This window comes from Consotaella salsifontis (assembly GCF_900167365.1).
Taxonomy (GTDB): domain Bacteria; phylum Pseudomonadota; class Alphaproteobacteria; order Rhizobiales; family Rhizobiaceae; genus Consotaella; species Consotaella salsifontis.
In genome coordinates this window covers 1-95,080 of sequence record NZ_FUXL01000019.1, presented here as the reverse complement: position 1 = coordinate 95,080, position 95,080 = coordinate 1, and the positions used below count along the sequence as shown (strand labels likewise).

79 protein-coding genes, 2 tRNA genes, 2 rRNA genes and 1 pseudogene are annotated in these 95,080 nt (G+C 64.7%); 32 read left to right on the top strand and 52 right to left on the bottom strand.

The genetic code is table 11. The features are described from left to right. The 5 genes from B5D38_RS19660 to B5D38_RS19640 all read right to left on the bottom strand — a co-directional run. Positions 1-1,729 (bottom strand): 23S ribosomal RNA (locus B5D38_RS19660); the annotation flags it as partial. Positions 1,730-2,189: 460 nt separating this feature from the next. Further along, positions 2,190-2,265: transfer RNA gene (locus tag B5D38_RS19655), tRNA-Ala, on the bottom strand. 80 nt (positions 2,266-2,345) lie between these two features. Then, positions 2,346-2,422 (bottom strand) — tRNA-Ile (locus tag B5D38_RS19650). A 298-nt stretch (positions 2,423-2,720) separates the two neighbouring features. Next, a 16S ribosomal RNA gene (locus tag B5D38_RS19645) occupies positions 2,721-4,205 on the bottom strand. A gap of 616 nt (positions 4,206-4,821) precedes the next feature. After that, complete coding sequence (locus B5D38_RS19640; protein WP_078710158.1) at positions 4,822-5,256, bottom strand: OsmC family protein; 435 nt, start codon at positions 5,254-5,256, stop codon at positions 4,822-4,824. 218 nt (positions 5,257-5,474) lie between these two features. On the opposite strand from B5D38_RS19640, the gene B5D38_RS19635 reads away from it, so the two are divergent. The 3 genes from B5D38_RS19635 (at position 5,475) to B5D38_RS22280 (ending at position 7,846) form a co-directional block, all read left to right on the top strand. After that, a complete protein-coding gene (locus B5D38_RS19635) occupies positions 5,475-6,422 on the top strand; it encodes a tyrosine recombinase XerC (protein WP_078710157.1) in 948 nt (315 codons plus the stop codon). A gap of 59 nt (positions 6,423-6,481) precedes the next feature. After that, on the top strand, positions 6,482-7,573 hold the full coding sequence (locus B5D38_RS19630; protein WP_078710156.1) for a TraB/GumN family protein: 1,092 nt from the start codon (positions 6,482-6,484) through the stop codon (positions 7,571-7,573). A gap of 111 nt (positions 7,574-7,684) precedes the next feature. Next, the gene (locus B5D38_RS22280) at positions 7,685-7,846 is read left to right on the top strand and encodes a hypothetical protein (protein ID WP_165690921.1); all 162 of its coding nucleotides are present in this window, start codon (positions 7,685-7,687) and stop codon (positions 7,844-7,846) included. A 67-nt stretch (positions 7,847-7,913) separates the two neighbouring features. Here the strand turns inward: B5D38_RS22280 and B5D38_RS19625 are convergent, their stop codons facing one another. After that, positions 7,914-8,789: a bifunctional helix-turn-helix transcriptional regulator/GNAT family N-acetyltransferase gene (locus B5D38_RS19625; protein ID WP_078710155.1), complete on the bottom strand. Its 876-nt coding sequence runs from the start codon at positions 8,787-8,789 to the stop codon at positions 7,914-7,916. Between the two features lie 195 nt (positions 8,790-8,984). Beyond that, on the bottom strand, positions 8,985-9,617 hold the full coding sequence (locus B5D38_RS19620; RefSeq protein ID WP_078710154.1) for a TetR/AcrR family transcriptional regulator: 633 nt from the start codon (positions 9,615-9,617) through the stop codon (positions 8,985-8,987). Between the two features lie 77 nt (positions 9,618-9,694). On the opposite strand from B5D38_RS19620, the gene B5D38_RS19615 reads away from it, so the two are divergent. Then, positions 9,695-10,423 carry an SDR family oxidoreductase gene (locus B5D38_RS19615; protein ID WP_078710153.1) on the top strand — a complete coding sequence of 243 codons (729 nt, stop codon included), beginning with the start codon at positions 9,695-9,697 and terminating at the stop codon, positions 10,421-10,423. Between the two features lie 65 nt (positions 10,424-10,488). Next, a complete protein-coding gene (locus B5D38_RS22275) occupies positions 10,489-10,647 on the top strand; it encodes a hypothetical protein (RefSeq protein ID WP_165690920.1) in 159 nt (52 codons plus the stop codon). Between the two features lie 114 nt (positions 10,648-10,761). On the opposite strand, the gene lpdA is transcribed toward B5D38_RS22275, so the two are convergent. From lpdA to mdh, 9 genes are all read right to left on the bottom strand, one after another. Continuing rightward, complete coding sequence (gene lpdA, locus B5D38_RS19610; protein WP_078710152.1) at positions 10,762-12,171, bottom strand: dihydrolipoyl dehydrogenase; 1,410 nt, start codon at positions 12,169-12,171, stop codon at positions 10,762-10,764. 26 nt (positions 12,172-12,197) lie between these two features. Continuing rightward, positions 12,198-12,602 carry an MAPEG family protein gene (locus B5D38_RS19605; protein WP_078710151.1) on the bottom strand — a complete coding sequence of 135 codons (405 nt, stop codon included), beginning with the start codon at positions 12,600-12,602 and terminating at the stop codon, positions 12,198-12,200. Between the two features lie 231 nt (positions 12,603-12,833). Further along, entirely contained in the window at positions 12,834-13,379 is a 546-nt protein-coding gene (locus tag B5D38_RS19600) for a hypothetical protein (RefSeq protein WP_165690919.1), read from the bottom strand. Positions 13,380-13,499: 120 nt separating this feature from the next. Further along, positions 13,500-15,041 carry a 2-oxoglutarate dehydrogenase complex dihydrolipoyllysine-residue succinyltransferase gene (odhB, locus tag B5D38_RS19595; protein WP_078710149.1) on the bottom strand — a complete coding sequence of 514 codons (1,542 nt, stop codon included), beginning with the start codon at positions 15,039-15,041 and terminating at the stop codon, positions 13,500-13,502. A gap of 229 nt (positions 15,042-15,270) precedes the next feature. After that, the gene (locus tag B5D38_RS19590) at positions 15,271-18,258 is read right to left on the bottom strand and encodes a 2-oxoglutarate dehydrogenase E1 component (protein ID WP_078710148.1); all 2,988 of its coding nucleotides are present in this window, start codon (positions 18,256-18,258) and stop codon (positions 15,271-15,273) included. 137 nt (positions 18,259-18,395) lie between these two features. Next, positions 18,396-19,301, bottom strand: a complete 906-nt coding sequence (gene sucD, locus B5D38_RS19585) for a succinate--CoA ligase subunit alpha (RefSeq protein ID WP_078710147.1) — start codon at positions 19,299-19,301, stop codon at positions 18,396-18,398. After that, positions 19,301-19,498: a hypothetical protein gene (locus tag B5D38_RS19580; protein ID WP_078710146.1), complete on the bottom strand. Its 198-nt coding sequence runs from the start codon at positions 19,496-19,498 to the stop codon at positions 19,301-19,303. The genes sucD and B5D38_RS19580 overlap by 1 nt, the downstream gene beginning before the upstream one ends. Next, positions 19,499-20,692, bottom strand: coding sequence for an ADP-forming succinate--CoA ligase subunit beta (gene sucC, locus B5D38_RS19575; protein ID WP_078710145.1), 1,194 nt, complete (start codon positions 20,690-20,692; stop codon positions 19,499-19,501). A gap of 86 nt (positions 20,693-20,778) precedes the next feature. Next, positions 20,779-21,741, bottom strand: coding sequence for a malate dehydrogenase (gene mdh, locus B5D38_RS19570; RefSeq protein ID WP_078710144.1), 963 nt, complete (start codon positions 21,739-21,741; stop codon positions 20,779-20,781). 539 nt (positions 21,742-22,280) lie between these two features. On the opposite strand from mdh, the gene B5D38_RS19565 reads away from it, so the two are divergent. Beyond that, on the top strand, positions 22,281-23,435 hold the full coding sequence (locus B5D38_RS19565; protein ID WP_078710143.1) for a GGDEF domain-containing protein: 1,155 nt from the start codon (positions 22,281-22,283) through the stop codon (positions 23,433-23,435). A gap of 7 nt (positions 23,436-23,442) precedes the next feature. On the opposite strand, the gene zapE is transcribed toward B5D38_RS19565, so the two are convergent. The 4 genes from zapE to B5D38_RS19545 form a co-directional block, all read right to left on the bottom strand. Then, entirely contained in the window at positions 23,443-24,594 is a 1,152-nt protein-coding gene (gene zapE, locus B5D38_RS19560; protein WP_078710142.1) for a cell division protein ZapE, read from the bottom strand. A gap of 35 nt (positions 24,595-24,629) precedes the next feature. Further along, positions 24,630-25,205, bottom strand: a complete 576-nt coding sequence (locus B5D38_RS19555) for a protease inhibitor Inh/omp19 family protein (protein ID WP_165690918.1) — start codon at positions 25,203-25,205, stop codon at positions 24,630-24,632. A gap of 233 nt (positions 25,206-25,438) precedes the next feature. Beyond that, positions 25,439-26,332 carry a pyridoxal kinase PdxY gene (gene pdxY, locus B5D38_RS19550; RefSeq protein WP_245319407.1) on the bottom strand — a complete coding sequence of 298 codons (894 nt, stop codon included), beginning with the start codon at positions 26,330-26,332 and terminating at the stop codon, positions 25,439-25,441. A gap of 112 nt (positions 26,333-26,444) precedes the next feature. After that, entirely contained in the window at positions 26,445-26,699 is a 255-nt protein-coding gene (locus tag B5D38_RS19545) for a hypothetical protein (protein WP_116002861.1), read from the bottom strand. Positions 26,700-26,841: 142 nt separating this feature from the next. Between B5D38_RS19545 and B5D38_RS19540 the strand changes: the two genes are divergently transcribed. The 4 genes from B5D38_RS19540 to B5D38_RS19525 all read left to right on the top strand — a co-directional run bounded on the left by B5D38_RS19540 (position 26,842) and on the right by B5D38_RS19525 (position 33,931). After that, complete coding sequence (locus B5D38_RS19540) at positions 26,842-27,468, top strand: LemA family protein (RefSeq protein WP_425349345.1); 627 nt, start codon at positions 26,842-26,844, stop codon at positions 27,466-27,468. 5 nt (positions 27,469-27,473) lie between these two features. Further along, positions 27,474-28,322 carry a TPM domain-containing protein gene (locus tag B5D38_RS19535; RefSeq protein WP_245319406.1) on the top strand — a complete coding sequence of 283 codons (849 nt, stop codon included), beginning with the start codon at positions 27,474-27,476 and terminating at the stop codon, positions 28,320-28,322. Then, complete coding sequence (locus B5D38_RS19530; protein ID WP_078710139.1) at positions 28,316-28,957, top strand: TPM domain-containing protein; 642 nt, start codon at positions 28,316-28,318, stop codon at positions 28,955-28,957. The genes B5D38_RS19535 and B5D38_RS19530 overlap by 7 nt, the downstream gene beginning before the upstream one ends. Positions 28,958-29,032: 75 nt before the next feature. After that, positions 29,033-33,931: an NAD-glutamate dehydrogenase gene (locus B5D38_RS19525; RefSeq protein WP_078710138.1), complete on the top strand. Its 4,899-nt coding sequence runs from the start codon at positions 29,033-29,035 to the stop codon at positions 33,929-33,931. A gap of 83 nt (positions 33,932-34,014) precedes the next feature. Here B5D38_RS19525 and purH read toward each other — a convergent pair whose 3' ends face one another. The 4 genes from purH to htpX form a co-directional block, all read right to left on the bottom strand. Continuing rightward, the gene (gene purH / locus B5D38_RS19520; protein WP_078710137.1) at positions 34,015-35,631 is read right to left on the bottom strand and encodes a bifunctional phosphoribosylaminoimidazolecarboxamide formyltransferase/IMP cyclohydrolase; all 1,617 of its coding nucleotides are present in this window, start codon (positions 35,629-35,631) and stop codon (positions 34,015-34,017) included. A gap of 180 nt (positions 35,632-35,811) precedes the next feature. Further along, positions 35,812-37,506, bottom strand: a complete 1,695-nt coding sequence (locus B5D38_RS19515; RefSeq protein ID WP_165690917.1) for a heparinase II/III family protein — start codon at positions 37,504-37,506, stop codon at positions 35,812-35,814. A 185-nt stretch (positions 37,507-37,691) separates the two neighbouring features. Beyond that, complete coding sequence (locus B5D38_RS19510) at positions 37,692-38,969, bottom strand: RsmB/NOP family class I SAM-dependent RNA methyltransferase (protein ID WP_425349344.1); 1,278 nt, start codon at positions 38,967-38,969, stop codon at positions 37,692-37,694. Positions 38,970-39,100: 131 nt separating this feature from the next. Next, the gene (gene htpX / locus B5D38_RS19505; protein WP_078710134.1) at positions 39,101-40,072 is read right to left on the bottom strand and encodes a zinc metalloprotease HtpX; all 972 of its coding nucleotides are present in this window, start codon (positions 40,070-40,072) and stop codon (positions 39,101-39,103) included. A gap of 196 nt (positions 40,073-40,268) precedes the next feature. On the opposite strand from htpX, the gene B5D38_RS19500 reads away from it, so the two are divergent. The 4 genes from B5D38_RS19500 (at position 40,269) to B5D38_RS19485 (ending at position 44,718) form a co-directional block, all read left to right on the top strand. After that, positions 40,269-40,484, top strand: a complete 216-nt coding sequence (locus B5D38_RS19500; RefSeq protein WP_078710162.1) for a DUF1674 domain-containing protein — start codon at positions 40,269-40,271, stop codon at positions 40,482-40,484. A gap of 317 nt (positions 40,485-40,801) precedes the next feature. Continuing rightward, positions 40,802-41,305, top strand: coding sequence for a thermonuclease family protein (locus tag B5D38_RS19495; RefSeq protein ID WP_078710133.1), 504 nt, complete (start codon positions 40,802-40,804; stop codon positions 41,303-41,305). A gap of 146 nt (positions 41,306-41,451) precedes the next feature. Then, a complete protein-coding gene (locus B5D38_RS19490; RefSeq protein ID WP_078710132.1) occupies positions 41,452-42,726 on the top strand; it encodes an SAM-dependent methyltransferase in 1,275 nt (424 codons plus the stop codon). 540 nt (positions 42,727-43,266) lie between these two features. Beyond that, complete coding sequence (locus B5D38_RS19485) at positions 43,267-44,718, top strand: PRC-barrel domain-containing protein (protein ID WP_131829975.1); 1,452 nt, start codon at positions 43,267-43,269, stop codon at positions 44,716-44,718. Between the two features lie 127 nt (positions 44,719-44,845). On the opposite strand, the gene B5D38_RS19480 is transcribed toward B5D38_RS19485, so the two are convergent. From B5D38_RS19480 to B5D38_RS19455, 6 genes are all read right to left on the bottom strand, one after another. Continuing rightward, positions 44,846-46,612, bottom strand: coding sequence for a sodium:solute symporter family protein (locus B5D38_RS19480; protein WP_078710130.1), 1,767 nt, complete (start codon positions 46,610-46,612; stop codon positions 44,846-44,848). 10 nt (positions 46,613-46,622) lie between these two features. Beyond that, the gene (locus B5D38_RS19475) at positions 46,623-46,934 is read right to left on the bottom strand and encodes a DUF4212 domain-containing protein (RefSeq protein ID WP_078710129.1); all 312 of its coding nucleotides are present in this window, start codon (positions 46,932-46,934) and stop codon (positions 46,623-46,625) included. A 274-nt stretch (positions 46,935-47,208) separates the two neighbouring features. After that, positions 47,209-49,155 carry an acetate--CoA ligase gene (gene acs / locus B5D38_RS19470; RefSeq protein ID WP_078710128.1) on the bottom strand — a complete coding sequence of 649 codons (1,947 nt, stop codon included), beginning with the start codon at positions 49,153-49,155 and terminating at the stop codon, positions 47,209-47,211. Positions 49,156-49,419: 264 nt separating this feature from the next. Further along, on the bottom strand, positions 49,420-50,037 hold the full coding sequence (locus B5D38_RS19465) for a DUF1349 domain-containing protein (protein WP_078710127.1): 618 nt from the start codon (positions 50,035-50,037) through the stop codon (positions 49,420-49,422). A 28-nt stretch (positions 50,038-50,065) separates the two neighbouring features. Next, positions 50,066-51,118: an AI-2E family transporter gene (locus tag B5D38_RS19460; protein ID WP_165690916.1), complete on the bottom strand. Its 1,053-nt coding sequence runs from the start codon at positions 51,116-51,118 to the stop codon at positions 50,066-50,068. Between the two features lie 46 nt (positions 51,119-51,164). Next, complete coding sequence (locus B5D38_RS19455; protein ID WP_078710125.1) at positions 51,165-51,842, bottom strand: YggS family pyridoxal phosphate-dependent enzyme; 678 nt, start codon at positions 51,840-51,842, stop codon at positions 51,165-51,167. Positions 51,843-51,990: 148 nt separating this feature from the next. Here B5D38_RS19455 and leuS point away from each other — a divergent pair, with 148 nt between their 5' ends. Genes leuS through holA form a run of 3 tightly spaced genes read left to right on the top strand, consistent with a single transcriptional unit; the run spans position 51,991 to position 56,236 of the window. Beyond that, a complete protein-coding gene (gene leuS, locus B5D38_RS19450; protein ID WP_078710124.1) occupies positions 51,991-54,606 on the top strand; it encodes a leucine--tRNA ligase in 2,616 nt (871 codons plus the stop codon). Continuing rightward, positions 54,593-55,150: a hypothetical protein gene (locus tag B5D38_RS19445; RefSeq protein ID WP_078710123.1), complete on the top strand. Its 558-nt coding sequence runs from the start codon at positions 54,593-54,595 to the stop codon at positions 55,148-55,150. Before leuS ends, B5D38_RS19445 begins: the two co-directional genes overlap by 14 nt. Before the next feature lie 39 nt (positions 55,151-55,189). Next, positions 55,190-56,236: a DNA polymerase III subunit delta gene (gene holA / locus B5D38_RS19440; protein ID WP_078710122.1), complete on the top strand. Its 1,047-nt coding sequence runs from the start codon at positions 55,190-55,192 to the stop codon at positions 56,234-56,236. A gap of 12 nt (positions 56,237-56,248) precedes the next feature. Here the strand turns inward: holA and B5D38_RS19435 are convergent, their stop codons facing one another. From B5D38_RS19435 to mnmE, 6 genes are all read right to left on the bottom strand, one after another. Beyond that, the gene (locus B5D38_RS19435) at positions 56,249-57,217 is read right to left on the bottom strand and encodes a ParB/RepB/Spo0J family partition protein (RefSeq protein ID WP_078710121.1); all 969 of its coding nucleotides are present in this window, start codon (positions 57,215-57,217) and stop codon (positions 56,249-56,251) included. 74 nt (positions 57,218-57,291) lie between these two features. Further along, on the bottom strand, positions 57,292-58,101 hold the full coding sequence (locus B5D38_RS19430; RefSeq protein ID WP_078710120.1) for a ParA family protein: 810 nt from the start codon (positions 58,099-58,101) through the stop codon (positions 57,292-57,294). Positions 58,102-58,158: 57 nt separating this feature from the next. After that, complete coding sequence (gene rsmG / locus B5D38_RS19425; protein WP_078710119.1) at positions 58,159-58,839, bottom strand: 16S rRNA (guanine(527)-N(7))-methyltransferase RsmG; 681 nt, start codon at positions 58,837-58,839, stop codon at positions 58,159-58,161. Beyond that, positions 58,829-60,706 carry a tRNA uridine-5-carboxymethylaminomethyl(34) synthesis enzyme MnmG gene (gene mnmG / locus B5D38_RS19420; protein WP_078710118.1) on the bottom strand — a complete coding sequence of 626 codons (1,878 nt, stop codon included), beginning with the start codon at positions 60,704-60,706 and terminating at the stop codon, positions 58,829-58,831. The genes rsmG and mnmG overlap by 11 nt, the downstream gene beginning before the upstream one ends. 32 nt (positions 60,707-60,738) lie before the next feature. Continuing rightward, complete coding sequence (locus B5D38_RS19415) at positions 60,739-61,101, bottom strand: DUF3140 domain-containing protein (protein WP_078710117.1); 363 nt, start codon at positions 61,099-61,101, stop codon at positions 60,739-60,741. 30 nt (positions 61,102-61,131) lie between these two features. Then, a complete protein-coding gene (gene mnmE, locus B5D38_RS19410) occupies positions 61,132-62,496 on the bottom strand; it encodes a tRNA uridine-5-carboxymethylaminomethyl(34) synthesis GTPase MnmE (protein WP_078710116.1) in 1,365 nt (454 codons plus the stop codon). 137 nt (positions 62,497-62,633) lie between these two features. On the opposite strand from mnmE, the gene B5D38_RS19405 reads away from it, so the two are divergent. Continuing rightward, the gene (locus tag B5D38_RS19405) at positions 62,634-64,688 is read left to right on the top strand and encodes a thioredoxin domain-containing protein (RefSeq protein ID WP_078710115.1); all 2,055 of its coding nucleotides are present in this window, start codon (positions 62,634-62,636) and stop codon (positions 64,686-64,688) included. On the opposite strand, the gene B5D38_RS19400 is transcribed toward B5D38_RS19405, so the two are convergent. The 4 genes from B5D38_RS19400 to hemE all read right to left on the bottom strand — a co-directional run bounded on the left by B5D38_RS19400 (position 64,681) and on the right by hemE (position 68,409). Next, positions 64,681-65,157 (bottom strand): YbaK/EbsC family protein, encoded by a 477-nt coding sequence (locus B5D38_RS19400; RefSeq protein ID WP_078710161.1) that lies wholly within the window; start codon positions 65,155-65,157, stop codon positions 64,681-64,683. The genes B5D38_RS19405 and B5D38_RS19400 overlap by 8 nt on opposite strands. Positions 65,158-65,278: 121 nt before the next feature. After that, positions 65,279-66,544 carry a transcription termination factor Rho gene (rho, locus tag B5D38_RS19395; RefSeq protein ID WP_116002854.1) on the bottom strand — a complete coding sequence of 422 codons (1,266 nt, stop codon included), beginning with the start codon at positions 66,542-66,544 and terminating at the stop codon, positions 65,279-65,281. A 263-nt stretch (positions 66,545-66,807) separates the two neighbouring features. After that, on the bottom strand, positions 66,808-67,302 hold the full coding sequence (gene hemJ, locus B5D38_RS19390; protein WP_116002852.1) for a protoporphyrinogen oxidase HemJ: 495 nt from the start codon (positions 67,300-67,302) through the stop codon (positions 66,808-66,810). 69 nt (positions 67,303-67,371) lie between these two features. Beyond that, positions 67,372-68,409: a uroporphyrinogen decarboxylase gene (gene hemE, locus B5D38_RS19385; protein WP_078710113.1), complete on the bottom strand. Its 1,038-nt coding sequence runs from the start codon at positions 68,407-68,409 to the stop codon at positions 67,372-67,374. Positions 68,410-68,945: 536 nt separating this feature from the next. Here hemE and B5D38_RS19380 point away from each other — a divergent pair. The 3 genes and pseudogenes from B5D38_RS19380 to coaE all read left to right on the top strand — a co-directional run bounded on the left by B5D38_RS19380 (position 68,946) and on the right by coaE (position 70,974). Next, positions 68,946-69,543: pseudogene (locus tag B5D38_RS19380) on the top strand (Maf-like protein). A gap of 10 nt (positions 69,544-69,553) precedes the next feature. Continuing rightward, a complete protein-coding gene (locus tag B5D38_RS19375; RefSeq protein ID WP_078710112.1) occupies positions 69,554-70,393 on the top strand; it encodes a shikimate dehydrogenase in 840 nt (279 codons plus the stop codon). Continuing rightward, positions 70,390-70,974: a dephospho-CoA kinase gene (coaE, locus tag B5D38_RS19370; RefSeq protein ID WP_078710111.1), complete on the top strand. Its 585-nt coding sequence runs from the start codon at positions 70,390-70,392 to the stop codon at positions 70,972-70,974. Before B5D38_RS19375 ends, coaE begins: the two co-directional genes overlap by 4 nt. 35 nt (positions 70,975-71,009) lie before the next feature. Here the strand turns inward: coaE and B5D38_RS19365 are convergent, their stop codons facing one another. Then, on the bottom strand, positions 71,010-72,401 hold the full coding sequence (locus B5D38_RS19365; protein ID WP_078710110.1) for an MFS transporter: 1,392 nt from the start codon (positions 72,399-72,401) through the stop codon (positions 71,010-71,012). Positions 72,402-72,677: 276 nt separating this feature from the next. On the opposite strand from B5D38_RS19365, the gene dnaQ reads away from it, so the two are divergent. Then, the gene (gene dnaQ, locus B5D38_RS19360; RefSeq protein ID WP_078710109.1) at positions 72,678-73,397 is read left to right on the top strand and encodes a DNA polymerase III subunit epsilon; all 720 of its coding nucleotides are present in this window, start codon (positions 72,678-72,680) and stop codon (positions 73,395-73,397) included. Between the two features lie 86 nt (positions 73,398-73,483). Here dnaQ and secB read toward each other — a convergent pair whose 3' ends face one another. Beyond that, entirely contained in the window at positions 73,484-73,984 is a 501-nt protein-coding gene (secB, locus tag B5D38_RS19355) for a protein-export chaperone SecB (RefSeq protein ID WP_078710108.1), read from the bottom strand. Positions 73,985-74,168: 184 nt separating this feature from the next. Further along, the gene (locus B5D38_RS19350) at positions 74,169-74,714 is read right to left on the bottom strand and encodes an FxsA family protein (RefSeq protein ID WP_078710107.1); all 546 of its coding nucleotides are present in this window, start codon (positions 74,712-74,714) and stop codon (positions 74,169-74,171) included. Between the two features lie 177 nt (positions 74,715-74,891). Here B5D38_RS19350 and B5D38_RS19345 point away from each other — a divergent pair, with 177 nt between their 5' ends. From B5D38_RS19345 to B5D38_RS19330, 4 genes are read left to right on the top strand one after another with little or no spacing between them, the layout of a single operon-like run. Then, on the top strand, positions 74,892-75,590 hold the full coding sequence (locus B5D38_RS19345; protein ID WP_078710106.1) for a Tim44/TimA family putative adaptor protein: 699 nt from the start codon (positions 74,892-74,894) through the stop codon (positions 75,588-75,590). A 59-nt stretch (positions 75,591-75,649) separates the two neighbouring features. Further along, positions 75,650-76,765, top strand: a complete 1,116-nt coding sequence (gene mltA / locus B5D38_RS19340; RefSeq protein ID WP_078710105.1) for a murein transglycosylase A — start codon at positions 75,650-75,652, stop codon at positions 76,763-76,765. Then, positions 76,762-77,307 carry a Smr/MutS family protein gene (locus tag B5D38_RS19335; RefSeq protein ID WP_078710104.1) on the top strand — a complete coding sequence of 182 codons (546 nt, stop codon included), beginning with the start codon at positions 76,762-76,764 and terminating at the stop codon, positions 77,305-77,307. Before mltA ends, B5D38_RS19335 begins: the two co-directional genes overlap by 4 nt. Next, on the top strand, positions 77,304-77,705 hold the full coding sequence (locus B5D38_RS19330) for a helix-turn-helix domain-containing protein (RefSeq protein WP_078710103.1): 402 nt from the start codon (positions 77,304-77,306) through the stop codon (positions 77,703-77,705). Before B5D38_RS19335 ends, B5D38_RS19330 begins: the two co-directional genes overlap by 4 nt. A gap of 32 nt (positions 77,706-77,737) precedes the next feature. Here the strand turns inward: B5D38_RS19330 and B5D38_RS19325 are convergent, their stop codons facing one another. The 3 genes from B5D38_RS19325 to B5D38_RS19315 form a co-directional block, all read right to left on the bottom strand. Next, entirely contained in the window at positions 77,738-78,223 is a 486-nt protein-coding gene (locus B5D38_RS19325) for a GNAT family N-acetyltransferase (protein WP_078710102.1), read from the bottom strand. A gap of 195 nt (positions 78,224-78,418) precedes the next feature. Further along, positions 78,419-79,855 (bottom strand): cardiolipin synthase, encoded by a 1,437-nt coding sequence (gene cls / locus B5D38_RS19320; protein WP_078710101.1) that lies wholly within the window; start codon positions 79,853-79,855, stop codon positions 78,419-78,421. Positions 79,856-79,915: 60 nt separating this feature from the next. Next, positions 79,916-80,893: a DUF1402 family protein gene (locus tag B5D38_RS19315; protein ID WP_078710100.1), complete on the bottom strand. Its 978-nt coding sequence runs from the start codon at positions 80,891-80,893 to the stop codon at positions 79,916-79,918. 157 nt (positions 80,894-81,050) lie between these two features. On the opposite strand from B5D38_RS19315, the gene B5D38_RS19310 reads away from it, so the two are divergent. Further along, positions 81,051-81,857, top strand: a complete 807-nt coding sequence (locus B5D38_RS19310; RefSeq protein WP_078710099.1) for a class II glutamine amidotransferase — start codon at positions 81,051-81,053, stop codon at positions 81,855-81,857. A 21-nt stretch (positions 81,858-81,878) separates the two neighbouring features. On the opposite strand, the gene B5D38_RS19305 is transcribed toward B5D38_RS19310, so the two are convergent. Both B5D38_RS19305 and hslU read right to left on the bottom strand, forming a co-directional pair. Continuing rightward, the gene (locus B5D38_RS19305) at positions 81,879-83,090 is read right to left on the bottom strand and encodes a PQQ-dependent sugar dehydrogenase (RefSeq protein WP_116002848.1); all 1,212 of its coding nucleotides are present in this window, start codon (positions 83,088-83,090) and stop codon (positions 81,879-81,881) included. A gap of 164 nt (positions 83,091-83,254) precedes the next feature. Further along, a complete protein-coding gene (gene hslU / locus B5D38_RS19300; RefSeq protein WP_078710097.1) occupies positions 83,255-84,559 on the bottom strand; it encodes an ATP-dependent protease ATPase subunit HslU in 1,305 nt (434 codons plus the stop codon). A 282-nt stretch (positions 84,560-84,841) separates the two neighbouring features. Between hslU and B5D38_RS19295 the strand changes: the two genes are divergently transcribed. Further along, on the top strand, positions 84,842-85,552 hold the full coding sequence (locus B5D38_RS19295) for a helix-turn-helix transcriptional regulator (protein WP_078710096.1): 711 nt from the start codon (positions 84,842-84,844) through the stop codon (positions 85,550-85,552). Between the two features lie 153 nt (positions 85,553-85,705). Further along, positions 85,706-87,916 (top strand): methyl-accepting chemotaxis protein, encoded by a 2,211-nt coding sequence (locus tag B5D38_RS19290; RefSeq protein WP_078710095.1) that lies wholly within the window; start codon positions 85,706-85,708, stop codon positions 87,914-87,916. A gap of 153 nt (positions 87,917-88,069) precedes the next feature. Here B5D38_RS19290 and B5D38_RS19285 read toward each other — a convergent pair whose 3' ends face one another. Then, entirely contained in the window at positions 88,070-90,181 is a 2,112-nt protein-coding gene (locus B5D38_RS19285) for a putative bifunctional diguanylate cyclase/phosphodiesterase (RefSeq protein ID WP_078710094.1), read from the bottom strand. A 227-nt stretch (positions 90,182-90,408) separates the two neighbouring features. Here B5D38_RS19285 and B5D38_RS19280 point away from each other — a divergent pair, with 227 nt between their 5' ends. Continuing rightward, the gene (locus B5D38_RS19280) at positions 90,409-91,452 is read left to right on the top strand and encodes a class I SAM-dependent methyltransferase (RefSeq protein WP_116002846.1); all 1,044 of its coding nucleotides are present in this window, start codon (positions 90,409-90,411) and stop codon (positions 91,450-91,452) included. Between the two features lie 73 nt (positions 91,453-91,525). Here the strand turns inward: B5D38_RS19280 and coaA are convergent, their stop codons facing one another. From coaA to hisF, 3 genes are all read right to left on the bottom strand, one after another. Further along, positions 91,526-92,482, bottom strand: a complete 957-nt coding sequence (gene coaA, locus B5D38_RS19275) for a type I pantothenate kinase (protein ID WP_245319405.1) — start codon at positions 92,480-92,482, stop codon at positions 91,526-91,528. Positions 92,483-92,583: 101 nt separating this feature from the next. Beyond that, positions 92,584-92,919, bottom strand: a complete 336-nt coding sequence (locus tag B5D38_RS19270) for a phosphoribosyl-ATP diphosphatase (RefSeq protein WP_078710091.1) — start codon at positions 92,917-92,919, stop codon at positions 92,584-92,586. A gap of 39 nt (positions 92,920-92,958) precedes the next feature. Beyond that, positions 92,959-93,738, bottom strand: a complete 780-nt coding sequence (hisF, locus tag B5D38_RS19265) for an imidazole glycerol phosphate synthase subunit HisF (protein ID WP_078710159.1) — start codon at positions 93,736-93,738, stop codon at positions 92,959-92,961. Positions 93,739-94,129: 391 nt separating this feature from the next. Between hisF and B5D38_RS19260 the strand changes: the two genes are divergently transcribed. After that, a complete protein-coding gene (locus tag B5D38_RS19260; RefSeq protein ID WP_131829974.1) occupies positions 94,130-94,741 on the top strand; it encodes a DUF4142 domain-containing protein in 612 nt (203 codons plus the stop codon). Positions 94,742-94,832: 91 nt separating this feature from the next. Continuing rightward, on the top strand, positions 94,833-95,080 hold a 248-nt coding region (locus B5D38_RS19255), incomplete at its 3' end, for a helix-turn-helix domain-containing protein (RefSeq protein ID WP_131829973.1).

Sequence of the window (95,080 nt, the reverse complement as noted above, 5' to 3'; positions counted from 1 at the left end):
AGAGCCCTGTGTTTTTGGTAAACAGTCGCTACCCCCTGGTCTGTGCCACCTCACACCGGTTGCCCGATGCAAGGTCACGCTTCTTCCGAAGTTACGCGTGCAATTTGCCGAGTTCCTTCAGCAGAGTTCTCTCAAGCGCCTTGGTATACTCTACCAGTCCACCTGTGTCGGTTTCGGGTACGGTCTATACGGTGGGGCTATTTCCCGGGACCGCTTCGCCGCAAGATCAATCCAATAAGACCTTACGACATACGCAATCCGTCACTTCCCACCAGGCCCACGATTGTTAACGTGGTTCCCATCGACTACGCCTTTCGGCCTCGCCTTAGGGGCCGGCTAACCCTGCTCAGATTAACTTTAAGCAGGAACCCTTGGACTTTCGGCGAGGGAGTCTCTCACTCCCTTTATCGTTACTCATGTCAGCATTCGCACTTCTCATACCTCCACGGGTCCTCACGGATCCCGCTTCATCAGCCTAGAGAACGCTCCGCTACCGCTTGTCAAAGACAAGCCCACAGCTTCGGTGCACGGCTTGAGCCCCGTTACATTTTCGGCGCAAAGTCTCTATTAGACCAGTGAGCTGTTACGCTTTCTTTAAATGATGGCTGCTTCTAAGCCAACATCCTGGTTGTTTTGGAAACCTCACATCCTTTCCCACTTAGCCGTGACTTGGGGACCTTAGCTGGTGGTCAGGGTTGTTGCCCTCTCCACGACGGACGTTAGCACCCGCCGTGTGTCTGCCGGATAGTACTTCCAGGTATTCGGAGTTTGGTTAGGTTTGGTAGGACGGTAAGTCCCCCTAGCCCATCCAGTGCTCTACCCCCTGGAGTATTCATCCGACGCTCTACCTAAATAGATTTCGCGGAGAACCAGCTATTTCCGAGTTTGATTGGCCTTTCACCCCTAGCCACAAGTCATCCCAATCTATTGCAACAGATGCGGGTTCGGTCCTTCAGTGCGTGTTACCGCACCTTCAACCTGCTCATGGCTAGATCACTCGGTTTCGGGTCTAATCCGACGAACTGAACGCCCTGTTCAGACTCGCTTTCGCTACGCCTCCACCTATCGGCTTAAGCTTGCTCGCCAGACTAAGTCGCTGACCCATTATACAAAAGGTACGTGGTCACCATTTCAGGCTTCCACTGTTTGTAGGCATTCGGTTTCAGGTTCTCTTTCACTCCCCTTGTCGGGGTGCTTTTCACCTTTCCCTCACGGTACTGGTTCGCTATCGGTCATGCACGAGTACTTAGGCTTGGAGGGTGGTCCCCCCAATTTCAGACAGGGTTTCACGTGCCCCGCCCTACTCGAGGACGATAAGAAGACATTATGCGTACGGGGCTGTCACCCACTCTTGCCACGCTTTCCAACGTGTTCCGCTTCTTCTTCAAATCGCCACTGGCCTGGTCCGCGTTCGCTCGCCGCTACTAGCAGAGTCTCGGTTGATGTCCTTTCCTGCAGGTACTGAGATGTTTCAGTTCCCCGCGTTCGCTTCTAACCCCTATGTATTCAGAGTTAGATACCTCTTCTCGATACTGGAAACCGCAACCGGTCCGGCGGATCGCTCCACCAGACCAATTCCGATCTTCCAGTACCAGAGGTGGGTTTCCCCATTCGGAAATCCGCGGATCAAAGCTTATTCGCAGCTCCCCACGGCTTATCGCAGCGTATCACGTCCTTCATCGCCTGTGCATGCCAAGGCATCCACCAAATGCCCTTTTGACACTTGATCATTCTCATCGCCAATGCCCATCAGCCCGGCCCGAAGACCGAACGAGAGAGATGAACATTTGCGAATCTCTTTTTCTCTTGTGAGCGCCACTAACACCCAAACGGCGTGCAACCGCTTCAGATGCTCCTGCATGGCACTCACGAAAGACCAGCTTCTCGAGACGAACCCCGATGGCGAGCGGTCAGGCAACGCCAATCATTGGATCGGACCATCACGTTGGGGATCAGGTGATGAACCATCTCCCCGGTCCTTTCCGACAGAACCGCAAAAGCCTTTCGACCATCACGATCCTTCAGGATCCGTCTTCTCTTCACAATGTAACAAGAACAGGCGAACACGACCCGATGGCCATGCCGCAAACTTTGACTTCTTTCTTGGATGATCGCTCCACTCATTCAGAACCTACCCAGGGACCCGCCAGCGACGAGCGCCGCGAGGAGCTTAAGGGTGGGACAAACAATGGTGGAGCCAGACGGGATCGAACCGACGACCTCATGCTTGCAAAGCACGCGCTCTCCCAGCTGAGCTATGGCCCCTATCTGAACCAAACTCGCCGCACATTCACAACCCCTGCCAGCAACAAGCGTCGCGAGGAGCGGACGGGCGGCAAAAGCGATGGTGGGCCTGGGTAGATTCGAACTACCGACCTCACCCTTATCAGGGGTGCGCTCTAACCAACTGAGCTACAGGCCCGAACTCGAACCCGCGTCAGCATCAAGCGCTCCGCAAGCAACATCGGGACCCCCGCCAGCGAGGGCCAGGCCCGAAGCTTAAGGGCGGGGCAGATAATATCATCCAAGGAAGAAAGAGAAACGAAGGCGGCGGGGCCTGCCTGACCACGACCATCAAAGATGGGCATGGCACTGATGTCATGCGCGACACCGTTTGACTAACGGCGTCTTGTTCTAAAACGGCGTTATAGGAAGCTTCCGGGACTTAAGCTCAAGCTCGCGCTCTCGCCGCCTGGAAGGCCTGATAAAGCCATCCTTAGAAAGGAGGTGATCCAGCCGCAGGTTCCCCTACGGCTACCTTGTTACGACTTCACCCCAGTCGCTGACCCTACCGTGGTTGGCTGCCTCCCTTGCGGGTTAGCGCACCACCTTCGGGTAGAACCAACTCCCATGGTGTGACGGGCGGTGTGTACAAGGCCCGGGAACGTATTCACCGTGGCGTGCTGATCCACGATTACTAGCGATTCCAACTTCATGCACCCGAGTTGCAGAGTGCAATCCGAACTGAGACGGTTTTTGGAGATTAGCTCGACCTCGCGGTCTCGCTGCCCATTGTCACCGCCATTGTAGCACGTGTGTAGCCCAGCCCGTAAGGGCCATGAGGACTTGACGTCATCCCCACCTTCCTCTCGGCTTATCACCGGCAGTCCCCTTAGAGTGCCCAACTGAATGATGGCAACTAAGGGCGAGGGTTGCGCTCGTTGCGGGACTTAACCCAACATCTCACGACACGAGCTGACGACAGCCATGCAGCACCTGTGTCCCGGTCCCCGAAGGGAACTCCAAATCTCTCTGGATAGCCGGGCATGTCAAGGGCTGGTAAGGTTCTGCGCGTTGCTTCGAATTAAACCACATGCTCCACCGCTTGTGCGGGCCCCCGTCAATTCCTTTGAGTTTTAATCTTGCGACCGTACTCCCCAGGCGGGAAGCTTAATGCGTTAGCTGCGCCACCGAGCTGTAAACAACCCGACGGCTAGCTTCCATCGTTTACGGCGTGGACTACCAGGGTATCTAATCCTGTTTGCTCCCCACGCTTTCGCACCTCAGCGTCAGTTGTGGACCAGTAAGCCGCCTTCGCCACTGGTGTTCCTGCGAATATCTACGAATTTCACCTCTACACTCGCAATTCCACTTACCTCTTCCACACTCAAGACATCCAGTATCAAAGGCAGTTCCGGGGTTGAGCCCCGGGATTTCACCCCTGACTTAAATGTCCGCCTACGTGCGCTTTACGCCCAGTAATTCCGAACAACGCTAGCCCCCTTCGTATTACCGCGGCTGCTGGCACGAAGTTAGCCGGGGCTTCTTCTCCGGGTACCGTCATTATCGTCCCCGGTGAAAGAGCTTTACAACCCTAGGGCCTTCATCACTCACGCGGCATGGCTGGATCAGGCTTGCGCCCATTGTCCAATATTCCCCACTGCTGCCTCCCGTAGGAGTTTGGGCCGTGTCTCAGTCCCAATGTGGCTGATCATCCTCTTAGACCAGCTATGGATCGTCGCCTTGGTAGGCCATTACCCCACCAACTAGCTAATCCAACGCGGGCTCATCTATCCCCGATAAATCTTTCCCGTTTCCGGCGTATACGGTATTAATTCCAGTTTCCCGGAGCTATTCCGTAGAGATAGGTAGATTCCCACGCGTTACTCACCCGTCTGCCACTCACCCCGAAGGATGCGTTCGACTTGCATGTGTTAAGCCTGCCGCCAGCGTTCGTCCTGAGCCAGGATCAAACTCTCAGGTTTGATAAGAGTTGTCCCGACTGCATTGTCACTGTCTCAAAGCATCAACGAGAGTATTCCTGATTACCAGCACGCTGAACAACTCTCGCCATCCAGCAAAAACCGGCAACCATGTCGCTCCGTCCAACCCGGTAAACCAGACCAGACAAAGCACTCTCATCGAGAAACGTGACACCGTCGGATAACCCAAAACCTCCAAACCAACCAGGATCGTCAGCTCAGAGGTCGCAGACTTCCGCCGCCCACGCTTCTCTTTCTTCTCATCAGTATTCAATTGTCAAATAACACGAAGGCAAATCACCTTCGTCGGGCCGCTTCAGCGTGTCGCTCAACCGACCCTCAAGATGGCCACTACGTAGCGATCTCTCAGAAACTTGTCAACCCGAAATCTCAGATTTCGGAGCGAACCGGAGGGCTCGCCGGCGGCGTGTCCGCCGTCGATGGATGGGCTTATAAGCTGGAGATCGCGGACCCGTCAACACCGGATCGGCAAAAAAGTCGGCTAAGGCTGAACTTTTTTGCTAGCTATCTGATTTTGTGTAGATAATTGAGGCCAGCTTGCCGCTGGGTGAGCCCCGGCCGCACGACGGGCGCCCGGAGCTTGCTGTTTTGCGGCTCGTTAGGCCAGCTTGGCGTCGAGCGAGACGTTGATGGCGCCCAGAGCCTTGGAGACGGGGCAACCGGCCTTGGCCTTGTTGGCGAGTTCCTCGAACTTGGCGCTCTCGATCCCCGGAACCTTCGCCGTCAGCGTCAGTGCGCTGGAAGTGATGGCGAAGCCGCCCTCGGCTTGCTCGACGCTTACCACCGCCTTGGCGTCGAGCTCTTCGGCGGGCGTCCCGTTCTCGGCGAGGAAGTGCGAGAGCTGCATGGCGAAGCAGCCGGCATGGGCGGCCGCCAAAAGTTCTTCCGGGTTGGTGCCAGACTTGCCGCTCTCATCCTCGAAGCGGGCCTTGAATGAGTATCCGTGGCTCGAGAGCGCGCCCGACTGGGTCGTCAGCGTGCCCTTGCCATCGGCCAAGGCTCCCTTCCAAACCGCTGTCGCATGTCTTTTCATGGCTTGTCTCCTTTGGCTGGCCGCCGGCTTGCCGATCGTTTGGGTGGAGCCTTGCTGGACATCCACTGTTCGTTCACCTTGGCGGCGGATAACAACGATGGCGAGAATCGCTCCCGGAGAACTGTCCGGACCCTCTCGGCACCGCCTCGTGGAGCGATATAGGTCGCGCGCGCCGTCTGTCCCGCGTGCCCGGGCCATGTGCTTCAGGAGCAGATCCAATGAACCAGGCTTTCCTCGTCCATGCGACCAAGCCGCTTCTCGAACAGAGAACCAGCTGGCTTTCGGCCCTGGAGGCCGAACGGCGCGCCAGCGCCAACACGGTGGAAGCCTATGAGCGGGATCTTCGCCAGTTCCTCCAGTTTTTGACCGGCTATCACGGGCGCCCTGCCGAACTCGGCGACTTCGCCGACCTCAAGCCGGCCGATCTTCGCGCCTTTCTCGCCGCGCGACGGCGGGATGGCGCCGGCGCCAAGACGCTGGGCCGCGGGCTTGCGGGCGTGCGCTCCTTCATTCGCCATCTGGAGAAGAAGGGCCTCGCCTCCAGCGCGGGAGCGCGCGCCATCCGCGCGCCTCGACAGGGCCGGTCCCTCCCCCGGCCACTCACGGTGGCCGATGCGCTCGCCGTGACGGAGGAGGCCGGCGCGCTGGCGCTGGAGCCGTGGGTCGCCGCACGCAACACGGCGGTGATGACCCTCCTCTATGGTTGTGGCCTGCGCATTTCCGAGGCCTTGGGCCTGACGGGCGATGCCCTGCGCGACAGTGCCGCCAGGGCCATTCCGATCACCGGCAAGGGGGGCAAGACGCGGCTGGTGCCGCTTCTCCCGGTGGTCCATGAGGCCGTCGCGGACTATCGCCGGCTCTGTCCCTTCGCGCTTTCGGGCAACGAGCCCCTGTTCAGGGGAACGCGCGGCGGGCCGCTTCGCCCGCAGATCGTCCAGCGCGAGATGCAGCGTCTTCGCGGCGCGCTCGGCCTGCCTGGTTCGGCGACGCCGCATGCCTTGCGCCATTCCTTCGCCACCCATCTTCTGGCGGAGGGCGGCGACCTTCGCGCCATCCAGGACCTTCTCGGCCATGCCAGCCTGTCGACGACGCAAGGGTACACCGCTGTCGATTCGGCGCGCCTGATGTCGATCTATGACGCGGCCCACCCCCGCGCCCAGCGCTGAAGGCAATCCGAGCGGCTGTCTTCACGCTTCAGTCGGAAAGTCAGGCTAGCCTGCCATTCATGAGTCCGACACAGCTTCCCATTCGGCGGCCCTGCCCGCTCGACCGCCTCACCGATGCCGCTCTTGCCGTCGCCGCGCTTTTGCCGCTGGCGCTCGTCCTCGCCCTCGCCTGGGTGGGACTGGCGCGGGCGGAGGAATCTCCGAACGTCACCCCGACCGTTTGCCCGGGCGAAAACCTGCTGCCAAGCTTCGACGCCGCGCAACGCGCGCGCCTCGACGAGGCAATGAAGACCACGCCGCATGGCGAGGGCCGCCTGTTCGAGGTGACGAAGCCCGGCCTTTCCCCGTCCTATCTATTCGGCACCATGCACCTGACCGACCCAAGGGTGCTCGAGCTGCCGGCGCCAGTGGAGACCGCGTTCAACCGCGCCTCCCGTCTGGTGATCGAATCGACGGACATTCTCGACGAGGCAAAGGCGTCGGCCGCGATTTTGACCCGACCCGATCTGATGACGCTGCCTGCGGGCAAGACGCTCGATGATTTCCTGAAGCCCGACCAACGCGAGGACCTGGAAAAGAACCTCGCCGATCATGGCGTGCCCTATGGCTCCATCCGGACGCTTCAGCCCTGGTTCGCCAGCGTCAGCCTGCTGCTGCCGGCGTGCGAGACGGCGCGCAAGGCGGCGGGGATCGCGGTTCTCGACGTCGATCTCGCCCGGCGAGCCAAAGCGGCGGGCAAGCCGGTCGACGGCCTTGAAACCGCCATCGAGCAGCTCGAGGCCATGGCGTCGCTGCCCATGGACGTCCAGGTGGAAAGCCTGCTCGCCTCGACGGCGCTGGCCGAGCGCATGCCGGACATCACCGCGACGATGATCGCGCTCTATCTCGACGGTCGGATCGGCGCGATCGGACCTTTGACCGAAATGGTCTCTCCCTCGGCGGAAACAGGCGGGATCGATGCCGGCGAAGCCTATGCCGAGTTCGAGGAGAAGCTCGTCACCACCCGTAACAGGACAATGGCCAAGCGCCTGAAACCTCTTCTCGAAAAGGGCGGAACCTTCGTCGCCGTGGGCGCGCTGCATCTTCCGGGGGAAGAAGGATTGGTCGAGCTTCTCGCCAGGGACGGTTGGACGGTAAAGCGCGCGGACTGACACCCGCATACGAGGACACCCGCGGAGCACTGAAAGTTGATCGCCATCCGCTTGCGACAATTCGCCGCTGGTCTACTCTGATTCGATCAACGCCAACGGGAGACTTGTGTCGTGAAAGCATTGACCGCAGTAACCCTGAGCCTCGGCTTGATCGGCGCCGCCTCGGCGCCCGCCTTTGCCGATTGTTCGGCGAGCCATACGGCCAGCATCAAGAAGCCGGTCGTCACCACCGATTCGTCGACAAGGACGACGGTGGACGAGAAGAAGAGCTGACCGCTTCCATCTTCGTGAAAGATGCAAGGCCCGGAGGCTAATTGCCACGGGCCTTTTTCATCGCGGTTCAGAGATGCTTCTCGAAGAAAAGGTCCGGATAGGGGTCGTCGTTGAACCGCGCGATCTCGCGCCAGCCCAACCGTTCATAGAGGCGGCGTGCTTCCGGTAAGGCGCTGTTGGTATCGAGGCGCAATATATTGATGCCAAGTTCACGCGCCGCGTCCTCCGCGGCCTGCATGAGGCGTCGGCCAAGACCAAGGCCGCGCGCGGCGGGCGAGACCCAGAGTCGCTTGATTTCAGCCATTCCCCCACCCTTGCCGCTGAGGCCGACGCAACCGATGGGCAGGCCGTCCGAAAAAGCGACGAAGAAGCCGCCATGCGGTCGGACCATTGAATCTGCGTGCGGGTCGCGCGACAGCGAAACATCGAAGCCCGTCTCGAACCGTCGGGCGAGCTCACCGTAGTATTCGCCGAGGCAATAGAGCGCCTCTTCGCCGCGCGGACTCACCTCTCCGATCGAAACCCGCTCCCGTCCGAAGACTGACGCGACGAGATCCATCGCCGCCAGCAGCGCCTCCGGGCGCGGGTGCCGGGCGAGGAAGATCTCGGCGCGCTCGTTCGACAGCCGCTCATAGGCCTCGAACTCCTGCCGGCCGGCGTCGGTCAGCTGCGCGATGCGCCGCCGCGCGTCGTCCGGGTGCGGCGTGGTGGCGACCAGCCCCTCCTCTTCCAGCCCGCGCAGCAGCCGGCTCATCAGGCCCGAATCGAGCCCGAGATAATCGCGCACCGCCGCCACGTCCGACCGGCCGTGGCCGATGGCGTTGAGCACCCGCGCGGCGCCCAGCGGGCGACCGCGGCCGAGGAAGGACGAATCGAGCGCGCCGACCTCGGCGGTCACGGCCCGGTTGAAGCGACGGAAGCGGGAGATCGGATCGACACTCATGATACCTGACCTAAGTCAGACATTTTGCGCCGTCAATGCCATGTGCGAAGGGGCGGGGTCTTGGAAGCGCAAGATAAGGGAAACCGGCGCGGCAAGGTCAGGAGCTCTCTCACGCCGGCGAAGAAGCTCGCCCGCCGGCATAGCAACATCCGTCCACATTGACTTTGTCCTCCACATTCGCGCGGACCTTCTCCATCAAGCGATCTTCGAGGCCTCAAGATAGCGAAGACACATCACCGATAGCTCGTCTCCAACGCGCCTTTCCGATTCCTCCGTCATTTTGCGAGTGAACAGGCTTCGGACAGTTCCAAAAAGCACCGTCAGGAAAGTGAGATTGACCAACGCCAGATCCGCGAACTTCGCATCGGGCGCGCTGTCGAACATCGCTGCGGTCGCGGCCTCTATGCGTTGCATGCACGCTTCGGCCAGGTCCGAGGTATTGACTTCCAGGGCAACCAGATAGAGCGCGCGCGTTGCGTTGCGCTGCATGGTCTTCGCGTCCCAATACGCCTTCACCAGGGTATCGCTCATTTGGGCGAGGGGCGCGCCATGATTCTGCAGGCACGTCCTTTCAACGGTTTCTGCGACCGTATTCAGATACCGTTCGGTCACTGCATACAGCAGTGCCTGCTTGTGCGGATAATACTGGTACATGGTGCCGACCGAAACGCCCGCCCGCGCCGAGACGCGCGTCGTCGTCAAACGCGTCGGTCCGTCGGTCAGCAAAACCTGAATGGTCGCCTCGAAAATCGCTTCCAGAGTGGCCGTCGCGCGCGCCTGACGCGGTGATTTTCGGGCGGAAAGTTGCGGCGGAGGAACCGGAGCCATAAGCGAGTCTCAAAGCTGAATGTTTTTTCATATCATGGCCGCGCTATCGCTGATACCAGTCCCAATCAGGAGCTTTCATGGCCACTCATCGCATCGCGCTCGTCACGGGTGCCAACAAAGGCATCGGATTCGAGATCGCCAAGCAACTTGCCGAAGCCGGCACGACCGTCCTTCTCGGGGCGCGGGATCAGGCGCGCGGACAAGCCGCCGTTGAAACCTTGGCCGGACAAGGACTCGACGTTTCTCTACTGATACTGGAGACGACAGACCAAGACAGCATTGCTGTTGCGGCGAAAACGATCGAAGCCGAGCATGGTCATCTCGACATCCTGGTCAACAATGTCGGCATTTATGACGGAGCCGATTCTGTTCCGAGCAAAACCTCCATCGCCGTCGTCCGCGATACGATGGAAACGAATTTCATCGGCACTCTTGCTGTGACGCAGGCACTGCTGCCATTGCTAAGCAAGTCGGAAGCTGGCCGGATTGTGAACCTCTCCAGCACCTTGGGATCCATCACGTGTAACGGCGATCCCAAATCAGCCTTCTATGCGGCACAGGCCATCGGATACAATGCCTCGAAGGCAGCGCTCAACATGCTGACGGTCCAGCTCGCCCAGGAATTGCGCGATAGCAATATTATTGTGACATCGGTCTGCCCTGGTTTCGTCAAGACAGACTTGAGCAGCAACATGGGCAATGTCATGCCCGACGAGGCCGCAAAAACACCGGTCCGGTATGCGCTCTGCGGCGACGACGTTGTTTCCGGGCGTTTCGTCGACAAAGACGGAGAGGTGCCTTGGTGACAGCGCGGCACGACAAAATCGGCTAGTCGATCTCGGCGGTCCCGCTTCGGGATCATGTTTTAGCGATGGATCGGCTTGGCGAAAGTCGCCATCGCCGCCTCATCGGTGCCGCCTCGGCGCCCGCCTTCGCCGATTGTTCGACGAGCCACACGGCCAGCATCAAGAAGCCGGTCGTCACCACCGATTCGTCGACAAGGACGATGGTGGACGAAAAGAAGAGCTGATCGCTTTCATCTTCCTGACGTGAAAAGGCCCGGCGGGAATACCTGCCGGGCCTTTTCATTACGGGGATGGCCGCTCAAACGAGGGCGCACCGCCGCCTGTGGAGAGGCTGTGGATCAGCTGTGGATGGGCTTGGCGAACGTCGCCATCGCGGCCTCCTTCACCGCTTCCGACATGGTCGGATGGGCGTGGCAGGTGCGGGCCAGATCCTCGGACGAGCCGCCGAACTCCATCAGCACCGCCGCCTCGTGGATCATCTCGCCGGCGCCGAAGCCGACGATGTGGCAGCCGAGCACTCGATCCGTCCTCTTGTCGGCGAGGAACTTGACGAAGCCGTCCGTGTGGAGCATCGCCCGCGCGCGGCCATTGGCGGTGAAGGCGAACTTGCCGACATTGTATTCGACGCCCGCGGCCTTCAGTTCCTCTTCCGTCTTGCCTACGGAAGCGACCTCGGGCGCGGTGTAGACCACGGCCGGAATGACATCGTAGTTGACGTGGCCCGCCTGACCGGCGAGCTGCTCGGCCAGCGCCACGCCCTCGTCCTCGGCCTTGTGGGCGAGCATCGGCCCCTTCACCACGTCGCCGATGGCGTAGATGCCGGGAACGGACGTCCGGAAGTGGCCGTCGATCTCGACCCGCCCGCGATTGTCGAGCTTGACGCCCACCGCGTCGAGCCCGAGCCCCTCGGTGTAGGGCTTGCGGCCCGTCGCCACCAGAACGACGTCCGCCGCGATCGTCTGCGGCTCGCCACCCTTGACCGGCTCGAAGGTGACGCTTGCGCCCTTCTCGGTCTTGGAAACGCCGGTGACCTTCGCCGAAAGCTTGAAGTCGAAGCCCTGCTTGGCCAGCATGCGCTGGAACTGCTTGGAGACGTCGCCGTCCATCGAGCCCAGGATCTTGTCGAGATACTCGACCACAGTGACCTTGGCGCCGATCCGCGACCAGACGGAGCCGAGTTCGAGGCCGATGACGCCCGCGCCGACGACGATCATTGTCTCCGGCACCTTCTTGAGATCGATGGCGTGGTCGGAGGAGACGATCGTCTCGCCGTCGAAGGCGAGTTCGACGCCGGGAATGCCGGCGACATCCGAACCGGTCGCGATGCAGACGGCCTTGGCGGAGAGCGTCTCGGTCGAGCCGTCCTCCTTCGTCACCTCCACCGAGCCGGGAGCCGTTATCTTCCCGGTGCCGATGACGCCCGTCACCTTGTTCTTCTTGAACAGAAAGCCGATGCCGTCGACATTCTGCTTCACCGTCTTGTCCTTGTGGGCAAGCAGCTTTTCGAGGTTCACCTTGGGGCTGACCTCGATGCCGAGCTCGTCGAAGGAATGCTGCGCCTCGGCGAACATCTCGGAGGCATGAAGCAGCGCCTTGGACGGAATGCAGCCGACATTCAGACAGGTACCGCCGTAGGTCTTGCGCTTTTCGACGACGGCCACCTTGAGGCCGAGCTGCGCCGCCTTGATGGCGCAGACATAGCCGCCGGGGCCCGAGCCGATAACGACGAGATCGAAGGGATCAGCCATGGCACTGCCTTCTTGTTTTTCCGAGATTAGAAGAGGAGTTGAATGAGCATGAGGACGAGCCCGACCAACGAGGCCAGCCAGACGAGGCTGCGCAGGTAGGGCACGCCGAAGAGATAGAGCGGAATGTAGACGATGCGGGCGATAAACCAGGTCCACGCCCCGATCAGGCCCAGCCCGCCGGCGCGGTTGGTGATGGCCAGCGCCAGCGCCAGGCCGACGAAGGCGGCATAGGTCTCCAGGAAGTTGCGGAGCGCCCGGTCGGCACGCCCGGCGTAGGTGCCGAGCGGCTTCTGCTCCCCGTCGCGCGCCGAGGCGTTCCAGTCGAGCCCGCGCTCGCGCGTCGCAAGCTGGCCCTGCAGCAGAATGTGGACGATCAGGATGACGACCGACCAGCCGAGCAGGGTGATTACCGTGGCGAACGGCGTTTCCATCAGATGCTCCTCTGCCTTTCCAGCGGGACCTAGCGGGGGATTGCCGCCTCACATCCTGCGGGTGTCGCGGCACACAGTCGCACGCGGCACCCATGCGGCTGTCTTAGAGTGCCGGGCGAGAAAGTGGAATCCGATTTTTCGCGAAAAGGGGGACGCGGGCCGATAAGCATCTGCTTCATGGGTAATGGCAGCGGCGGTGGTCCGCCACCCTTTTGCGCACGCCCATCGCGGTTAATTGGTCGGACAGCTCCCCGAGGTGCTGTCGAAGGGCGCGTCGACAGGCTTCAGTGTGCCTTCGGTGATGGACAGCGGCTGAAATGGCGGCGTCGCCTGTGCGGCAGGTTGGGCAAGGCGCAGGGTGTAGCACCCGGCATAGACCTGCGCGGCGCCACCCGAATCGATCGCCTCGATGGCGACCGGAAGGCGCGTATAGATCGAGCCCGCCGCCCCCTCGCTCACCGCCTTGCCGAGCTTCAGGCGGACATGCTCCGTCGCCTCATACCCCTTGGAGAACGTCTCGAAGTCCGGACGCTCCGGGCCGTCAGAAAAGTAGGAATAGGCCCTCAGATATTCGTGGCGGTTCACCGCGTTGTAGAGCGAGCGCACCACCGATTCGGCCGTCGAGCGGTCGTCGCGATAGTCGGGCGGAGTTCGCGGGCTTTGCGTGGCGTTTGCCGGCAGCGTCGAGAGCGAGACCACAACCGCGCACATCGCCAAGAGGGACGTGGCGACGGAAGGGCGAGGAGAGCGGCTTGAGGCGAGCATCGATTGCATCATGGCCTTCAAACCCATCAGCGCATGATTTGATCCGCCGCCCGGCGCATTCAACGAGTCGACAAAGAAAAACGACCGCGGCGGGTGCCGCGGCCGTCGATGAAGTGAGCAATGATCCTCGGATCAGAGATCGAGGACGAGGCGCTCGGGATCTTCCAGGCTGTCCTTCACCCGGACGAGGAAGGTCACGGCTTCCTTGCCGTCGACGATGCGGTGATCATAGGAGAGCGCCAGATACATCATCGGCCGGATCACCACCTGGCCGCCGATGGCCATCGGCCGCTCCTGGATCTTGTGCATGCCGAGGATGCCCGACTGCGGCGCGTTGATGATCGGCGTCGACATCAGGGAGCCGTAGACGCCGCCATTGGTGATGGTGAAGGTGCCGCCCTGCATGTCGGCGACGGAAAGCTTGCCGTCGCGCGCCGCCTTGGCGAGACGGGCGAGTTCCTTCTCCACCTCCGCGATGGTCATCTGATCGGCGTCGCGAATCACCGGCACGACGAGGCCCTTGTCGGTGCCGACGGCCATGCCGATGTGGGCGAAGTTCTTGTAGATGAGGTCGGTGCCGTCGATCTCGGCGTTCACCGCCGGAATCTCCTTCAACGCGTGGCAGACCGCCTTGGTGAAGAAGCCCATGAAGCCGAGCTTCACGCCATGCTTCTTCTCGAACAGATCCTTGTAGCGCTTGCGAAGATCCATGACCGCCGTCATGTCCACCTCGTTGAAGGTGGTCAGCATGGCCGCCGTGTTCTGTGCATCCTTGAGCCGCCGCGCGATGGTCTGGCGAAGACGCGTCATCTTCACCCGCTCCTCGCGGGCCGCATCGTCCGGCGCGGACTGCGCGCGGGGTGCCGACTGCGCGGGCGCCGACGAGACGGAGGGAGACGACCCGGCCTTGGCGGCGGCGTCGATCACGTCGCCCTTGAGGATCTGGCCGCGCTTGCCGCTGCCGGAAACGTCGCTCTCGGAAAGCCCTTTCTCGGCCATCATCTTCTGCGCCGCCGGGGCAGCCGGCATGCCGCCGCTGCCGCCGGCCGAAGCCTGCGCGGGGGCCGATGAAGTCGCGGCCTCGCCGGAGGCGCTGGCGCCTTCCTCGATCTTCAGCAGCAGCGCGCCGACCTGAACCACGTCGCCCTTCTGCACGGCGAATTCGCGGATCACGCCGGAGACGGGCGCGGGAATCTCCTGGGCGGCCTTGTCGGTTTCCAGCTCAAGCAGCGCGTCGTCAGCCTTGACCGCCTCGCCCACCTTCTTGAAGATTTCGCCGACCTCGGCCTCGGTAACGGATTCGCCGGCTGCCGGCACCACCACCTCGACCAGCTTGCCGGCGGGTGCCGCAGCGGACTTCTTTGTCTCTTCGGCCGGAGCGGCAGCCTTCTCCTCGACCTTGGCCGGGGCCTTCGTCTTGGCGGACGCCGTCCCCTTGCCCTCGCCGATTGATCCGATGACGGCGCCGACCGCGACCGTGTCGCCCTCGGCGGCCGTGATGTCCTCGATCACCCCTGACGCGGGAGCCGGCACCTCGACCGTGACCTTGTCGGTTTCGAGTTCGGCGATGGTCTCGTCCTGCTCCACCTTGTCGCCCGGCTTCTTGAACCACTGGGCGATCGTCGCCTCTGTGACCGACTCGCCCAGGGTGGGCACCTTGATCTCAACTGTCATCGTTCATTCCTGACGTCAGGGGGCTGAGGCTCGCGCGCCGATAATCCGGACGAGCCCGCAGGATAAAAGGAATCGGCGAGAATACCGTAACAGAAACCGCCGCGAGCGCTCCACCTTCGCCCTGCCCTTCCTGCAAGATGCGGAATTTCCCCGCCGCCGGGCGTTTGGAGCCGGCAGCGGGGAAAGAACCCGGACTTTGCTTCATGGGACAACGGGTCATGTCGGAGTCTCAGGCGCCGAGCGCATCCTCCACGAACGCCTTGAGCTCGGCGAGGTGCTTGGACATCGTGCCCGCCGCCGGCGAGGCGGAAGCATGCCGTCCCGCATAGCGGGCGCGGCGCGAGGCTCCCTCCAGGCGCTCCAGCACCCATTCGAGATAGGGCTCGATGAAGGTCCAGGCGCCCATGTTCTTGGGCTCTTCCTGACACCACACCATTTCGGCGTTGGGGAAGCGCGACAGCGAGTGCATCAGCGAACGCGCCGGGAAGGGATAGAGCTGCTCGACGCGCAGAAGATAGATGTCGTCGATGCCGCGTTCCTCGCGCGCCTCGTAGAGGTCGTAATAGACCTTGCCCGTGCAGAGCACGACGCGCCGGATCTTGTCGTCGGCGACCAACTTGATCGGCGTGTCCTTGGTCTCGGCGTCGTCGCGGATCCAGCGCTTGAAATGCGTCTCGCCGGCCATCTCGGATAGGTCGGAAACCGCCCGCTTGTGCCTGAGCAGCGACTTCGGCGTCATCAGGATCAGCGGCTTCCTGAAGTCGCGCTTGAGCTGACGCCTGAGGACATGGAAGTAGTTCGCCGGCGTCGTGCAGTTGGCGACCTGCATGTTGTCCTGGGCGCAGAGCTGGAGATAGCGCTCCAGGCGCGCCGAGGAGTGCTCCGGCCCCTGCCCCTCATAGCCGTGAGGCAAGAGCATGACGAGGCCCGACATCCTCATCCACTTCGTCTCCGCCGACGAGATGAACTGGTCGATCACCACCTGGGCGCCATTGGCGAAGTCGCCGAACTGCGCTTCCCAAATGGTCAGGCCGTTGGGCAGCGACAGCGAATAGCCGTACTCGAAGCCCAGCACCGCCTCCTCGGACAGCGCCGAGTTGATGACCTCGTAGACGGCCTGCCCTTCCGCGAGGTTCGCGAGCGGAATGTAGCGCTCCTCGGTGTTCTGGTCGTAGAGCACCGAGTGCCGCTGGCTGAAGGTGCCGCGTTCCGAATCCTGGCCCGAAAAGCGGATCGGATGCCCTTCCAGCGCCAGCGAGCCGAAGGCCATGGCTTCGGCCGTCGCCCAATCGATACCCTGCCCCGTCTCCACCATCTGGGTGCGGTTGTCGAGGAAGCGCTGGATCGTCTTGTGGACGGCGAAGCCCTCCGGCACTGCCGTGAGCTTTTTGCCGATGCTCTTCAGGGTTTCGAGGTCCACGCCCGTGATGCCGTGGCGGTGCTCCTCGCCGCCCTTCGGCTGGCGCAGCCCCGTCCAGGCGCCATCGAGCCAGTCGCTACGATTCGGCCTGTAGGACTGGGCCGCCTCGAACTCCTGATCCAGCGCCTGACGCCACTCGGACTTGCGGCTCTCCACCTGCTCGGCGGTGACGATGCCTTCCTCGATCAGCTTCTTCGAATAGATCTCGAGCGTCGAGGGATGCTCGCGGATCTTGCGATACATAATCGGCTGGGTGAAGCCCGGCTCGTCGCCCTCGTTGTGGCCGTAGCGGCGGTAGCAGAACATGTCCACGACCACGGGCTTGTGGAACAGCATGCGGAATTCGGTGGCCACCTTCGCCGCGTAGACCACCGCCTCCGGATCATCGCCGTTGACGTGGAAGATCGGCGCCTCGACCATCTTGGCCGTATCGGAGGGATAGGGCGAGGAGCGCGAGAAGCGCGGATAGGTGGTGAAACCGATCTGGTTGTTGATGATGAAGTGAACCGTGCCGGCGACGCGATGGCCCCTGAGCCCCGAGAGGTTGAGGCATTCGGCGACGACACCCTGGCCCGCGAAGGCCGCGTCGCCATGAATCAGCAGCGGCATCACGTCCTTGCGCACCGACAGCGGCACGATCTCGCCCCGCGTCGGCCCGACGATCTGGTCCTGCTTGGCGCGCGCCTTGCCAAGCACCACGGGATCGACGATCTCCAGATGCGAGGGGTTGGCAGCCAGCGACAGATGGACGGTGTTGTCATCGAAGGCGCGGTCGGAGGAGGCGCCGAGGTGATACTTGACGTCGCCCGAGCCTTCCCAGTCGTCGGGCTGGGCCGAGCCGCCCTGGAACTCGTGGAAGATCGCCCGGTGCGGCTTGCCCATCACCTGGGAGAGAACGTTGAGACGGCCGCGGTGGGCCATGCCGAAGACGATCTCCTTGAGGCCCATCTGGCCGCCGCGCTTGATGATCTGCTCGAGCGCGGGGATCAGCGCCTCGCTGCCGTCGAGGCCGAAGCGCTTGGTGCCCTTGAAGCGAACGTCGCAGAACTTCTCGAACCCTTCGGACTCGATGAGCTTGTTGAGGATCGCGCGCTTGCCCTGATCGGTGAAGAAGATGCCCTTGTCCGGCCCCTCGATGCGCTCCTGCAGCCACGCCTTCTCGTGCGGGTTCGAGATGTGCATGAACTCGACGCCCAGCGTCGTGCAGTAGGTCCGGCGCAGGATGTCGACCATCTCGCGGATGGTGGCGAATTCCAGGCCCAGCACATGATCGATGTAGATCTTGCGGTCGTAGTCGGCCTCGGTGAAGCCGTAGGCGGACGGTGAAAGCTCATTGTAGTCCTCGTCCGCCGGCTTGGCGATGCCGAGGGGATCGAGCTTGGCATGCAGGTGGCCGCGCACGCGATAGGCGCGAATCAGCATCAGCGCCCGCACCGAATCGCGGGTGGCGCGCATGACGTCCGCCTCCGAGACCTCGACGCCCGAGCTCTGCGCCTTCTTGCGAACCTTCTCCTCGACCCGCGCGCCGACCTCGCCCCAATTGCCGTCCAGCGCGGCGACCAATTCCCCGTTGGCCGCGATCGGCCACCCCTGGCGTTCCCAGGAAGGACCCATCGCGTTTTTGAGGACGATCTGCTTGTCGTCCTTCATCTCCTCGAAGAAGCGCTGCCAATCGTCCGGCACCGAGCGCGGGTCCGTCTCATAGCGGGCATAAAGGTCTTCGATGTAGTCGGCATTGCCGCCGTAGAGGAAAGAGGTGAGCGCGAAGCTCTCGTTCGCCTGCTGGTTGCGTGACATGGGGTCCTTGAAACCGCCGTCGCGGTTGGTTCCTGCGGCTGTCGGGCGCGGAGGCACTTCGCGCCGTCGGGCAGTGGCTTTTCTTGGTCGACGAAGCCGGGCGGCGATCGGGCCGCCAAGCTCCCTCGCGGGTGACTTTAGCCCTTCAGCACCTCGACCAGCGTCTTGCCGATCTGGGCGGGAGAAGGCGATACGCGGATACCGGCGGCCTCCATGGCCGCGATCTTGTCCTCGGCGCCGCCCTTGCCGCCCGAGACCACAGCGCCGGCATGACCCATGGTGCGACCCTTGGGAGCCGTGCGACCGGCGATGAAGCCGACCATCGGCTTCTTGCGACCGCGCTTGGCCTCGTCGATCAGGAACTGCGCCGCATCCTCCTCGGCCGAACCACCGATTTCGCCGATCATGATGATGGACTTGGTGGCATCGTCGGCGAGAAACATTTCCAAAACGTCGATGAATTCCGTGCCCTTGACGGGATCTCCGCCAATGCCGACGGCGGTCGTCTGGCCGAGGCCGACATTCGAGGTCTGGAACACGGCCTCATAGGTAAGGGTTCCCGACCGGGAGACAATGCCGACGCTTCCCTTCTTGAAGATAGAGCCCGGCATGATGCCGATCTTGCACTCCTCAGGCGTCAGCACGCCCGGGCAGTTGGGGCCGAGAAGCCGAGAGCGGGACTTGTCGAGCTTGGCCTTCACCTTGACCATGTCGAGCACCGGGATGCCCTCGGTGATGCAGACGATGAGGCCGATCTCCGCCTCGATCGCCTCAATGATGGCGTCGGCGGCGCCTGCCGGCGGCACATAGATCACCGAAGCGTCGGCACTGGTGGCCTCCTTGGCCTCGGCGACGGAGGCGAAGATCGGCAGCGACGTGCCGTCGACACCCGAGGACCAGGCTTCGCCCCCCTTCTTGGGATGGACACCGCCCACCATCTTGGTGCCGAAATAGGCCAGTGCCTGTTCGGTGTGGAAGGTGCCCGTCTTGCCGGTGAGGCCCTGGACGATCACTCTGGTGTTCTTGTCGACGAGAATGGACATTACGCGCGGTCCCTCAGGATCAGTTTGATTTCACGCAGTTCGGTAACGATGTCGCGATTGGCCTCGAGAATGCGTTCGTTGATCGCCTCTGTCTCGGCCACGTGACGCGCCATCGTCCTGCGCGAGCGTTGCATCAGCCACACCATCACTGCGATCAGAAGAATGATCGGCAGCCAGATGCCAACGAAATCCCCCATTTAGCCTTTGACCGCTTTCACGATCTTCTGGGCCGCGTCGTCGAGGTCGTCGGCAGCGATGACGTTGAGCCCGCTTTCGGAGATCAGCTTCTTGCCTTCGGCGACGCGCGTACCCTCCAGGCGCACCACCAGGGGAACCTGGAGGCCGACCTCCTTGACCGCCGCGATCACGCCCTCGGCGATGACATCGCACCGCATGATGCCGCCGAAGATGTTGATGAGGATGCCTTTGACGTTCGGGTCGGCCGTGATGATCTTGAACGCCGCCGTCACCTTCTCTTTCGAGGCGCCGCCGCCAACGTCGAGGAAGTTCGCGGGCTCCGCGCCGTAGAGCTTGATGATGTCCATGGTGGCCATGGCAAGGCCGGCGCCGTTCACCATGCAGCCGATATTGCCCTCCAGCGCCACATAGGCCAGGCCGTGCTTGGACGCCTCGATCTCCTTCTCGTCCTCTTCGGTGAGATCGCGCAGCGCCACCATGTCCTCATGACGGAACAGGCTGTTGCCGTCGAAGGAGACCTTGGCGTCGAGCACCCGCAGATGGCCGTCCTTCAGGACGATCAGCGGGTTGATCTCGAGCAGGCTCATGTCCTTCTCGCAGAACGCCTTGTAGAGGATGGGGAAGAGCTTCATGCCGTCGGCGCGCGCCTCGCCCTGAAGCTCCAGCGCCTCGCAAAGCTGGCCGGCATCGGCTTCGGTGACACCCGTGTCGGGATCAATGGCGACGGTGACGATCTTCTCCGGCGTATCGTGAGCCACCGTCTCGATGTCCATGCCGCCCTCGGTGGAAGCGACGAAGGCGACGCGCCCGACCGAGCGATCGACGAGAAGCGACAGGTAGAGCTCGCGGGCGATGTCGGCGCCGTCCTCGATGTAGAGGCGGTTCACCACCTTGCCTGCCTCGCCGGTCTGCTTGGTGACGAGCGTCCTGCCAAGCATCTCCTCGACATTGGCCTTCACCTCGTCGACGGACTTGGCTAGGCGAACGCCGCCCTTGGCGTCGGGGCCGAGTTCCTTGAACTTGCCCTTGCCGCGCCCGCCGGCGTGGATCTGGCTCTTGACCACGTATAGCGGGCCGGGAAGCGACTTGGCCGCCGCCTCGGCGTCCGCGGCGTCGGTGAGCGGCACGCCCGCGGCCACCGGCGCCCCATAGGCTTTGAGAATTTCCTTGGCCTGGTATTCGTGGATGTTCATTGGGGGCTGATCTCCAAGTGCCGTCGCCAGTTATATCTTCGCGAAATGCGGGAGGGGCCGGGGGATCGCCCCCGGCCCCGCCGTCCTTACTTCAGATTCGGCGCAATGCCCTGACAGGCTTCCATGAGCCCCTTCACCGAGCCAACCGACTTTTCGAAATTGGCCTTCTCGCTTTCGTCGAGGTCGATCTCGATGATGCGTTCGACGCCCTCGGCGCCGATCACGCAGGGAACGCCGACATAGAGGTCGCTCTGGCCGTACTGGCCATCAAGATTGGCGGCGCAGGGCAGAACCCGCTTCTTGTCCTTGAGGTAGGACTCGGCCATCGCGATGGCCGAGGTGGCCGGCGCGTAATAGGCCGAACCGGTCTTCAGCAGGCCGACGATCTCGCCGCCGCCGTTGCGGGTGCGCTGAACGATCTCCTCCAGCCGCTCGGCCGAGCACCAGCCCATCTTGATGAGATCGGGAAGCGGAATGCCGGCAACCGTGGAATAGCGCACCGACGGAACCATCGTGTCGCCATGGCCGCCGAGCACGAAAGCGGTGACGTCCTCGACGGAGACCTTGAATTCCTCGGCGAGGAAGGTGCGGAAGCGGGCCGAGTCGAGAACGCCGGCCATGCCGACGACCTTCTTCTTGGGCAGGCCCGAGAACTTCTGCAGCGCCCACACCATGGCGTCGAGCGGATTGGTGATGCAGATGACGAAGGCGTTCGGCGCGTACTTCGCGATGCCGGCGCCGACCTGCTCCATCACCTTGAGATTGATCCCGAGAAGATCGTCGCGGCTCATGCCGGGCTTTCTCGGCACGCCCGCCGTCACGATGCAGACGTCCGCCCCCTCGATGGCGGAATAGTCGTTGGCGCCCGAAAACTTGGCGTCGAAGCCCTCCACCGGCGCCGACTGCGCGATGTCGAGAGCCTTGCCCTGCGGCGTTCCCTCGGCGATGTCGAAGAGCACCACGTCTCCGAGCTCCTTGAGCCCAGCCAGGTGGGCCAAGGTTCCTCCGATCATGCCGGAACCGATGAGAGCAATCTTGTTGCGAGCCATAAAATCCAGTCCTTTTGATCAGAACCGGTCCAGCTCGGACCCCCCCGGCCGGATCGATCCACCCCTTTGGCGTCGGCGGTGCATGAGACGATTTGCCGGCTTTCGGCGGCAGATCCCATAAGTGCGCATCCCGGCGCCGATCCACATGAACCGCCGCACCGGACGAAAACCGTTACGGACGCGCCGAAAGCGGATAAAGAGCGTTTTGGATTTTTTCAATACCCTGCCCGGCCGCGCGAGCAATTCAAACGTTTCGCCCTCGCGACCAATCGCGAGATATTGAGTGTACAGTCACCTTTACCTGAACAGCATCCAAGAAGCGGCCGTCTTCGCCCGCCGACCTGCCGCCTCGGCGCATAGGCCGACTTGGCGAAAGATCGAAAGAAGCGGCGAAAAGGTTCTTCCATCAAGGCTATGTTCACCAATCCGCCTGCGATCCGGGCAGCTCTTCTGATCGTGAGACAGATTTAACTTCTGACAGCGATAGTATCGCCTCGGTGCGCATCGGGCGAACCAGGAGGCGGCGGGAAGACGGCAGGATGATCGACATCTTCATCGCCATGGCGACGAGTGCGTCACATCTGGCGCTGGTGACGATAGCCTACGGCATGATCCGCCGGATGCGTCTGCCGCGCGCCGCGTCCGCCTTGCTCCAGGCGGCCGCCTTCTCGCTGGGCACCCTTGCCGTCATGGTGTCGCCGGCTCCGCTTGCCGCCGGCGTCATGATCGATGCGCGCGCTACGGTCATCGGATTGGCCGCGGCTTTCGCGGGCCCCATTCCCGCGATCGCCGCCGCCATCACCGGCGCGCTCTATCGCCTGCACATCGGCGGCGCCGGAGCCGCCATGGGTTGTCTGTCGATTCTGTATGTCCTGGCGAGCGGCCTTTGGTGGAGGTTCCGCCCAAGGCCGCACGCCGAGACACGCTGGTCCGACCTTGTGCTCCTCGGCTCCGTCCTCGTGCCCCATGCCGCCGTCGTCTTCTTCATTCCGACCGACAAGGCGCCCGGCGTGATTCTCGCGGTCGTCGCCGTGATGGCAGCGAGCTGCTTCGTCTCGACGCTTGCCTTCGGACGGCTCATCCTGCGGGAAGACCAATTGCTTGAGCGCGAGCGAGTGCTTCGCGATTTCGCCTACGCCGATCCCCTGACCGGGCTACCGAATCGACGCGAATTCGAGGCAAAGATCGAAGAGGCCTTCGGCCGTGGCACGCCGCCAGCCTCCGGCTGTCTGCTTCTCATGGATTTCGACCACTTCAAGGATGTCAACGACCGGTTCGGGCATGCGGCCGGGGACGACGCGCTGAAGCAGCTCGCCCGCCTTCTTCAGACCACGCTGCGCGCCGGCGATTTCGTCGCCCGGCATGGCGGCGAGGAATTCGTTGCCTTTCTGCCCGAGACCAGCGCCCTCGATGCCCGCTATATTGCCGAGCGCATTCGCCAAAGAGTGGCCTGGGAAGCGATGAAGGTGGGCGAGGAGACGCTTCTCGTGACGGTGAGCATCGGCATCGCGTCGGCCAATGGGAAGATGTCCCTGGCCGAGCTTTTCGCCTCGGCCGACAAGGCGCTCTACCGGGCAAAGACCGCCGGCCGCAATCGCGTCGAGGCGGCGGCCGAGGAGCGCGGCCGCAACCTGCCTTTGCCTGCCACCGATGAAGCAGAGCCCTCTTCAGCCGCGCCGGCGGCAGCGGCTTGATCTTCCGTCAGCAGGTCTCACCAAGCCCGGCGAGATACTCCTCCGAGCGCATTTCGATCAGGCGCGACACCGTGCGCTCGAACTCGAAGACCTCCGCGCCGTTGCGGCCGGAGTAGAGCCTGTCGGCTTCCACCTCCGCCGATATCACGATGCGCCGATGGGCATCGTAGAGCGTATCGACCAGGATGATGAAACGCCGCGCCTCATTGCGCTCCGCCTGGGTCAGGGCCGGCACCCCTTCCAGCATCACCGTATGAAAGCGGGCCGAAAGCGCCAGAAAATCCTGCGCCCCGACGGGCTTCCTCAGAAGCGAGTCAAAATCGAATCGCGCCGCCCCGTTGCCGGCGCGCGGCACATGGAGCGCGTGCCCCTTCACCGATAGGGTGACGCGGCTTTCCCTCTCGCCGCAGAGAAGCTTCTCCCATGTCGCGTCCATGTGGGCCTTCGTCTGCGGGCCGAGCGGGGTCACGTAGAGATCGGCCCGGGCCAGCCCCATGAGGCGGTAGTCGGTCGCCGCGTCCAGGCGGAAGATGTCGGTGTTCGCCTTGAGAATGTCGACGAAGGGCAGGAAGAGCGGACGATTGAGACCCTGATGATAAAGATCGTCCGGGGCGACATTGGACGTCGCCACCAGAACCACGCCTTCCGCGAACAGCGCCGTGAACAGCCGCGACAGGATCATGGCGTCGGCGATGTCGTTGACGGCGAACTCGTCGAAGCAGAGGAGACGCGCCTCCTCGGCGATGGCCGCCGCCACCGGCGGAATCGGATCGTCCGACTTGCCGCGCCCTTCCTTGATCGCCGCCCGCTGGGCCCGGATGCGCTCATGCACCTCGGCCATGAACGCATGGAAGTGGACGCGGCGCTTGCGCGCCACCGACGAACCGCGGAAGAACATGTCCATAAGCATGGTCTTGCCGCGCCCGACGGCGCCATGGATGTAGACGCCCTTGACGGGCTCGCGCGAGGTGCGCCGCCCGAACAGCCAGCCGAGCGCGCTGGTCTTCGACGAGAGCATCGCCGCAGAGAGCTTGGCGTCGAGCTGGTCGAGCCGCTGGGCGAGGGCGCGCTGCGCCGGATCGGCCTCGATCTCGCCAAGCGCGACGAGACGCGCCAATGCTTCGGCAACCGGTCCAGGCGCCGTGGGTAATGTCGTCATCCGGGCGCCCGGCCGTTCGTGCCTTGTCTGCTCGCTCAACGATAGAGGCTGATGGCCTGGCCGCCGCTCGTCTGCCCCTCGTATCGCGTACCGCCCGAGCCGGAGAGCTGGGCGACCGTCGAGCCGGAGGAGTCCTTCAGGACCACTTGGCTACCCGAAACGTCCCAGGCGGAGACGTCTGCCACCTGGCCGGGGCAGCCGCGCGACGCGGCGCGGTATCCGCCCGTCCACTTGGTCAGCGCCATGAAGATCTGGCAATTGCCGCCACCCGAGGAGACCTTCCAGGCGCCGACCATGCTCTCCTTGGAGACGGCGGGTCCGGTTGAGGCGACCTGCGTCTGGCCGCCCGGCTGTGCAGTGCCGGGAGCGCCCGCGCCGGGAGTCGTGCCGTTCATCGTGGTGTTGTCACCGGTCATGACGCCGCCGGGCGCCGGGGGCGCGGGGGGCGTCGGCGGAGGCGGCAGCTGGTTGGAATAGACGGGCGACGCCGGCGCCGGCGTCAGGGGGGCCGGTCCGCCACCACCATCGCCGAGCGATGGCATCGATCGGGTACAGCCGGCTACGGCGAGGAGCGCGGCCAGGCCGGCTCCCATGGTGCTGATGCGTCTCATGATCGTTCCCCGTATCACGTGTTCTCGCTGACCGCCCTTCTGCCGAACGACCGCCTGCCATGCAACGGGATGGTCCCGTTTCCGAAACACGATGGACGCATTTTCACCCGCGTCAAGGCATTGCACTTTCTCTGAGCGCTTTTGTCCGCAGCGATTGTGGCGCGCAAGAGGCGCTCCGCATGCCTCCGAGCTTCCCCTTTTTCACCCGGCGCCGAACGAAACCACGACTCTGCTCAGGCGCGACGATTGCCGGAGGGGTGGACGAGCCGGCGCGTCTGCACCATGGCCATCGGATGCCGCAGGCTGTCGGCATCGGTTTCCAGCGTCAGCTCGTCGGCGCCGCGCTTGATGGTCCGCGCGAGAATTTCATAGACGGCGGCCGTCGTCGCCTGCAGCGCCTTTTCCGGCTTTGCGCCATCAAGGATGCGGGCAAGGAGGACGGCGGCCGTAAGGTCGCCCAGCCCCTGCGGCGGCGCGTCGATCGCCCGGTGCTCGGCGAGCAGCACGTCGTAGTCCCGCACCATCAGGTTTCCGATGCCGCCGCGCAAAAGACCGAAGGCGGAAGTGACGACCACCGTCGCCGGGCCAAGCGCCAGCGCCGCTTCGGTCAGATGGGTGTTGTCGGAAAGTTCGAGCCCGGTCAGGAATTCCAGCTCGAAGCGGTTTGGCGTCGCGATATCGGCCAGCGGCAACAGGCGGTCGCGAATCGGCGCGAGCATGGCCTCCGGCTGATAGAGTCGTCCGCCGTCGCCAAGAATGGGATCGCAAAGATAGATCGCATCAGGCCGGGCGCGCTTCACCGCCTCGATCAGCCGCGCCGCCGGCTCGACCTGCTCCGGCGCGCCGAAATAGCCGGTGATCACCGCCCCGACCTCGCTGAGCCAGGGGGAACCGATGAGGTCGTCCATCATGGCCTCGAAGGCCGCGACGTCGGAAACGAGCCGCGTTGCCGGCCCATGGCCGGGATGCCAGGGCAGAAGCACGGTCGGCATGGACCACACGGGAAAGCCCAACGTCTCCAGCGCGAAGACGGTTGCCCTGTTGCCCACCGCGCCGCGCACGACATGGCTCGAAATGGCGATGACCGCCGGTTTGTCCTGTCGCATGGTCGGGGGCGCTTCGCTCATGTCCGATCGAAAGAACGTGTCCGCACGGCCGCGAAACCAACGGGAGCGGGTCGCGCGGCCGCTGCGCGAATCCCTCCGGCGGAATCGGAACCGGGCCGCCGCCTTCCTGTCTCTAGCCTATCCAGCGCATGACGAGAAGCGCGGCGAGAATGACGAAGGCGACGAGGCCGAGGCCGCGCCCGATCCGTGTTCCCATGACCTCGATACGGTCGCCAGGATCAGCATCGGCGGCCGAGAAGTGCCGTCGCACGCCGGAAAACGTGCCCTCGATGCCGGCGCCCACCTGCGGGCTCGTCTCGCGAGCCACACGCTCCAGAATGGCGCGCGCCTCGCGCCGTCGTTCCTCGTCTCGATCCAGGCTGCCCATGGCATGGAGCCTGAACGAAAAGAGACGCGAGGGCAAGCGCGCCGCGACGCCCTGGCCGCAGGGCGGGGCTTTATCCGCGAGCCCGCCGCCTTAGAATGAGGGGCACTTGGCCACTTCACGCCTATCCTGAAAGAGTTCCATGATGTCCGCCTGCCAGAGCCTTCGACGCACCCCGCCGATCAGGGCAACGCTCTTCCTCGTTCTTGCCGCCATGCTGCCCCTGCTTTCGGCCTGCGGCATCAACACCATCCCGACGCTTGAGGAGCAGGCGAAGGCTTCCTGGAGCGAGGTTCAGAACCAGTATCAGCGGCGCGCCGATCTCATTCCCAATCTGGTGGAGACGGTGAGGGGCTATGCCCAGCAGGAAAAGGAGGTGCTGACCGCCGTGGTCGAGGCGCGCTCCAAGGCGACGCAGACAACAATCAATGCCGACCAGCTCACCGACCCGGCCGCCGTGCAGCGGTTCCAGGATGCCCAGAATCAGCTGACCGGCGCTCTGTCGCGCCTGCTCGTCACCGTCGAGCGCTACCCCGACCTCAAGTCCAACCAGAACTTTCTGGCCCTTCAGAGCCAGCTCGAAGGCACCGAGAACCGCATCGCCGTCGCCCGACGCGACTATATCGAGGCCGTGCGCCGGTACAACACCGAGCTGCGCACCATTCCGAGCCGCTGGATCGCCGCGATCTTCTATCCCGAGGCCGAACCCATGGCGACCTTCCAGGCGACAACCGGCTCCGAAACGCCGCCCAAGGTCAACTTCGGCAATTGATGATGATGAGCCTTCGGACAGCGAGGGCGGACGAGGCTGGGCGAGGCGCCCTTGGCGCCATCGCCTTCACGCTGCTTGTTCTCCTAACCCTCCTTTCAGTCGTCCCCGCCGGCTTGGCGCAGACCTTCCCCTCGCTCGCTGGCCGGGTGGTGGATACGGCGGACCTCATCGATCCCTCAACCGAGGCGGCGATCACCGAAAAGCTCGCGGCCTTCGAACAGGAGTCCTCCGATCAGGTGGCCGTCGCCACCGTGTCCAATCTCGAGGGATACGAGATCGCCGACTATGCCAACCGTCTGGCGCGCCAGTGGGCGCTGGGACGGAAGGGCGAGAACAACGGCGTCCTTCTTCTGGTGGCCAGGGACGAGCGCAAGGTGCGCATCGAGGTCGGCTACGGCCTCGAACCGACGCTGACCGACGCGCTGTCGCGCATCATCATCGAGAACGACATCCTGCCGGCCTTCCGCAAGGGCAACTTCTCGGCCGGCATCGCGGCGGGCGTCGACGGTATCGTCCAGGTTCTGTCGGGCGACGCGGCCGAGCTCGAGGCGCGCGCCAAGCGCAACGCAGGCTGGCAGAACTCCGGCAAGGACATTTCCAACCTCGTCTTTTTCGGCATCGTCTTCTTCTTCATCTTCGGGCCGACGCTCCTCGCGGTCCTCGTGCGTCTTTTCGGCGGCCCGCAGGCCGCCGGCGCCTATCAGCAGCGCCAGCGTCGAGGGCGCCGGGGCGTTCCGGTCATCTTCCCCGGCGGCTGGGGCGGCGGCGGAGGTGGCTGGGGCGGAGGCTCGGGGGGTGGCTTTTCGGGCGGTGGCGGCTCCTTTGGCGGCGGAGGCGCTTCGGGCGGATGGTGAAGACACTGAAATTCTCGCCCGATGATCGCAGCCGCATCGCTGCGGCCGTCCACAACGCGGAGAGCGCAACCAGCGGCGAGATCTTCGCCGTCTTCGCCCGCCGCAGCGACGGCTACCGCTTCGTCTCCGGCTTTTTCGCCCTTCTCCTGTCCCTGGTGCTGGGGCTCATCCTTTCGGCGCTCCTCGCCGTGCTCGGTGTCGCCCTGCCGGCCTTCGCCGTCGAGGGCGCGCAGGCCATCGGCGCGGCGGCGCTGCTTGCCGCGGTCTGGCTTTGGGAGGACGCGCGAATGCTCTTCGTGCCGAAGCGGATCGCCGCCGAGCGCGCGCATCGCCAGGCCCTTGCCCAGTTTCTCGCCCACGGCATTCACATCACGGCGGGGCGCACCGGCGTGCTTCTCTACGTTTCGGAGGCCGAGCATTATGCCGAAGTCGTGGCCGACGCCGCCATCAACGAAAAGGTCGGCGAGGAGACGTGGTCGGAAATCGTGACGACCCTGACGGAGGCGGCCCGCGAAGACCGGCTCGCTGAAGGCTTCGTCGCGGCGGTGGAGAAGACCGGCGTCATCCTGACGCGGCATTTTCCGGCTGGAGAAACCAATCCGAACGAAATTCCTGACGGGATCGTTGAGATCTGACGGGGATACTCGGCTCTCGCCCCGATCAGGACGAGGGCCCTTCAAAGAGAGCGGACCACCCGCGCGGAGGCAGGCATGGATCAACCCTCGGACGCCAAGGCGGCCATCGTCGCCGCTGTTCTTTCTCAAATCGGAGGGATCGAGCCACAGGCGAGCCTCGCCCCCCTGCTCTTCGATCGCCCGCCGGCCGCGGACCTCGCCAGCTTCTCGACCGAGGCTCTCGCCGCGGCTGTGGACTGCGCGGTCGCGGCCCTCAAGGCCCATCGGCCTGGAGAGCCCGTGGTGGCCGTGGTCAGCCCCGGCATCGCCACCGTCGACGGCCGACCGCTCCAGCTCATCTCGGTGGTCAACGACGACATGTCGTTCCTCTTCGATTCGGTGACGGGCGAAATCGCCGAGGCGGCGAACGCGGTCCACTTCGTCTCCCACCCGATCCTCAACGTCGAGCGCGGCCCGAATGGGGCCATCGTCCACTTCACGACCTCGAGCGCCTCCGATGGGCTTGAGGAGCCGCGCGGCCGCGTCAGCCTCATCCAGGTGGCGGTCGAGCCCCTCGACTCCCAGGAGGCGCGGGCACTCGCCGATCGGCTTCGCCTCATCCTCTCGCAGGTCGCGCTCGCCAATGCCGATTTTCCCGCGATGCGCTCCCGCGTTGCCAGGGCCGTCGACGATCTCAGGGCATACCGCCACGTGATCACCGATCCTGCGGCGCGCACGGCCATCGAGGAATCGGCCGAGTTTTTGGATTGGCTCTACAAGGACGCGTTCATCTTCCTCGGCTGCCGCGAATACGACTATGTCGGCAGCGAGGACGAGGCGCTGCTCGAGCGCCGCGAGAATGAACCGGGGCTCGGCATCCTGCAGGACCCGGACGTGCGCATTCTTCGCCGCGAAGACGGAACGGCCGCGCTGACGACGCCGGAGGTCCGCGCCTTTTTGGAAGCGCCGGAGCCTCTTATCGTCACCAAGGCCAACGCGCGCTCCCTCGTCCACCGCCGCGCCCAGCTCGACTATATCGGCGTCAAGCGCTTCTCCTCCGACGGGCGCCTCGCTGGCGAGCTGCGCATCGTCGGCCTCTTCGCCTCCTCCGCCTACACCCAGTCGATCCTGGCCATTCCCTATCTCCGCCTGAAGGCGAAGCGCGTGATCGAGCGCTTCGGCCTCCGGCCCGGCTCCCACTCGGGCAAGGCGCTGCTCAATGCGCTGGAATCCTATCCGCGCGACGAGATGTTCCAGATCGACGTCGATCTTCTGGAGCACCACGCCGGCATTATTCTGGAGCTCGGCGAGCGCCCCCGCGTGCGCGTCCTGACCCGCGTCGACCGGTTTCATCGCTTCGTTTCGGTCATCGTCTACGTGCCGCGCGAGCGATACGACACGCGCCTGCGCGAGCGCGTCGGCCTGCTCCTCGCCGAAGCCTATGACGGCCACCTGTCTTCCTACTCGCCGGCCTTTCCCGGCGAGGTTCTCGCCCGCATCCACTACATCGTCGAACGGGAGGAAGGAGAGACGCCGGACGTCGACCCGGCGTTCCTCGAGGAAGAGACCGCCAAGATCGCCCACAACTGGATCGACGATTTTCGCGAGGCTCTGATCGAGGCGGATGAATTCCACCGCCTCGCACCCTTCGGACCGGGGCTCCCGGAAAGCTATCGCGACCTCACGACGCCGGCCGACGCCGTGGTCGACGTCATGGAAATCGCCAAGCTGACGGAGGAACGACCGCTCACCGTCGACTTCTACCGCCGCGAGGGTGACCCCGACACATTCCTGCGCTTCAAGCTCTACCATCTCGGCGACACGCTGGCGCTGTCGGCTCGCGTGCCGATCCTCGAGCGCATGGGCTTTCAGGTGCTCTACGAGCGCACCCACCGCGTTACCCGGCCAGATGGCTCCATCGTTCATATTCACGACATGGATCTTTCGACCGACAAGCCCGAGATGGCCGAGCGCGGCCCGGGTCCGTTGGAGGATACGTTCTCGGCCGTGTGGGACGGGCGGATCGAGAACGACGGCTTCAACGCCCTGGTGCTGTGCGCCGACCTTGCCTTCGATCAGGTCAACGTTCTGCGCGCCTATAGCGCCTATCTGCGTCAGACCGGCCTTTCCTATTCGCCCGGCTATATGGCGACCGTCTTCTCGCGCCATCCCGGGATTGCCCGCCTGCTCTTCGAGCTGTTCGACCAGTCCTTCGACCCTGAAAAGGCGAGCCGGGCAGAGCAACCGGCCGCCACGGCGCCGGTCTCCAGCGATCCGGAAGAACGCTACGCCATCGAGGCGGAGGCGCGAGGGCTCGGCGCGCTTTACGGCAGGCTCGCCGCTGCGCTCGACGCGGTCGAGGGGCTCGACGACGATCGCATCCTGCGGCGGGTGCGCTCGGCCATCCTGTCGACGCTGCGCACCAATTTCTATGCCGTGCCGGAGATTTCCGCCGATCCCTCCTCGACGCCGAGCAAGGTGCACCCGGCTCTCGCCTTCAAGATCGATCCGCATGCCCTTGGCGGCCTGCCGGCGCCGGTTCCTTATCGCGAAATCTTCGTCTTCGACGCCAGGGTCGAGGGCGTTCACCTGCGCTTCGGTTCGATCGCGCGCGGTGGCCTGCGCTGGTCGGACCGCGCCCAGGATTATCGGACCGAGATTCTCGGCCTGGTCAAGGCGCAGCAGGTCAAGAACGCGGTGATCGTGCCGGTCGGCGCGAAGGGGGGCTTCTATCCCAAGCGCCTGCCGGATGCCGCCAATCGTGAAGCCTGGTTCGAGGCCGGCCGCTCGGCCTACATCGTCTTCATCGCCTCGCTCCTTTCGGTGACCGACAATATCGACGGCGACCACGTGGTCACACCGCAAAAGGTCGTTCGCCTCGACGGCGAGGACCCCTATTTCGTCGTCGCCGCCGACAAGGGCACGGCGACCTTCTCCGACACGGCCAACGCCATCGCCCGCTCGCGCGATTTCTGGCTCGACGATGCCTTCGCCTCGGGCGGCTCGGCGGGCTATGACCACAAGGCGATGGGCATCACGGCGCGCGGCGCCTGGGAGGCGGTGAAACGCCATTTCCGTGAGCTCGGCCGCGACATCCAGAAGGAGCCTTTCACCGTCGCCGGCTGCGGCGACATGTCGGGCGACGTCTTCGGCAACGGCATGCTGCTCTCGCCGGAGACGAAACTCGTCGCCGCTTTCGATCACCGCGACATCTTCATCGATCCCGATCCCGACCCGGCTCTCTCCCTGGAAGAGCGGCGGCGCTTGTTCGCCCTGCCGCGGTCGAGCTGGGCCGATTACGCGAAGGACAAGCTCTCCAAGGGCGGCGGCATCTGGTCCCGGCGAGAGAAGCTCATCAAGCTGACGCCGGAGGCCGCCGAGGCCATCGGCTGGGACCGCAGGCAGGGAACGCCGGCCGAGGTGATCTCGGCCATCCTCAAGGCGCCCGTCGATCTCCTATGGTTCGGCGGCATCGGCACCTATGTGCGGGCCTCCAGCGAGACCAACAGCGATGTCGGCGACCGGGCGAACGACGCGGTGCGCGTCACCGGTGCCGATCTCAGGGCCAAGGTCGTCGGCGAGGGTGCGAACCTTGGGGTCACCCAGAAGGGCCGCATTGAGTTCGCGCGGGCCGGCGGGCGCATCAATTCGGACGCCATCGACAACTCGGCGGGCGTCAACACCTCGGACGTCGAGGTCAACATCAAGATCGCCCTGAAGAGCGCCATGGCCTCGGGGAAGCTGACGCGCGAGGCGCGCAACCAGCTCCTTTCGCAGATGACAGACGAGGTGGCCCATCTCGTCCTGCGCAACAACTACGAGCAGACCCTCGCGATCTCCCTGGAGGAAGCCGAGGGCGACAAGGCGTTGCCGCTTCAGGCCCGATTCATGTCGGTGCTGGAGGATCAACACATTCTCGACCGTGATGTCGAAGCCCTTCCCCCTCGTGCGGAACTCGCCGACCTGAGAGCCTTCGGGCGCACCCTGACACGGCCCGAGATCGGCGTGCTTTTGGCCTATGCCAAGATCGTTCTGTTCGACCAGCTCGTCGCCAGCGACCTGCCGGACGAGCCCTATTTCCACGACCGGCTCCACGACTACTTCCCGACGGCGATGCGCTCGGACTACCCCGCCGAGATCGATACTCACCGGCTGTCACGGGAGATCGTCGCCACGGTGCTGGCCAACCAGGCCATCAACCGCCTGGGGCCGACCTTCGTCGTCGGTGTCGGAGATGCCACCGGCGCGGCGCCCGCCGAGGCGCTGCGCGCCTTCGCGGCGGCCAAGGACGGGCTTTTCGTGCGCCCGCTCTATGACCGGATCGACGCTCTCGACGGGCAGATGGACGGCGCAGTGCAGAACGCGCTCTATCGCGAAGTTCGCGCCTTCCTCCACGTCGCCACGCGCTGGTTCGTTCAGAACTGCCGCTTCGAGGACGGCTTGGCGTCGGAGGTGGCGCGCCTCCGCGAAACATTCGAAGCCCTGCGGCCACGCCTGCAGGACTTGGCGAGCGATGAGGCCCGTGACGCAGTCGCCGCGCGAACGAACCACTGGGTTGAGCAAGGGGTCCCAGCCGATGTCGCGGAAGACGTCGCGCTGTTGCCGCTCATTGCTCTGATCCCGGACATCGGCGCCGTTTCACGTGAAACGGGCGCCTCTCTGGATCGCACGCTCGGCGCCTATTTCGACCTGACGGGGCTCTTTGAGATCGGACGGCTCGAACAGGCGGCGTGGTCGCTCAGCCCGTCGGACTATTACGAGACGTTGGCGCTGGAGAGGGCGGGTAGCCAGATCGCGAGGGCAAGGCGCGCCCTCACCGCCTCGGCGCTCCGCGAGCACCCCGATGCAGAGCGTCCGGCCGCTGCCTGGATTTCCGATCATGCCGCGCCGGCGGATCGGATCATCCGCCAGATCGCCGCTCTCGTCGGCGGCGGCGACATTTCCGTCGCCCGCCTGACCGTCGCCGCCGGCCTTCTGTCGGACCTCGCGGCATAGCGCGCACCGCGAGAACGTTGCACGACTTCCGACCGGAAGTCGTGCCGCTACGTTAAAGGGGCGGCCAGGGCCGCCCCATCCCGTCAGTGCCGGAAGTGGCGAAGCCCGGTGAAGACCATGGCGATGCCCTTTTCGTCGGCCGCCTTGATCACCTCGTCGTCACGCATCGAGCCGCCCGGCTGGATGACCGCCGTCGCCCCAGCCTCCACGGTGGCGAGAAGGCCGTCGGCGAAGGGGAAGAAGGCGTCGGACGCCACCACGGAGCCAAGCGTCGCCGGATCGGCAAGCCCTGCCGCCTCCGCCGCATCGCGCGCCTTGAGGGCGGCGATCCGGGCCGAATCGACGCGGCTCATCTGCCCCGCCCCGACGCCCACGGTCGCTCCATCCTTGGCATAAACGATCGCATTGGACTTGACGTGCTTGGCGACGCGGAAGGCAAAGAGCAGATCGGCCATCTCCTGGGCGGAGGGCGCGCGCTTCGTCACCACCTTCAGATCGGCCTCGCTGACGGCGCCCGTATCGCGCGACTGAACGAGGAAGCCGCCGGCGACGGAGCGCACGTTCAGGGCTGGCGCGACGGGATCGGGCAGGCCGCCGGTCAGGAGCAGGCGCAGGTTCTTCTTGCCCGCCATGATGGCCAGAGCCTCCTCGTCCGCCTCTGGCGCGATCACCACCTCGGTGAAAATCTTGACGATTTCCTCTGCCGCCGCCCGGTCGAGACGACGATTCATCGCCACGATTCCGCCGAAGGCGGAAACCGGGTCGCAGGCCAGCGCCTTGAGATAGGCCTCGCGGATCGAGGGGCCTTCGGCCACGCCGCAGGGGTTGGCATGCTTGATGATGGCGACGGCGGCGCTCTTCGACGGGTCGAATTCGCCCACCAGCTCGAAAGCCGCGTCGGTGTCGTTGAGATTGTTGTAGGAGAGCTCCTTGCCCTGGATCTGGCGGGCGCTCGCCACACCCGGCCGAGCCTCCCCGGTGACGTAGAAGGCGGCCGACTGGTGCGGGTTCTCGCCATAGCGGAGCGTCTGGGCAAGCCGACCGGAAAACGTCTTGATCAGCGGCACCGTCTCGCCGGCCTCGCCCGCGAGCCAGGTCGAGACGGCCGCGTCATAGGCCGCCGTGCGCTGATAGGCGCGCGCCGCAAGGGCGCGGCGGAAGGAGAGGCTCGTCGTCCCCTCGCCCGTGTCGAGTTCGGCGATGACGCCGTCATAATCGGCGGGATCGGTGACGACGCTCACATAGGCATGGTTCTTCGCCCCGGCGCGGATCATCGCCGGCCCGCCGATGTCGATGTTCTCCAGCGAGGTCGCAAAGTCCGCCCCGGCCTTCAGCGTCTCCTCGAAGGGGTAGAGGTTGACCACCAGCAGATCGATGGGAAGAAGGCCGTTCTCCTCCATCGCCTTCGCATGGGCGGGGTCTGCCCGCACCGCCAGAAGGCCGCCGTGAACGCCGGGATGAAGCGTCTTCACCCGCCCGTCCATCACTTCCGGAAAGCCGGTCAGCTCGGAAACGTCCTTTACCTCGAGACCCGCCTCCTGGAGAGCGCGGCGCGTGCCGCCAGTGGAGACGAGCTCGATGCCGCGCTCCGCCAGCGCCTTGGCGAAAGGCAAGAGACCGTTCTTGTCGAAAACGGAGATCAGGGCCCGGCGGGCCGGGACCCGGTCCGGGGCGGAAAAGGCATTGGCGGTGACGGCCATCGACGGTTCCTCGCTGCGCGGCGATCCGGCTCGGGACGGCGGCCCGGCGGGCGTCGCGGAACAAAAACGAAGAGCCGCCCGGGGGACATCCACCGGCCGGCCCCTGAACCGCGCGGCTAGCGCGGCCCTTTCGAGGAACGTGATAACGGTGAGGCCTTCTCCTGACAACCGGCGAAGATGTCAGAGGCTTCTTTCGCGGGTGAAGCGCCAGGCGACCTCCGATCGCGTCAGTGGATCGAAGTTGAGAACGATCTGGAAGCTCGGCCGCGGCGAGGACGGATCGGCGAAGAAGATGCTGTCTTCCACGTCCGGCTCGACATCGGCCGAGAACCGCCAGGTCTCCCCTCTCAGCGACAGGCGCAGGCCGCCCGAGGGCGCCTTCTGGATGACGACGCCGGGGCAGAGGTGGAAGCGGATCGCCGCCGGCGGGGTTTCCGAGCGCGGTCTGCGTCCGTTGACGGAATAGACTTGGTCGAGGCCGAGGACCGAGGCGCCGTCGTGCGAAACCAGGATCGAGCGCTCCTGGAGAAGCCCGAACGGTGCCTGGTAGCCGTCGTGGACGGCGGTGAGGCGCTGGCCTTCGGCCCGATCCTCGCGCGTCACCTCGATACGGCTCGGCCCCTCGAGGATCGGAGCACCGAGAAAGCGCGTCAGCGCCTCCGAGGTCGCGAAGCGCGACGACGAGCGATCGCCGATGACGAGAGTCGAATGGGCGGCGCTCGACCGGGCGAGCGAGCGCCAGCCGGCGCCGGACTCGGGCGGGCATCCGCAATTAACGACGATGCGCCCCGCACCCGAGGACAACTCGAAGGCAAGCGTGCCAGCATGGGCGTCGCCCGAGACGGTGACGGGTGGCGGCGTTCCGACGTCCGCGATGACCACCGTGCCGCCGGCCGCGAGTCGCGCATAGCCGGACTGGCGCGCATGGCCGATGGGTTCGCCAAGCGATTCGTCGTGGGCGAGCAGGGTCGCCAGGGCGGCGTTCGGCACGAAGCCGGTGCCGTTGAACAACGCCAGCCTGCCGTCTCCATGAGAGAAAAAGCGCAGGGCCGGCAGCATCCGGTCGATGGCGCCAAACAGCGAGCGCGGCACGGGTTCGCCCCTGGCGATGAGCAGCTGGCGCAGCGGCACGAGATCGGTGAGCAGCTCCACGATGCTCGCCGGGTTCCGCGAGATGTGGCCGCCGTCGGCGAAGACCTGGCGGTCGAGCTCCGCGCCGAGATCGCGCAGATCAGCCTTGATGCGCCCGCCGAGCCCTGGAAGGCACAGCGCCGCCACGGTCAACGCAATGCGGACCTTGAGACGCGCCAGTCCGTCCGCCGTCTCGCCGGCCGTGCGGCGCAGATGGCGCCCCTGGCGGCTGAGCGACTTGATGAAGCGCCGACGAAACGGCGTGTCGGCGCCGTGAAGGATCAGCGGCGCGTGACCCAGCCAGACGAACATGCGGCGCGCCGTGACTTCCGGATCGGCGGCAACGCGCGGCAGGGCCCCGCCCAGCGACAGCCAATCGGAGATCAGCGCGCGGCTGTTGATGCTGGCGAGTTCGCCGCCCAGTTCGGCGAGGTGGCGCAGCCACTCGAAACTATGGAGCTGAAGGGCCCAGGCACGGGAGGGCGCGATCACCTGGAACGGCGAAATCGCGGCCGCCTCGACGGAATGCCCGGCAAAGGTGAAGCGCCGTCCGTAGATGGCCTCGCCCTCGGCGCGTTCCCCGTGGCGCAAATCTCGCGGGCTCGCCAGGAGACGGTCGGCGCCCGGTCCGAAATGGGGCCAGCGCGACAGCGAGCCGCTGGTGAAGCCCCGACGTGTCCGGCGCCAGACCTCCTTCATGACCAGCGTCGCCAGAAGCGACTTTTCCGCAAGTTCCGCCGCCACGCGTGCCATCCCCGTTCTGCCGCCGGCAGAAGGTCGCTGTCCGCGCGGATAAACAGCAGGGTTGGGCTCCGGTCGCCGCGCTTCGACAGAGACGATTGTCTCCGCCCATGGTTAACGCTTCGCTAAGGTTGCGAACGGATAGCGACTCGCGCGGTCATATAGACGATGACAACGGCTCTCGGGGGTCAGGAATTTTTGACGAAGCGCGCCGCGAAAAAGCCGTCGAGCCCGGAAAGGGCCGGAGTGGATAGGCGCAGCGTCGCCGGCGTCGTGCGCACGAAGCCCTCCTGCGTCACAGCCGCCTCGAGCCCCGGCAGCTCCGCGGCCGCAACGGCATCAAGGGCGAAGTCCGCGTGAGCGGCGAGGAAGCTCCTGGCCACCCCCTCCCCTTCCACCGGGTCGAGCGAGCAGTTGGAGAAGACCAGCGTGCCACCCGGCGCGACCAGGGCCGCGGCCGCGTCAAGCAGCCCCGCCTGGACGCCAGCCAATTTCTCGATCTCCTCCGGCCCCTTGGTATAGGCGACGTCGGGATGGCGGCGGATCGTGCCTGTCGACGAACAGGGCGCATCGAGGAGCACGCCGTCGAAGAGCGTCTCGGGCTGATAGGTTCTGAGGTCCTGGACGAGGGTCTCGGCGTCCAGCCGGAGCCGCGCGAGATTGCCGTCGAGGCGCTTGCGGCGCGAAGCCGAGAGATCGAGCGCCGTCACCTTCGCGCCGGCTGCCGCGAGCTGCGCGGTCTTTCCGCCCGGCGCCGCGCAAAGATCGGCGATGCGCTTGCCGCCCATGGCCCTGAAGAGCCTCGCGGGCAGAGCCGCCGCCGCGTCCTGAACCCACCATTCCCCGTCCTCGAAACCGGGCAGAGCAGTAACCGGTCCCGAAAGCTCGGCGAGCCGAACCGAGCCGGTGGGCAGGACGATGCCGCCAAGCTCCCGCGCCCAGCGTTCGGGATCGGACTTCACGGAGAGATCGAGAGGCGCGGGCAGGCGATGGAGTGTGGCGATGGCGGTCGCCTCTTCCTCGCCATAGGCGGCGACCAACCGCTCATAAAGCCATGCCGGCGTGTCCCGGCGCGGATCGGCGGCGGCGAGCAGCTCTGCCTTTTCACGTGAAACACGCCGCAGGACGGCATTGACGAGGCCGGAGAAGCGCCGGTTGCGCGGGTCCGCCAAGGCGGCCGCGACGGCAAGATCCACCGCCGCCGAATCCGGCACGTCGAGATGCAGGATCTGCGCCGCACCGACGTGGAGGAGATGGGCGAGCGAAAGCGCGCCCGCCGGAAGAGGCCGGTCGAGACAACCCTCGAGCGCGGCGCCAATTGTGCCGCGAAAGCGCAGGGCCGTGACGAGGATCGCCTTGACAAGCCCCTGATCACGCGCGTCGAGAGCGCGAAAGGCGGGATGGCCGCCGGCCGGATCGGTCAGGCCGTCAGCGGAAACGCGGCTGTCCACAACGGCGGACAACAACTTTGCGGCAGCCATGCGCACAGCGAGGCCGGGACGGGCCTCCGCCGCGGGCTCGACATGGCTTGGGCCGGACTTCGGCCGGCCCTTCGACGTTTGACGATCCTTGGATGCGGGGCCGCCGCGCGGCGCGCTCAACCCCACGGCCCCTTCGAGCGCGGGGGCGAGGAGCGCCGTCCCGCCTCCGACCATGGTCCGCTGGCCACCGGCCGCGGTGCCTCGTCAGCCGGCCGTGCGGCCATGGAAGGATGGCCGCCGAAGCCGCCGCCCGACGCCATCTCCTGCAGCTGGGCGATGCGGTTGCCGACGTCCGGGTGGGTCGAGAAAAGATTGTCCATGCGGGCGCCCGACAAGGGGTTGATGATGAACATGTGCGCCGTCGCCGGGTTGCGCTCGGCATCGACGTTCACCGTGTGCTCGGCGGCGCTCGCGATCTTGCCAAGCGCCGAGGCAAGCCAGAGCGGTTGCCCGCAGATTTCGGCGCCGCGCCGGTCGGCTGAATACTCGCGCGTCCGGCTGATCGCCATCTGCACCAGCATGGCCGCGAGCGGGGCGACCAGCATGGCGACGAGAACGCCGATGAAGCCAAAGGGATTGTTGTTGTCGCGATTGCCGCCGAAGAAGAAGGCGAAGTTGCCGAGCATCGAGATCGCGCCGGCAAGCGTCGCCGTGATCGTCATGGTCAGCGTGTCGCGGTGTTGGATGTGAGCCAGTTCGTGTGCCATGACACCCGCTATCTCCTGCGGCGAGAGCCGGCGCAAGAGGCCTGTGGTGGCGGCCACCGCCGCGTTCTCGGGATTGCGGCCCGTGGCGAAGGCGTTGGGCTGGTCGTTCTCGATGATGTAGGTGCGCGGCATGGGCAGCCCGGCGTTCCTGGCGAGATCGGCCACGATGCCGTGAAATTCGGGTGCGCTGGCCGCATCCACCTCCCGCGCATGGTGCATCGACAAGACCATCTTGTCGGCATTCCAATACGAGAGGAGGTTCATCCCCGCGGCGAAGATGAAGGCGATCATCATGCCGCCCGACCCGCCTATGAGAAAGCCGACGCCCATGAAGAGCGCCGTCATGAAGGCGAGCAGCATTGCGGTCTTGATCGTGTTCATGGGGCTGGCGAGCTCCTGAATTCAGAGGCGAGACGCCTCAAACGCCTGCAAAATCTGGTGTCGCGCCCTGCCCCGTTCAAGCGCCCCCGCATCCCCGCGATGCCTTGGCTGGAAATCGCCGGGACATCGGACTAAGGTTTTCAAGTCGCCCCGCCCAAGGCGGGAAATTCAATCCTAGTTGCCGCTGCGAAGTGCCGTGACCGAAGATCGTCCCCATCCGCCCGTTCCAGGTGCCCATCCCGGCAAGCCTCTCTCCCCCGTCGCCGAGCGCGCGCTGGCGGAGGCGGCCGAGCGACGCAGGAAGCAGGAAGCCGAATCGGCGCCTCTGCCGAAGGAACTGAACGGGCGCGACGGCCCCGAGCCCATCCGCTATGGCGACTGGGAGAAGAACGGCATCATCTCCGATTTCTGATCCACGATCCGCTGGCGCAGCCAGACGACCGGCGCCCTCCGCTGCCGGTGAGCCCCCTTTACGCCCCGAATTCCTTCGCTGCCGTGATTATTTGGTTGTAGGATAAATTCCATAATTAGCCGTTGCAGCCTCGCGACGGCCCGCCGTCTCGTCATGGTTCAATCGGGACGGTCCTCGCGCAACCCCGCCTCGCATTCATAAACCATTAATTCGTCTTGGTTCTTCTGCTCGAGACGCGGGCCGGACGCTGATTGCCATTGACCAAAGGGTTTCCGCGTCCTATAGGAAATTATACCTTTTTCTTTTGGAGATCGCGGATGATTCGGGGTTTCGCCCGCGCTCTTGCGCCCACTGGTTGCGCGATCCTTCTGCTTCTCCAACCTACGGGCCCCTCCATGGCGGCGTCCGGGGGCAAGGATGTGGACTATCTTTCCACCATACGCGGGCCGATCGAGGCCGGCGTCGTCAAGGTGCGTGACGGCGATACGGTGGAGGTGGAGGCTTTCGTCTGGCCGATGCAGAGCGTTCGGGTCGCCGTCCGCCTGCGCGGCATCGATGCGCCCGAGCTTCATGGCAAATGTGCCAGCGAGAAGGAGGCCGCCATGGTGGCCCGCGAGCGGCTCGTCTCGCTGATCGGCGAGGGGCGAATCAGGCTCTCCAATATCGCCGGCGACAAGTATTTCGGCCGCGTCCTGGCGGACGTTTCGACCGACGAGACGGCCGATGTGGGGCGGGAGTTGCTCAAGGAGCGGCTGGTGGTGCGATATGACGGTGGCCACAAGCCTGATTGGTGCACCGCCACCGGATCGGTTAAGCCTTAGCGTCGAGAGTTCCGAACGGGCGCCCGACAGGGATCTCCCCTGATCGTCGCGGTTGCCCGCTCTAGATGACGTGCCGGGCGAAACATGCTTGGTCACGCAGGGCTCGATTGCTCGCTGGGGGCGTCTTTGATGAAGCGAATGTCGACATGAAGGCCGAGGACCGGCTGGCGAAGGTCAGCGAGGATTTCGTCGCGGCGATCGATCCGGGCTTCGGCGTCGTCCTCTGGAACGGAAGCCGACTCGGCGCAAAAGCCGGCCCTGCCCTCGTCATCGACGATCCCGCGGCGCTCGCCTGGCTGTTGCTGCGCCCCAGCGTCGAGCGCGCCGTCTCACTGTGGATGACGAAGGCTCTGCGGATCGAGGGCGGAAGCCTGTTCGATATCGCCGCCTTGCGACCCAGGATGAAGACCCGCGCGATCCTGAAGGGGATCGACAAGCGCTCGATCCTAGCCCTCATGCCGTCGCTGATCCGCCTTTCTTCGCAATATCGGTCAAGGCCATCCGCAACGATCGCGGGCGCGGAGGCCAGCGGCTCCACGGCCGAGGCTATCCGCCATCACTACGACGTCTCGAATGCCTTCTACGAACTCTTCCTCGACGAGCGCCTCGTCTATTCCTGCGCCTATTTCGACGGCTGGCACGACGATTTGGACAAGGCCCAGTTCGACAAGCTGGAGATGATCTGCCGCAAGTTGCGGCTGAAGCCGGGCGAGCGCCTGCTCGACATCGGCTGCGGCTGGGGGGCGCTTCTCATCCACGCCGCATCGCGCCACGGCATTGTGGGCCACGGCGTCACTCTCAGCCAGGCGCAATTCGACCTCGCTTCGGAGCGGGTCCGCGCCGCCGGGCTGCAGGACCGGATCACGCTGGAGCTGAAGCCGTTTCAGGCCTTGTCGGGCCCCTTCGACAAGATCGCCTCCATCGGCATGTTCGAGCATGTCGGCTTTGCCCACCACGACGAATACTTCGCCAAGGTTCACGGCCTCCTGGCCCCGGGCGGCCTCTATCTGCACCACGCCATCGCCCGCCCCGCCAAGAAAACGGCCCGCGCCTTCCGAAAGAAGTCGGCCGAATATGCGGCGCTGGTGAAGCTGATCTTTCCCGGCGGAGAACTGGATTTCATCGGCCATTCGCTGGAGCGGCTGGAGGCCCACCGCTTCGAGGTCCACGATGTGGAGAACTGGCGCGAGCACTACGGGCGCACCTGCCGCCTCTGGGCCGACCGCCTCGATGCGCGCTACGAGGAAGCGGCGAGGCTGGTGGGTGAGCAGAAGCTGCGGCTCTGGCTGCTCTACCTCACGGGCTGCGCCCTCGCCTTCGAGCGTGGCACCGTGATGATCTATCAGACGGTGGCCTCGAGGCGGTTCAAAGGCCCCTCGCCCCTACCACCGACGCGCCGCGACCTCTACGAGGCCGGCTGAGCGGCCATCCCCCATCCGTCAAAACGAAAGGCCGCCCCCAATGGGAGCGGCCCCGTGAATTCGCATATGCCGGCGGTCGCGAGACCTATACCGGGCTCTTATGTCCTATACGAAACGCGGAGGCTGCTCCGTCGAACCGCTGAGACATTCCGACCCAACCGGCATCTGGAAATCACTCGACATTGGATCACCTCCTTCCATTACGTTGAACACAAAGCCAATATGAATCTTCATTCGCCTCGGCGCAAGAGGTTCATCGTTGTCGCCATCAGGACTTTTGCGCTCTCGCGATCAAAAGATAGCCGGTTAAAGGTAAACTCTGGATTTTGATGAAGATCATCATCGTCGTCTGAAAGATGAAGTTGTGTAGCTGCAAAAGCTTTCGCCCCTAACAACTGATCACGATTTTTTTCGGAACGAAATAGACGAGTCTTGTCTTGCTCAGTGTGAGAAGGCGCACAGCAGGATCGGGAAGACGATCTTTCCTGATCATTTTCTGTGCATGCCTATATTTCAGACACGCGACCAAGGAAGATGATCATGAAGACTCTTTACCTCGCCGCGCTTTTCGCGGGAACCGCGCTTGCGCCCGCTTACGCTCAGACTTCCAACACCCCGGCTCCCGATTTGGCGGACGGAACAAGCTGTCACCAGCTCGTGGCCTACGTTCGGGACAACGGTGCCGAAGCCGCAGGTATCACCATGCGCCGGGCGGAAGCTCTGCTGGGGGACCAGAACGAGCAGGCCTGTTCGCAGCGTCTCGAGGCGGCGCGCGCCGATGCATCCGACGCCAACGCGCGGACGGCTGCAAACAACCGCGCCGGAAATCGCGCCGGCCGTGATGATGCCGACGCCCAGGCCGACATGGAGGCGAACGTCGAGGTCGCCGTGCCCGAACCGGACGTGCAGGTCGATCAGGCCGCGCCGCAGGTGCGCGTCGAGCAGCGCCGGCCCCAGGTCAACCTGGACACCGGCCGCCCCTTGGTGACGGTCAACCAGGCCCAGCCGCAGGTGCGGGTGAACATGCCACAGCCGACGATCACCATCGACATGCCGCGTCCGCAGATCGTCGTCGAGATGCCCAATCCTGATGTCGATGTCGAAAACCCGCAGCCGCGCGTCACCGTCAGGCAGCCCCAGCCCGACGTGAGCGTCGAGCAGGGCCAGCCGCAAATCCGCCTGGGAGACGAGCAGACGGTCGATCAGGACAGCCAGCAGGGTCAGCCGAGCGTTGATGTCCAGCGCAGCCAGGCTTCGGTCCAGGTCCAGCGGGCGCAGCAGGCGCAGGTCGACGTCAACCAGCGCGATCCGCAGGTGCGCTACAACACGGCGAAGCCGAACATTCAGGTTGTTCAGGACGGGGAGCCGAACGTCCAGTTCAACCAGTCGGGCGAGGCCCGGGTTCAGATCCGGCAGATGGACGAGAACACCGCCCGCCGGATGCAGACGGATCAGCGACGGAACCAGCAGAACAGCCGCGATCAGCAGGTCCGGCAGACTGACCAGAGCGATCAGGCCCAGCAGAACCGCCAGGCCCAGCAGAACGATCAGGTCCGGCGCAACGATACGTCCGGGCAGCGCACGGCTTCGGCCACGTCCCAGACCAACAGGAACGGGACACGCGCCGGAAACCGCGCCGCATCCCAGGATAATCTCGACAGGGCCGTGAACGCCGCGTCGAATCGCGAGGTGATGGTGACGGTGGCCGATCTCGAGGACTACGATGTCGTCGGTCAGAACGCGAATGACCTCGGCGACGTCGAGAGCGTCGTGAACATCAATGGCCGAGCCTATGTCGTGGTGGCATCGGGCGGCTTCCTCGGCCTCGGCGAAACTCAGGCGGCGATCCCGCTGTCCTCGCTGGTGATCCGCAACAACCAGCTCATGGCGCCGAACGTCAGCGAAAGCCAGGTCGATGCGCTCCAGGATTTCCCGGAGGATGCCTATCCGGCCCTGCCGGAGGACCACCCCTTGACCATCGGCCGCATGTGAGCTGCTGAACGCGGCACATCCTCAGCCGCCTGAATCGCAAGGGGGGCCGGCGTCATACGCCGGCCCCCTCTGTCTTTTTCTATTGTCCCGTCTCCCTCCACCGCCGGCGGAAACGAGAAGCAGATGGCTATTCTCGCAGGGCCGCGCCGGCGCCGCGTGGCGTACGGATCGACTCGATCAGCGCCTGGATTTCCAGCGGCGGCGGCGCAGTGGCCAGCGAGACCGCATAGGCGACGGCGAAGTTGATCACCGCCCCGACCGCGCCGATGGACACCGGCGAGATGCCGAACAACCAGTTGTCCGGCGTGTCGGGCAGGCTGTTGGTGCCGGAGATGAAGAACCAACCCTTGTAGATGAAGATATAGACGACGGTGAACACCAGCCCGACGACCATTCCCGAGATCGCCCCAACGCTGTTCACGCGCTTGGAGAAGATGCCCATCATCAGGGTCGGGAAGATGGTCGCCGCTGCAAGGCCGAAGGCGAGCGCCACCGTCTGGGCGGCAAATCCCGGCGGGTTCAGGCCGAGATAGGTCGCTATCGCGATGGCGACCGCCATGGCGATGCGCGCCGCCAGAAGCTCGTGATGCTCCTCGATGTAGGGGTTGATCGCCCCTTTGAGGAGATCATGGCTGATGGCCGAGGAGATGGCGAGAAGCAGGCCCGCCGCGGTGGAAAGCGCCGCCGCGATGCCGCCCGCCGCCACGAGCGCGACCACCCATTGGGGGAGCCGGGCGATCTCGGGATTGGCCAGCACCAGGATGTCCTGGTTGACCGACAATTCCGAGCCGTTCCAGCCGCGCGCGGCGGCACCCGCCGCGTAGTCCTTGTTGGCGTCGTTGTAGTATTGGATCTTGCCGTCGCCGTTCTTGTCGTCGAACTTCAGAAGCCCGGTCAGCTCCCACTTCTGCATCCATTCGGGCCGCGACTGGTAGTCGATCGGCTCGGACTGAGTGCCGCTCGGGAACAGCGTCTGGATAAGGTTGAGACGCGCCATCGCGCCCACGGCGGGAGCGGTGAGGTAGAGCAGGGCGATGAACACCAGCGCCCAGCCGGCCGAATAGCGAGCGTCTTTGACGCGAGGCACGGTGAAGAAGCGGATGATGACGTGCGGCAGACCGGCGGTGCCGATCATCAGCGACAGGGTGAAGAGCACCATGTTGAGGGTGTCGGTGTGGTGCCCGGTGTAGCTGGAGAAGCCGAGATCGCGCACCACCTGGTCGAGCTTGACCAGAAGGGGCGTGCCGTCCTGCGTGTCGCCGAAGAGGCCGAAGGCCGGAATCGGATTGTCGGTGAGCTGGAGCGCGATGAAGATCGCCGGAACGGTATAGGCGAAGATCAGCACCACATACTGCGCCACCTGGGTGTAGGTGATGCCCTTCATGCCGCCGAAGACGGCGTAGAAGAAGACGATCGCCGCGCCGATGATGAGGCCGGTGGTGTTGTCGACCTCCAGGAAGCGCGAGAAGGCGACGCCGACGCCCGTCATCTGGCCGATGACGTAGGTCGTGGAGATGATGATCAGGCAGACCACCGCGACGAGGCGCGCGGCCGGCGAATAGAACCGGTCGCCGATGAAGGCTGGCACGGTGAAGTGGCCGTATTTTCGCAGGTACGGCGCCAAAAGCATGGCCAGGAGAACGAAGCCACCCGTCCAGCCCATGAGATAGGTCGAGTTGTCATAGCCGACGAAGGCGATGAGGCCGGCCATCGAGATGAAGGAGGCGGCCGACATCCAGTCGGCGCCCGTCGCCATGCCGTTGACCACCGGATGGACACCGCCGCCGGCGGTGTAGAACTCCGAGGTCGAGCCCGCCCGGGTCCACAGCGCGATGATCAGATAGATCGCGAAAGAGCCTGTGATGAACAGGAAGTTGAAAGCATACTGACTCATGCCGCTCCCCTCACAGCTCGTCGAATTCGTAGAGATGATCGAGCCTGTTCATGCGCCAGGCATAGACGAAGATCTCGATGATGAAGGTGATGATCGAGCCCTGCTGGGCAAACCAGAAGCCGAGGTCGGTTCCCCCCACCTGAATGCCGCTGAGGAGCGGACGCAGGATGATGCCGCAGCCGATGGACACGAGGGCCCAGATGACGAGAAGCACGGCCACCAGTTGCATGTTGGCGCGCCAATATTTCTTGGCCCGTTCCTCATTCGTCGAATCGACGGCAACCGGAGCACCGCGCGCGGCGGTGTCGTTTTGAACAACCATACGCTGAAATGTCCTCCCTACTAAGACAATGCCACCCGCGGCGTTCTCTCCTCCCGCCACGAGTGACAGCTTATGTCATACAATGATTTTTTCGTTGGGTTAAGCAGAAGTTTTACGATTTTCTAAGTGGACGATAGCGACCCAATATTTTCGATCAATACCGAATCTATAGCGCGCCGGTCAGACTTCGTTTTGCTTACGAAGAAGGCAGATACGACAGGACGGCCGGCGCGGGGATGCGCCGGCCGTCCTGGTAAGACAGTCAGTCGGAAAGTCAGACGCGACGGTTCTGACGGTGCTCCACCAGATCCTCTACAACCGTGGGGTCGGCGAGGGTCGAGGTGTCGCCCAGGGCACCGAAATCGTCCTCGGCGATCTTCCTGAGGATTCGGCGCATGATCTTGCCGGATCGCGTCTTGGGCAGGCCGGGCGCGAACTGGATTTTGTCGGGCGAGGCGATGGGGCCGATCTCCTCGCGCACATGGGCGATGAGCGACTTCTTGAGCTCGTCCGTAGGCTCTTCGCCATCGAGGAGCGTCACATAGCAGTAGATGCCCTGGCCCTTGAGGTCGTGCGGATAGCCGACCACTGCCGCCTCGGCCACCGCCGGATGGGACACCAGCGCCGACTCCACCTCGGCCGTGCCCATGCGATGGCCGGAGACATTGATGACGTCGTCGACGCGGCCGGTGATCCAGTAGTAGCCGTCCTCGTCGCGGCGGCATCCGTCGCCGGTGAAGTACTTGCCCTTATAGGTGGAGAAGTAGGTCTGCACGAAGCGCTCGTGATCGCCATAGACGGTGCGCATCTGGCCCGGCCACGAATCGACGATGCACAGATTACCGCTGGTCGCGCCCTCCAGCACGGTGCCCTCGCTGTCCACCAGCTGCGGCTGGACGCCGAAGAAGGGCAGGGTAGCCGAGCCAGGCTTCAGGTCCGTGACGCCAGGAAGCGGCGTGATCAGCGTTCCGCCGGTCTCGGTCTGCCAATAGGTGTCGACGATGGGGCAGCGTTCGTCGCCGACGACGCGATAGTACCAAAGCCAGGCTTCCGGGTTGATCGGCTCGCCGACGGTGCCGAGCTGGCGCAGGCTCTCGCGCGAGGTGCTGGTCACGAAGCTGTCGCCCGCCCCCATCAGGGCGCGGATCGCCGTCGGCGCCATGTAGATGATGTTGACCTTGTGCTTGTCGACCACCTGCCAGAGGCGCGAGGCATCGGGATAGTTGGGGATGCCCTCAAACATCACCGTCGTCGCGCCGTTGGCGAGCGGCCCGTAGAGGATGTAGGTGTGGCCCGTGACCCAGCCGATGTCGGCGGCGCACCAGTAGATCTCGCCTGGACGATAATCGAAGATGTAGTGATGGGTGATGGACGCCCACACGAGGTAGCCGCCCGAGGTGTGGAGCACGCCCTTCGGCTTGCCGGTCGAGCCTGACGTGTAGAGAATGAAGAGCGGGTCCTCAGCGCCCATCTCCTCCGGCGCACAGGTTGCCTCGACGGTTTCCCGCGCCTCGTGCCACCAAAGATCGCGGCCTTCGGCGAAGCCGACGTCGCCGCCCGTGCGGCGGATCATGAGGACGGTCTCGACCTTCTGCCCGGCCTTGCCGGCGATCTCGATGGCCTTGTCGGCGTTCTTCTTCAACGGCACCTTGCGGCCGCCGCGCAGGCCCTCGTCGGCCGTGATGAGAACGGAGGAACGCGCATCCTCGATGCGGTTGGCAAGCGAATCGGGAGAGAAGCCGCCGAAGACGACGGAATGGATGGCGCCGATGCGCGCGCAGGCGAGCATGGCGAAGGCCGACTCCGGAATCATCGGCATGTAGATGGTGACGCGGTCGCCGCGCTTGACCCCACGCGACTTGAGTACGTTCGCCATGCGGCAGACGTTCTCATGAAGCTCGCGGTAGGTGATCTTGCGGCTTTCGGCAGGGTTGTCGCCTTCCCATAGGATGGCGACGGCGTCGCCCCGCTCCTCGAGATGGCGATCGATGCAGTTGGCCGAGACGTTGAGCGTCCCGTCCTCGAACCACTTGATCGAGACATCGGGCGCGAAGGACGTGTTCTTCACCTTGGTGAAGGGCTTCATCCAGTCGATGCGCTTGCCATGCTCGGCCCAGAAGCCGTCGGGGTCCTCGACGCTGCGCCGGTACCATGCCTGATACTCTTCCGCGGTGATGAGCGCGCGCTGACGCCATTCCTCCTTGACCGCGATCTTTTCCATCTCAGCTTTCCTCCCGTCAGATGTCGGCCGCGGCGATCCCCCCGCGGAAAGTTCCGATGGCGCTCCGTCCGCCGCGCCCTGCCCGCGCGGCCAGCATACCGGCACCACAATTCTAGATAGACGATACGGCCAGGAATGCCACTTCACGTGCCGATTTCCCGACCGAACCGTCGCGTCAATGCGCCACATTGACGAACCAAATTCCTAGGGCCTGCGGCACGGATCGGCAAGCTCGGCATCGGGTGCCGACACCCCTCCGGGCGCCTATGCCGTCACGCCCCCTTCGCCCGCCGGGTCGTGCAACGGATCGGCGGCCGGCGGAGTGAGTACGAAGGAGAGGAAGCGCACCTTGAGGCCCGCGCGCTGTGGCGAGCAGGCCATCGGCCCGACCCTCAGCGCGCCGTCGGTCGAAAAATCGGCGAGACGCAGGAACCGCCATTGTCCCGGCGCCGCCAGAAAATGAACCAAAACCGCATCCCGGACGCGCGTCAGGCGGATCGACTGCGGACCGGCGACGGCCGGCACGCGCACCGCCGACCAGTCCGAGCGCCCGCCGCGCGTGACGACGACGCTGAAATGGGCGGCCCCGTCGGTCAGCTCGATCCCCGCCTTCACCCAAGTCTCGTCGTCGCGGCGGAGCATCAGCCCCGCCTGGTCGTAGAGCACCGAATAGTCCGCTTCGAAAGTCACGGTGGCGCAAAAGTCGTCCGTGACAGAGGCGCCGAGAAAATGCCCGTCGCGATGGTCGAAGCCGTAATAGGTGCCGCGCCAGAAGTCGGTGCGCTCGCCGGTCTCAAGCACCAGACCGGCGGGAGTCCTCTGCCAGAACGGCGGCTCGTTCAGCCACTCGGCCTCTTCCAGCCCATGAAGATCGATGGTCATCGCGGTCTCTCCGTCACCCTGCCTCAGCCTATCGGTCCTTTTCCGGCAAAGCCGGGCCGCCCAGTCCGTCCTGGATATAGAGCTCCTCGACCAGAACCTTGATCACCGCCAGCACAGGCACGGCGAGCGCCACGCCGACCGTGCCGAAGAGCAGGCCGAAGACGAGCTGGGAGCCGAGGGTCAAGGCCGGCGGCAGCGCCGTCATCCAGCGCTGGGCCACCGGCTGCGCCACGTTGCTTTCGACGCCCTGGATCAAAAGATAGACGCCGAGGCCGTAGAGCGCCATCTGCGGGCTTTCGGCGAGGCCGACGAGGACGATGGGGATGCCGGCGATGAACGGCCCAAGGGTCGGGATGAACGCCAGAAGGCCGGCCTGAAGCGCCAGGAGAAAGGCGCTCGGCATTCCGATCAGCCACAGGCCGATCCAGCCGACGAGGAAGATCACCGTCATGGAAAGCCCCTGGCCGCCGAGCCAGAGGATCAGCTCCTGGGCCGCCCTGTGCAGCGTCTCCGCGATCCGTGGACGTTTGCTCTTGGGAAACAGGCTGACGATCCCCCGGGCGTAGAGCCCGGGCTGCCACGACACGAAGATGGCGATGAAGACGACGACGAAGAGATTGCCCAGCCCGCCGAGAATGGAGAACACCGCCTGCGAGGCGGAGGAGAAGATGCCGGCCGGATTGGGTAGCAGTGAGGCGAGATCGGCCGACTGGCCTTCAGAACCCAGATTGATCCCCATGTCGCGCAGCGCGCCGGAGATCGTCTGAAGCTGCTCCTCCATCAGGCGCACGAGGCTCTGCATTTGCTGGACGAGGGTGATACCACCCCAGGCCATGGCGGCGGCGAGACCGCCGACCACGACGAGATAGACCAGCACCAGTCCCGCCCGCCGAGGAAGACCCAGCTTGCGCGGCAATCGCGCGAGACCCGAAAATGCGGTTCCGAGAAGCAGGCCGCCGAAGATCAGGAAGAATCCCGACGCCGCCTTCCAGAAGATCATCGTCGCCAGCACCATCGCAAGGATGATGCCGGCGATGAGGAATGTCAGCCGCGCGAATTTCGCCTGTTCGTCGGAAGTCAAGAAAGAGCCCCTTTGTGGCGGGATTGAAGACCGTGGTTCGGCGCCGTCATCCATGACCGTAATCGCGAGCGCCGAAGATGGCCGAGCCGACGCGCACGCTGGTCGCCCCGAAGGCGACCGCCGTCTCGAAGTCGCCCGACATGCCCATCGAGAGCCTTTCGATGCCAGCTTCTTCGGCAATCTTGGCAAGCAATGCGAAATGGGGGCCTGGATTTTCGCCGACCGGCGGAATGCACATCAGGCCCTCGACCTTGATGCCATGCACCGTGCGGCAGCGCTCGACAAAGGCCACGGCGTCGAGCGGCGGAATGCCGGCCTTCTGCTCCTCCTCGCCGGTGTTGACCTGGACATAGAGGCGCGGCGCGCGCCCCTGCTTGTCCATCTCGGCCGCGAGGGCGTGGGCGATCTTGTCGCGGTCGACCGTCTCGATGACGTCGAACAGAGCCACCGCTTCCGCCGCCTTGTTGGATTGGAGCGGTCCGATCAGGCGCAGCTCTATGTCGCTGAAGCGCTCCCTCAGCGTCGGCCACTTGGCCGCCGCTTCCTGGACCCGGTTCTCGCCGAACACGCGCTGCCCGGCCTCGATGACCGGCGTGATCGCCTCGATGCCGTGGGTTTTCGACACGGCGACGAGGGACACGGCGCCCGATGGCCTCTCCGCCGCGCGCTCCGCTTCGGCGATCCTCGCCTTGACCTCGGCGAGCCCGGCCACGACATTCGACATTCCTCATCTCCTTCGTCCCGCTCCCCCACGACCTTTCGTGCTTGCGGGGCCATGATTTGGTTGACGCTCAACGTCTTCCCGTGTTGAACACGATGCACCCCTGGACGTGGCGCTTCGGGCGCGCCGGTTTTTCGAAAGACCGCCGAGAATGGCAACCGAACGATACAATCCTCGCGCCAGCGAGCCGCGCTGGCAGGCAGCCTGGGCCGATGCCAAGCTGTTCGAGACCAAGACTGACGCTCCCGGCGAGAAGTACTACGTCCTGGAGATGTTTCCATACCCCTCCGGGCGCATTCACATGGGCCATGTGCGCAACTACACCATGGGGGATGTGGTTGCGCGCTATCGTCGTGCCCGTGGAATGAACGTGCTGCACCCCATGGGATGGGACGCGTTCGGCATGCCCGCGGAGAACGCGGCGATGCAGAACAAGGTCCACCCGCGCGACTGGACTTACCAGAACATCGCCACCATGCGCGGGCAGCTGAAGTCCATGGGGCTGTCGCTCGACTGGAGCCGCGAGTTCGCCACCTGCGACGTGGACTATTACCACCGTCAGCAGATGCTCTTCCTCGACCTTCTCGATAAGGGGCTGGCCTATCGCCGCAAGTCCAAGGTCAACTGGGACCCGGTGGACCAGACCGTGCTGGCCAACGAGCAGGTGATCGACGGTCGCGGCTGGCGCTCCGGCGCGCTGGTCGAGAGCCGCGAGCTCACCCAGTGGTTTTTCAAGATCACCGCCTATGCCGACGACCTTCTGGCCGGGCTCGACGCGCTGCCGCAATGGCCCGAAAAGGTTCGGCTGATGCAGCGGAACTGGATCGGCCGATCGGAAGGGCTTCTCCTGCGCTGGGCGCTGACGGAAGAGACGGCGCCCGAGGGCGTCAAGGATCTCACCGTCTTCACCACCCGGCCCGACACGCTTTTCGGCGCCTCGTTCCTGGCGGTCGCGGCGGATCATCCGCTGGCTGAGGCCGCGGCCCGCGACAAGCCCGAACTCACCGCCTTCATCGAGGAGTGCCGGCGCACCGGAACCGCGACGGCGGACATCGAAACCGCCGAGAAGCGCGGCATGGAAACCGGCATCTTCGCCGTCCATCCGCTCGATCCCACGTGGCGTCTGCCCGTCTATGTCGCGAATTTCGTGCTCATGGAATACGGCACCGGCGCCATCTTCGGCTGCCCGGCTCACGATCAGCGCGACCTCGACTTCGCCCGCGCCTACGGCCTGCCGGTGACTCCGGTCGTGCTGCCCGAGGGCGCCGAGGCGGAATCCTTCTCCATCGGCACCGAGGCCTATGTCGGCGACGGTACGATGATCAACTCGCGCGAGTTCGACGGGCGTTCGCCGTCCGAGACCTTTGACGCGGTGGCCGACCGGCTTGAGAGCACCGATCTCTTCGGCGCGCCCCAGGCCAAGCGGCAGGTCAACTATCGTCTGCGCGACTGGGGCATCTCGCGCCAGCGCTATTGGGGCTGCCCGATCCCGGTTCTCCACTGCGAGACGTGCGGCGTCGTGCCGGAGGCGCGGGAGAATCTGCCGGTCAAGCTGCCGGACGACGTGGCGTTCGACAAGCCGGGCAATCCGCTGGATCGCCATCCCACCTGGCGCAACGCCAAGTGTCCGAAATGCGGTGGCCCGGCCCTGCGCGAAACCGACACCATGGACACGTTCGTCGATTCGTCCTGGTACTTCATCCGCTTCACCGCGCCCCACGCCGAGACGCCGACCAAGCCCGATGTCGCCAACGCCTGGATGCCGGTGGAGCAGTATATCGGCGGCATCGAGCACGCCATTCTGCATCTGCTCTATTCGCGCTTCTTCACCCGCGCCATGCGCGACTGCGGCCATCTGGCGGCGAGCGAACCCTTCCAGGGCCTGTTCACGCAAGGCATGGTGGTCCACGAGACCTACCGCGACGGGCGCGAATGGGTGGCGCCCGCGGATGTGGCGATCACCGAGGTCGAGGGCGAACGCCGCGCCAAGCGCCTTTCCACGGGCTCGGACATCGCCATCGGCTCCATCGAGAAGATGTCGAAGTCGAAGAAGAATGTCGTCGATCCCGACGACATCATCGCGTCGTATGGGGCCGATACGGCCCGCTGGTTCATGCTCTCCGACTCTCCGCCGGATCGCGACGTGATCTGGACCGAGGCTGGCGTCGAGGGCGCGCACCGCTTCGTTCAGCGCCTTTGGCGCCTGGTTTCAGAGGCTGCTCCCGTCATCGCCAATGCTCACGGCAATGGTGTAGACGATGAGGTGGCCACGTCTATCCGTCGCGTTGCGCACCGTACGGCGCAAGGTGTTGCCGATGATATCGAGCGGCTAGCCTTTAACAAGGCGGTGGCTAGACTGTACGAGATGGTCAATGCCCTCAGCGCGTCTCTCAATGGCTTGAACGCCGATGCGCCTGCCTCCATCAAGGCGGCGGGTCGCGAGGCGTTGTCGATGCTGGTGCGTCTCGTCGCGCCTATGATGCCGCATCTGGCCGAGGAGTGCTGGCAGGCGCTCGGCGAAGAGGGGCTGGCGGCGGCGGCTTCGTGGCCGTCAGTCGATCCGGCCCTTTTGTCCGACGACACCCTGACGCTTCCTGTCCAGATCAACGGCAAGAAGCGCGGCGATGTGGTCGTCGCCAAGGACGCCAGCAAAGCCGAGGTCGAAACGGCGACGCTGGAGCTGGATTTCGTGAAGACGGCGCTCGCCGGCCAGCCGCCGAAGCGCCTCGTCGTGGTGCCTGGAAGGATCGTCAATGTCGTGGTCTGAGACCTCGCGCGCCGGCCGCCTCGCTTTTGTCGCGGCGGCCTTCCTCGCTCTTTCCGGCTGCACGGCCGGGCCGCTTTACGGCGATCGGCAGGCTGACCTCCTGGAGCCGGGAAAGGCAACGCCGGCCTCTGTTCGCGGCCACGTTACGGTTGCTCCGGTCAACAGCCGCGCCGAGCAGATCGTGCGCAACCGCCTCATCTTTCTTCTGAACGGCGGCGGAAAGCCGCTGGAGCCTCTCTACGAGGTTCGTCTGACGGCCGCCGGCTCCGAGGGGGGAGTGTCGATCGAAAGCAACGGCGGTGTTCCCACAGCCAGCGTCTACACCCTTTCCACCTCCTACCAGCTCGTGCGGCTTTCCGACGCCTCGGTCATCGATACCGGGTCGCGCACCATCTCTATTCCCTATGACATTCCGAGCGCTGGCGGGCGCTCCCAGCGCTTTGCCGCTCAGCGGGGGGCGATCGACGCGCGCGAGCAGGCGGGCGAGCAGGCCGCCGCGCAAGTGGAGCTCGCGGTGATGTCGGCAATTCGCCGCAAGGGCTGATCGCGGCGGCAAAGGCCTGAAGGCCGGGAGCAGGAACGCTTGGCGGAAAAGCGCGCGGGAGACGTGGAGGCATTTGTCGCGCGACCGGATTTCACGGCGCCGATTCTCCTGCTTTATGGTCCGGACGCCGGCCTCGTCTCCGAGCGCGCCGGACGCCTCGCCGCCGCCTCCGGGATCGATGAATCCGATCCCTTTGCGACGGTGATTCTTGCCGCCGACGAGCTGGAAAAGAATATCGGCCGGCTCTTCGATGAGGCGAGGACGGTTTCCATGTTCGGCGGCCGGCGCCTCGTCCGGGTGCGCGGCACCGGCGGAAAGGCGCTTGCCGAAGCCGTCGCCGATCTGGCGTCCGATCCCCCTTCCGATACGATTGTGATCGTAGAGGCCGGAGAGCTCCGCAAGTCCTCGCCGCTACGCGCGGCAGCGGAGCGCGGGCGGGGCGCCATGGCGCTTCCCTGCTATCAGGACGAGGCGCGCGCTCTCGACCGTATGATCGATGAGGAGCTGCGCGCGGCAGCGCTCAAAATGACCGAACCGGCTCGCGATCTGCTGCGGTCGCGGCTCGGCGCGGACCGTCGCGCTTCGCGCTCGGAGGTGCAGAAGCTCTGCCTCTATGCCTATGGCAGCGGCGAGATAACGGATGAGGATGTCAGGACGGTCGTCGGCGACGTCTCCGCGGAAACCGTCGACGAGATCATCGACGCGGCAGCGAGCGGGGAAGTGCGCAAGCTGCCGGCGCTTATCGACCGCGCCCTTTCCTCCGGCACTCCCGGTTTCCTGCTCCTTCAGGGGTTGCTGCGCCATTTCCACGGGCTCCAGGTCATGCGCCAGGCCGTGGAGAGGGCAGGGGAACCCGTGAGTCGCGTGGTGGAGCGCAAGCGCCCTCACTTTCGTCGCCGCCCCGCGCTCGAGACTGCGCTTGGCACCTGGACACTGAGCGCCATCGGCGAGGCGCTCATTCAGATCGAAGCCGCAGTGCTCGCCACCCGCAGGTCAGCGAGCATCAGCGACGCCCTGGTGCGCCAAACGGTCCTGGAGCTTGGCGTTCAGGCGGCGCGGGCGCGCACCCGGTCTGACCGCAACTGATCAGCGGCGCTCTCAGGCGTCCTGCCGATAGGCCTGAAGCAGGCGGCAAATTTCGTCGAGCTCATCGAGCGAACGATAGGCGATGCGGATATCGCCACCCTCGCCGTCGATAGAGATTGCGACCTCCATGCCCAGCGTCTCGCCGAGCAGGCGCTCGAGAGCTGCCGTGTCCGCATCCTTCTCGGGCGTCGGCGACGCCGCAGGGGGAGGGGCAGCGCGAACGGCGCCGTCCACGTCCTTGGCCCGTCGCCGGCTCTTTGCGGGCGCGGGGGCTTCCTCGCCTCCGCCGGATTGGTTGCGAGCCGCGCGCTCGGCCTCGCGCACGCTGAGACCGTCAGTCACGATCATGCGGGCGAAGGCGGCCGGGTCCTCCATCGATACTGCCGTGCGCGCATGCCCAGCCGAAAGTTCGCCGCGGCTGATCATGTCCTGCACGTCATCGGGAAGCTTCAGAAGACGCAGCGTGTTGGCGACGTGGCTGCGGCTCTTACCGAGCACTTCGGCCAGATCCGCCTGCGTATAGCCATGCTCGTTGACGAGCATCTGGTAGCCGCGCGCCTCCTCGATCGCGTTGAGGTCCGCGCGCTGAACGTTCTCGACGATGGCGATTTCCAGCGACTGGCGGTCGGTGAATTGCCGCACCAGCACCGGCACTTCCGTCAGACCCGCCAGCCGGGCGGCACGATACCGCCTTTCACCGGCAACGATCTCGTAGCGGTCCGCCTGTCCGTCGGCGGGACGGACGAGGATCGGCTGGACGATGCCGTGGCTTTTCACCGAAGCGGCGAGATCGGCGAGATCGGCCGGATCGAACGTACGGCGCGGGTTGCGCGGGTTGGGATGGATCGAGTTCAGCGGAACAATGCGATCAGGGCCGCCCGCGGGAGCGGCGGCGGCCTCGAAGCGCGGCGCCGCGCCTGACGGTCCAATCAGGGCCGCCAGCCCGCGTCCCAGCCTCTGCCGCGACTTGTCTTCGTTCATCCCTGGCTCCCAATGCTGCTGCCGGTGCTTGGCGGTTCTTGCCGGTTCATCGCTCGCGTTCTTTTACGCCGTTCTCAGGCGGCGGCGAGCTGCCGTTCCCGTTGGATCATTTCGGAGGCGAGTCGAATGTAGGCCTGTGAGCCTGGGCATTTCATGTCGTAGAGGATGGCCGGCTTGCCGAAGGAGGGGGCTTCCGACACGCGAACATTGCGGGGGATTACCGTCTGATAGACATGCTCTCCCATGAACGCCCGAACGTCGCGGACCACCTGCGTCGCAAGATTGTTGCGCCCGTCGTACATGGTGAGCACGATGCCATGAAGGTCCAGCCCGGGATTGAGGCCGTTACGCACCTGTTCGACCGTCTGGAGGAGCTGGCTCAGGCCCTCCAGGGCAAAAAACTCGCATTGCAGCGGCACCAGCACCGAATTGGCGGCCGCCATAGCGTTGATCGTCAAGAGATTGAGCGACGGCGGGCAATCGATCAGGACGTAGTCGAAATGCGCGCCTTCTTGCGCATGCCGGCGAAGCGCATTGCGAAGACGATAAGCTCTGTCCTCGTACCCAGAGATTTCCATCTCCACGCCGAGAAGATCAAGTGTCGAGGGAACAACGAAGAGATTCGGCACGGCGGTGGGCATCGCCGCTTCGGTAATGGAGGCCGCGCCGGTCAGCACGTCGTAGGACGAGATTTCGCGGTTGTCCCGCTCTATGCCAAGTCCGGTCGAGGCGTTTCCCTGCGGATCGAGATCCACCAGAAGCACCCGTTTGTCGATCGCCGCGAGCGCCGTCGTAAGATTGATCGCCGTGGTCGTCTTGCCCACGCCCCCCTTTTGATTGGCGACAGTGATGACCCTCATGCGATGATAGGGCATCTCGTTCATGATCCGCTCCCCTTGCCAAGAGGCATCATCGCTGGCTCGACCCAAAGCTGCTTGTCGTTACGGCTGCGTGACATCCGGTTCGGTAACGAACGGCCTGACATCGCTGACCTCCAGAATGACGGCACCTGCTTCCACCGCCGAGGGATGCTTTACCATGGTGAATCGCCAATGGGCAGAGGCTTCCGCGATTTCCCCGAGATGTCCTTGTCCCTTGAGGAAAAAACACGGCGTTTGCGCGGGAAGATGCGGTTGCACAAGGGCGAGAAGATGGTCGAGGGAAGCGAGGGCGCGAGCGCTGACCGCATCCGCGGCCGGAAAAAGGCCGCCGCATTCCTCGATGCGCCGGCAGTGAACGGTTCCCGAAACACCGGCTTCAGCCAGGGCGGCGCGAAGAAACGCAGCCTTTTTGCCGTTGCTTTCAATAAGATCGACGTGTGCGCCCGGGCGTCCCGCCGTCGCGATCGCAAGGACGATTCCCGGAAATCCGCCGCCGGAGCCGAGATCAAGCCAACGAGCAGGTGCAGACGCGACTTGTGCCAGTGCCAAGCCATCGGCGACATGACGCGTCCAAAGGGACGGAATGGAGGCCGGGGCGATCAGATTGATTCGCTGCTGCCACTTTAGCAGAAGCGCGACGAACAGATCGATGCGCTCCGCCGTTTCACGTGAAACATTTGCGAGAACCGCCTCTCTTTCACGTGAATCAGCGGCGGCTATATGTCGTGGTTTAAGCGGCATTTCGAACGCCCGATTTGCGAAGCGCGACGAGAATAAGCGCCAGCGCCGCAGGTGTCATGCCGTCAATTCCCTGTGCTTCTGCCAAGCTTGCGGGGCGGCGACGCTCCAGCTTCTGGCGCAATTCGTTGGAGAGCCCAGAAAGAGCGGCAAAATCGAAGTTTTCGGGAATCACCCGCTGTTCGTCCTTTTGATACTGCGCTTGATCGCGGCGCTGCCGATCGAGATAAACGTCGTAGGCCGCCTCGATTTCGATCCGTTCCCGAATCGACCCTTCGACATGCAGCAGCTCCGGCCAGATGGCGACGAGCCGGTCAAACGATATGTCGGCCTGCGCCAGAAGCTGGAAGGCTGTTCGAGAACGGCCATCCTGGTTGACCGAGAGCCCTTTCCGGGCGGCTTCGGATGAGGTGAGCGCCATAGATTCCAGCAGGGCTCTGGCTCGCCGAAGGCGATCCTCGGAGGCAGTGAAGACTTTCGCCCGTTCGGCGCCGATTAGGCCCCACTCCAACCCAAGCGGCGTCAGCCGCCGATCGGCGTTGTCGGCGCGGAGCGAAAGGCGAAATTCGGCGCGTGAAGTGAACATACGGTAGGGCTCAGTGATCCCGGTCCTCGTCAGGTCATCGACCATGACGCCGAGATAGGCGATCGAGCGGCTAATCGTTACGGGTTCGAATCCACCGGCGCGCCTTGCCGCGTTCAAACCGGCCAGCAGGCCCTGCGCCGCGGCCTCTTCATAACCCGTCGTTCCATTGATCTGGCCCGCGAGGAAGAGCCCGGGCGCCGCTCGTACCTCCAGCGTCGGGTGAAGCTCGCGCGGATCGACATGGTCGTACTCTATCGCATATCCGGGCTTTAGAATGGTGACGTACTCAAGGCCGGGAATCGACCGAAGGAAATCCGCCTGGACATCGGCGGGTAGGGAGGTCGACAACCCGTTGGGGTAAACGGTGTTATCGTCCAATCCCTCAGGCTCAAGGAAAATCTGGTGGCCGTCCCGATCACCGAACTTGACGATCTTGTCCTCGATCGACGGGCAATAGCGAGGACCGGTACCGTTGATCTGCCCCGAATAGAGCGCCGACCTTCCGAGGTTGTCGCGGATGATCGAATGGGTTCGGGGCGTCGTTCGGGTAATGCCGCAGTCGATCTGCGGGTTGGTGATGCGCGTCGTCAGATAGGAGAAGGGACGCGGGTCGTCGTCCGGTCGCTGCATATCCAGCCCGGCCCAGTCGATCGACCTGCCGTCGAGGCGAGCTGGCGTCCCTGTCTTGAGCCGCCCGAGAGCCAGCCCGAAGCGCGCCAATGTCGCCGATAAACCGACCGAGGGCGCCTCTCCCACTCGGCCCGCCGGAATTTTCTCGTCGCCGATATGAATGAGCCCATTGAGAAAGGTGCCAGTGGTCAAGACCACCGCGCCGCAGCCAAGGCAACGGCCATCGCCGAGCATGACGCCCGAGACGCGGTTATCGTCGTCCAGAACCAAATCCGCCGCGTCGCCCTCCACGACGACGAGATTGTCCTGAGCGGCGATCGTGTTCTGCATCGCCTGGCGATAGAGCTTGCGGTCAGCCTGCGTGCGGGGGCCACGCACCGCCGGTCCCTTGCGACGGTTGAGCAGGCGGAACTGAATGCCGGCGGCGTCCGCCACCTGGCCCATCAGGCCGCCGAGCGCGTCGATCTCGCGGACGAGATGGCCCTTGCCGATGCCCCCGATGGCGGGGTTGCAGCTCATGGCGCCGATGGTGTCGAAGCGGTGGGTGACGAGCGCGGTACGGGCGCCAGCGCGCGCGGCCGAGCTGGCTGCCTCACAGCCGGCATGGCCGCCGCCGACGACGACGACGTCGAAAGGTTGCGAATTCGTTGACATGAGGACGGATAAGCCCTGTCAGGCTCGGCCTGTCAATCGTCGAGCTCGCCCCGACCCTTCAAAGGATCGTGGCCCCAGTTCATCAGCGAATAGCGCCAGCGGCTGCTCGCTACATTGCGACCGGGACGCTGGGCGAGGTGGCGCCGGCAGTATCCGACCACCTTGTTCATGTGGTCGTAGTCGGCATCGCTGAGATCCGAAGGGTCCTTGCCGAGAATGTCGACGATCCTTCTGCCGGATTGGTGGCCGACGGATTCGCTCTCGCCCTTCCTCGTCCAGCCAACGGAGCGGCTTTCATCCGTCGTCAGCCAATCGCGAAGTTCATCGGCGCTCATGTTCACCACCTGGCCAAATTCCTTCGCCACGCGGTCATAACCTTTCTTCTCGTAGCTCATTGGTCTGCTGGACTCCGCGACCCGTGCTGCCTATTTCCCGATGCAGAACTCCGAGAAGATCACACCGAGAATGTCCTCGACGCCGATCCGGCCCGTGAGAGCGCCCAACCTATCCGACACGAGGCGGAGCATTTCGGCGCCAACCTCCTCGGGCAAATCCTCTCCGCTCAGAAAAGTTTCGAGCGCCTCCAGCGCTTCCGCAATGATCGCGCGGTGACGAATGCGAAGGGGGACAAGGGTCGATCGGTCTCCTACCGCCCTCTCAGCCCGGCCCGCAATCGCTTCAATCAGAGCATCCAGCCCCTCGCCGGTGCGGGTCGAAATGCACAGCTCCGCGCTCCGTGCTGCCTCGATCGAAGGCAGCGGAAGGTCACACTTGCTGCGGACGATCAGTGCTGGCGACCGGGCGCCATCTGCGTCTGGCGTGAACAAACCCGCTGTCTGTTTCACGTGAATCAGCGGATCGACGGCCTCTTCCTGCCCGTCGTCCAACAGCAGAACGAGATCCGCCTCCGCCATGGCGCGGCGCGCGCGCTCGACGCCGGCCGCCTCAATCCGGTCTTCGGTCTCCCTGAGACCCGCCGTGTCGAAAAGGCGGACGGGAAGGCCCTTGAGGTCGAGTGTCACTTCGAGAACGTCCCGCGTCGTTCCGGGAATATCGGAGACGATTGCTACGTCCCGCTCCGCCAGCGCATTTAGGAGACTGGATTTGCCGACATTGGGACGACCGACGATGGCCACGCGAAAGCCAGAGCGCAGGATCTCGCCCCGCCGGGCGTCATTCAGGTGGTGCCGCATGTCGGCCGCCAGTGTCGCCATGTCGGCGCGAACATTTCCGGCGACGTCCGCCTCGACATCGCCCTCGTCGGAAAAGTCGAACGAGGCTTCCAGAAATGCGCGGGCATGGGTGAGGCGACGCATCCACTCTTCGCAGAGCTCCCGCAGGATACCTCCGGCCTGGGCAACGGCCGCCCGTCGCTGGCTTTCGGTCTGAGCGGCCAGAAGGTCCGCGAGACCTTCTGCCTCGGTGAGGTCGATACGACCATTGTCGAACGCACGGCGCGTAAATTCGCCCGCCTCCGCCAAGCGCACACCGGGCAGCGCGATCAAGGCCGACAGGCAGGCATCCACCACCGCCCGGCCGCCGTGGAGATGGATTTCCCCAATGTCCTCGCCGGTGACGCTCGACGGGCCTGGAAAGTAGAGCACGATACCGTGGTCGATGGTTTCGCCCGCACCATCGCGAATCCGCTTGAGGCTCGCGCGACGCGGTTCCGGCACACTGCCAGCGATGATCGCCAGCGCCATCGGCACGACCGGTCCGGACATGCGCACGACGGCGATGCCCGCGGGAAGGGCACCGGAAGAGAGGGCGACGATGGTATCCTTGTCCATGGAGCGATGGCTAGCAGAGCGGCGGGCGGAGCGCCATGGCGATGCGGCGGAGGCAAATGCTCAAAGAGAAATAGCGTCGCACCCCTTCCACCTGTCTTTCGTTGCCTTAGCCTAAGCGGAACAAAGGAGAAGACGTCATGGCCCAGCCCGAAGGCAACCAGCTCGCCAACGCTCTCAGCCCCTATCTTCAGCAGCACAAGGACAATCCAGTTCACTGGCGAGAGTGGTCAAAGGCAGCGCTGGACGAGGCGAAGGCGCGCGACTGCCCGATCCTTCTCTCCGTCGGTTACGCCGCCTGCCACTGGTGCCATGTCATGGCCCATGAGAGCTTCGAGGACGAAGAGATCGCGGCTCTGATGAATCGGCACTTCGTGAACATCAAGGTCGACCGCGAGGAACGGCCCGACCTCGACCACCTTTACATGGCCGCGCTTCATGCCATGGGCGAGCAGGGAGGCTGGCCGATGACCATGTTCCTGACGCCCGACGGCGAACCATTCTGGGGAGGCACCTACTTCCCGAAGCGCAGCGGCTTCGGCCGTCCAGGCTTCGCCGACGTTCTTGTTTCCATAGACAAAGCCTGGCGCGAACAGCGCGATGAGATCCTGAAGACAGGCGGCGCCATCAAAGACCATCTGGGCACGGCGCTTGCCAGCGGTTCCGGTCCGGCCGGCGTTCCGGACGACTTGATCGCGCGGTTGGCGCCGCGCATTGCGGAGGCACTGGACATGGAGCGGGGCGGCCTGAGGGGCGCGCCGAAATTCCCCAACGCGCCTTATCTGGAGGTCGTGGCACGTTCAGCCTTCCCGGACGGGCCTAGGGACCACCAGACGGGGTTTCTTCTCACGTTGACCGCACTTTGCAATGGCGGGATCTACGATCACGTTGGCGGCGGCCTGCATCGCTACTCGACCGACGACAGATGGCTTGTCCCTCATTTCGAGAAGATGCTCTATGACAATGCCCAGTTCCTGCGCCACCTCGTATGGGGGTGGAGGGCGACAGGGAGGAACTTGTTCCGCCGCCGAATCGACGAGACGATTGGCTGGCTGAAGCGCGAGATGCTGAACGAGGGTCGCGCTTTCGCGGCGTCGCTCGACGCCGATAGCCGGGACGCCGAGGATCACCTTGAGGAAGGCGCATTCTATGTCTGGCGCGAAGCGGAAATTCGCTCGTTGCTCGGCGCGCGCGCTGACGACTTCATCCGCGCCTACGGCGTCACGAAGCGCGGCAACTGGGAAGGCAAGTCGATCCTCCACCGGCTGCACCCGGAAGGCGGCGGCGAAGAGGCCTTCACCCTGGAACTCGGGACCCTTCGCGTTGCCCGCGAGGCGCGCGCCCGCCCAGGTCGTGATGACAAGGTGCTTGCCGACTGGAACGGGCTCATGATCCGCGCTCTTGCCGAGGTCGCCTCGGCACTGGATCATGCAGACGCTCTGGTCCTTGCAGAGGATGCCTATGCCTTCGTCATGGATCAGATGGTTTCGGACGGCAGGCTCCTCCATGCCTGGCGGCAGGGCCGCGCCTCAGGCCTGGCGCTCACGACCGACTATGGCGCCATGATCGCCGCGGCCGTTTCTCTGTTCGCCGTCACCGGCCAGGCGGCGTATCTGGAGGATGCGGAGAAGCTGGCGACGAGCCTCGAGCGCTGGCACGGCGACGGGGAGGGCAGTCACTTCCTGACGGCTCATGATGCCTCGGACATCATTGTCCGACCTCGCGGCGACCATGACGATGCGATTCCCGGCGGCACGGCCTTGGTGGTGGAAGCGCTGGGGATGCTAGCCCAGGCCATGGGCTCGCCCTCCGCCCACGAGCGCGCGCGGCGGGCCGGCGAGGCCGCTGCCGGACGAATCGCGTCGAGCCCCGGCGCGGGGCCTGCCATTGTCTCGGCGCTGGATCGTCTCGCTCATGCCTCGGAGCTTGCGGTCATCGGCTCACCGGCCGACGAGGGGTACCTGGAGATGGTTTCGCAGGCGAATCGATGGCTGGATCTCAATCGTGTCGACATGCGGATCGCCGACCCGAAAAATCTTCCCGACGGCGCGCCGCTGGCGGCGATGCGTGTCGACCGGCAACCCGCGGCGCTCTTCTGCTTCGATAGGGCGTGCATGGCGCCGGTTCACACGGCGGATGATCTGGAGGAGCTTTTCTCCCGCGCCAGCGCCTGGCGGGCTCCGGAGGTCAGCTGACGGGGATCAGAGTGGCGCCGGTTGCCTCGCAAAGGACGCGAGGCGCCACGGGAAAGACGTGAAAGGGCGTGCCAGCGGCGGCCCACACCGTTTCAAAAGCGAGCAGCGCCTCGTCCATGAACGTTGTCAAAGCGCCACTGGCGCCGAAAGGCGACACGCCGCCGATAGCGAAGCCCGTCGCCTCTCTGACGAAATCGGCATCCGGCCGGACCAGCTTCTCGCCAAGTCGCGCCGCCACGCCCTTTTCGTTCACCCGGTTCGAACCGGACACGAGAAGAAGATAGGGCTTGCCGCTCTCCCGCCCCTTGAAGACCAGCGATTTGACGATCTGGCCCACGGCAACGCCGACAGCTTGCGCCGCCTCTTCCGCCGACCGCGCGGTCGCTTCTGTTTTGATGATGTCGAGATCAAGCCCCTTGGCCGCGGCATCGGCGAGAACACGTTGGGCCGGGGCAGGAAGTTCGCTCATCGGGAAGACCTCGGTTCGGAAGGCACGGAGCCGAGAATGATCATAACCGAACACGAAAAGACAAGGGGCAGCGCTCGGCGCCGCCCCTTCGAAGGCATGACGAAAGGGTCGGGACAACGCCTCAGGTGTTCATCGAATCGAAGAAGTCGCCGTTTGTCTTGGTTTGCTTCAGCTTGTCGATGAGGAACTCGATGGCGTCCGTCGTGCCCATCGGCGCCAGAATGCGGCGCAGCACGAAGATCTTCTGAAGGTCGGCGCGCGGCACCAGGAGGTCCTCCTTGCGCGTGCCGGACTTCAGAATGTCCATCGACGGGTAGATGCGCTTGTCGGCGACCTTCCGGTCCAGCACGATCTCGGAGTTGCCGGTGCCCTTGAACTCCTCGAAGATGACCTCGTCCATGCGGCTTCCGGTATCGATGAGGGCCGTGGCGATGATGGTCAGCGACCCGCCTTCCTCGATGTTGCGCGCCGCGCCGAAAAAGCGCTTCGGGCGCTGCAGAGCGTTGGCGTCGACGCCGCCGGTCAGAACCTTGCCGGAGGAGGGTACGACGGTGTTGTAGGCACGGCCGAGGCGGGTAATCGAATCGAGCAGGATGACAACGTCGCGGCCGTGCTCGACCAGACGCTTGGCCTTTTCGATCACCATTTCGGCGACCTGCACGTGACGTGTCGCCGGCTCGTCGAAGGTTGAGGAGACGACCTCGCCGCGCACCGAGCGCTGCATATCGGTCACTTCTTCCGGACGCTCGTCGATCAAAAGAACGATGAGGTAGCATTCCGGGTGGTTTGCGGTGATCGAGTGGGCGATGTTTTGAAGCAGCACCGTCTTGCCGGTGCGCGGCGGCGCCACGATCAGGCCGCGCTGCCCCTTGCCGAGAGGGGCGATGAGATCGATCACCCGGGCCGAAAGATCCTTGGAAGTCGGATTCTCGAGTTCCATGCGGAACCGCTCGTTCGGGTAAAGCGGCGTCAGATTGTCGAAGTGGCTCTTGTGCCGGATCTTCTCCGGATCGTCGAAATTGATCGTGTTGACCTTGAGAAGGGCGAAATAGCGCTCGCCTTCCTTCGGGCTCCGGATCGGCCCCTCGACGGTATCGCCGGTCTTCAGCGAAAAGCGCCGAATCTGCGAGGGTGAGATGTAGATATCGTCGGGGCCAGGAAGATAATTTGCCTCAGGCGAACGCAGAAAGGCGAAGCCGTCCTGAAGAATCTCGACCACGCCCTCGCCGATAATTTCGACGTCCTGGGCGGCAAGCTTCTTCAAGATGGCGAACATCAGCTCCTGCTTGCGCAGGACGGATGCGTTTTCGACCTCATTTTCCTCCGCGAACGCGATGAGTTCCGGAGCGCTCTTGTTCTTGAGGTCTTGAAGTTTCATTTCGGGCATTGGGAGGCTCCGTCCCGAACGGGACATAGCTACGGAAGGGAAAGGGAAAAAGGCCGAGCAGTTGTCGTCTCGGACAAACACGAGGTGGAGATGATGTTATTCCACCCGCGCTGGCAATGGCAGGATTGCGCGCATATAGCCCGACCCTCGGCTCGATGCAAGGGTCGCCGAAAGAAGGGGTGGTGCGTCCAAAGAGCCCAAGGCCACGGCGCGGGCGCCTCACGGCCCGCGCTTCAAGCCTCGGAACACACCTCAAAGGGCGCTCAGAAAGGCTTTACGACGACGAGAATGACGATGATGATCATGAGGACCGTCGGCACCTCGTTCATCATCCGCCAGTATTTCGAGGACTTGGTGTTCTCGTCCCGCGCGAAGCGCTTGCGCGAGGCCGACAGGAAGCCATGGTAGCCTGACAGAAGGACCACGAGCAGAAGCTTGGCGTGGAGCCAACCGGCCATCAGCCCATACATCGACCAGCCGATCCAAAGCCCGGTCATCCAGGTCGCGATCATCGCCGGATTGATGATGACCCTCAGAAGCTTCTCTTCCATCACCTTGAAGGTCTCGGACTGGGGTGTCCGGGCTCCCGCCTCGGTGTGGTAGACGAAGAGCCGGGGAAGGTAGAACAGCCCCGCCATCCACGAAATGACCGCGATGATATGGAACGCCTTGATCCACAGATCGGGCACATCCGTGCCGAAAACCAGGAGCGCCATGATCGCCGCGGTGACGACGACTTTAATTGCGATGCCCTTCATGGGAAGTCCTTCCAGACGTTGAGCCGCGCCGGCAGGCTTTGTGCGGCGCACCATCCCTTCCATCGAACCTCAGGACGGGCTTGTCGAGTCCTTGCGCACGCGCCGCACAAGTTGTTCGACATGGGCGATCGGCGCGTCGGGCGTGATTCCATGGCCGAGATTGAAGATCAGCGGCCCCGAGCCCAGCGCCTCAAGGATGCGGTGCACGCCCTCGTCGAGAGCCTTTCCGCCGGCGATCAGACGGAGCGGATCGAGATTGCCCTGAACGGGACCATGGCGCTGAAGCTCCGCCGCCTGGGCGAGCGAGACCGACCAGTCGAGCCCGATGGCATCGACCCCGGTTTCCGCCCGATAGGACGAGAGCATCCCCGCAGCGCCCTTGGCAAAGCCGATGATCCTCGCTCCCGGCACCGCCTCTCTCACGCGCTCGACGATCATCCTCGTCGGCGCGATGACGTGGGCGCGGAAGGAGGCTTCGTCCAGAACGCCGGCCCAGCTGTCGAAGATCTGGACGCAGTCGGCACCCGCACGAAGCTGGCGGATCAGATAGGCCGCAGAGACATCGGCGAGCAGCGTCAGCAGCTTCTCCATGGCTTCCGGGTGGCGATAGGCGAAGAGGCGCGCCGGCGCCTGGTCGGGCGTGCCGTGGCCGGCGATCATGTAAGTCGCCACCGTCCAGGGCGCGCCACAGAAGCCGATCAGCGTCGTTTCGTCCGGCAGGCTTCCGCGAAGACGCTCCACCGTTTCGAAGACCGGAGCGAGATGCGCCTCGACGCCCGTTGGATCGAGCCCCGCGATCTCGTCCGGAGTGATGGGTCGCATCCGCGGCCCTTCTCCCTGCACGAAGCGAACGTCACGGTTCAAGGCGTCCGGGATCACCAGAATATCGGAGAAGAGGATCGCCGCGTCGAAGCCGAAGCGGCGGATAGGCTGCAGCGTGACCTCGGTGGCGAACTCCGGCGAATAGCACAGATCGAGAAAGCTCCCGGCCTTTGCCCGCGTCTCGCGATACTCGGGCAGATAGCGTCCGGCTTGCCGCATCATCCAGAGAGGAGGAGGAAAGACGGTCTCCCCGTCCATGACGCGCATCATCAGGCGCTTCGTCATGCCTTCGAGCTCCCTTTTTCAATAAAGAAATTATTGAAGAATCCTGAATCTGATTCTTTGAGTCGGTGGATAGCCGGAATTCACACCCGCCGAAAGGCAACGGCCTCCTGAGCCGTTCCGGCAACAGGCGCCCCCATTCTCGAGAGAGCTTTGAATAAGTTCGGGAACATCACTGAAAAGCTCAATGGAATCAATCTGGTCCGGCTTGAACGGCTATTGCCTCGGCTGTGGATGGCGATGTCACTTTGCGGGGCGTAAGATTTTTCTCCCCGCAGATCACAAGCCGGTCGTCACAGGCCGGAAGAATCTGGTTCTGTGGAAAAGACTCAAAGATTCCCACCGCTTTCGAAGCGGCGCGGCAAGCGCGGTGCATAATCCATGGCTGCCCACAGGCAGGCCAAGAATCGTGGGACTCTTCCGTTTTCGTCCTTGCGAAGACGGTGCGAATCGAATCCAGCGTCGATGACACCGCTGGCTGAGTTCGGCTAGAAAACAGGAAAAGTTTGAACAAAATCTTAAGCGAAGGACGAGCGATCATGGCCAAGGGCATTGTCTTGGCGTCGGGCAGCGCGCATCGGCGTGATCTTCTGAAATGCGCGGGGGTCGATTTCACCGTCGATCCCAGCGATCTCGACGAGCGGGCGCTGGAGGCACCGATGATGAGCAGCGGGGCCGGGCCGGACGATATCGCATCCGTTCTTGCCGAGGCCAAGGCGGCGAACGTGGCCGAGCGCCACCCCGGCGAGATCGTCATCGGCGCCGATCAGACGCTCTCTTTGGGCGATGAGGTGCTTCACAAGCCAGCCGACATGGAGGAGGCCCGCCGTACGCTGCTGAAGCTTTCCGGACGCACCCACCAGCTCAACACGGCGGTCGTCCTCTGCGAGGAGGGAAATGTCGTCTGGCGGCATCTTTCGGTGGCGAGCCTGACCATGCGCAAGCTCGAGCCGGCCTTTATCGGGCGTTATCTCGCGCGGGTCGGGCAAAAGGCGCTGACAAGCGTCGGCGCCTACCAGATCGAGGGTCTCGGCGTTCAGCTCATGGACAAGATCGAAGGCGACTTCTTCACTATCGTCGGCCTGCCATTGCTGCCGCTTCTCGCCGAGCTGCGCGCGCGGCGAAATCGACGGCTAGAGGAACGAGGATGACCACCCGTGCCTTCGTCACCGGCTGGCCGATCGCCCACTCGCGCTCGCCGCTCATTCACGGGTTCTGGCTGCGCGAGCACGGCATCGACGGCGCGTATGACAGGATCGCTGTTTCGCCGGAGGATTTTTCATCCTTCCTCACGGGGCTCGCGGCGGCTGGCCTTGCTGGCGGCAACGTCACCATTCCCCATAAGGAAATGGCGTTCGCGAATGTCGACCGTCGGACGGGCGATGCCGAGGCGATCGGCGCGGTCAACACTCTCTGGTTCGAGAAGGGCCGGCTCGTCGGCGGCAATACCGATGCCCATGGCTTCAGCGCCAATCTCGACGAGCGGCTGGTGGGCTGGCGCAACGCCGAAACCGCAACCGTGATTGGAGCGGGTGGGGCGGCGCGCGCCATCATCCACGCGCTGCTTTCGGCAGGCGTGGCGCGCGTGCGCGTCGTCAACCGAACGGCCTCGCGCGCCGCAACCCTCGCCGGGATCTTCGGCGACAAGGTCAGCGGCCATGGACTGGAAGAGCAGGCCACGCTTCTCGCGCAGACCGATCTTCTGGTGAACACCGTGCCGGCCGATCTCTCCGCGCCGCTGCCGGATCTGTCGTCGCTTCCGCAATCGGCTCTCGTCACCGATATCGTCTATGTGCCGCTGATGACGCCGGTTCTGCGCGCGGCTGAGGCGAGGGGCCTGCGCTTCGCCGATGGCGTCGGAATGCTCTTGCATCAGGCGGTTCCCGGTTTCGAGCGCTGGTTCGGGACACGCCCGGTCGTCGGTGAGACCTTGCGAGCGCTCGTTCTCGACGATCTCGACGCCGAGGTGACTGGAGCCGGTGGATGATCGTCATCGGCCTCACGGGCTCCATCGCGATGGGCAAGTCGACGGTAGCGGGAATGTTCGCCGAGGCCGGAATTCCCGTTCACTCCGCCGACGAGACGGTTCACCAACTCTATGCGGGCCGCGCCGCGCCGCTGCTGGAGGCCGCTTTTCCCGGCACTGTTCGAGGCGGCGTGGTGGACCGTGCCGCCCTGTCCAAGGCCGTTCTTGGCGACGAGCAGGCGATCAAGCGCCTTGAATCAATCGTCCATCCTCTGGTGCGCGAGGACGAGGCGAGGTTTCTCGAAGCGGCGCGGAAGAGCCAGGCGCCCATCGCCGTCCTCGATATTCCGCTGCTCTTCGAAACCGGCGGACAGGAGCGTGTCGACCAGGTGGTCGTGGTCAGTGCTTCCCCCGATATCCAGAGGCAACGGGTCCTCGCCCGTCCCGGCATGAGCCAGGAGCGCCTCGCCGCGATTCTCGCCCGCCAGACGCCCGATGGAGAGAAGCGCGCGCGCGCCGACTTCGTCATCGACACATCCGGCAGCATCGAGGACACACGCCGGCAGGCTGAAGAGATCGTCCGCGCCTTGAGCGGCGCGTAGTCGCCTGCCGGGAGGCCGAGGATATCGCCGGACGGTCAGATGGTCGGGCGCGGCGGCGCGATCACCGTCACATCATCCTGCGGCTCAAAGCGGCGGAGCGCGCTCGGCAGGATGCCGGCGGCCGCCAGCACCGTCGCCGCGCCGAGCGCCACCGTGATCTGATGGTCGGGCATGAGGCCGAAGATCGCGGCGAGCAGGGCGACGCCTGTCGATTGTCCCACCAGGCGGGCCGTTGATTGGATGCCGCTGGCGCCGCCGCTGCGCGAACGCGGCGCGCTGGCGATGAGCATCTTGTTGTTGGGCGACTGGAAGAAGCCGAAGCCGAGACCGGCCAGCATCAGGCGCCAGACAAGGTCGAAATTGGACGGCTGGTCCGGCATCAGGGTCAGGGACAGGAGCCCCAGAGCGAAGACAGCAAGGCCCGCCGCCGCGATCTTGCCGGGAGCCAGACGGTCGGCGAGATGACCGGCGAAATAGGCCGCTGCCGCCGTGGTGATCGGCCATGGGGTGATCAGAAGCCCGGTTTCGGAGGCGCTTCGCTGCAGCGAGTCGTGCAGAAGGAACGGCAGGCAGACGAAGGCCAGCGACTGCGCCGCAAAGGAGCAGACGGAGGTGGTGGCCGACAGCGCGAACACCGGGCGCCGCAGCAGGTCGACGGGGAGCATCGGCACCGGCAGCTTGAGCTGGCTCCAGGCGAACACCGCGCCGATGACCAGGCCGGCGCCGATCTGGGCGAGCGAGAGCGCCAGCCCCTCCGAATGGCCGAGACCGTTCACGCCCGAGATGAAGAGGCCGAAGGTCGCGGCGCTGAGCAGCGCGCTTCGAATGTCAAAGCGGCCGTGACTGGTGGGCGTCACCGGCAGGGTCTTGAGGCCGATGAGAAAGGCGATGATGCCCACCGGTACATTGACGAGAAACAGCATCTGCCACGGCGCCACGGCGAGGATGAGCCCGGCGATGGTTGGCCCGGCAGCCGAGGAAACGCCGACGATCATCGCCACCTTGCCGACGGCGCGGCCAAGCATCGCCTGCGGAAAGATGAAACGCACCAGCGCGATGTTGATGCTCATGATGCCGGCGGCGCCGAGGCCCTGGATCACACGGGCGGCGACCAGCGTCGGCAGCGAGTTTGAGAAGGCGCAGGCGAGCGAGGCCGTGGTGAACAGCGCGACGCCGCCGAGATAGACGCGGCGATAGCCCACGATCTCGCCTAGCGAGGCGAGCGGCAGCAGAACCATGGTCACGGCAAGCTGAAACCCGTTGACGACCCAGATGGCATCCGTGCGTTCGATGCCGAATTGGTGGGTGATCGGCGGCAGCGCGATATTGGCGATGGCGCTGTCGAGCACGGCGAGAAACAGCGCGATGGCGACCGTGGCGAACGCGAGGGAGCGTTGCGGTTCGGGAAGACCGTCTTGAAATTGCATGAGAAATCCAGCCCGGCGACATCGCGGGAGCGAAGCGGGCAACCTGTTGAGACAACGCGTGAGAAACTGAAGGTAAACTTCATACCCCAGGATCACCGACTTGCCTAGAGGAGGTTTGCCGGCGTCTTTGGCGTTGAATCGAAACGTGCTTTCCGAGGCTGCCACTCCTGATGTGCGGCCGGGCGCGACGAGACGTGGAAATCCTCCCCTCGCGGCGCAAAAGCCTTGCCCCTGAAAGCCTGCTGTTCGAAAAGGAGGGCAAGCAGGAAGGCAGTGATGCGCGAGATCGTCTTCGACACGGAAACTACCGGGCTCGACCACACCATTGACCGGGTGATCGAGATCGGTGGCGTCGAGCTCTGGAACCACATTCCGACGGGCAAGACCTATCACGTCTATATCCGGCCGGCCGGCCGCAAGGTCGATCCGGCGGCCTTCGACGTTCACGGCATTTCCGATGACTTTCTCAAGGACAAGCCGCTCTTCGAGGAGATCGCGGAGGATTTTCTAGCGTTCTTTTCGGGCGCGCGGCTGATCGCGCACAACGCCGCCTTCGACATCCGGTTCATCAATGCGGAACTGGCGCGGCTCGGACAGCCGGCGATCCCCGACATGATGGTGATCGACACGCTGCCGATGGCGCGGCGCCGCTTTCCCATGGCTCCGGCAACGCTGGACGCTCTCTGCTCGCGGTTTTCCATCGACACCAGCCGTCGCGAAAAGCACGGCGCACTGCTCGACTCCGAGCTTCTGGCCGATGTCTATATCGAGCTCATCGGCGGCCGCCAGGCGGCGCTCAGCCTGGTCTCGGCGGATGGCAGCGGCGGCCGCGACGAGGGTGGCGCCGTGATCCGCGTCGGGCCGCGCCCGCGCCCGCTCAAGCCTCGCTTGACGGCGGAGGAAATCGAGCGGCACCGCGCCTTCGTCGCCACTCTCGGCGAGGAGGCGCTGTGGCTGCGCTACTATGCCGCTGATACCGAGGCCGAGACGGCGTGAGCGACAAAAGAAAAACCGCGCGAAAGAGAGCCCGCGCGGTTTGAATTCCTGAAAGCGAAAAGCGGTCGCTTGGCGACGAAGAAGCCTTAGGCGTTCTGCGTCTGCTGGCGCACGCGCTCCTCGGCGAGGCGCTGGGCGAAGAGCGCCGCGAAATCTATCGGATCGATCATCAGCGGCGGGAAGCCGGCATTGCGCGTGATATCGGCGATGACCTGGCGCGCGAACGGGAAGAGCAGGCGCGGGCACTCGATGAAGAGAACCGGCAGAACATGCTCCTGCGGGAAGTTCTGGAGGCGGAAGATGCCGCCATATTCCAGTTCCACCAGGAAGAACGTGTTATCGCCCTCGCCGGCGCGCGCGTTCAGCGTCAGCTTGACATCGTATTCGCCTTCCGAGCCGGCCACCGGATTGGCGCCGACATTGACGCCGATATTGATGCCGGGGGCGCGAGCCTGCGTGCGCAGAACGCCGGGCGAGTTCGGGCTCTCGAAGGAGAAGTCCTTGATGTACTGGGTCAGAATGTTGAGGCTCGGGGACGGAGCGTTCGGCTGCTGACCGCCATTGGTGGGTTGGCTGGTATCGGACATCGCTTGATCCTGTCTTTTCGATCGCCGCGATTGCGGCGCGAGGCGGATGACGGCGGCGCTCACCCGGCCGGGCGCCGCGATGAACCGATCGAACGCAAGAAGCGGCGAACGCCGTTTGGATGGGCGCGAGGGCTAGCACGGTGGGCCGTCGGAGACAAGGCGGCCCCTCCCTCGCGGCGGGCGCTTAATGGATCGTACGCGGGCCTTGATCGTCCTTGCTGTCGCCGCTCCAGGGGGAGCCGGCGTTGGACGCGCGGGAAAACTCCTCCTGCGAAAGATCGACGACATCCGGGCGCGTGCTTGGATCGGGCGCCTGACCCGGCCGCCCTGCGCCGCGCCCCATGGTGAAGCCGCCGGCCGAGGAGGCCGAGACGACGACGATCTTGTCGCGCAGCCAGCGCCAGAGCCCGTCACGCACCTGCGGCACGAACAGCAGGAAGCCGATCGTGTCGGTGACGAAGCCCGGCGTCAGGAGAAGAATGCCCGCCGCCATGATCATCACGCCATGAATCATGTCGCGACCCGGCAGGCGGCCGGCCCGCGTCTCGGCCTGGATGCGCGCCAGCGTGCCGATCCCCTGATAGCGCAGGAGCGCGGTGCCGATGATGGCGGTGAGAAGAATGAGCCCCAGCGTCGGCACGAGGCCGATGACGTTGCCGACCATGATGAAGACCGAGATCTCCAGGATCGGCACCAGAAGGAGCAGGACCGGAATGAGGGTGAACGGCATCGTCTTTCTTGATCCTTGGCAGGAGGCGCCGGACTCGCGATGGTGCCGGAGCGGGCCGGGTTTCTCGATCCCGAACCCCAACGACTGACATAGGTTCTGTCCGAGATGATTTGAATGCTCCAACCTCGGTGTTTATATGAAATGCCGATACGGTCTGACGTTAGGGATAGGGCGCTGATGAGCTTCGGGACGATCTTCTTTATCGTATTGGGGGCGATCGTCCTCTACCAGCTGCGGTCGGTGCTCGGCCGGCGCACGGGGAGCGAGCGGCCACCATTCGATCCATATTCGCGGCCGGAGACGCCTGCGTCGTCCGGCAATGTCATCACCCTGCCGAACCGGGGCGCCGCGACGGGCGAGGAAATTGAGGCGAAACCCAACTACGAGGCCATCGACAAGGTCGCCCCGCCGACTGAGCCGCTGAACGCGGAACTTCGGCGCATCCGCGATGTCGATGCCGCCTTCGATCCCAAGCAGTTCATCGACGGCGCCAAGATCGCCTATGAGATGATTGTCGCGGCCTTTGCGACGGGCGATCGCAAAACATTGAAGAACCTTCTCTCCGACCAGGTCTATCAGGGCTTCGACGCGGCGATCGCCGAGCGCGAGCGGCGCGGCGAGAAGATGCAATCCTCTTTCGTCGGCATCGAGGACGCCAAGATCGTTTCTGCCGAGCTGAGGGGCCGTGAAGCGCTCGTCACCGTTCGCATCGTCTCCCAGATGATCTCCGCGACGCTGGCCGCCGACGGCCAGGTGATTGAAGGGGACCCCGAGACGGTGGTGGAGATCCGCGACGTGTGGACCTTCGGCCGCGACACGCGCTCGCGCGATCCCAACTGGAAACTGGTCGAGACGGAGACCGAGGACCAGGATTGAGGTAAGGACGATCCGACAGAAATCCGATCGTATCGCTCCTGCCAGAAAGGGCGTCCGTCATGCTTTCGCCCCTTGTTCGGCGCGCCCGCTTCTCCGACCTCGCCGAATGGCCGGCGGCTCCGCTGTCGCCGGCCTTGGCCGCCTTTCGCCGCTCGGCGGAGCGGTTCGTGTCGGGGGAGGTCAGGACCGGGGACCTGGGCTTGACGGCGGAGGCCTTCGTCGCGGCTGCCCATGCCGCCCTTGCCATGCCTTCCGAGCCAAGCGAGCCTGCCGCGCGGGATTTTTTCGAGCGGCATTTCCAGCCTCTCTCTCTTGAAGGCGAAAAGGGCGGGGCCGGATTCCTCACCGGCTATTATGAGCCGGTCGTCGCGGCATCGCTGGTTCGCACCGCGCGCTTCCGCTACCCGCTCTATCGCAGGCCCGACGATCTCGTGCCGGTCGATGACGTGACGCGGCCGCCGGGCCTCGGCGCCGACTTCCGCTTCGCTCGGCGCCGCGAGGACGGAATTCTCGGGGAGTATTTCGACAGGGCGGCCATCGAAGCCGGCGCCCTTTCGGGCCGAGGTCTCGAGATTGCCTGGCTCGAAAACCCCGTCGACGTCTTCTTCATCCATGTCCAGGGCTCGGCGCGTCTCGCGCTTCCCGATGGCCGCATCGCCCGCGTCGGCTATGCCGCCAAGACCGGCCATCCCTTCACCGCCATCGGTCGTCTTCTGGTGGAGGAAGGCGAGCTGACGCTGGCCGAGGCCGACATGGCGGGCATCCGGCGATGGCTCGCAGTTCATCCCGAGCGCGCCAGCGGCCTCATGAACCGCAACCGCTCCTACATCTTCTTCCGTCTCGCGGACCTCTCGGACGGTAAAGACGATGACACCGGCCCGCTCGGCGCCGCCAACGTCCCGCTGACGCGGTACGCCTCGATCGCCGTCGATCGCTCGCTCCATACGTTCGGCGTGCCGATTTTCGTCGACGCTGAGAGCCTCGTCGTGGATGACCGTCCGTTTCGGCGTCTCGCGGTGGCCCAGGACACCGGGTCCGCCATCCTCGGCGCCGCCAGGGCCGATCTCTTTTGCGGCTCGGGAGAGGCGGCGGGCGCGCTCGCCGGCGGCATCCGCCACCCGGCGCGGCTCTTCGCGCTCGTTCCCGACGCGCTGTGGCGGGAGGCCCGCCCGTGAAACGCCGCCGCCGGATTTTGAGCGATGAGGAGGCGCGCCTTTGGGCGGGCGTGGCGCGCACAGCCGTTCCCCTCAAGGGAAAGCACGCTCCTGACCTCCTGGAGGAGGCACTTGTGCCGCCGGAGCGGCCGGAGCCCGGCGGCAGGGCCGGGGCGCTGGCGCCGCCCGCCGCGGCCGGCCCCGTCGCTGCTCCGCAGCGCCGCCTTCCGGCGATCTCCCCCATCGAGCGCGCGGTGCGGCGCAAGCTCTCCAGGGGGCGCCTCGCCATCGAGGCCCGGATCGACCTTCATGACAAGACCCAGGCCGTCGCCCATTACGCGCTTCTCGGCTTTCTTCGGCAGGCGCAGGCCGAGGGTCTGCGTCATGTCCTGGTGATCACCGGGCGCGGCGCCTCCTTCGGCTCGCGGGGCATTCTGCGCCGGGTCGTTCCCCACTGGTTCGCGACGCCCGAGTTTCGCGCGCTCGTCTCCGGGTTCGAGCCAGCCGAGCGCCATCATGGCGGTGAGGGCGCCTTCTATGTCCGCGTGAGGCGACGCCAGTGACCCCCTTTGGCGAAAAGATCAGAGCGCTGCGCCACGAGCGCGGCGTGACGCAAGGCGAGATGGCGGCGGCCCTCGGCGTTTCGAGCGCCTATCTCTCCGCCCTGGAGCACGGCCGGCGCGGCCGGCCCACATGGCCCATGCTCCAGCGTATCATCGGCTATCTCAACGTCATCTGGGACGACGCCGAGGAGCTGCAGCGCCTCGCGGAGATTTCCCATCCGCGCGTTACCGTGGACACGGGCGGCCTTGGCCCCGAGGCGACGCGCCTCGCCAATCGCCTCGCCGAAACGATCGCCATCCTGCCGCCAGAGACGGTGCGCCAGCTTCTAGAAACCCTCGAAACAGCCGCGACCCGCGCCGAGGCGGAAGCCCAGGCCCGCCGTCGGCGTCGTCGCTGAAGCTGCCGGGTCGAGTCATCGGCCCGGCGGATCTACGCCGTCAGGCGCTGGCTGAAGTGGACCGTCGGGCGGTTGTCGACGGAAAAGCCGATGGCCTCATAGAAGGCGTGAGCCGGCGTGTTGTCGGCATGGGAGCCTGTGGTGAAGAAGGCGCAGCCCTGCGCCTGTGCCAACGCCGTTCCGGCCCTAACCAGCTCCTTGCCCACGCCCTTGCCCCGCCACCCGTCGGCCACGAAGAGGTGGTGAAGGTTCATGCCGCGCTCGCCGAAATGCGCGGCATAGGTGGGAAGGAGAATGGCATAGCCGATGAGCGCCCCCGCGGCCTCGGCGACCAGGATGCGAATCCACGGCTCGAAGCCGAAGGCATCGATGAGAAGGGTCTGGGCACTGCCGCGCGCGACGTCGCCGTGTTGAGCGGCGAGGGCACGGATCATCGCGGAAAGCATCGGCCCATCGGCCGGGCTCGCCGGGCGGATGGAGAAGACGCGATCGGGATCGATTTTCAGGGGGGCGTTCATCTTCGGCTCTTTCGGGGCTCGCCGCCGCCGAAGTGCCCTTACGAAAAAGCCGCCTCGACGGCGGCATCGTATCGACAAATGATCGAGGCGACCCGCGCTATGGCAAGTTCGCGTAGTAAAACCAGCAGAGGGTGGGCAGGCGCTTGATCATGGTGAATTCATCGCGCCGCCCATCCTTCCTGTCAAGATGGGAAATCACAGCAGCGGGCTGACGAGACGGGCCATGTGGCTCAGGAGTTGCCTGACGAGGCCCCGCTTCTTCCAGCGCTCGAGATCGAGTTCGCGGCAGCAGGCGAGGGTTCGCTCCTCCACCGCCTTGAGGCGCTCGACCACGGACGGATCGTAGCTGATGAGGCAGACCTCCGAGTTCAGCTCGAAGGAGCGCATGTCAACGTTTGACGAGCCCACGAGCGCGACATGGTCGTCCATGGAGATGTGCTTGGCGTGGAGGAAGCAGTCCCGGGAGAGAAATATCTTCACCCCCGCCTCCATCAGCTCCAGGAAGTAGGAACTCTGGGCGTAATCGACGATCCGGCTGTCGGTGCGCCCGCTGATGATGAGGCGCACCTCAAGGCCCCGCAGCGCGGCGGAACGCAGGGCGAACAGCAGCGATTCGCTCGGCACGAAATAGGGCGTGGCAAGCGTGATCCGCCGGCGCGCCGTTTCCGCGAGATGGGAGAACACCATGTCGATGCGCGCCTTGGGATAATCCGGGCCGCTCGGCACGATCTGCGCCGCGCCCGTTCCTTCCATCGGCTGTCCGCCATCCATCGGAAACAGCGCCTTATCGGCGAGTTCGGTGTCCGTCTCCAGATACCAGTCGCCCACAAAGACGACCTGGAGCTCGGCCACGGCGAGGCCGGTGACGCGGGCCATCAGCTCCTGGTTTGGCAGATCGGCGGTGGCGTCGGGATCGATGATGTTCTGCGAGCCGACCCAGCCGATATGCCCGTCGATCACCGCGAGTTTGCGGTGATTGCGAAGGTCGGCGCGTGTCACGCGGCTAAAAAGGCGGATGGGCAGGACGACATGGAGTTCGACGCCCGTGTCCTCGAGCCGCTCGGCGATGGCGCGCCGCCAGGTGAGGGAGCCGATGGCGTCGATCAGCAGGCGGCATTGGACTCCGCGCTGCTCCGCCCGCACCAGGGCGTCGAGCACCTTGGTTCCGGTGGCGTCCGAGGCGAAGATGTAGAACATCAGGTGGACGTGATGCCGGGCAGCGTCGATATCGGCGACGAGGCGGTCGACCATGCGCTCATAGTCGGGTTCGAGATCGATCCGGCTCGCGCTGACCGCTGGCAGGCGCCCGACGGCCTCGGCGAGTTTGGCGATTGTTACGCCCGGCTCCTCCAGCGTCGTGCCGCGCTGCAACGCCGCTTCGGCCCGCCCCGCGGCCTTGGCGACGATGTGCGGCAGCTGGCGAACGCGCTTGCGCCGCCACCGGGGGTGGCGCGGGCGCCCGATCAGCCAGTAGATCCCCAGCGCTGGCCAGGGCGCGACGAAGAAGAGAAGCAGCCATCCCTTGGCCGCTTCCGGCGAGCGGCGGAACGGCACATAGATCAGCGCGCCGAGCCGGATCGCCCATTGGGAGATGGAAAGCAGCAGGGGTAGGGTGGCGTCGAGGCCGTGCATGGCGATCTCTCGTCTGCGGCGGGTCCGGAAGGCTCTCCGCGAGAGTCTGGCGCTCGCGCGTCAGTTCTCGCCGAAGGCGGCCTTCAAGTCATCCAACCGATCGTTGACCAGCCAGCCATAATAGTTCTCTTGCGGCAAACGCAAAGACTGGCCCCGGGCTCGGCGGCGGGCATTTTCTGCCGCCAGATCCTCCGCGCGGCGGCGCGGGTCGCCGATATTGTAGAGCGTCGCGGTGATGCCGGGATTGCCCGAGATGTCGAAGTCCGCGATGGTCCTATAGTCGTCGATGGCCATCTTGAGGACAGCCGCCACATAGGCCAGCGTCTTGTCGGGGTTCATGATCGCCGCGTAGACCTCCGGCGCGTCATTGGCCGAAAGCTCCGGGTAGCCGGAAACGCGATGCACCTCGTCGGAAGCGGCGAGCGCCGTCAGCGGGTTGAGCTGACCGAGACCGAAAGTCTGCCCCGCATAATAGGGCTGGAAGAACACCGCCCCGAACCGGTTGTCGGGATAGCTGTTGCCGTCCACCGTCTTGCCGCGAAAGTCCGCTTCGTAGACGGCCTCGCGGCAGCTCCAGATCGCCTCGCTGCCGAAAAGCCTGTCGCAACGGGCGAACTGGGGGCGGGAGACAAAGGAGACAACCGACTCGCCCTTATAGGCGAATTCAAGGTTCGAACGCAGATAGGACAGCGCCTTGACGTAGTACGTCTGAAGCTGGTCCATGGCGTCGACATTGTAGGTGTGCTCGCCGACCAGCGCCCCCACGATGTGCATCGGGTCGATGTGGTAATCGTTGGCGGCCTTCCTGATCTTGGCCCTGAGCTCGCTGTCGTTCGCCAGGAGGTCGCGGATTTTCCGATACTTGCCTTCGAAGGTCGAGCGCAGCTGCCGCGTCCGCCGATAGGAGGCGGACGGGATGTCCGGCTGGGTCGCGTTGCGGTTGCCGCTAGGCACTTTGACGACGGCGGCCGAGGCCGGCTCCAGAAGTGTCGCCAACAGGATGAAGAGCGATGCGAGGCCGGGGATGAGGCGGCTCATGGGCGCTCCTTGGTCGGGGCCGTCGAGGGAGAAAGGCTGCTCGATAGCCGCCGATCCAACTCTTGTCGAGAGCGCGGGGACATTTTGACCGCCGCTGTGGCCGCTCCGGCGCGCCCGCTTAACCCTTCGTTAACCATGGGCGGGAGAGTCTTGGACCATGTGCCGTTTCCTTGCCTACTGCGGATCACCGATCCTCATCGATACGCTTCTGGTCGCCCCGCGCTCGTCACTGATCGCGCAGGCGCGGGCCGCGCGTGAGGCGCCGACGCCCGTCAACGGCGATGGCTGCGGCATCGGCTGGTACGGCGAACGCCCGGAGCCGGGGCTCTACCGCAATGTCCTGCCGGCCTGGGGCGACGCGAACCTCGCCTCGCTCTGTCATCAGGTGCGCTCGCGCCTGTTCTTCGCCCATGTGCGCGCCGCGACGAGCGGCGAGGTGGCCGGCGTCAACTGCCATCCCTTCGCCAGCGGCCATCACCTTTTCATGCACAACGGCCAGATCGGCGGCTACCAGCTGCTGCGCCGCCGCATCGATGCGCTGATTCCCGACGCGCTCTATCCAGAGCGCAAGGGCACGACGGACAGCGAGGCGATCTTTCTGGCCGCACTGGGGCAGGGCTTACGAGAGGACGCGCCCGCCGCGATGGAGCGCACGCTCGGCGCGATCTGGGGCGAAATGGCGAGGATGGGCGCGACCGAGCCGCTGCGCTTCGCCGCCGCCCATTCGGACGGAAAGCGGCTCTTCGCCTATCGCTGGGCCAGCGACGGCCATCCGCCCTCGCTGTACTGGCGCGTCATCGACGAAGGCTTCGTGGTCGCTTCCGAGCCCTGCGGCGAGATGCTCGAGGCCTGGAACATGGTGCCGAGCGGCACGGTGCTCACCATCGAGGCCTCGGGCGCCGCCCGCCTCGCGCCCTTCACGGTGGAGCGGCCAGCGGCCAAGGCCGGTCAGGCTGCCGCCTGACCGCTTGGGTCGTCATTGTCCTCAGCCGCGCGTCAGCTTGAGGATCGAGGATGAGCCGCCGCGCGTCTCCGTGACGGCATAGACGGCACCATCCGGGCCGACCTTCACGTCGCGGATGCGCGCCTTCAGCGGGATGCGCTGCTCGCTCGCCACGCGGCCCTCGCCGTTCAGCGTCAAGGCGACGACGCCCTGGCTGACGAGGCCGCCGATCAGGATCGTCTTGCCGTTCCACGCGGGAAACTCGTCGCCCTGGTAGAAGGCCATGCCGGACGGCCCGATGACCGGGTCCCAATAGTAGACCGGCTGCTCCATCCCGTCCTTCTTGGTGATGCCCTTGCCGATGGGCTTGCCGTTGTAATCCTCGCCGTAGGTGATGATGGGCCAGCCATAGTTCTTGCCGGCTCCGGGATGGTTGAGCTCATCGCCGCCCTTCGGGCCGTGCTCGACGGTCCACAGCTTGCCGTCGGGTCCGAGCGCCGCGGCCTGAAGATTGCGATGACCGTAGGACCAGATTTGCGGCACGGCGTCCTCGCGATCGAGGAAGGGATTGTTCTTGGCCGGGCTGCCGTCCGTGTTCATGTGGAAGACCTTGCCGAGACCGGTCGAGATGTCCTGCGCCTTGTCGCGGATCGGGGTGTCGGAGCGCTCGCCGACGGTGGCGAAAAGCGTTCCGTCCTCGGCGAAGACCAGCCGTGAGCCGAAGTGCTTGTTGCCGTCATAGGTCGGCATCTGGCGGAAGATCACCTGAACGTCCTCGAGCCGCGGCGTGTCGCCGAGCGACAGGCGCGCCCGGCCGACGCTGGTGCCGTTGCCGCCGTCCCTCGGCTCGGAGAACGAGAAGAAGACGAGATTGTCCTGGCTGAAATTCGGGCTCAGCGCCACGTCGAGAAGGCCGCCCTGGCCGGCATCGGCCACCTTCGGAACACCCTCGATCGCAGCGCTCTTGGTGCCGTCCTTCGAGACGACATACATCTCGCCCTTCTTGGCCGTGACGAGCATGCGCCCGTCGGGCAGGAACTCCATCGCCCAAAGATGGGGCAGGTCCTTGGCCACCGTCTCGACGTCCACCTTCACCGGATCGTCGGGAAGGGGCGCCCGCGTCTGTGCCGGGAAGGCTGGTGTTTGGCCGGGGGCATTGGGCGGTTGGGTTTCCGCCGTCTTCTGTTGCGCCGGCGCGGCGGAGGCGAAGGCCAGAAGCGAGCCAGCCGCGATGAGGCTGAGGGTAAGACGCATCGTTGATCCTTCCATTGGAGGGCACCCTTTGGAAAAGAGCGCGATGCGCCTGACCTAAGACCGCGAAGGGGCGGAACAACCGCCGCCGGCTGTCCCGCCCCCTAAAGCTTTCGTGTGCTTCACCCGTCCCTGGTCACGCCATCGTGAACAAAGACAACAACCCGTCAGAGAATGTAGCGGGACAGGTCGGTGTTGCCGGCGACGCCGTCGAGGGCCTTGTGGACATAGGCCGCGTCGACCGTGAAGCTCTGACCGGAGCGATCCGGCGCCTCGAACGAGATTTCGTCGAGGACGCGCTCCATCACCGTCTGGAGCCGCCGCGCGCCGATGTTCTCGATCGATGCGTTGAGGTTTACCGCGGTGTCGGCGATGGCGTCGATCGCATCCTCGGTGATTTCCAGCGTCACGTTCTCCGTCGCCATCAGGGCGATGTACTGCTTGATGAGGCTGGCCTCGGTCTCGGTAAGAATGCGGCGGAAGTCGTCCTTGTTAAGCGCCCGAAGCTCGACGCGGATCGGCAACCGTCCCTGAAGCTCGGGAAGGAGGTCCGAGGGTTTCGACACGTGGAAGGCGCCCGAGGCGATGAACAGAATGTGATCGGTCTTCACCGGACCATACTTGGTGGCGACCGTGGTTCCCTCGACCAGCGGCAGCAGGTCGCGTTGCACGCCTTCACGTGAAACACCGGCGCCGTAGCCGTCCTTGGCGGCCACCTTGTCGATCTCGTCCAGAAAGACGATGCCGTTGTTCTCGGCCGCGTGGATCGCCTCCTGAACGACCTGCTCCTGGTCGAGCAGCTTGTCCGACTCTTCCGCGATCAACAGGGAGTAACTGTCGCGAACCGTGGTGTGGCGCTGCTTGGTGCGTCCGCCCATGGCCTTGCCGAACATCTCCGAAAGGTTGAGGACGCCGATATTGGCGCCGGGCATTCCCGGAATTTCCATGCCGCCCATCGGGTTGGACGTGTCGGCCAGCTCGATGTCGATCTCCTTCTCGTCGAGTTCGCCCGAGCGAAGCTTCTGGCGGAAGCTGTCGCGGGTTGCCGGCGAGGCGGTCTTACCCACCAAGGCATCGAGCACTCGCTCCTCGGCGCCGCGATGGGCCTTGGCCTTGACCTCCTCGCGCTTCTTCTCGCGCACGAGCCCTATGCCCGCCTCGACGAGGTCGCGGATGATCTGTTCGACGTCGCGCCCGACATAGCCGACCTCGGTGAATTTGGTTGCCTCGACCTTGATGAAGGGAGCGCCCGCCAGCTTGGCCAGGCGGCGCGAAATCTCCGTTTTGCCGACGCCCGTCGGTCCGATCATCAGGATGTTCTTGGGCATCACCTCCTCGCGCAGCGAGCCCTCCAGCTGCTGGCGGCGCCAGCGGTTGCGCAGCGCTACCGCGACGGCGCGCTTGGCGTCCTTCTGCCCGATGATGTGGCGGTCGAGCTCGGAAACGATTTCGCGTGGAGAAAAATCGGTCATCAGTCTTCTTGATCCCTGGACCCGGCCCTTCGAAGGCGCCGGTCGGTTGCGGCCATTGAGTGGCCCTGCAGGGACCTAGATGGGGGCCATGGGACGCGAGCGCCAGTGCCAGGGCGCGGCCCTTCAAGGACGGCAATGCCTTTACGAGCGGCGCCCTTGCCTGCCATGCTGGCCCGACCGATTCGGGCACATCCGCCGGAAGGGGAACGACAATGGAAATCGCGAGCATTCCGACCGAGGAGGCGGTGTTCCGTCGCTCGCCAGCGAGGGGCTGCTGAAAGGATGTCCGCGACCCACCCGGTCTTCACTGCGTTGCCGATGCCCTGGCAGGAAGAATCCTTGGCCGAGGGGCTAGATCAGATCTGCGGCCATTACGGTTTTTCCCATTATGCCGTCGTTACCATCCCCGCTGCCGAGGAAGGCAAGGTGGAGATGAAGCTGCTTCTGTCCAACTGGACGCCGCGCTTCCGTCGGGCTTTCGAGCGGCTGGGCCTTGCGCGCTTCACGCCGGTGGTGCGCTCGCTTCTTTCCGATCCTCAACCGCTCGCCTGGGACGTCGAGTTTCTCTATGGGGCTCTTCCGGGAGAGGTAAGCCCGGCCGCCGACCTCTTCGTCAAGGAAGGCGTCGCGGGCGGCGTCTACGTTCCGGTCTACGGCTTTGGCGCCATGGAGGGCGCCCTCAGTTTTTTCGGTCCCCGGGCCGACCTCTCCGACCGCGAACTCGGCGAGTTGCAGATCATCGCCTTCACCGTCATCGGGATTTTCGCCGCGATTCGCTTCGAGGAGAATCGGCGCAACAATCCTCTCACCGTGCGTGAAAGGGAGTGCCTTCGCCTTGCAATGCTCGGCAAGACCTCCTCCGAGATCGGGCGCATGCTGGCCATCTCGGAACACACGGTTTCGCAGCACATGAACGCTTCGGTGCGCAAGCTCAATTGCGCCAACCGGACCCAGGCGGTGGCCATGGCGGCGCAGCTCGGATACCTCAGCTGAGCGAAATTAGCGAAAAAACAACCCTGCGGCGATTTGTCCGGGACGGCAAACGAGCTAATCCATTGAAATTCCTAGAAGCTGATTTTGCGCGCTAGGAATGGATTCAGAGTTGAGTGCTTCTCTCACCAACACGAATGATCTGGTGAGCTGAAAATGAAACTTTCGAGAAGAATCACCTTCCTGATGGCCTTGCCCATCCTGGCGATCTGCTCCCTTGTGGGATGGATCGTCGCCGAGAGCTGGGCCACGTCGGGCCGCATGGCGGACCTGAGCAACGACCAGGTCATCCTGGCCAAGTTGATCGACATGACCACGGCGCTGCAGCAGGAACGAGCCCACTCGCTCCGATTCCTCAACACCGGCGGACGTTCTTTCGGAACCGAGATGAACGACGATCGTGCGGTCACCGACGCGGCGGTCGCCGCCTTCTGGCAGACGGAGACGCCGGCCTCGGTCTTTTTCGGCGACGGCGAGATGGGCCAGCAGATCGACGCCATGCGATCCTCGCTCACCACCCTGGAGAAGCTCCGCGGCGCGGTGACGGAGCGCTCGCTTCTGCCCGACGCGACGATGAAGGAATACGGCAAGATCATCGACGGGCCGGTGGACGCCATCTCGCGGCTGGGTGAGCGGATCGAGCAGCCCAACGTTCGCGCCACGGTTGCCGCTCTCGGCCATCTGGTGGCGGCCATCGAAGACGCGGCCGAGGTCCGATCGATTGGCTCGGCCGCGATCACCCGGCGCAAGCTCTATGCGAAGGATGTCGAGGCGATCGCCGAATTCAAGGGTGGCGAGGCGCTGCGCTTCAAGCTGTTCCTGGAAAATGCCGCCGGCGACTTGGCGGCAGGGCTCGAGGACATCCTGAAGAGCAAGGCGGTGGACGGCTCCGAACAGTTCTATCGCCGCCTGACCGCGCTGCCCGCCGGCCTCGACCTCAATCTCGTCGAGACCGACTGGTTCGACAGCATGTCCGCGCGGATCGGCGCCATGGCGGACTTCGCCAAGCGCATCGTCACCGAAGATATGACCAATGAGGTCGGCGCGAGCCGCGCCGAGGCGCTGCGCTCGCTTCAAATCTCGCTGCTATTCGGCTTCGTGCTGATCGGAACGCTGCTGACGCTCGCATTTCTGACGGCGCGCTCGATCATCCGCCCGCTCTCCGCCATCACCGGCGCGACGTCCCGTCTTGCCGAGGGCGACGTCTCCGTCGAGGTACCGGGCCTCTCGCGGCGCGACGAGATCGGCGACATCGCCCGTGCCATCGGCGTCTTCAAGACCGCCACCGTCGAACGGGCGGACCTCATGGTCGAGGCGGAGGCGACCCGTCAGCGCCAGAGCGAGGAGCGCGCCCGCCAGGAGGAGGCCGAGCACCTGCAGGCAGAGGAGATGCGCGCCTTCATCACCATGGTGGAGACGAGCTTCGAGCGGTTGTCGCAGGGCGACCTCACCGTGCGCATGGAGGGTCCGCTGGCGCCCCAGTTCGAGCCGGTCCGCAGAAAGTTCGATCAGAGCGTCAGCGCTCTGGAGGGGGCGGTCGCCTCGGCGGTCTCGGCGGTTTCCTCGATCGAGGGCGGCCTTTCCGAGATCGCGGCGGCTTCCGGAGACCTTGCGATGCGCACGGAGCGTCAGGCCTCGCGTTTGGAGGAAACCGTCGCGGCGCTCGCCCAGGTTCGCGACGCCATGAACAGCACGGCGGCCAATTCCCATGATGCCCAGGAGATCGCTGCCTTGGCGCGCGGCAAGGCGGAAAGCGGCGGCGAGGTGGTCTCTCGCGCCATCCAGGCGATCAACCGCATCGAGGGCTCGTCGAACGAGATCCAGATGATCATCTCCGTCATCGACGAAATCGCCTTCCAGACCAACCTCCTCGCGCTGAACGCCGGCGTCGAGGCGGCGCGTGCGGGCGAAGCCGGCAAGGGCTTCGCGGTGGTCGCGCAGGAGGTGCGAGGCCTTGCCCAACGCTCGACGGAGGCGGCACGGGAGATCAAGACGCTCATCTCCACCTCGAGCGAGGAGGTGAAGGCGGGCGTTGCGCTGGTCACCCGCTCCGGTCAATCACTCGAGGAAATCCTGGAAGCGGTCGCCAGCATGACGACAACGATCGCCGCCATCGCCTCGCGGGCGCGCGAGCAGGCAGCGAACCTCAACGAAATCTCGGCGGCCGCCGACGAGATGGACCAGGTGACGCAGCAGAACGCCGCCATGGTCGAGGAGGCGACGGCGGCGGCGCGTTCGCTCTCGGACGAGACGCAGGAACTCGCCGCCAGCATGGCGCGCTTCAGGACGGGAACCACCAGCGCCGAGGTAATCACGCCGGCGGCATTCGAGGAGCGTCCGAGGCGCGCGGCCGGCGCTCGCCGCTGAGTTCACGGCGGAATGCGATTCGTCGCATTTCGCCTTGCGCTCCGTCGGTACGGCGCTTCGCGACGATCTCGCGGTTTTTCAGCATTGTATGACAAGGTGGCCGGTGGCGGGTGATCCCCGCGCCGGCCCCTGCTTTTCAAGGGTGCCAGCCGGTCAAGCTGGCGGCATTCCGTATCGGAAGTTGACGCGCACGGCGCCCTTGACGGTCGCCTTGCGGTGCCGTTTGGCGGGGACGGGCCGGCCCACGTAGAAGCCTTGGACCTGGTCGACCCGGTAACGCCGCATCAGGTCCATCTGCCATTCGGTCTCCACACCCTCCACGATCATCGTGTGGCCGCGATTGCGGATCAGGGCGATGATGTCCTTCAGCATGTCGGCGCCCTCGGCGAGAACGCTGTCATGAAGGAACGAACGGTCGATCTTGACCATGTCGAACTTGACCAGCCGCAGCCACGAGAGACCGGCAAAGCCGGTGCCGAAATCATCGAGCCAGATGCGGATGCCGAGTTGCTGGAGCTCGTTGATGCACTTGAGCACCTCGTCGTGGTCCTCGATGTCGAGCCCCTCGGTGATCTCGAAGGCGATGCGGTTGGCGGCGACGCCCAACTCGCCGAGGATTTTCGCGACCGACATGGAAAAGCCCGGCGCCTGCAGCTGGATCGCCGAGATGTTGATGCTGACGACAGGCATCTTCTGGCCGATCAACGCCTCCTGGCAGGCGGTGCGGATCGCCCAGCGCCCGAGCTCGTGGATCGCCCCGGAGCTCTCGGCAACCGGAATGAACAAGGCCGGCGAAATCAGCGTGCCATCGGGCATCTTGAGACGCATCAGCGCCTCGACGGCCTCGATCTTGCCTGTGGCCAGACTCTTGATGGGCTGGTAGACCATCGAGACCTGGTCCCGCTCGATCGCGACCCGCAGGATGGCGGCGATGTTCTCCGCCTCGTCGCCGATATGGGGCGCGGACGGGTCGAAGAGCTGGACGCAGTTCCGGCCCCGTGCCTTAGCGTTGTAGAGCGCGCGGTCTGCTTCGCTAATGAGCCTTTCAAGCTTGGCCGTGCGGCTTTCCACGGTCGCGGCCGCGCCGACGCTGACGGTGACGGTCGTTTCACCGTCGCGGCGGTAGTCGTGGGGAATCCTGAGATCGGCCACGGCCGAGCGGATCGATTCGGCCAGTTCCCGAAGCTTCTCGTGATCCCCGATCTGCACGAGCACGATGAATTCCTCGCCGCCGTAGCGCCCGACGACGGCGTCGTGGGGCGCCGCCAGACGCGCCAGCGTGTTGGCGACCGCAACCAGCGTGCAGTCGCCTTCCTGGTGGCCGTAATGGTCGTTGAAGCGCTTGAAGAAGTCGATGTCGGTGAGAATCGCGGCGAACGGCTTTCCGTCAAGCTGCCACTCGCGCCACAGCCTGCGCATGGTTTCGTCGATCGAGCGTCGGTTGGCGACTTCGGTCAGGGAGTCGGTATTGGAGAGCTTGAGGAGAGCCTCGCTCTGCTCGGCCATCTCGCGTTGCTGGATGCGCGAGAGGAGAGCGTTCAGAAAGGCGGCGTAGCGCTCGACGCTGAGCTTCCAGTTGACGCAGAGATGAAAGGCGAAACACGAGACGTAGAACACGCCGAAGGCGATCTCGTAGGACAGGGAAGCCGGCTCGGACCGCATCATCGCCGCAAAGAAGCCACCCATCACGACGAGCGAGGAGACGATGGACAGAAACGCGGAAAAATTGAACAGGAGATTGGCGACCATCATGAAGATGGTGCCGAAGACCATGTAGTAGGACAGGCTCTGGGTGAAGGCCGTGTCACTGGCGAGCACCAGCCATACGAGATACCCCGCGACGATCAGCGTGGCGCAAGCCGTGTCGATGATATTGGCGGATGCGTCCCTCGTCACCAGGATCTCCACCAGGATGAGCGCGAGGGCACTGAGAGCACATCTTGCGCTGGTCAGGACAAGGGCGACGTCGGGGATGAGGAAGTAATCCGTGCAGGCGAAGGCAATATAGAGCGTGACGGTGAGCCACATCGTCATCCGCGTCTCTTTCTTGCGCGGCTGCTCCCGTTCGGCCTGATAGAGCGCCTGAAGCTCTAGCGCACGGCGCTTCAATGGCGGTTTGGCGAGCTCGGCGACCACCAGCTCGCGCAGTTCCGGCGCGGGTTGCGGCGCTGAAGGGCGGGTCTCTGTGGCACGCAGCAGCCGCAGGGCCTCGGACGAGGTCGAGGCTTGACGAAGCGTGGCCTGGGAAGGGTCGATCCGCGTCATTCGAAGGTCTCGATCCAATCCGCCTCTCGATCCGGTGCGGCCACGAGGGCCGACCCGAGATGGGTCGGCCAGGCGATGGACACCCGGCCAACAGATAAGCCCCCATGATGAGGGCGCCAGGTTGTATCGACGTTAACCTTGTGGCGAAAATTTGAATCAAATTTGTTTAATAAGGCCCGCTTGTTGATATGGTTAGCCAATACCTAACGCAACCATAGGGGCGAATATTGAGCCGGGTACGAGTTGTATTCGATGGCGAAAGCCTGATCACACCCGACATGGTCGCGGCGACTGTCGCCGCGCCCGCGACGCCGCAGGCAGACGAAGAATTTCGCGCCGCCGAGGTTCAGCTCGCGCTGACCATGGCCATTACCCAGCAGCGCTTCGAGGCAGGCTCGTCTCCCGCCGAGGTTGCGTCGTTTCTGGTGGAAGAGATGCGCAAGATGCGCGCTTCGCTCGACCCCGGCGTGTGGCAGAAGCTGCTGCCGATCGCCCAGGCTCATCCGATCAATCGCTATCTTCTCCAGGACCCGTTCACCCGCTGGTCGGTGGAAAAGCCTCGCGGCTACTCCGGCGACGCCCAGCTTCTGGACTTCGTCTACGAGCATCCGAGCGTGGCCGACGCGGTTGCCGAGACGACAGAGCTCGGGCGCGGCATCTACAGCTTCACCCATAACGCGCCGACGGCGGCCGCCGCGCGGGAACGCCTGGAAATCCTCGGACGGCAGGTCGACACGATGGCCGAGGAGCGCGGCGGCAACCTGGAGGTGCTGACCATCGCGTCGGGCCATCTGCGCGAGGGACTGAAGTCGACGGCGCTGAAGGAGGGGCGGCTGAAGCGCTGGGTGGCGCTCGACCAGGACCCGATCTCCATCGGCTCGATCAATCGCGACTTCGCCGGAACGGCGGTCGAGGCCATCGACGGCTCGGTCAAGGGGGTGCTCGCCGGTTCCTACGCGCTCGGCACGTTCGATCTGGTCTATGCGGCGGGGCTGTACGACTATCTTCCCCGCGCCGTGGCGATCCGTCTCACGCGCGCTTGCCTTAAATATCTGAAGCCCGGCGGCGTCTTCCTCTTCGCCAATTACCACCGCGATCTCCCGGACGAGGGCTATATGGAGGCGTTCATGAACTGGGCGCTGGTCCTGCGCACGGAGGAGGAGATGTGGGAGATCGTTAACCGCAGCGTCGACCGCAACGAGGCGGACGCCAACGTCTTCTATGGCGAGAACCGCGCCATCCTCTACGGCACGATCGCCCGCAAGGACTAAGGCTGCTCTCGCAGTGCCCCTGCCTTTGGCCGCCAGCATGGAGCGCGGCCAAAGGCCTGAGCCCGTCAGGCTACTAGATCTTGCGCAGCGCGACCTGCTCGATCCGGTGGCTCGGCCCCTTGCGAAGGATCAGGTCGGCGCGTGGCCGGGTGGGCAGGATGTTCTCGAAGAGATTGCGGGCGTTGATGTCGTTCCAGAGCGACTCGGCCAGACTCACAGCCTCCTCCTCGCTCACCTTGGAATAGCGGTGGAAGAAAGACGCCTCGTCCATGAAGGCGGTCTTTCTGAGCCGCATGAAGCGCTCGACATACCAGCGGTGAATGTCCGTCGTCTCGGCGTCGATGTAGATCGAGTAGTCGAAAAAGTCCGAGACGAAGGGCACAACCTTGCCGTCCTTCGGCATCTCGCGCACCTGAAGGACGTTGAGGCCCTCGAAAATCAGGATGTCGGGGCGGTCGACGACGACGGTCTCGCCCGGCATGACGTCATAGAAGAAGTGGGAATAGACCGGGGCCTCGACACGCGCCACTCCCGCCTTGATGTCGGACAGAAAGCGCAGCATGGCCGGCATGTCGTAGCTTTCCGGAAAGCCTTTGCGCTTCATCAGGCCTTCGGCCTCGAGGACCTCGTTGGGATGGAGAAAGCCGTCGGTGGTGACGAGATCCACCTTCGGCGAGTGCGGCCAGCGCTGCAACAACTCCTTGAGCACGCGCGCGGTGGTGGATTTGCCCACCGCCACCGACCCAGCGATGCCGATGATGAACGGCACCTTCACCGTCTGCGCTTCGCCGAGGAACGCTTGGCGTTGCGAAAACAGCGCCTGGCTCGCCTCCACATGGGCGTAGAGCAGCCGCGAGACGGCGAGGTAGATGCGCGCGACCTCGTCGAGATCGATGGGATCGTTGAGCGAACGCAGCCGCACCACTTCCTCCGCGGTGAGGGTCAGCGGCGCGCCATCGCGGAAATGCGACCACTCCTCGGCGGTGAAGAAGCGATAGGGCGAGAGAGTGGTTGGGGTCAGCTGATCCATGACGCTGAGACGCTCTGCGTTTCGACTGGAGCGGCCCGCCGCGCCAATCCTCGGTTCCTCGCCGGTCGCTTCGCGAATGGCATTTCCACGACGCTTTGCGATCATGACGGACGTTCGGAGGAGCCGCGAGAAGCCTTTTCCTCAAGGCCCGTCTGCGCCGTGCGCCGCTCCAATTCCTCCATCACGTCCGACAGCGACACGCCTTTCAGACGAAGCACCACCAGAAGATGGTAGAAGAGATCGGCGGTTTCACCGGTCAGCGCGCGGCGATCCTCGCCCAGGGCGGCAATCACCGTTTCGACGGCTTCCTCTCCCAGTTTCTTGGCCGCCCGTTCGATGCCGTCCCGCGAGAGTCGGGCCGTATAGGATTTGGGGTCATCCGAGGTCGCCCGCGCGGCGACGATGGATTCGAGCTGGGAAAGGGTGAACTCCGACATGAGCCCTCCTTGAATCGAGAGTTGGCGCGAGAAGGGGCGTCAGGCGGCGTCCTGCCGCACGGCGATGCCCGCCGCGGCCATATGGCGTTTGGCCTCGGCCACCGTGAAGGTGCCGAAGTGGAAGATCGAAGCGGCAAGCACGGCCGCCGCATGGCCGTCGCGAATGCCCTCGACGAGATGGTCCAGCGTGCCGACGCCGCCCGAGGCGATCACCGGCACATGCACGGCGTCGGCGATGGCGCGGGTGAGCGCGAGATCAAAGCCCGACTTGGTGCCGTCGCGGTCCATCGAGGTGAGGAGAATTTCGCCCGCGCCCAGCGAGACGACACGGATCGCGAATTCCACGGCGTCGATCCCCGTTGGCGTTCGTCCGCCATGGGTGAAGATCTCCCAGCGTGGGCTCGGGTCGTGGGCCACCTGCTTGGCGTCGATGGCGACGACGACGCACTGGTCGCCGAATTTGTCGGCCGCCTCGGCCACAAATTCCGGCCGGCGGACGGCCGCCGTGTTGATCGAAACCTTGTCAGCGCCCGCCAGGAGAAGCTTGCGCACGTCGGCGATCTCGCGCACGCCGCCGCCCACCGTCAGCGGCATGAAGCAGTGCGCCGCCGTGCGCGCCACGACGTCGAAAATCGTCTCACGGTTGTCGGAAGAGGCGGTGATATCAAGGAAGCAGAGCTCGTCGGCGCCCGCCGCGTCATAGGCTTTGGCCGCCTCCACCGGGTCGCCCGCATCGATCAGATCGACGAAATTGACACCCTTGACGACACGGCCGTCCTTGACGTCGAGGCAGGGAATGACGCGGGCTTTCAAGCTCATCGCGGACTTGCCTTCCATTCGCTCTCAGCGCCCGGCGAGAGACCCTTGACCACGCGGGGTCGTCTCGGTCCGATCAGGGAAGCGATCCCGCGAGGAGAGCTTCGATGGTCGGTCGCCGACCTTATGCAATAGGGAGCCGCGTTTTCGCAAGCGCCTTGGAGCATCGCCGCATTGATCGGAAAGCACATCACCAAACGACGGTTGGGCGAAGCCGCCTAATCCCTCCGCTACGATCGGTCGCGGCGGCCGTGCGCGCCCAACGAGCTGATCCGGCCCGGCGGTACGGCAGCCTAAATCATTGGCCGGGAACTGGAATCGGAACAGTCGGCGAAGGCGTCCGTTGCTTCTCCGACTGGCGGCTTGGCCGCCGATAACCAATCAGGAGTTGCTCATGAAACGCGAACTCGCCATTGCGACGCTCGCCCTTTCCCTGACCTCGTCCATGGCCCTGGCGCAAACCTCGTCCGGCACCAACGCTCAGACGGCGCCGACGACGCAGACGCAGATGCCCAGTGACACCGCGAAATCGGCCGCGTCCGGCGCGAGCACAGCGGCGCCCATGGCGAACCCCACGACGGCCGCGACCTTCGTTCCCATGGCGGCGCAGTCGAACATGATGGAGATCGAGGCGGCCCAGCTCGCGCTGAAGACGACAAAGAGCGACGACGTTCGCGATTTCGCCCAGCGCATGGTCGATGACCACACCACGGCCGGCAAGAACCTGAAGGCGGCGGTCAAGGATGCGGGATCGGACATCAGCGTGCCGAAGGAACTCGACAGTGAGCACCAGCAGAAGCTCGATATGTTGAAGAACGCCTCGGGCGACGACTTCGACAAGGCCTACATCCAAATGAATGTTCAGGCGCACCAGCAGGCGGTCGATCTGTTCCAGAACTACTCGCAGAACGGCGAGCAGGGGCCTGTCCGCTCCTTCGCCTCGAAGACGCTCCCGACGCTTCAGGAGCATCTCCAGATGGTCCAGAAGATGGACAAGTCGTCCTAGAGCGGGATGAAGTTCGGCAGAATCGGAAGAGGATTCCATCGGAGGCGCCAATCTGATTCAACATGCTGGCTGGAGACGGAGGCCAGCATGGATGGGTCGACCTTATTCGATGGATCTGCGCGAGCGGGTGGTTGCGGCGGTGCTTGAGGGCGGGCTGTCGCGCCATCAGGCGGCGGAGCGCTTCGGGGTTGCGGTGAGCACGGCGGTCAAATGGCTGCAGCGCCACCATGAGACGGGCAGTGTGGCGCCCGGCCAGATGGGTGGGCACAAGCCGAAGAAGATCGCCGGCGCGCATGCCGAGTGGCTGCGCCGGCGCTGCACGGAGAAGCCCTTCACGCT

What these genes read in the sequence shown, in the direction of transcription:
- lpdA (WP_078710152.1), bottom strand. Translation starts at nt 12,171, where the DNA reads ATGGCTGATCCCTTCGATCTCGTCGTTATCGGCTCGGGCCCCGGCGGC.
- htpX (WP_078710134.1), bottom strand. Translation starts at nt 40,072, where the DNA reads ATGAACACGATCAAGACCGCAATGCTGCTCGCCTTCATGACGGCGCTC.
- dnaQ (WP_078710109.1), top strand. Translation starts at nt 72,678, where the DNA reads ATGCGCGAGATCGTCTTCGACACGGAAACTACCGGGCTCGACCACACC.
- hisF (WP_078710159.1), bottom strand. Translation starts at nt 93,738, where the DNA reads ATGAGCTTGAAAGCCCGCGTCATTCCCTGCCTCGACGTCAAGGACGGC.
- cls (WP_078710101.1), bottom strand. Translation starts at nt 79,855, where the DNA reads ATGCACGGCCTCGACGCCACCCTACCCCTGCTGCTTTCCATCTCCCAA.
- zapE (WP_078710142.1), bottom strand. Translation starts at nt 24,594, where the DNA reads ATGACGACATTACCCACGGCGCCTGGACCGGTTGCCGAAGCATTGGCG.
- B5D38_RS19415 (WP_078710117.1), bottom strand. Translation starts at nt 61,101, where the DNA reads ATGAGCTACGAGAAGAAAGGTTATGACCGCGTGGCGAAGGAATTTGGC.
- B5D38_RS19290 (WP_078710095.1), top strand. Translation starts at nt 85,706, where the DNA reads ATGAAACTTTCGAGAAGAATCACCTTCCTGATGGCCTTGCCCATCCTG.
- B5D38_RS19535 (WP_245319406.1), top strand. Translation starts at nt 27,474, where the DNA reads ATGAGCCTTCGGACAGCGAGGGCGGACGAGGCTGGGCGAGGCGCCCTT.
- B5D38_RS19315 (WP_078710100.1), bottom strand. Translation starts at nt 80,893, where the DNA reads ATGAGCCGCCTCATCCCCGGCCTCGCATCGCTCTTCATCCTGTTGGCG.
- B5D38_RS19580 (WP_078710146.1), bottom strand. Translation starts at nt 19,498, where the DNA reads ATGGGGGATTTCGTTGGCATCTGGCTGCCGATCATTCTTCTGATCGCA.
- B5D38_RS19400 (WP_078710161.1), bottom strand. Translation starts at nt 65,157, where the DNA reads ATGAGCGAACTTCCTGCCCCGGCCCAACGTGTTCTCGCCGATGCCGCG.
- B5D38_RS19625 (WP_078710155.1), bottom strand. Translation starts at nt 8,789, where the DNA reads ATGAGTGTCGATCCGATCTCCCGCTTCCGTCGCTTCAACCGGGCCGTG.
- B5D38_RS19325 (WP_078710102.1), bottom strand. Translation starts at nt 78,223, where the DNA reads ATGAACGCCCCCCTGAAAATCGATCCCGATCGCGTCTTCTCCATCCGC.
- B5D38_RS19605 (WP_078710151.1), bottom strand. Translation starts at nt 12,602, where the DNA reads ATGGAAACGCCGTTCGCCACGGTAATCACCCTGCTCGGCTGGTCGGTC.
- B5D38_RS22275 (WP_165690920.1), top strand. Translation starts at nt 10,489, where the DNA reads ATGGATCGGCTTGGCGAAAGTCGCCATCGCCGCCTCATCGGTGCCGCC.
- B5D38_RS19620 (WP_078710154.1), bottom strand. Translation starts at nt 9,617, where the DNA reads ATGGCTCCGGTTCCTCCGCCGCAACTTTCCGCCCGAAAATCACCGCGT.
- B5D38_RS19260 (WP_131829974.1), top strand. Translation starts at nt 94,130, where the DNA reads ATGAAACGCGAACTCGCCATTGCGACGCTCGCCCTTTCCCTGACCTCG.
- B5D38_RS19480 (WP_078710130.1), bottom strand. Translation starts at nt 46,612, where the DNA reads ATGAGTCAGTATGCTTTCAACTTCCTGTTCATCACAGGCTCTTTCGCG.
- B5D38_RS19545 (WP_116002861.1), bottom strand. Translation starts at nt 26,699, where the DNA reads ATGGGCAGCCTGGATCGAGACGAGGAACGACGGCGCGAGGCGCGCGCC.
- B5D38_RS19600 (WP_165690919.1), bottom strand. Translation starts at nt 13,379, where the DNA reads ATGATGCAATCGATGCTCGCCTCAAGCCGCTCTCCTCGCCCTTCCGTC.
- B5D38_RS19615 (WP_078710153.1), top strand. Translation starts at nt 9,695, where the DNA reads ATGGCCACTCATCGCATCGCGCTCGTCACGGGTGCCAACAAAGGCATC.
- mdh (WP_078710144.1), bottom strand. Translation starts at nt 21,741, where the DNA reads ATGGCTCGCAACAAGATTGCTCTCATCGGTTCCGGCATGATCGGAGGA.
- B5D38_RS19295 (WP_078710096.1), top strand. Translation starts at nt 84,842, where the DNA reads ATGTCCGCGACCCACCCGGTCTTCACTGCGTTGCCGATGCCCTGGCAG.
- B5D38_RS19465 (WP_078710127.1), bottom strand. Translation starts at nt 50,037, where the DNA reads ATGACCATCGATCTTCATGGGCTGGAAGAGGCCGAGTGGCTGAACGAG.
- hemE (WP_078710113.1), bottom strand. Translation starts at nt 68,409, where the DNA reads ATGACGAAGCGCCTGATGATGCGCGTCATGGACGGGGAGACCGTCTTT.
- B5D38_RS19490 (WP_078710132.1), top strand. Translation starts at nt 41,452, where the DNA reads ATGAAGGCCGAGGACCGGCTGGCGAAGGTCAGCGAGGATTTCGTCGCG.
- B5D38_RS19540 (WP_425349345.1), top strand. Translation starts at nt 26,842, where the DNA reads ATGTCCGCCTGCCAGAGCCTTCGACGCACCCCGCCGATCAGGGCAACG.
- sucC (WP_078710145.1), bottom strand. Translation starts at nt 20,692, where the DNA reads ATGAACATCCACGAATACCAGGCCAAGGAAATTCTCAAAGCCTATGGG.
- B5D38_RS19270 (WP_078710091.1), bottom strand. Translation starts at nt 92,919, where the DNA reads ATGTCGGAGTTCACCCTTTCCCAGCTCGAATCCATCGTCGCCGCGCGG.
- mnmG (WP_078710118.1), bottom strand. Translation starts at nt 60,706, where the DNA reads ATGTCAACGAATTCGCAACCTTTCGACGTCGTCGTCGTCGGCGGCGGC.
- B5D38_RS19305 (WP_116002848.1), bottom strand. Translation starts at nt 83,090, where the DNA reads ATGCGTCTTACCCTCAGCCTCATCGCGGCTGGCTCGCTTCTGGCCTTC.
- B5D38_RS19435 (WP_078710121.1), bottom strand. Translation starts at nt 57,217, where the DNA reads ATGAACGAAGACAAGTCGCGGCAGAGGCTGGGACGCGGGCTGGCGGCC.
- B5D38_RS19345 (WP_078710106.1), top strand. Translation starts at nt 74,892, where the DNA reads ATGAGCTTCGGGACGATCTTCTTTATCGTATTGGGGGCGATCGTCCTC.
- B5D38_RS19590 (WP_078710148.1), bottom strand. Translation starts at nt 18,258, where the DNA reads ATGTCACGCAACCAGCAGGCGAACGAGAGCTTCGCGCTCACCTCTTTC.
- coaE (WP_078710111.1), top strand. Translation starts at nt 70,390, where the DNA reads ATGATCGTCATCGGCCTCACGGGCTCCATCGCGATGGGCAAGTCGACG.
- B5D38_RS19365 (WP_078710110.1), bottom strand. Translation starts at nt 72,401, where the DNA reads ATGCAATTTCAAGACGGTCTTCCCGAACCGCAACGCTCCCTCGCGTTC.
- rsmG (WP_078710119.1), bottom strand. Translation starts at nt 58,839, where the DNA reads ATGCCGCTTAAACCACGACATATAGCCGCCGCTGATTCACGTGAAAGA.
- hslU (WP_078710097.1), bottom strand. Translation starts at nt 84,559, where the DNA reads ATGACCGATTTTTCTCCACGCGAAATCGTTTCCGAGCTCGACCGCCAC.
- odhB (WP_078710149.1), bottom strand. Translation starts at nt 15,041, where the DNA reads ATGACAGTTGAGATCAAGGTGCCCACCCTGGGCGAGTCGGTCACAGAG.
- coaA (WP_245319405.1), bottom strand. Translation starts at nt 92,482, where the DNA reads ATGGATCAGCTGACCCCAACCACTCTCTCGCCCTATCGCTTCTTCACC.
- B5D38_RS19565 (WP_078710143.1), top strand. Translation starts at nt 22,281, where the DNA reads ATGATCGACATCTTCATCGCCATGGCGACGAGTGCGTCACATCTGGCG.
- B5D38_RS19475 (WP_078710129.1), bottom strand. Translation starts at nt 46,934, where the DNA reads ATGGTTGTTCAAAACGACACCGCCGCGCGCGGTGCTCCGGTTGCCGTC.
- B5D38_RS19285 (WP_078710094.1), bottom strand. Translation starts at nt 90,181, where the DNA reads ATGACGCGGATCGACCCTTCCCAGGCCACGCTTCGTCAAGCCTCGACC.
- rho (WP_116002854.1), bottom strand. Translation starts at nt 66,544, where the DNA reads ATGCCCGAAATGAAACTTCAAGACCTCAAGAACAAGAGCGCTCCGGAA.
- B5D38_RS19555 (WP_165690918.1), bottom strand. Translation starts at nt 25,205, where the DNA reads ATGAGACGCATCAGCACCATGGGAGCCGGCCTGGCCGCGCTCCTCGCC.
- B5D38_RS19310 (WP_078710099.1), top strand. Translation starts at nt 81,051, where the DNA reads ATGTGCCGTTTCCTTGCCTACTGCGGATCACCGATCCTCATCGATACG.
- B5D38_RS19635 (WP_078710157.1), top strand. Translation starts at nt 5,475, where the DNA reads ATGAACCAGGCTTTCCTCGTCCATGCGACCAAGCCGCTTCTCGAACAG.
- B5D38_RS19495 (WP_078710133.1), top strand. Translation starts at nt 40,802, where the DNA reads ATGATTCGGGGTTTCGCCCGCGCTCTTGCGCCCACTGGTTGCGCGATC.
- secB (WP_078710108.1), bottom strand. Translation starts at nt 73,984, where the DNA reads ATGTCCGATACCAGCCAACCCACCAATGGCGGTCAGCAGCCGAACGCT.
- acs (WP_078710128.1), bottom strand. Translation starts at nt 49,155, where the DNA reads ATGGAAAAGATCGCGGTCAAGGAGGAATGGCGTCAGCGCGCGCTCATC.
- B5D38_RS19640 (WP_078710158.1), bottom strand. Translation starts at nt 5,256, where the DNA reads ATGAAAAGACATGCGACAGCGGTTTGGAAGGGAGCCTTGGCCGATGGC.
- B5D38_RS19455 (WP_078710125.1), bottom strand. Translation starts at nt 51,842, where the DNA reads ATGTCGAATGTCGTGGCCGGGCTCGCCGAGGTCAAGGCGAGGATCGCC.
- B5D38_RS19630 (WP_078710156.1), top strand. Translation starts at nt 6,482, where the DNA reads ATGAGTCCGACACAGCTTCCCATTCGGCGGCCCTGCCCGCTCGACCGC.
- B5D38_RS19430 (WP_078710120.1), bottom strand. Translation starts at nt 58,101, where the DNA reads ATGAACGAGATGCCCTATCATCGCATGAGGGTCATCACTGTCGCCAAT.
- B5D38_RS19525 (WP_078710138.1), top strand. Translation starts at nt 29,033, where the DNA reads ATGGATCAACCCTCGGACGCCAAGGCGGCCATCGTCGCCGCTGTTCTT.
- leuS (WP_078710124.1), top strand. Translation starts at nt 51,991, where the DNA reads ATGGCAACCGAACGATACAATCCTCGCGCCAGCGAGCCGCGCTGGCAG.
- purH (WP_078710137.1), bottom strand. Translation starts at nt 35,631, where the DNA reads ATGGCCGTCACCGCCAATGCCTTTTCCGCCCCGGACCGGGTCCCGGCC.
- B5D38_RS19405 (WP_078710115.1), top strand. Translation starts at nt 62,634, where the DNA reads ATGGCCCAGCCCGAAGGCAACCAGCTCGCCAACGCTCTCAGCCCCTAT.
- sucD (WP_078710147.1), bottom strand. Translation starts at nt 19,301, where the DNA reads ATGTCCATTCTCGTCGACAAGAACACCAGAGTGATCGTCCAGGGCCTC.
- hemJ (WP_116002852.1), bottom strand. Translation starts at nt 67,302, where the DNA reads ATGAAGGGCATCGCAATTAAAGTCGTCGTCACCGCGGCGATCATGGCG.
- mltA (WP_078710105.1), top strand. Translation starts at nt 75,650, where the DNA reads ATGCTTTCGCCCCTTGTTCGGCGCGCCCGCTTCTCCGACCTCGCCGAA.
- B5D38_RS19375 (WP_078710112.1), top strand. Translation starts at nt 69,554, where the DNA reads ATGACCACCCGTGCCTTCGTCACCGGCTGGCCGATCGCCCACTCGCGC.
- mnmE (WP_078710116.1), bottom strand. Translation starts at nt 62,496, where the DNA reads ATGGACAAGGATACCATCGTCGCCCTCTCTTCCGGTGCCCTTCCCGCG.
- pdxY (WP_245319407.1), bottom strand. Translation starts at nt 26,332, where the DNA reads ATGAGCGAAGCGCCCCCGACCATGCGACAGGACAAACCGGCGGTCATC.
- B5D38_RS19530 (WP_078710139.1), top strand. Translation starts at nt 28,316, where the DNA reads ATGGTGAAGACACTGAAATTCTCGCCCGATGATCGCAGCCGCATCGCT.
- B5D38_RS19485 (WP_131829975.1), top strand. Translation starts at nt 43,267, where the DNA reads ATGAAGACTCTTTACCTCGCCGCGCTTTTCGCGGGAACCGCGCTTGCG.
- B5D38_RS19445 (WP_078710123.1), top strand. Translation starts at nt 54,593, where the DNA reads ATGTCGTGGTCTGAGACCTCGCGCGCCGGCCGCCTCGCTTTTGTCGCG.
- B5D38_RS19350 (WP_078710107.1), bottom strand. Translation starts at nt 74,714, where the DNA reads ATGCCGTTCACCCTCATTCCGGTCCTGCTCCTTCTGGTGCCGATCCTG.